This window comes from Pseudomonas vanderleydeniana (genome assembly GCF_014268755.2).
Classification (GTDB): Bacteria; Pseudomonadota; Gammaproteobacteria; order Pseudomonadales; family Pseudomonadaceae; genus Aquipseudomonas; species Aquipseudomonas vanderleydeniana.
Genome location: NZ_CP077093.1, coordinates 1,668,608 through 1,780,929, shown reverse-complemented (window position 1 = coordinate 1,780,929; position 112,322 = coordinate 1,668,608). Strand labels below are relative to the sequence as shown.

Annotated in this window: 107 protein-coding genes and 1 tRNA gene (2 of these 108 running past the window's edge); 56 read left to right on the top strand and 52 right to left on the bottom strand. The window is 63.3% G+C overall.

Annotated elements, in window-relative coordinates; genetic code table 11:
- A protein-coding gene (locus HU752_RS07945) for a DMT family transporter (RefSeq protein ID WP_186685046.1) crosses the window boundary here: on the top strand, window positions 1-915 show its 3' portion. It extends 12 nt beyond the left edge of the window; only the last 915 of its 927 coding nucleotides appear in the window; the start codon falls outside the window, past its left edge; the stop codon is at window positions 913-915.
- Here HU752_RS07945 and HU752_RS07940 read toward each other — a convergent pair.
- From HU752_RS07940 to HU752_RS07925, 4 genes are read right to left on the bottom strand one after another with little or no spacing between them, the layout of a single operon-like run.
- Entirely contained in the window at window positions 903-2,120 is a 1,218-nt protein-coding gene (locus HU752_RS07940; RefSeq protein WP_186685048.1) for a class I SAM-dependent methyltransferase, read from the bottom strand. The two genes, HU752_RS07945 and HU752_RS07940, sit on opposite strands and share 13 nt — an antisense overlap.
- Window positions 2,121-2,175: 55 nt before the next feature.
- The gene (locus HU752_RS07935) at window positions 2,176-2,793 is read right to left on the bottom strand and encodes a TPM domain-containing protein (RefSeq protein WP_186685056.1); all 618 of its coding nucleotides are present in this window, start codon (window positions 2,791-2,793) and stop codon (window positions 2,176-2,178) included.
- Between the two features lie 28 nt (window positions 2,794-2,821).
- Complete coding sequence (locus HU752_RS07930; protein WP_186685058.1) at window positions 2,822-3,532, bottom strand: TPM domain-containing protein; 711 nt, start codon at window positions 3,530-3,532, stop codon at window positions 2,822-2,824.
- A gap of 29 nt (window positions 3,533-3,561) precedes the next feature.
- On the bottom strand, window positions 3,562-4,170 hold the full coding sequence (locus HU752_RS07925) for a LemA family protein (RefSeq protein WP_186685060.1): 609 nt from the start codon (window positions 4,168-4,170) through the stop codon (window positions 3,562-3,564).
- A 246-nt stretch (window positions 4,171-4,416) separates the two neighbouring features.
- On the opposite strand from HU752_RS07925, the gene bglX reads away from it, so the two are divergent.
- From bglX to HU752_RS07895, 6 genes are all read left to right on the top strand, one after another.
- Entirely contained in the window at window positions 4,417-6,708 is a 2,292-nt protein-coding gene (gene bglX, locus HU752_RS07920) for a beta-glucosidase BglX (protein WP_186685062.1), read from the top strand.
- 218 nt (window positions 6,709-6,926) lie between these two features.
- The gene (locus HU752_RS07915) at window positions 6,927-8,693 is read left to right on the top strand and encodes a sensor histidine kinase (protein WP_186685064.1); all 1,767 of its coding nucleotides are present in this window, start codon (window positions 6,927-6,929) and stop codon (window positions 8,691-8,693) included.
- Complete coding sequence (locus tag HU752_RS07910; RefSeq protein ID WP_186685066.1) at window positions 8,687-10,021, top strand: sigma-54-dependent transcriptional regulator; 1,335 nt, start codon at window positions 8,687-8,689, stop codon at window positions 10,019-10,021. The genes HU752_RS07915 and HU752_RS07910 overlap by 7 nt, the downstream gene beginning before the upstream one ends.
- 373 nt (window positions 10,022-10,394) lie before the next feature.
- The gene (locus tag HU752_RS07905; RefSeq protein ID WP_437182334.1) at window positions 10,395-11,717 is read left to right on the top strand and encodes an MFS transporter; all 1,323 of its coding nucleotides are present in this window, start codon (window positions 10,395-10,397) and stop codon (window positions 11,715-11,717) included.
- A 388-nt stretch (window positions 11,718-12,105) separates the two neighbouring features.
- Entirely contained in the window at window positions 12,106-12,672 is a 567-nt protein-coding gene (locus HU752_RS07900; protein WP_186685068.1) for a hypothetical protein, read from the top strand.
- 1,147 nt (window positions 12,673-13,819) lie between these two features.
- Window positions 13,820-14,440, top strand: coding sequence for a flavin reductase family protein (locus HU752_RS07895; RefSeq protein ID WP_186689139.1), 621 nt, complete (start codon window positions 13,820-13,822; stop codon window positions 14,438-14,440).
- Between the two features lie 29 nt (window positions 14,441-14,469).
- Here HU752_RS07895 and HU752_RS07890 read toward each other — a convergent pair whose 3' ends face one another.
- Both HU752_RS07890 and HU752_RS07885 read right to left on the bottom strand, forming a co-directional pair.
- A complete protein-coding gene (locus HU752_RS07890; protein WP_186689141.1) occupies window positions 14,470-14,700 on the bottom strand; it encodes a hypothetical protein in 231 nt (76 codons plus the stop codon).
- A 39-nt stretch (window positions 14,701-14,739) separates the two neighbouring features.
- Window positions 14,740-15,105 carry a putative quinol monooxygenase gene (locus HU752_RS07885; RefSeq protein WP_186689143.1) on the bottom strand — a complete coding sequence of 122 codons (366 nt, stop codon included), beginning with the start codon at window positions 15,103-15,105 and terminating at the stop codon, window positions 14,740-14,742.
- Window positions 15,106-15,444: 339 nt separating this feature from the next.
- Between HU752_RS07885 and HU752_RS07880 the strand changes: the two genes are divergently transcribed.
- A complete protein-coding gene (locus HU752_RS07880) occupies window positions 15,445-16,374 on the top strand; it encodes an AraC family transcriptional regulator (protein WP_186689145.1) in 930 nt (309 codons plus the stop codon).
- Window positions 16,375-16,523: 149 nt separating this feature from the next.
- Here the strand turns inward: HU752_RS07880 and HU752_RS07875 are convergent, their stop codons facing one another.
- Together HU752_RS07875 and HU752_RS07870 are read right to left on the bottom strand one after the other, a co-directional pair.
- A complete protein-coding gene (locus HU752_RS07875; protein ID WP_186689147.1) occupies window positions 16,524-17,972 on the bottom strand; it encodes an aldehyde dehydrogenase family protein in 1,449 nt (482 codons plus the stop codon).
- Window positions 17,972-19,609 carry a 5-guanidino-2-oxopentanoate decarboxylase gene (locus HU752_RS07870; protein ID WP_186689149.1) on the bottom strand — a complete coding sequence of 546 codons (1,638 nt, stop codon included), beginning with the start codon at window positions 19,607-19,609 and terminating at the stop codon, window positions 17,972-17,974. The genes HU752_RS07875 and HU752_RS07870 overlap by 1 nt, the downstream gene beginning before the upstream one ends.
- 139 nt (window positions 19,610-19,748) lie before the next feature.
- Between HU752_RS07870 and HU752_RS07865 the strand changes: the two genes are divergently transcribed.
- Window positions 19,749-20,639, top strand: a complete 891-nt coding sequence (locus HU752_RS07865) for a LysR substrate-binding domain-containing protein (RefSeq protein WP_186689151.1) — start codon at window positions 19,749-19,751, stop codon at window positions 20,637-20,639.
- A 166-nt stretch (window positions 20,640-20,805) separates the two neighbouring features.
- Here HU752_RS07865 and HU752_RS07860 read toward each other — a convergent pair whose 3' ends face one another.
- A complete protein-coding gene (locus HU752_RS07860; RefSeq protein WP_186689153.1) occupies window positions 20,806-21,420 on the bottom strand; it encodes an NAD(P)-dependent oxidoreductase in 615 nt (204 codons plus the stop codon).
- Between the two features lie 106 nt (window positions 21,421-21,526).
- Window positions 21,527-22,408, bottom strand: coding sequence for an MBL fold metallo-hydrolase (locus HU752_RS07855; protein WP_186689156.1), 882 nt, complete (start codon window positions 22,406-22,408; stop codon window positions 21,527-21,529).
- 113 nt (window positions 22,409-22,521) lie between these two features.
- Between HU752_RS07855 and HU752_RS07850 the strand changes: the two genes are divergently transcribed.
- Window positions 22,522-23,427: a LysR family transcriptional regulator gene (locus tag HU752_RS07850; RefSeq protein WP_186689159.1), complete on the top strand. Its 906-nt coding sequence runs from the start codon at window positions 22,522-22,524 to the stop codon at window positions 23,425-23,427.
- Between the two features lie 90 nt (window positions 23,428-23,517).
- Window positions 23,518-23,694, top strand: coding sequence for a hypothetical protein (locus HU752_RS07845; RefSeq protein WP_186689162.1), 177 nt, complete (start codon window positions 23,518-23,520; stop codon window positions 23,692-23,694).
- Here HU752_RS07845 and HU752_RS07840 read toward each other — a convergent pair.
- Entirely contained in the window at window positions 23,678-24,583 is a 906-nt protein-coding gene (locus HU752_RS07840) for a helix-turn-helix domain-containing protein (protein WP_186689165.1), read from the bottom strand. The genes HU752_RS07845 and HU752_RS07840 overlap by 17 nt on opposite strands.
- Before the next feature lie 160 nt (window positions 24,584-24,743).
- On the opposite strand from HU752_RS07840, the gene pobA reads away from it, so the two are divergent.
- Both pobA and HU752_RS07830 read left to right on the top strand, forming a co-directional pair.
- Window positions 24,744-25,928 (top strand): 4-hydroxybenzoate 3-monooxygenase, encoded by a 1,185-nt coding sequence (gene pobA / locus HU752_RS07835; protein ID WP_186689168.1) that lies wholly within the window; start codon window positions 24,744-24,746, stop codon window positions 25,926-25,928.
- A 74-nt stretch (window positions 25,929-26,002) separates the two neighbouring features.
- Window positions 26,003-27,520, top strand: a complete 1,518-nt coding sequence (locus HU752_RS07830; RefSeq protein ID WP_186689171.1) for an MDR family MFS transporter — start codon at window positions 26,003-26,005, stop codon at window positions 27,518-27,520.
- 691 nt (window positions 27,521-28,211) lie between these two features.
- Here HU752_RS07830 and HU752_RS07825 read toward each other — a convergent pair.
- Entirely contained in the window at window positions 28,212-29,060 is an 849-nt protein-coding gene (locus HU752_RS07825) for a cache domain-containing protein (RefSeq protein WP_186688387.1), read from the bottom strand.
- Window positions 29,061-29,235: 175 nt separating this feature from the next.
- Between HU752_RS07825 and HU752_RS07820 the strand changes: the two genes are divergently transcribed.
- The 5 genes from HU752_RS07820 (at window position 29,236) to HU752_RS07800 (ending at window position 33,199) form a co-directional block, all read left to right on the top strand.
- Window positions 29,236-30,726 carry a sensor domain-containing diguanylate cyclase gene (locus tag HU752_RS07820; RefSeq protein ID WP_186688389.1) on the top strand — a complete coding sequence of 497 codons (1,491 nt, stop codon included), beginning with the start codon at window positions 29,236-29,238 and terminating at the stop codon, window positions 30,724-30,726.
- On the top strand, window positions 30,719-30,931 hold the full coding sequence (locus HU752_RS07815; RefSeq protein ID WP_186688391.1) for a cysteine-rich CWC family protein: 213 nt from the start codon (window positions 30,719-30,721) through the stop codon (window positions 30,929-30,931). Before HU752_RS07820 ends, HU752_RS07815 begins: the two co-directional genes overlap by 8 nt.
- 38 nt (window positions 30,932-30,969) lie before the next feature.
- A complete protein-coding gene (locus tag HU752_RS07810; RefSeq protein ID WP_186688393.1) occupies window positions 30,970-31,662 on the top strand; it encodes a pseudouridine synthase in 693 nt (230 codons plus the stop codon).
- A 309-nt stretch (window positions 31,663-31,971) separates the two neighbouring features.
- Window positions 31,972-32,859 carry an alpha/beta fold hydrolase gene (locus HU752_RS07805; protein ID WP_186688395.1) on the top strand — a complete coding sequence of 296 codons (888 nt, stop codon included), beginning with the start codon at window positions 31,972-31,974 and terminating at the stop codon, window positions 32,857-32,859.
- A 266-nt stretch (window positions 32,860-33,125) separates the two neighbouring features.
- Window positions 33,126-33,199: transfer RNA gene (locus tag HU752_RS07800), tRNA-Gly, on the top strand.
- Window positions 33,200-33,312: 113 nt separating this feature from the next.
- On the opposite strand, the gene HU752_RS07795 is transcribed toward HU752_RS07800, so the two are convergent.
- The 6 genes from HU752_RS07795 to HU752_RS07770 all read right to left on the bottom strand — a co-directional run bounded on the left by HU752_RS07795 (window position 33,313) and on the right by HU752_RS07770 (window position 38,954).
- Window positions 33,313-34,587, bottom strand: a complete 1,275-nt coding sequence (locus HU752_RS07795) for a GGDEF domain-containing protein (RefSeq protein WP_186688409.1) — start codon at window positions 34,585-34,587, stop codon at window positions 33,313-33,315.
- A 200-nt stretch (window positions 34,588-34,787) separates the two neighbouring features.
- On the bottom strand, window positions 34,788-35,945 hold the full coding sequence (locus HU752_RS07790) for a phospholipase D-like domain-containing protein (RefSeq protein ID WP_186688412.1): 1,158 nt from the start codon (window positions 35,943-35,945) through the stop codon (window positions 34,788-34,790).
- 2 nt (window positions 35,946-35,947) lie between these two features.
- Complete coding sequence (locus HU752_RS07785; RefSeq protein WP_186688414.1) at window positions 35,948-36,526, bottom strand: YceI family protein; 579 nt, start codon at window positions 36,524-36,526, stop codon at window positions 35,948-35,950.
- A gap of 63 nt (window positions 36,527-36,589) precedes the next feature.
- Window positions 36,590-36,919, bottom strand: coding sequence for an amidase (locus tag HU752_RS07780; RefSeq protein ID WP_186688417.1), 330 nt, complete (start codon window positions 36,917-36,919; stop codon window positions 36,590-36,592).
- Window positions 36,916-38,016, bottom strand: a complete 1,101-nt coding sequence (locus HU752_RS07775) for a serine hydrolase domain-containing protein (RefSeq protein ID WP_186688419.1) — start codon at window positions 38,014-38,016, stop codon at window positions 36,916-36,918. The genes HU752_RS07780 and HU752_RS07775 overlap by 4 nt, the downstream gene beginning before the upstream one ends.
- A 59-nt stretch (window positions 38,017-38,075) precedes the next feature.
- Window positions 38,076-38,954: an acyl-CoA dehydrogenase family protein gene (locus HU752_RS07770; protein WP_186688421.1), complete on the bottom strand. Its 879-nt coding sequence runs from the start codon at window positions 38,952-38,954 to the stop codon at window positions 38,076-38,078.
- 130 nt (window positions 38,955-39,084) lie between these two features.
- Between HU752_RS07770 and olsB the strand changes: the two genes are divergently transcribed.
- Together olsB and HU752_RS07760 are read left to right on the top strand one after the other, a co-directional pair.
- Complete coding sequence (olsB, locus tag HU752_RS07765; protein WP_186688423.1) at window positions 39,085-39,840, top strand: L-ornithine N(alpha)-acyltransferase; 756 nt, start codon at window positions 39,085-39,087, stop codon at window positions 39,838-39,840.
- The gene (locus HU752_RS07760) at window positions 39,840-40,646 is read left to right on the top strand and encodes a lysophospholipid acyltransferase family protein (protein WP_186688426.1); all 807 of its coding nucleotides are present in this window, start codon (window positions 39,840-39,842) and stop codon (window positions 40,644-40,646) included. Before olsB ends, HU752_RS07760 begins: the two co-directional genes overlap by 1 nt.
- A gap of 101 nt (window positions 40,647-40,747) precedes the next feature.
- On the opposite strand, the gene HU752_RS07755 is transcribed toward HU752_RS07760, so the two are convergent.
- Window positions 40,748-41,335 (bottom strand): acyl carrier protein phosphodiesterase, encoded by a 588-nt coding sequence (locus tag HU752_RS07755; protein ID WP_186688428.1) that lies wholly within the window; start codon window positions 41,333-41,335, stop codon window positions 40,748-40,750.
- Window positions 41,336-41,491: 156 nt separating this feature from the next.
- Between HU752_RS07755 and HU752_RS07750 the strand changes: the two genes are divergently transcribed.
- From HU752_RS07750 to HU752_RS07720, 7 genes are all read left to right on the top strand, one after another.
- Window positions 41,492-41,794, top strand: coding sequence for an ArsR/SmtB family transcription factor (locus HU752_RS07750; RefSeq protein WP_186688430.1), 303 nt, complete (start codon window positions 41,492-41,494; stop codon window positions 41,792-41,794).
- A gap of 13 nt (window positions 41,795-41,807) precedes the next feature.
- Window positions 41,808-42,974, top strand: a complete 1,167-nt coding sequence (locus tag HU752_RS07745) for an MFS transporter (protein WP_186688432.1) — start codon at window positions 41,808-41,810, stop codon at window positions 42,972-42,974.
- Between the two features lie 20 nt (window positions 42,975-42,994).
- The gene (locus tag HU752_RS07740) at window positions 42,995-44,044 is read left to right on the top strand and encodes an alkene reductase (RefSeq protein ID WP_186688434.1); all 1,050 of its coding nucleotides are present in this window, start codon (window positions 42,995-42,997) and stop codon (window positions 44,042-44,044) included.
- 232 nt (window positions 44,045-44,276) lie between these two features.
- Window positions 44,277-44,735: a hypothetical protein gene (locus HU752_RS07735; protein ID WP_186688436.1), complete on the top strand. Its 459-nt coding sequence runs from the start codon at window positions 44,277-44,279 to the stop codon at window positions 44,733-44,735.
- 272 nt (window positions 44,736-45,007) lie between these two features.
- Window positions 45,008-46,222: an ABC transporter permease gene (locus tag HU752_RS07730; protein WP_186688439.1), complete on the top strand. Its 1,215-nt coding sequence runs from the start codon at window positions 45,008-45,010 to the stop codon at window positions 46,220-46,222.
- A 58-nt stretch (window positions 46,223-46,280) separates the two neighbouring features.
- Window positions 46,281-46,721, top strand: coding sequence for a hypothetical protein (locus HU752_RS07725; RefSeq protein WP_186688442.1), 441 nt, complete (start codon window positions 46,281-46,283; stop codon window positions 46,719-46,721).
- A gap of 62 nt (window positions 46,722-46,783) precedes the next feature.
- On the top strand, window positions 46,784-47,647 hold the full coding sequence (locus HU752_RS07720; protein WP_186688445.1) for a hypothetical protein: 864 nt from the start codon (window positions 46,784-46,786) through the stop codon (window positions 47,645-47,647).
- Between the two features lie 15 nt (window positions 47,648-47,662).
- Here the strand turns inward: HU752_RS07720 and HU752_RS07715 are convergent, their stop codons facing one another.
- Window positions 47,663-48,550, bottom strand: coding sequence for a DMT family transporter (locus HU752_RS07715; RefSeq protein WP_186688448.1), 888 nt, complete (start codon window positions 48,548-48,550; stop codon window positions 47,663-47,665).
- A gap of 162 nt (window positions 48,551-48,712) precedes the next feature.
- Window positions 48,713-49,345, bottom strand: coding sequence for an efflux system transcriptional repressor EmhR (gene emhR / locus HU752_RS07710; protein ID WP_186688451.1), 633 nt, complete (start codon window positions 49,343-49,345; stop codon window positions 48,713-48,715).
- 254 nt (window positions 49,346-49,599) lie between these two features.
- On the opposite strand from emhR, the gene HU752_RS07705 reads away from it, so the two are divergent.
- The 4 genes from HU752_RS07705 (at window position 49,600) to HU752_RS07690 (ending at window position 56,925) form a co-directional block, all read left to right on the top strand.
- Window positions 49,600-50,763 carry an efflux RND transporter periplasmic adaptor subunit gene (locus tag HU752_RS07705; protein ID WP_186688454.1) on the top strand — a complete coding sequence of 388 codons (1,164 nt, stop codon included), beginning with the start codon at window positions 49,600-49,602 and terminating at the stop codon, window positions 50,761-50,763.
- A gap of 3 nt (window positions 50,764-50,766) precedes the next feature.
- On the top strand, window positions 50,767-53,919 hold the full coding sequence (locus HU752_RS07700; RefSeq protein WP_186688457.1) for an efflux RND transporter permease subunit: 3,153 nt from the start codon (window positions 50,767-50,769) through the stop codon (window positions 53,917-53,919).
- Window positions 53,916-55,367, top strand: coding sequence for an AdeC/AdeK/OprM family multidrug efflux complex outer membrane factor (locus tag HU752_RS07695; RefSeq protein ID WP_186688460.1), 1,452 nt, complete (start codon window positions 53,916-53,918; stop codon window positions 55,365-55,367). The genes HU752_RS07700 and HU752_RS07695 overlap by 4 nt, the downstream gene beginning before the upstream one ends.
- 295 nt (window positions 55,368-55,662) lie before the next feature.
- A complete protein-coding gene (locus HU752_RS07690) occupies window positions 55,663-56,925 on the top strand; it encodes an OprD family porin (RefSeq protein ID WP_186688462.1) in 1,263 nt (420 codons plus the stop codon).
- Window positions 56,926-57,059: 134 nt separating this feature from the next.
- Here HU752_RS07690 and HU752_RS07685 read toward each other — a convergent pair whose 3' ends face one another.
- The 10 genes from HU752_RS07685 to pcaR all read right to left on the bottom strand — a co-directional run bounded on the left by HU752_RS07685 (window position 57,060) and on the right by pcaR (window position 67,856).
- Window positions 57,060-57,959: a polysaccharide deacetylase family protein gene (locus HU752_RS07685; RefSeq protein WP_186688464.1), complete on the bottom strand. Its 900-nt coding sequence runs from the start codon at window positions 57,957-57,959 to the stop codon at window positions 57,060-57,062.
- A gap of 267 nt (window positions 57,960-58,226) precedes the next feature.
- Window positions 58,227-58,619 (bottom strand): 4-carboxymuconolactone decarboxylase, encoded by a 393-nt coding sequence (pcaC, locus tag HU752_RS07680; RefSeq protein ID WP_186688466.1) that lies wholly within the window; start codon window positions 58,617-58,619, stop codon window positions 58,227-58,229.
- A gap of 11 nt (window positions 58,620-58,630) precedes the next feature.
- A complete protein-coding gene (pcaD, locus tag HU752_RS07675; RefSeq protein WP_186688468.1) occupies window positions 58,631-59,425 on the bottom strand; it encodes a 3-oxoadipate enol-lactonase in 795 nt (264 codons plus the stop codon).
- Between the two features lie 11 nt (window positions 59,426-59,436).
- The gene (locus HU752_RS07670; protein WP_186688470.1) at window positions 59,437-60,795 is read right to left on the bottom strand and encodes a 3-carboxy-cis,cis-muconate cycloisomerase; all 1,359 of its coding nucleotides are present in this window, start codon (window positions 60,793-60,795) and stop codon (window positions 59,437-59,439) included.
- 46 nt (window positions 60,796-60,841) lie between these two features.
- On the bottom strand, window positions 60,842-62,137 hold the full coding sequence (locus HU752_RS07665; protein WP_186688472.1) for an MFS family transporter: 1,296 nt from the start codon (window positions 62,135-62,137) through the stop codon (window positions 60,842-60,844).
- A 187-nt stretch (window positions 62,138-62,324) separates the two neighbouring features.
- Window positions 62,325-63,530: a 3-oxoadipyl-CoA thiolase gene (pcaF, locus tag HU752_RS07660; protein WP_186688488.1), complete on the bottom strand. Its 1,206-nt coding sequence runs from the start codon at window positions 63,528-63,530 to the stop codon at window positions 62,325-62,327.
- Window positions 63,527-64,306 (bottom strand): CoA-transferase subunit beta, encoded by a 780-nt coding sequence (locus HU752_RS07655; RefSeq protein WP_189656795.1) that lies wholly within the window; start codon window positions 64,304-64,306, stop codon window positions 63,527-63,529. Before HU752_RS07655 ends, pcaF begins: the two co-directional genes overlap by 4 nt.
- A complete protein-coding gene (locus HU752_RS07650; RefSeq protein ID WP_186688475.1) occupies window positions 64,306-65,163 on the bottom strand; it encodes a CoA transferase subunit A in 858 nt (285 codons plus the stop codon). The genes HU752_RS07655 and HU752_RS07650 overlap by 1 nt, the downstream gene beginning before the upstream one ends.
- A gap of 206 nt (window positions 65,164-65,369) precedes the next feature.
- Window positions 65,370-66,716 (bottom strand): 4-hydroxybenzoate transporter PcaK, encoded by a 1,347-nt coding sequence (gene pcaK, locus HU752_RS07645; protein WP_186688478.1) that lies wholly within the window; start codon window positions 66,714-66,716, stop codon window positions 65,370-65,372.
- Window positions 66,717-67,013: 297 nt separating this feature from the next.
- Complete coding sequence (gene pcaR, locus HU752_RS07640; protein ID WP_186688481.1) at window positions 67,014-67,856, bottom strand: pca regulon transcriptional regulator PcaR; 843 nt, start codon at window positions 67,854-67,856, stop codon at window positions 67,014-67,016.
- Between the two features lie 598 nt (window positions 67,857-68,454).
- Here pcaR and HU752_RS07635 point away from each other — a divergent pair.
- Together HU752_RS07635 and HU752_RS07630 are read left to right on the top strand one after the other, a co-directional pair.
- Entirely contained in the window at window positions 68,455-68,655 is a 201-nt protein-coding gene (locus HU752_RS07635; RefSeq protein ID WP_186688484.1) for a hypothetical protein, read from the top strand.
- A 386-nt stretch (window positions 68,656-69,041) separates the two neighbouring features.
- Window positions 69,042-70,517, top strand: coding sequence for an inorganic phosphate transporter (locus HU752_RS07630; RefSeq protein WP_186688486.1), 1,476 nt, complete (start codon window positions 69,042-69,044; stop codon window positions 70,515-70,517).
- 1,002 nt (window positions 70,518-71,519) lie between these two features.
- Here HU752_RS07630 and ccoM read toward each other — a convergent pair.
- Both ccoM and HU752_RS07625 read right to left on the bottom strand, forming a co-directional pair.
- The gene (gene ccoM, locus HU752_RS31940) at window positions 71,520-71,636 is read right to left on the bottom strand and encodes a cytochrome c oxidase subunit CcoM (protein ID WP_010449458.1); all 117 of its coding nucleotides are present in this window, start codon (window positions 71,634-71,636) and stop codon (window positions 71,520-71,522) included.
- Window positions 71,637-71,780: 144 nt separating this feature from the next.
- Window positions 71,781-71,942 carry a hypothetical protein gene (locus HU752_RS07625; RefSeq protein ID WP_186681887.1) on the bottom strand — a complete coding sequence of 54 codons (162 nt, stop codon included), beginning with the start codon at window positions 71,940-71,942 and terminating at the stop codon, window positions 71,781-71,783.
- Window positions 71,943-72,126: 184 nt separating this feature from the next.
- Here HU752_RS07625 and HU752_RS07620 point away from each other — a divergent pair, with 184 nt between their 5' ends.
- The 3 genes from HU752_RS07620 (at window position 72,127) to HU752_RS07610 (ending at window position 74,791) form a co-directional block, all read left to right on the top strand.
- On the top strand, window positions 72,127-72,999 hold the full coding sequence (locus HU752_RS07620; protein ID WP_186681889.1) for a LysR substrate-binding domain-containing protein: 873 nt from the start codon (window positions 72,127-72,129) through the stop codon (window positions 72,997-72,999).
- An 89-nt stretch (window positions 73,000-73,088) separates the two neighbouring features.
- Complete coding sequence (locus HU752_RS07615) at window positions 73,089-73,559, top strand: RidA family protein (protein WP_186681891.1); 471 nt, start codon at window positions 73,089-73,091, stop codon at window positions 73,557-73,559.
- Entirely contained in the window at window positions 73,556-74,791 is a 1,236-nt protein-coding gene (locus HU752_RS07610; protein WP_186681893.1) for an aminotransferase class V-fold PLP-dependent enzyme, read from the top strand. Before HU752_RS07615 ends, HU752_RS07610 begins: the two co-directional genes overlap by 4 nt.
- Here HU752_RS07610 and HU752_RS07605 read toward each other — a convergent pair.
- Window positions 74,761-75,105 (bottom strand): aspartate-semialdehyde dehydrogenase, encoded by a 345-nt coding sequence (locus tag HU752_RS07605; protein ID WP_186681894.1) that lies wholly within the window; start codon window positions 75,103-75,105, stop codon window positions 74,761-74,763. The genes HU752_RS07610 and HU752_RS07605 overlap by 31 nt on opposite strands.
- Window positions 75,106-75,347: 242 nt before the next feature.
- On the opposite strand from HU752_RS07605, the gene rapA reads away from it, so the two are divergent.
- Complete coding sequence (rapA, locus tag HU752_RS07600; protein WP_186681896.1) at window positions 75,348-78,194, top strand: RNA polymerase-associated protein RapA; 2,847 nt, start codon at window positions 75,348-75,350, stop codon at window positions 78,192-78,194.
- Window positions 78,195-78,359: 165 nt separating this feature from the next.
- On the opposite strand, the gene HU752_RS07595 is transcribed toward rapA, so the two are convergent.
- The gene (locus HU752_RS07595) at window positions 78,360-79,706 is read right to left on the bottom strand and encodes a spinster family MFS transporter (RefSeq protein WP_186681898.1); all 1,347 of its coding nucleotides are present in this window, start codon (window positions 79,704-79,706) and stop codon (window positions 78,360-78,362) included.
- A 223-nt stretch (window positions 79,707-79,929) separates the two neighbouring features.
- Between HU752_RS07595 and HU752_RS07590 the strand changes: the two genes are divergently transcribed.
- Together HU752_RS07590 and HU752_RS07585 are read left to right on the top strand one after the other, a co-directional pair.
- The gene (locus HU752_RS07590) at window positions 79,930-80,295 is read left to right on the top strand and encodes a YkgJ family cysteine cluster protein (RefSeq protein ID WP_186681900.1); all 366 of its coding nucleotides are present in this window, start codon (window positions 79,930-79,932) and stop codon (window positions 80,293-80,295) included.
- Window positions 80,296-80,422: 127 nt separating this feature from the next.
- Window positions 80,423-82,711: a putative bifunctional diguanylate cyclase/phosphodiesterase gene (locus HU752_RS07585; protein WP_186681902.1), complete on the top strand. Its 2,289-nt coding sequence runs from the start codon at window positions 80,423-80,425 to the stop codon at window positions 82,709-82,711.
- Here the strand turns inward: HU752_RS07585 and HU752_RS07580 are convergent.
- Window positions 82,602-83,498 (bottom strand): NAD(P)-dependent oxidoreductase, encoded by an 897-nt coding sequence (locus HU752_RS07580; RefSeq protein ID WP_186681904.1) that lies wholly within the window; start codon window positions 83,496-83,498, stop codon window positions 82,602-82,604. The two genes, HU752_RS07585 and HU752_RS07580, sit on opposite strands and share 110 nt — an antisense overlap.
- 196 nt (window positions 83,499-83,694) lie before the next feature.
- Here HU752_RS07580 and HU752_RS07575 point away from each other — a divergent pair, with 196 nt between their 5' ends.
- Window positions 83,695-85,869 (top strand): hypothetical protein, encoded by a 2,175-nt coding sequence (locus tag HU752_RS07575; RefSeq protein ID WP_186681906.1) that lies wholly within the window; start codon window positions 83,695-83,697, stop codon window positions 85,867-85,869.
- A 254-nt stretch (window positions 85,870-86,123) separates the two neighbouring features.
- Here HU752_RS07575 and HU752_RS07570 read toward each other — a convergent pair whose 3' ends face one another.
- Window positions 86,124-86,429 (bottom strand): DUF2288 domain-containing protein, encoded by a 306-nt coding sequence (locus HU752_RS07570; protein ID WP_186681907.1) that lies wholly within the window; start codon window positions 86,427-86,429, stop codon window positions 86,124-86,126.
- 345 nt (window positions 86,430-86,774) lie between these two features.
- On the opposite strand from HU752_RS07570, the gene HU752_RS07565 reads away from it, so the two are divergent.
- The 12 genes from HU752_RS07565 to tsaA all read left to right on the top strand — a co-directional run bounded on the left by HU752_RS07565 (window position 86,775) and on the right by tsaA (window position 97,927).
- On the top strand, window positions 86,775-87,893 hold the full coding sequence (locus HU752_RS07565; protein ID WP_054061011.1) for a branched-chain amino acid ABC transporter substrate-binding protein: 1,119 nt from the start codon (window positions 86,775-86,777) through the stop codon (window positions 87,891-87,893).
- A gap of 228 nt (window positions 87,894-88,121) precedes the next feature.
- Complete coding sequence (gene livH, locus HU752_RS07560) at window positions 88,122-89,045, top strand: high-affinity branched-chain amino acid ABC transporter permease LivH (protein ID WP_054061010.1); 924 nt, start codon at window positions 88,122-88,124, stop codon at window positions 89,043-89,045.
- Window positions 89,042-90,295, top strand: a complete 1,254-nt coding sequence (locus HU752_RS07555; protein WP_186681909.1) for a high-affinity branched-chain amino acid ABC transporter permease LivM — start codon at window positions 89,042-89,044, stop codon at window positions 90,293-90,295. The genes livH and HU752_RS07555 overlap by 4 nt, the downstream gene beginning before the upstream one ends.
- Window positions 90,292-91,059 (top strand): high-affinity branched-chain amino acid ABC transporter ATP-binding protein LivG, encoded by a 768-nt coding sequence (gene livG / locus HU752_RS07550; RefSeq protein ID WP_186681911.1) that lies wholly within the window; start codon window positions 90,292-90,294, stop codon window positions 91,057-91,059. Before HU752_RS07555 ends, livG begins: the two co-directional genes overlap by 4 nt.
- The gene (locus HU752_RS07545) at window positions 91,060-91,761 is read left to right on the top strand and encodes an ABC transporter ATP-binding protein (RefSeq protein ID WP_186681913.1); all 702 of its coding nucleotides are present in this window, start codon (window positions 91,060-91,062) and stop codon (window positions 91,759-91,761) included.
- Window positions 91,762-91,954: 193 nt separating this feature from the next.
- Window positions 91,955-92,260 carry a BufA1 family periplasmic bufferin-type metallophore gene (locus tag HU752_RS07540; protein WP_186681915.1) on the top strand — a complete coding sequence of 102 codons (306 nt, stop codon included), beginning with the start codon at window positions 91,955-91,957 and terminating at the stop codon, window positions 92,258-92,260.
- An 8-nt stretch (window positions 92,261-92,268) separates the two neighbouring features.
- On the top strand, window positions 92,269-93,159 hold the full coding sequence (bufB, locus tag HU752_RS07535) for an MNIO family bufferin maturase (RefSeq protein ID WP_186681917.1): 891 nt from the start codon (window positions 92,269-92,271) through the stop codon (window positions 93,157-93,159).
- Entirely contained in the window at window positions 93,156-93,920 is a 765-nt protein-coding gene (locus tag HU752_RS07530) for an HvfC/BufC N-terminal domain-containing protein (protein ID WP_186681919.1), read from the top strand. The genes bufB and HU752_RS07530 overlap by 4 nt, the downstream gene beginning before the upstream one ends.
- Before the next feature lie 68 nt (window positions 93,921-93,988).
- Window positions 93,989-94,588, top strand: a complete 600-nt coding sequence (locus tag HU752_RS07525; protein WP_186681921.1) for a short chain dehydrogenase — start codon at window positions 93,989-93,991, stop codon at window positions 94,586-94,588.
- 234 nt (window positions 94,589-94,822) lie between these two features.
- Window positions 94,823-95,497: a COG3650 family protein gene (locus HU752_RS07520; protein ID WP_186681923.1), complete on the top strand. Its 675-nt coding sequence runs from the start codon at window positions 94,823-94,825 to the stop codon at window positions 95,495-95,497.
- Window positions 95,498-95,606: 109 nt separating this feature from the next.
- Window positions 95,607-97,220: an NAD(P)/FAD-dependent oxidoreductase gene (locus HU752_RS07515; protein ID WP_186681925.1), complete on the top strand. Its 1,614-nt coding sequence runs from the start codon at window positions 95,607-95,609 to the stop codon at window positions 97,218-97,220.
- A gap of 11 nt (window positions 97,221-97,231) precedes the next feature.
- Entirely contained in the window at window positions 97,232-97,927 is a 696-nt protein-coding gene (gene tsaA / locus HU752_RS07510) for a tRNA (N6-threonylcarbamoyladenosine(37)-N6)-methyltransferase TrmO (RefSeq protein WP_186681927.1), read from the top strand.
- 254 nt (window positions 97,928-98,181) lie between these two features.
- On the opposite strand, the gene fpr is transcribed toward tsaA, so the two are convergent.
- Window positions 98,182-98,961 (bottom strand): ferredoxin-NADP reductase, encoded by a 780-nt coding sequence (gene fpr, locus HU752_RS07505; protein ID WP_003198368.1) that lies wholly within the window; start codon window positions 98,959-98,961, stop codon window positions 98,182-98,184.
- 122 nt (window positions 98,962-99,083) lie between these two features.
- On the opposite strand from fpr, the gene HU752_RS07500 reads away from it, so the two are divergent.
- A complete protein-coding gene (locus HU752_RS07500; RefSeq protein ID WP_186681929.1) occupies window positions 99,084-100,010 on the top strand; it encodes a LysR family transcriptional regulator in 927 nt (308 codons plus the stop codon).
- 4 nt (window positions 100,011-100,014) lie between these two features.
- Here the strand turns inward: HU752_RS07500 and HU752_RS07495 are convergent, their stop codons facing one another.
- A complete protein-coding gene (locus HU752_RS07495; protein ID WP_186681931.1) occupies window positions 100,015-100,380 on the bottom strand; it encodes a diacylglycerol kinase in 366 nt (121 codons plus the stop codon).
- Window positions 100,381-100,454: 74 nt separating this feature from the next.
- On the bottom strand, window positions 100,455-101,105 hold the full coding sequence (gene erdR / locus HU752_RS07490) for a response regulator transcription factor ErdR (RefSeq protein ID WP_186681933.1): 651 nt from the start codon (window positions 101,103-101,105) through the stop codon (window positions 100,455-100,457).
- 240 nt (window positions 101,106-101,345) lie between these two features.
- Between erdR and HU752_RS07485 the strand changes: the two genes are divergently transcribed.
- Entirely contained in the window at window positions 101,346-102,248 is a 903-nt protein-coding gene (locus tag HU752_RS07485; protein WP_186681935.1) for a DMT family transporter, read from the top strand.
- Here HU752_RS07485 and HU752_RS07480 read toward each other — a convergent pair.
- Window positions 102,223-102,942: a tRNA-uridine aminocarboxypropyltransferase gene (locus tag HU752_RS07480; protein WP_186681937.1), complete on the bottom strand. Its 720-nt coding sequence runs from the start codon at window positions 102,940-102,942 to the stop codon at window positions 102,223-102,225. The genes HU752_RS07485 and HU752_RS07480 overlap by 26 nt on opposite strands.
- Window positions 102,943-103,171: 229 nt before the next feature.
- On the opposite strand from HU752_RS07480, the gene HU752_RS07475 reads away from it, so the two are divergent.
- A complete protein-coding gene (locus tag HU752_RS07475; RefSeq protein ID WP_186681939.1) occupies window positions 103,172-103,597 on the top strand; it encodes a PA3611 family quorum-sensing-regulated virulence factor in 426 nt (141 codons plus the stop codon).
- On the opposite strand, the gene HU752_RS07470 is transcribed toward HU752_RS07475, so the two are convergent.
- Window positions 103,598-103,792 (bottom strand): hypothetical protein, encoded by a 195-nt coding sequence (locus HU752_RS07470; RefSeq protein WP_186681941.1) that lies wholly within the window; start codon window positions 103,790-103,792, stop codon window positions 103,598-103,600. It abuts the gene before it with no gap.
- 290 nt (window positions 103,793-104,082) lie between these two features.
- On the opposite strand from HU752_RS07470, the gene HU752_RS07465 reads away from it, so the two are divergent.
- Complete coding sequence (locus tag HU752_RS07465; RefSeq protein WP_186681943.1) at window positions 104,083-105,201, top strand: LOG family protein; 1,119 nt, start codon at window positions 104,083-104,085, stop codon at window positions 105,199-105,201.
- Here the strand turns inward: HU752_RS07465 and recX are convergent, their stop codons facing one another.
- From recX to HU752_RS07415, 10 genes are all read right to left on the bottom strand, one after another.
- Window positions 105,202-105,669, bottom strand: coding sequence for a recombination regulator RecX (recX, locus tag HU752_RS07460; RefSeq protein WP_186681945.1), 468 nt, complete (start codon window positions 105,667-105,669; stop codon window positions 105,202-105,204). It lies immediately after the preceding gene.
- Window positions 105,670-105,677: 8 nt separating this feature from the next.
- Window positions 105,678-106,739 (bottom strand): recombinase RecA, encoded by a 1,062-nt coding sequence (gene recA, locus HU752_RS07455; protein ID WP_017906150.1) that lies wholly within the window; start codon window positions 106,737-106,739, stop codon window positions 105,678-105,680.
- Window positions 106,740-106,824: 85 nt separating this feature from the next.
- Window positions 106,825-107,325: a CinA family protein gene (locus tag HU752_RS07450; protein WP_186681947.1), complete on the bottom strand. Its 501-nt coding sequence runs from the start codon at window positions 107,323-107,325 to the stop codon at window positions 106,825-106,827.
- Between the two features lie 264 nt (window positions 107,326-107,589).
- Window positions 107,590-108,126, bottom strand: a complete 537-nt coding sequence (locus HU752_RS07445; protein ID WP_186681949.1) for a lysis system spanin subunit — start codon at window positions 108,124-108,126, stop codon at window positions 107,590-107,592.
- On the bottom strand, window positions 108,108-108,671 hold the full coding sequence (locus tag HU752_RS07440) for a glycoside hydrolase family 19 protein (protein ID WP_186681951.1): 564 nt from the start codon (window positions 108,669-108,671) through the stop codon (window positions 108,108-108,110). The genes HU752_RS07445 and HU752_RS07440 overlap by 19 nt, the downstream gene beginning before the upstream one ends.
- 35 nt (window positions 108,672-108,706) lie before the next feature.
- The gene (locus HU752_RS07435; protein ID WP_225920104.1) at window positions 108,707-109,147 is read right to left on the bottom strand and encodes a phage tail assembly chaperone; all 441 of its coding nucleotides are present in this window, start codon (window positions 109,145-109,147) and stop codon (window positions 108,707-108,709) included.
- The gene (locus HU752_RS07430; RefSeq protein ID WP_186681953.1) at window positions 109,144-109,917 is read right to left on the bottom strand and encodes a hypothetical protein; all 774 of its coding nucleotides are present in this window, start codon (window positions 109,915-109,917) and stop codon (window positions 109,144-109,146) included. Before HU752_RS07430 ends, HU752_RS07435 begins: the two co-directional genes overlap by 4 nt.
- Complete coding sequence (locus HU752_RS07425) at window positions 109,914-110,654, bottom strand: hypothetical protein (RefSeq protein WP_186681955.1); 741 nt, start codon at window positions 110,652-110,654, stop codon at window positions 109,914-109,916. Before HU752_RS07425 ends, HU752_RS07430 begins: the two co-directional genes overlap by 4 nt.
- Window positions 110,655-110,913: 259 nt before the next feature.
- Window positions 110,914-111,261: a tail fiber assembly protein gene (locus HU752_RS07420; protein WP_186681957.1), complete on the bottom strand. Its 348-nt coding sequence runs from the start codon at window positions 111,259-111,261 to the stop codon at window positions 110,914-110,916.
- Window positions 111,258-112,322: the 3' portion of a phage tail protein gene (locus HU752_RS07415; RefSeq protein WP_186681959.1), read on the bottom strand. The gene runs 981 nt beyond the window's last position; 1,065 of the gene's 2,046 nt are visible here — the last part of the coding sequence; the start codon falls outside the window, past its right edge — the gene reads right to left on this strand; the stop codon is at window positions 111,258-111,260. The genes HU752_RS07420 and HU752_RS07415 overlap by 4 nt, the downstream gene beginning before the upstream one ends.

Here is a 112,322-nt window from a genome sequence, read left to right as displayed (position 1 = left end):
GAAAACACCGGCATGCTGCTCGGCCTGCTGGGCGTCGTGATCTTCAGCCTGACCCTGCCCTTCACCCGTATCGTGGTGCAGGAGATCAACCCGCTGCTCAACGGCCTCGGCCGAGCACTGGTGGCGGCGGTCCCGGCGGCGGCGCTGTTGTTGTGGCGACGCGAGAAATGGCCGACCTGGAGCCAGTTCAAGGGCCTGTGGCTGGTGATCGCCGGGGTGATCCTCGGCTTTCCGGTGCTCTCGGCCTGGGCCATGCAGAGCCTGCCGGCCTCCCACGGAGCCCTGGTCAACGGCCTGCAGCCGTTGTGCGTGGCGTTGTACGCGGCGTGGCTGTCCCACGAGCGGCCCTCGAAAGCCTTCTGGGCCTGCGCGGCCCTGGGCAGTGCGCTGGTACTCGGTTATGCCCTGCTCAGCGGCGCCGGTAGCATCCAGGCCGGAGACCTGCTGATGCTCGGTGCTATTGCCGTCGGCGGCCTCGGTTATGCCGAGGGCGGCCGCCTGGCCCGGGAAATGGGTGGCTGGCAGGTGATCTGCTGGGCGCTGGTGCTGTCGGTGCCGGTGCTGCTCGGCCCGGTGCTGCTCGGCCCGGTGCTGTACCTGGCCTGGCAACACCAGGGCGCAGTTTCCACCCGGACCTGGTGGGCCTTCGGCTACGTGGCGATGTTCTCGCAGTTCCTCGGCTTCTTCGCCTGGTACGCCGGGCTGGCCCTGGGCGGCATCGCCCGGGTCAGCCAGATCCAACTGTTGCAGATCTTCTTCACCATTGCCTTCTCGGCGCTGTTCTTCGGTGAACATGTCGAACCGGTGACCTGGCTGTTCGCCGCCGGGGTGATCGTCACGGTGATGCTCGGGCGCAAGGCCGGAGTGCGCCCGGCGCAACCGGGCCAGTTGCCGCCCGGGGTTCAGCTCAAGTAGCCATCGCCGCGCAGCAGGGTTTCCAGGCAATGCTCCTGGATGGCATAGAAGGTCTTGAGCTCCTCGATCTTCGCCAGCAGCCGGGCCGGGTCCTGCGGCTCGGCGCGCTTGACCGCGAGGATCATCTTGTTCTTGTTGGTGTGCTCCAGGGAGATGAACTCGAACACCTTGGTTTCGTAGCCACAGGCTTCGAGGAACAGCGCCCGCAGGCTGTCGGTGACCATCTCCGCCTGCTGGCCCAGGTGCAGGCCGTATTGCAGCATCGGCTTGAGCAGCGCCGGGCTCTGGATCTGCTGGCGGATCTGCTTGTGGCAGCACGGCGAGCACATGATGATCGCCGCCCCGGAGCGGATGCCCGTGTGAATCGCGTAGTCGGTGGCGATATCGCAGGCGTGCAGGGCGATCATCACGTCCAGCTCGCTCGGCGCCACGCTGCGTACGTCACCGCACTTGAACACCAGGCCCGGATGCTCCAGGCGCGCGGCGGCCGCATTGCACAGGCTCACCATGTCCTCGCGCAACTCGACGCCTGTCACCTGCGCCTCGGCCTGCCGGGTGTTGCACAGGTAATCGTGGATGGCGAAGGTCAGGTAGCCCTTGCCCGAACCGAAGTCCGCCACCCGCACCGGCCGGTCGAGCTGGATCGGTGAGCTGCCCAGGGCATGGGAGAACACCTCGATGAACTTGTTGATCTGCTTCCACTTGCGCGACATCGCCGGGATCAGCTCATGCTGGCGGTTGGTCACGCCCAGGTCGGTGAGGAACGGCCGGTTCAGTTCCAGGTAGCGATTCTTCTCGCGGTTGTGTTCGGCCGAGGGCACTTCCCGCTCCTGTTGCGCCTTGCCCCTGAACAGCGTGCTCTTGCCCTTCTTGCTGTATTCGAGCTGGATCTCGTCGGTCAGCGAGAGCAAGTGGGCGTTCCTGAACGACGCCGGCAACAGCGCCGCGATGTTCGCCACCCCCTCGGCCAAGGGAAAATTCTTGGTGATGTCGCGGGTCTTGTAGCGGTAGACGAAGGACAGGCAGGGCTGGTCCTTGACCGTCAGTTGCTTGATGATCAGCCGCTGCAGGTCCGCCTCGGCACCGACATGCTTGGCCAGCACCAGCTTGATGAAGGCATTCTGCGCCAGGCTGGTTTCGAGCAGTTCGATGAACTGGGCATGGTGGTCCGGCACGGACTGGGCGGGTTTTGCAGTGACTGACATGTAGGAAAGCGCCTCGGGCGTGCAGGAATCGGATCAGGAATTGCCGGGCATTGTATCAGCCCAGCACCACCAGGCGGTTCGGCAACTCGTTGCGCGCCTGGGTCAATGGCACGTGGGTGACCAGCAGCTTGCCGCAGTCCTCGATGCAGGAGACGAAGCCCTGCAGGGTCTGTCCCTGCTTGACCCGCTCGGTGAACGCCTTGACGATCGGCTCCCAGACACTGTTGTCCAGGCGCCGGGCGATCCCCTCGTCCACCAGGATCTCCACATAGCGCTCGGCCTCGCTGACGAAGATCAGCACGCCGGTACCGCCAACCGTGTGGTGCAGGTTCTGTTCGAGAAACTGCCGCCGCGCCAGCCCCGAGGCGCGCCAGTGCCGCACCGAACGTGGAATCAGCCGGCTGGTGACCGACGGGATGCGAAACAGCAGGCACAACAGGATGAAGCTGCTCCACTGCACGGCCAACAGGGTGTGGCTGTTCAGCCAACCGAAGAAGAAGTTGATCACGCCCGGCACCAGCAGGGCCAGCAGGCTGGCCCAGAGCAGGGGGATATAGGCGTAGTCGTCGGCGCGACGGGCCAGTACCGTCACCAGTTCCGCATCGGTCTGGCGCTCCACCCGCGCGATCGCTTCGGCGACCTGGCGCTGTTCGTATTCACTGAGTAAGGCCATGGTTGTGCTGCTCTCTCGTTATTATGGTTTACCAACTGCCCGACGATCCGCCGCCGCCAAAACTGCCACCGCCACCGCTGAAGCCTCCACCGGAACGGCTGCCACCACCGCCGCCCAGTCCTCCCGAGCCACCGCCCCTGGGGCCGTAGCCCATCAGTTGCATGACGCCGCAGAACAGCACGAACAGCACGCACAGGAAAGCGACCAGCAAGGGATGCCGTGAACCGAAATCACCCTGCGGCTCAGCCGGCTCCTGCACCTTGCCGCCGAGGGTATCGAGCATCGCCTCGACCCCGGAGCGGATACCGCTGGAGACATGGCCACGCTTGAACTGCGGCACGATCAACTGGTTGATGATCAGCGCGGCACGGGCATCGGTCAGGCGCTCCTCGAGGCCATAACCCACCTCGATACGGACCTTGCGCTCGTCGCGGGCGACGATCAGCAGGGCACCGTTGTTGCGATCCTTCTGGCCAATGCCCCAGTGCCGGCCCAACTGGTAGCCGTACTCCTCGATGGTCGCGCCTTGCAGGTCCGGCAGGGTCACCACCACGATCTGCTCGCCGGTGGCCTTTTCATGGGCCTGCAGTTCCCGGGTCAATGCCTCGGCCACCGGCGCCTCGATCATGCCGGCGTTGTCCACCACCCGCCCGGTCAGTTCGGGGAACCGCAACTCGGCCCTGGCCGTCAGGGCCAGCATGCAGAGCAACAGCCACACGGCGCTCTTGAATATGCGCATGTCTACCTCATCCGTGATGACCCGAGCGGTCAGAACTTCACTTGGGGTGCCTTGTCGGCGTCCTGGCTGGTCGCCTCGAAGTTCGGCCGCAGCGGCAGGTCGCTGTACATCAGGCTATGCCAGAGGCGACCGGGAAAGGTACGGATCTCGGTATTGTACTTCTCCACGCTGAGAATGAAGTCGCGCCGGGCCACGCTGATGCGGTTCTCCGTCCCCTCGAGCTGCGACTGCAGGGCGAGGAAATTCTGGTTCGACTTGAGGTCCGGATAACGCTCCGACACTACCATCAGCCGGCTCAGCGCCCCAGTCAACTGACCCTGGGCCTCCTGGTACTGCTTGAGCTTCTCGGGGTTGTCCAGGGTACTGGCATCGACCTGCACCGAGGTCGCCCGCGAGCGGGCCTCGACCACGGCGGTCAGGGTGTCCTGTTCCTGCTTCGCATAGCCCTTGACCGTTTCCACCAGGTTCGGGATCAGGTCGGCGCGCCGCTGGTACTGGTTCTGCACCTGGGCCCAGTTGGCCTTCACCTGCTCGTCGTAGGTGGGAATATTGTTGATACCGCAGCCCGCCAGCACGCTGGCCAACAGGACCAGGACCGCGACTCTCCAGCTCGAACGCAAACCTTGGGGTGCCTGCATGCTCGAAACGCTCCTTGAAACGATAAAAAGGGACAAACGCCTGGGCTTTGCGCATTCGTGACTAGGGCATAATCGGCCCCCGCCACTGGAATGTATGAAGCCAATCAGCTAAAAGATGCCCAGCGCGAAAAACAGTTCAGCAGTGTGCTGGATTTATTGGCACGACAATAGCCGCTCCCTATAACTAAACAGCCCGGCCGGTGCTCGTTGAGCCCTAGCCGTACCGGGCTCTCGAGAAAACCATTCATGAAGAAGCTGTGTTTGCTGGGCCTTGCTGTCGGCCTGGCCAGTCTCCCGGTTGCGGCGGACAGCAAGACCGCCCCCATCGAAAACAAGGACGCCTTCATCGCCCACCTGATGAAGCAGATGACCCTCGAGGAAAAGATCGGCCAGTTGCGCCTGATCAGCATCGGTCCGGAGATGCCCCGTGAGCTGATCCGCAAGGAAATTGCCGCGGGCAACATCGGCGGTACCTTCAACTCCATCTCCCGCCCGGAAAACCGCCCGATGCAGGACGCGGCCATGCGCAGCCGGCTGAAGATCCCGATGTTCTTCGCCTATGACGTGATCCACGGCCACCGGACCATCTTCCCGATCAGCCTGGGCCTGGCTTCCAGCTGGGACATGGATGCCATCGGCCGCTCCGGGCGCATCGCCGCCCAGGAGGCCAGTGCCGACAGCCTCGACATCACCTTCGCGCCGATGGTCGACATCTCCCGCGATCCACGCTGGGGCCGCACCTCCGAAGGTTTCGGCGAAGACACCTACCTGGTCTCGCGCATCGCCAAGGTGATGGTCCAGGCCTACCAGGGCAAGAGCCCGAGCCAGGCGGACAGCATCATGGCCAGCGTCAAGCACTTCGCCCTGTATGGCGCGGTGGAAGGCGGCCGCGACTACAACGTGGTCGACATGAGCCCGGTGAAGATGTACCAGACCTACCTGCCGCCCTACCGTGCCGCCATCGACGCCGGTGCTGGCGGGGTGATGGTCGCGCTGAACTCGGTCAACGGGGTGCCCGCCACCTCCAACACCTGGCTGATGCAGGACCTGCTGCGCAAGGACTGGGGCTTCAAGGGCCTGGCGGTCAGCGACCACGGGGCGATCTTCGAACTGCTCAAGCATGGTGTCGCCAAGGACGGTCGCGAAGCGGCCAAGCTGGCGATCAAGGCCGGCATCGACATGAGCATGAACGACTCGCTGTACGGCAAGGAACTGCCGGGGCTGATCAAGTCCGGCGAAGTGCCGCAGAGCGACCTGGACAACGCCGTGCGTGAAGTGCTGGGTGCCAAGTACGACATGGGCCTGTTCAAGGACCCGTACCTGCGCATCGGCAAGGCCGAGGATGATCCGGCCGACACCAACGCCGAAAGCCGCCTGCACCGTGCCGAAGCGCGCGACGTGGCCAAGCGCAGCCTGGTACTGCTCAAGAACGAGAAGCAGACCCTGCCGCTGGAAAAATCGGCGAAGATCGCCGTGGTCGGCCCGCTGGCCAAGGCCCCGATCGACATGATGGGCAGTTGGGCCGCCGCCGGCCAGCCGGCACAATCGGTCACCCTGTTCGACGGCATGAGCCGTGCCCTGGGCGACAAGGGCCAACTGGTCTACGCCCGTGGCTCGAACATCACCACCGACAAGAAGATCGTCGACTACCTGAACTTCCTCAACTTCGATGCGCCGGAAGTGGTCGATGACCCGCGTCCCGAGCAGCAGCTGATCGACGAGGCGGTCCAGGCCGCGAAGCAGGCGGACGTGGTCGTCGCTGCGGTGGGCGAATCGCGCGGCATGTCCCACGAATCGTCGAGCCGTACCGACCTGAACATCCCCGAGACCCAGCGCAAGCTGATCGCCGCCCTCAAGGCCACCGGCAAGCCGCTGGTACTGGTGCTGATGAACGGCCGTCCGCTGACCATCGGCCAGGAACAGGACCAGGCCGATGCCGTGCTGGAAACCTGGTTCAGCGGTACCGAAGGCGGCAACGCCATCGCCGATGTGCTGTTCGGCGACTACAACCCGTCGGGCAAGCTGCCGATCACCTTCCCGCGCTCGGTCGGCCAGGTGCCGATGTACTACAACCACCTGACCATCGGCCGGCCGTTCACGCCGGGCAAGCCGGGCAACTACACCTCGCAGTACTTCGACGAGGAAAACACCCCGCTGTATCCGTTCGGCTACGGCCTGAGCTACACCGATTTCAGCCTGAGCAACATGGCGCTGTCCTCGACCACGCTGAACAAGAGCGGCAAGCTCGACGCCAGCATCACCGTGCGCAACACCGGCAAGCGTGATGGCGAGACCGTGGTGCAGCTGTACATCCAGGATGTGGCGGGTTCGATGATCCGTCCGGTCAAGGAGCTGAAGAACTTCCAGAAGGTCATGCTCAAGGCCGGTGAGGAGAAGGTCATTCACTTCACCATCGACGAGAACGACCTGAAGTTCTACAACACCCAGCTCAAGTACGTCGCCGAGCCGGGCAAGTTCAACGTGCAGATTGGCCTGGATTCCCGGGACGTGACGCAACAGAGCTTCGAACTGCTGTAACCCCTCCTTGTAGGAGACAGTCGGGCGGCGCTCCGCTTGATGATAGTGCCCACGCTCAGCGTGGGCACGCAGCCCGTGACGCTCTGCGTCACAAGAGCGGACGCCGAGCGTCCAGAGAGGCATTCCCACGCAGAGCGTGGGAACGATCGGCAAGTCAGCGTTGGTCTGGACGGGCGTGTTATCTTTCCTGCCCTCTCTCCAAGCCTGTCGTTGCCCGCATGCCGCCGATCCCCCGCTCCCTGCGTCTGCTGCTCCATACCCTGCTGATTCTCGCCGGCACCGTGCTGGCCGCCGGCTGGGCCATGCACCGTGCCACGCAGCAGGCATTGCTGGATGATGCTGTCCGCGGCCGCGATCAACTGGCGCTGTACGCCAACTCCCTGCATACCCTGATCGAGCGCTACCGCGCCCTGCCGGCCGTGATCGCCCTGGACCCGGAACTGCGTGAAGCGCTCAATGGGCCGATCACGCCACAACGCCAGGATGCCCTCAACCGCAAACTGGAGCGCATGAACGGCGCCGCACGCTCCTCGACCCTGCAACTGCTCGACCGCAACGGTCTGTCGGTGGCCGCCAGCAACTGGCAACTGCCGAGCAGCTATGTCGGTCATAGCTACGGCTTTCGCCCCTACTTCAACCAGACCCGCAGCGAAGGCAGCGGGCACTTCTACGCGGTCGGCGTGACCAGCGGGATTCCCGGCTACTTCCTCTCCAGCGCGGTCTACAACGACCGCGGCGAATTCATCGGCGCCATGGTGGTGAAGCTGGAGTTCCCCGAGATCGAGCACGAGTGGAGCAAGGGCAACGACATCCTGCTGGTCAGCGACGCCCGCGACATCGTGTTCATCGCCAACCAGCCGAACTGGCGCTATCGCCTGCTGCGGCCGCTGTCGGACAACGACCGCAGCGAAATCGGCCGTACCCGCCAGTACGACAAGCAGCCGCTGAGCACCATCGAACACCAGACCTTGCAGGTGTTCGACAGCCACAGCTTCCTGAGCCGGGTGACCACCCCCGAAGGCACCGCCGAGCTGCTCTGGGAATCGCTGCCGCTGGACACCGAACACTGGACCCTGCACCTGCTGCGCAAGCCGCAACTGGCCGCCGAGGAACGGCGCAATGCCGGGCTGGCCGGGGCCGGCCTGTGGCTGACCCTGGTGTTCCTGGCGCTGTTCCTCAACCAGCGCTGGCGCCTGGCCCGCCTGCGCCAACGCAGTCGCGCAGAACTGGAGCGACTGGTTGAAGAGCGCACGCGCGACCTGCGTACGGCACAGGACGGCCTGGTGCAGTCGGCCAAGCTGGCGGCGCTGGGACAGATGTCCGCCGCCCTGGCCCACGAAATCAACCAGCCGCTGACCGCCCAACGCATGCAGCTGGCAACCCTGCGCCTGCTGCTCGACCACGGCCGGCTCGACGCCGCGCGCGAAGCGCTGGCACCGCTGGAGCAGATGCTGACCCGCATGGCCGCCCTGACCAGCCACCTCAAGACCTACGCCCGGCAAAGCCCCAGTGGCCTGCGCGAGCCGCTGGACCTGGCCGGCGTGGTCGACCAGGCCCTGCAACTGCTCGATCCGCGCCTGCGCGAGGACAACGTCAGTATCGTCCTGCACCTGACCCGCCCCGCCTGGGTTCGCGGCGATGCGATCCGCCTCGAACAGGTGCTGATCAACCTGCTGCGCAACGCCCTCGATGCCATGCATGACCAGCCGCTCAGGCGCCTGGAGATCCGTATCGAGGCTGACCAGCAACTGTGGCTGCTGAGTGTGAGTGACAGCGGCGGCGGTGTTCCCGAGGAGCACCTGGCCAAGGTCTTCGACCCGTTCTTCACCACCAAGCCGGTGGGCGAAGGCCTGGGCCTGGGGTTGGCCGTGTCCTACGCGATCGTCCATGAACAGGGCGGCCGCCTGAACGTCATCAACCGGCCGGGCGGCGCCTGCTTCACCCTGGCCCTGCCCATTGCCCTGGAGGTCTGCGAACCATGCTGAATTCGGTGATAGTGGTCGATGACGAAGCCAGCATTCGTACCGCGGTGGAGCAGTGGCTGGGCCTGTCGGGATTCTCGGTCCGGCTGTTCAGCCGCGCCGAGAACTGCCTGGCGAACCTGCCACCGCACTTTCCCGGGGTGATCATCAGCGACGTACGCATGCCCGGCCTCGGCGGCCTGGAGCTGCTGGCGCGGGTACGGGCGCTCGACCCCGACCTGCCGGTGATCCTGCTGACCGGCCATGGCGATGTGCCGATGGCGGTCGAGGCGATGCGCGATGGCGCCTACGACTTCCTGGAAAAACCCTTCAGCCCCGAAGCCCTGCTCGGCAGTCTCGGCCGCGCCCTGGAAAAGCGTCGGCTGGTGCTGGAGAACCGCCGTCTGCATGAACAGGCCGACAGCCGCTTACGCCTCGATGCCTGCCTGCTGGGGGTGTCACGCAGCCTGCAGACCTTGCGCCGACAGGTGCTGGAACTGGCGCCGCTGCCGGTCAACGTGCTGATCCGCGGCGAAACCGGCAGCGGCAAGGAGCTGGTCGCCCGCTGCCTGCACGACTTCGGGCCGCGCTCGGCCAAGCCGTTCGTGGCCCTCAACTGCGCGGCGATCCCCGAGCCGTTGTTCGAAGCCGAGTTGTTCGGCCATGAGAGCGGCGCCTTCACCGGGGCGCAGGGCAAGCGGATCGGCAAGCTGGAGTATGCCAATGGCGGCACCCTGTTTCTCGACGAGATCGAGAGCATGCCGCTGGCCCAGCAGGTCAAGCTGCTGCGGGTGTTGCAGGAACAGAAGCTCGAACGCCTGGGCTCCAACCAGAGCATCCCGGTCGACCTGCGCATCGTCGCTGCGACCAAGCCCGACCTGCTGGAGGAGGCCCGGGCCGGACGTTTTCGCGAAGACCTGGCGTACCGGCTGACCGTGGCCGAACTGCGCCTGCCGCCATTGCGCGAGCGGCGCGAGGATATCCCGCTGCTGTTCGAGCACTTTGCCCAGGGCGCGGCCGAGCGCCTGGGGCGCGCGGTAAGGCCACTGGGCGGCTCGCAACTGAGCCGGCTGCTGGGTCATGACTGGCCCGGCAACGTCCGTGAACTGGCCAATGCCGCCGAACGCTCGGTGCTCGGCCTGGGCGATCCGGAACCGGTCAGCCTCGATCCGGGCCAGTCATTGGCGGCGCAGCAGGAAGCCTTCGAGGCACAGTGCCTGCGCTCGGCGCTGACCCGCCACAAGGGCGACGTCAAGGCCGTGCTCGAAGAACTGCAACTGCCGCGGCGCACCTTCAACGAGAAAATGCAGCGCCACGGGCTGACGCGCGAAAGCTTCCTGCGCGACGACTGACCACGCCACAATCCTCTCTCCTGTGGCCCCTGTGGCGAGCGGGCTTGTCGGAACGCCGCACCGCCGCGCTGGGGCGCGGAGCGGCCCTGAAACCTGCAATCGCCATGCGCCAGGCCCACCCAGGTGAATGGCTTTACGACTGCTGCGCAGTCGAGCGCGGGCAAGCCCGCTCGCCACGGGTCTCTCTGCGTGCCCGTGACGCTATCGGCGATTTTCCGCTCACCGACCGCCCATCCATGAGCGGATTTCCGCTCATGGATTTTCTCCACCCCCTCTAAACCGGGCCTTCGAGCCCTGGCACGGCTCCTGCTATGGAGCGCCCAGGCTGCGCTCACGCGCGCTCCACAAAAACAATACTCACAAGGTTCCCTAGATGGATAACTCCACTACCCTGCCCCTGGGGTCGGCGGTCGCGCCGGCACAAGAAAGAACCACCGCCAGCCGCCTGAAATCGATTTTCAGCGGGTCGGTCGGCAACATGGTCGAGTGGTACGACTGGTACGTCTACGCCGCCTTCTCGCTGTACTTCGCCAAGGTCTTCTTCCCCAAGGGGGACACCACCGCGCAACTGCTCAACACCGCCGCGATCTTCGCCGTGGGCTTCCTGATGCGCCCGATCGGTGGCTGGCTGATGGGTCTGTACGCCGACCGCAAGGGCCGCAAGGCGGCACTGATGGCCTCGGTCCTGCTGATGTGCGCAGGCTCGCTGATCATCGCCCTGACCCCCGGCTATGAAACCATCGGCGTCGGCGCCCCGATCCTGCTGGTGGTCGCCCGCCTGATGCAGGGCCTGTCGGTCGGCGGCGAATACGGCACCTCCGCCACCTACCTCAGCGAGATGGCCACCAAGCAGAGCCGTGGCTTCTACTCCAGCTTCCAGTACGTGACCCTGATCTCCGGCCAGCTCATCGCCCTGGCGGTGCTGATCGTGCTGCAACAGCTCCTCAGCGTCGAACAGTTGCAGGACTGGGGCTGGCGCATTCCGTTCGGCATCGGCGCCCTGTGCGCGGTGGTCGCGCTCTACCTGCGGCGCGGCATGGAAGAAACCGAATCGTTCGTGAAGAAGAAGGAAAAGCCGAAAGAGAGCCTGATGCGCACATTGCTGCGTCATCCCAAGGAGCTGCTGACCGTGGTCGGCCTGACCATGGGCGGCACCCTGGCGTTCTACACCTATACCACCTACATGCAGAAGTACCTGGTGAACACCGTCGGCATGAGTATCTCCGACTCCACTACGATCTCGGCGGCCACCCTGTTCCTGTTCATGTGCCTGCAACCGGTGATCGGTGCGCTGTCGGACAAGGTGGGCCGGCGGCCGATCCTGATCGCCTTCGGGATCCTCGGCACGCTCTGCACCGTCCCGATCCTCAGCACCCTGCATACCATCCAGACCTGGTGGGGCGCGTTCTTCCTGATCATGGCGGCGCTGATCATCGTCAGCGGATACACCTCGATCAACGCCGTGGTGAAGGCCGAGCTGTTCCCGACTGAAATCCGCGCCTTGGGCGTGGGGCTGCCCTACGCGCTGACCGTGTCGATCTTCGGCGGTACTGCCGAGTACATCGCGCTGTGGTTCAAGAGCATCGGCATGGAGACCGGCTACTACTGGTACGTGACCGCCTGCATCGCGGTATCGCTGCTGGTGTACGTCACCATGAAGGACACCCGCAAGCACTCGCGGATCGAGACCGACTGATTACCCCTTCTGCCGGTTCCCGATTGCGGGACCGGCATTGCTCTTGAGTGGGAGCCGGTTTGCTAGCGATTGCGGTGTGCCAGTCGATGTAAATGCCGACTGATACACCGCAATCGCCAGCAAGCCGGCTCCTACAGAGCCCTCCTGCATTTCGTGCAAGCCCGGAATTAATAGCGACTTAATTCCCATCCTCCATCCTGACCCTACGCCCAATCGATTTGCGCGCCTGCCCTCGGGCATCCGGTGACCGCCATTTGATCGCGCCGCACAATACATCGATTTATACGATTAATTTAAGCACTTATTTGCGCTTTTTAATCGAATAAACGAGCGTAGTATGACTTCCACACCCACTGAACAAAACGAACACCCGACTGGAGCAACCACCATGAAAACCAAACTGATCCTCGCCCTGACCCTCTCCGTACTGGCCGCCAACACCTACGCCGCCGATGGTTCCAGCCACACCCCAGGTGCCTATCGCGTCGCTGCCGACGGTTACGACAAAACCCCAGGTGCGAATGCTGTCGCCGCTGACGGCTACGACAAAACCCCAGGTGCGAATGCTGTCGCCGCTGACGGCTACGACAAGACCCCGGGTGCCAACGCTGTCGCCGCTGACGGCTATGACAAGACTCCTGGTGCCAACGCGATCGCTGCTGACGGTTACGACAAGACTCCTGGTGCCAATGCTGTCGCCGCTGACGGCTACGACAAGACTCCTGGTGCCAATGCCATCGCCGCTGACGGCTACGACAAGACCCCGGGCGCCAACGCTGTCGCCGCTGACGGCTACGACAAGACCCCGGGCGCCAACGCTGTCGCCGCTGACGGCTACGACAAGACTCCTGGTGCCAATGCCATCGCCGCTGACGGCTACGACAAGACTCCAGGCGCCAACGCGGTAGCCTCCGACGGTTACGACAAGACTCCAGGTGCCGCTGCAATCAGCTGAGGCTTTCCAGATGGCATCACAGCCCGGCTCAGGCCGGGCTTAGTCATTTCTGGAGGACAGGAAATCCGAGGTGGCGAGGGGGCTTGCCCCCGCTGGGCTGCGCAGCGGCCCCAACGACCGACTCCGCGGTCCGCCAGGTAACCCCGCATGACCAGATTGCGACCGCGTCGCGGTCGAACGCGGGCAAGCCCGCTCGCCACCGGGATGTGCCCAGCTACGACAAGACTCCTGGTGCCGCTGCAATCAGCTGAGGCTTTCCAGATGGCATCACAGCCCGGCTTTAGGCCGGGCTTAGTCATTTCTGGAGGACAGGAAATCCGAGGTGGCGAGGGGGCTTGCCCCCGCTGGGCTGCGCAGCGGCCCCAACGACCGACTCCGCGGTCCGCCAGGTAACCCTGCATGACCAGATTGCGACCGCGTCGCGGTCGAACGCGGGCAAGCCCGCTCGCCACCGGGATGTACCCAGCTACGACAAGACCCCAGGCGCCAACGCGGTAGCCTCCGACGGTTACGACAAGACTCCTGGTGCCGCTGCAATCAGCTGAGGCTTTCCAGATGGCATCACAGCCCGGCTTTAGGCCGGGCTTAGTCATTTCTGGAGGACAGGAAATCCGAGGTGGCGAGGGGGCTTGCCCCCGCTGGGCTGCGCAGCGGCCCCAACGACCGACTCCGCGGTCCGCCAGGTAACCCCGCATGACCAGATTGCGACCGCGTCGCGGTCGAACGCGGGCAAGCCCGCTCGCCACCGGGATGTGCCCAGCTACGACAAGACCCCAGGCGCCAACGCGGTAGCCTCCGACGGTTACGACAAGACTCCTGGTGCCGCTGCAATCAGCTAAGGCTTTCCAGATGGCATCACAGCCCGGCTCAGGCCGGGCTTAGTCATTTCTGGAGGACAGGAAATCCGAGGTGGCGAGGGGGCTTGCCCCCGCTGGGCTGCGCAGCGGCCCCAACGACCGACTCCGCGGTCCGCCAGGTAACCCTGCATGACCAGATTGCGACCGCGTCGCGGTCGAACGTGGGCAAGCCCGCTCGCCACCGGCGATATGCCCAGCATCGGAGGGCACCACGCAAACGCCCTATCGCCTTTATCCGCCACGCAAAGCACACTAGCGATCCCCCGATACCCCTGCGGAACCCGCGAACCATGCCTGACGATATCCACTACTACGAACCCGCCAACGGCCACGGGCTGCCCCACGACCCGTTCAACGCCATCGTCGGCCCACGCCCCATCGGCTGGATTTCCTCACAGGATGCCGAGGGCCGCCTGAACCTGGCCCCCTACAGCTTCTTCAACGCCTTCAACTACATTCCGCCGATCATCGGCTTCTCCAGCGTCGGCCGCAAAGACAGCCTGAACAACATCGAACAGACCGGCGAGTTCGCCTGGAACCTCGCCACCCGTCCGCTGGCCGAAGCGATGAACCAGAGCTGCGCGGCCGTGCCGCCCGAGGTCGACGAGTTCCAGTTGGCCGGCCTCACGCCCATCGCCTCCCGGGTCATCCGTGTGCCGCGGGTACAGGAAAGCCCGGTGTCCTTCGAGTGCAAGGTCACCCAGATCATTCAACTGCAACGCGCCGACCAGGCCCTGGTACCCAGCTGGCTGATCCTGGGCGAAGTGGTTGCGGTGCATATCGCCCGGCATCTGCTCAAGGATGGGATCTATGATACGGCCGCCGCCGAACCGATCCTGCGTGGCGGTGGCCCGGCGGACTACTTCCAGTTGGGCCCGGAGGCGCTGTTCAAGATGTATCGTCCACAGTGATCAGGCTGATCACTGGCGGAGCCTGAGCATCACCAGGACAACTCGCCCTCGGCGTCGACGTCGCTCAGCCGCGCCAACTCCTGCTCGGCGGCCTGGTCGGCCTCGAGGGCGGTCTTGAATGTCTGGTCTGCAAGGATCTTATGAAAACGCGGTGGCTCGAAACCACCCAGGGCCTTTACCGCAATCGCCGCGTTGTAACCGGCTTCGCCGCGAACGGCTGCTGAAACTGCTTCGAACTGTGCAAACTCTCTACGTGCCATGCCTGTCATCCCGGCCAATTGATCGGCCGGCATTCTAAATCAGCTGGCCAAGCGTTGCAGGGAACCTGCACTGGACAGGTGATATTCGCACTGGGCACGGGCAGCGGACACCTCGCTGAACGTATGGAAATCCAGGCTGTCGACCACGAGCTCCTGCACCAGCTCACCGAACACCTGCATGGCCGGGGTATTGAAATAGGCAGTCATTGCCGACTGGTTGACCCAGAAACCGGACACCAGCCAGAGATCGGCATCGGCCAGCGAATGCTGCAGGGAGAACTGCAGGCAGCCGGCTGCCTGGCGGGAAGGTTCGATCAGGCTGCTCAGACGTGCGCCCAGCTCGGCGGAGCGCCCCGGGCGTGCGCGAACGAAGGCCATGTGACTGACAGGGATATGCTTGGACATGCGCGGCTCTCCCGAAAGGAATGTTGTGCTGACACCATCGACCGCGGGGATGACGGCGACAGGAGCATAGATTAGTGGCCCCGGCGAGCACCCGTTAGTCGATTCCTGTCGGCTTATTGCACAATCCTGCCGGCGCGTCCTGCCCCTGCCGTACGGCAGCCGAGCGGCGGCTTGCACGGTGATCCGGAGTTTTAAGCAAGCACAGCCCCCGGTCCGGGCAGTCATCCGCCTGTCATATGAGCCCAAGGCAGGATCAGGCAAGAATTGCGCAGGATCCGGCTGGCGATCCTCCTTGCCCAAACTTAAGCTATGTCTCGTCTTTCACGAGGGGGATCCTGCATGCCACTGTCCGAACTTCCGCAAGAGCCGATCCCCCCGGAGATGGAAAAGCAGCGTCTGGAACTGGCCGATATCATTCGCCGCCATGCCGCCGAGGACGGCAACTACCAGACCGCCGTCGGCTCGCTGGTACTGGGACGCCACAGCCATCCCTACGATTTCGCCCCCGTGCTGGCGCAGCCGGCCCTGTGCATCATGGCCCAGGGCCGCAAGGAAGTACGCCTGGGCGACGGCCATTTCATCTACGACCCGCTGCATTATCTGGTGGTCTCGGTGTCGATGCCCCTCGCCGGACGGGTGGTGAATGTCTCGCCCGAATCGCCGATCCTGTCGTTGCGACTGGATATCGAACCGAACGAAATCAGTGCATTGATCGCCGAGGCCGGCCCCCTGGGTGTGCCCAGCCGGCCGACAGGCCTGGGCCTGTACGTAGAGCGTGTGGATACTCATATGTTCGACGCCCTGCTGCGTCTGGCACGGCTGCTCGATGCGCCCAAGGACATTCCCATGCTCGCACCGCTGGTGCGCCGGGAAATCCTCTATCGGCTGCTACGCAGCCCGCAGGGCCATCGCCTTTACGAGATCGCCATCGCCAACAGCCAGGGGCATCGGGTGAACCAGGCGATCAAGTGGCTGAACGGCAACTTCGAGCAACCTCTGCGTATCGACGACCTGGCGCGGGAGGTCAACCTGAGCGTTTCCACGTTGCACCACCGCTTCAAGGCGATGACCGCCATGAGTCCGCTGCAATACCAGAAACAGTTGCGTCTGCAGGAAGCGCGGCGACTGATGCTCGCCGAAGGGCTGGATGCCTCGGCGGCAGGTTATCGGGTCGGCTACGAGAGCCCGTCGCAGTTCAGCCGCGAATACAGCCGGCTGTTCGGCGCCCCACCGCTGAGGGATCTGGCGCGCTTGCGCCAAAGCGTTTGAAATACTCGATTATCCGGATTTGATGCGGCGCTCTCGCTGGCGCTTTCGCGGATGAATCCGGCTCCCACAAGGTCCGTGCGGCACACAAAATGTGTGTCCGGCGCGATCCCTTGTGGGAGCCGGATTCATCCGCGAACGGGGCACCGAATTCAGCGGGCCCGCACCACGTGCTTGATCTCCTGGAACGCCTGCAGGCCCCAAGGCCCGAGCTCGCGGCCCAGGCTGCTCTTTTTGTAGCCGCCCCACGCGGTCTGCGGGAAGATCACCTGCGGTGCATTGATCCACACCAGGCCCGCCTGCAAGGCATTGGCAATACGGTCCGCCGCCTCGCCATCGGTGGTGACGACACTCGCCACCAGGCCGAATTCACTGTCGTTGGCCAGGGCGATCGCCTCGGCCTCGCTGGCGAAACTGCGTACGCAGACCACCGGCCCGAAAATCTCCTCACGCCACAATGCGCTGTCCAGCGGCACTTCAGTGAACACCGTCGGCTGCAGGAAATAACCACGCGACAGCGCCGCTGGCCGGCTACCACCGCAGACCAGCCGGGCACCGCTGCTCAGGCCACGATCGATATGCCCCAGCACCCGCTGGTACTGCGCCTGATTGACCAGCGCCCCCATCTCCACCTCGGGGTCGAACGGATCGGCCACGCGAATGGCCTCGGCCCGTGCCTTCAGGCGCTGCAGGAATTCGTCGGCGATCTCGTCGGCGACCAGCACGCGGCTGGTTGCCGAGCACATCTGCCCGGCATTGAAGAACGCACCGCCACTGGCGACTTCCACCGCCAGGTCGAGGTCGGCGTCGGCCATGACCAGCAGGGAAGACTTGCCGCCCAACTCCAGGCTGACGCCCTTGATGGTTTCCGCCGCCCGCTGCATGACCTGGACACCTACCGCATTGCTGCCGGTAAAGGAAATCTTCGCCACCCGCGGGTCGGCCGACAGCGGAGCCCCCACCGCCAGCCCGGTGCCGCAGACGAGGTTGAACACCCCGGCCGGCAAGCCGCTATCGGCGATGATCGCAGCCAGTTCCAGCTCGGGCAACGGCGTCACCTCCGACGGTTTGAGCACCACGCAGCAACCGGCGGCCAGGGCCGGCGCGAGCTTCCAGGCGGTGGTGACCATCGGGAAATTCCACGGCACGATCAACCCGACCACGCCACAGGGCTCGCGGCGCACGCGGGCGGCGAAGTCATCGCTGGGCAGTGCCACGTCCTGATCCTGGCGTTCCTCCAGGCCTTCGGCCAAACCGGCGTAGTACTCGAAGGTGGCAATCACGTCATCGACGTCGATGGCCGCCTCGAACAGCGGCTTGCCGTTGTTGGTCGATTGCAGCTGGATCAGTGCCTCCCGGCGCTCGCGTACCCCTTCGGCAATCCGCCGCAGCACCACGCCCCGTTCGGCACCACTGCTCGCCGACCAGCCCGGAAAGGCTCGCACCGCTGCCGTTACCGCCTGCCCGACGGCGTGTTCATCACCACCGGAAACGCTACCGAGCAGCGCCTCGGTGGCCGGATTGATCACCCGCAGCTGCTCGCTGCCGGAACGCCATTGGCCGTCGATGTAGAGGCCGTCCTGATTCATTTGCGCTTTCATCACACCACCATTCCTTTCATCCAGAGAGCCTGGTCGACTTCAATCAGTGTCGGCCCCGGACGCGCCGCCGCGGCCCGCAAGGCGCTGCGCAGGCCTTGCTCGGTGCTGGTGGCCTCGGCGGCACAACCCAGGCCCTTGGCGACCGCGACAAAATCCGGGGTATGGATATCCACGCCCACCGGGGTGATGGCGCGGTTGACCATGTATTTCTTGATCTCTTCGTAACCCTGGTTATTCCACAACAGGACGATGACCGGGGTGCTCGCCTCGACCGCACTGGCCAGTTCCGGCAGGGTGAATTGCAGGCCGCCGTCACCGATCAGGCAGACCACCGCGCCGCGCTCGTCGCGCCGGGAGGCCCGTCCGAGCCAGGCACCGATCGCCGCCGGCAGGGCGTAACCGAGGGTGCCGTAGCCGGTCGAGGCGTTGAACCAGCGCCGCGCCTGCCGCGGGTTCAAGGTCAGGTTGCCGGTGTACACCGGCTGGGTCGAATCCCCCACCAGCACCGCATCCGGCAGCACCTCGAGAATGGTTTCCAGGAAACGGGTCTGGGCACGGGTCGGTGCATCCCACTGGCGGTCGAGTTCGGCCCGCAGGGCGGCGGCACGTCGATGGCCCCAGTCGTCACGACGAGCGGCCAGGTTGCGACCTTCGAGTGCGCCGAGCAATGCCTGGGCCGCCACCTGCGAGTCGGATACCAGGGCAACCCGGGGCGGGTAGTTGCGCACGGTCTGGTCCGGATCGATGTCGATACGCAACAGGGTGCCGGGAATCTCGAAGCCACCGGCGAAGGTGATGTCATAGTCGGTTTCCGCCAGTTCGGTCCCGACCGCCAGCACCACATCGGCCTCGGCCACCAGGGCACGGGTGGCAACCAGGGATTGGGTCGAGCCGATCAATAGCGGATGCTCGCCCGGCAGCATGCCCTTGGCGTTGATGGTCAGGGCCACCGGCGCGTCAAGGCGCTCGGCGAGCCGGGTCAGCTCAGGCGCCGCGTCGATGGCACCACCCCCGGCGAGAATCAGCGGGCGCCTGGCGCTTGCCAGCAGTTCAGCCATCTGCGCCACGGCAGCCGGCGCAGCGCCAGCCCGGGCAATGCTCACCGGCTGGCTGCCGAGCAGGGCGTCGGCATTTTCCACCAGTACATCCAGCGGGATCTCGATATGCACCGGACGCGGCCGTCCGGCCTGGAACAGGGCGAATGCCCGGGCCAGCACGGCAGGCAACTCCGCCGCCGACATCAGGGTATGGGAAAACGCCGCCACGCCGGCCACCAGGCTGCTCTGGTTCGGCAGCTCATGGAGCTTGCCGCGCCCGCCGCCCAGTTGGCTGCGCGACTGCACGCTGGAGATCACCAGCATCGGGATCGAGTCGGCATAGGCCTGGCCCATGGCGGTGGTGATGTTGGTCATGCCGGGACCGGTGATGATGAAGCAGACCCCGGGCTTGCCGCTGGTGCGTGCATACCCGTCGGCCATGAAGCCGGCGCCCTGCTCATGGCGCGGGGTGATGTGCTCGATGCGCGACGCGGCCAGGCCGCGATACAGCTCCACGGTATGCACGCCGGGAATGCCGAACACCTGCTCGACCCCGTAGCCTTCCAGTAACTTGACCAACACTTCGCCGCACGTCGCCATCGCTTTCCACCCTTCCTGTTCGTCTTGGCCGCGGCGGTGCAGGCCCCGGCAGTGACGTTATTGGAGCGTCTGGGCGATGGCGGGCACAACGCAAAAATAGTCATACTAGCCATGTCCTGTCGTCATGCCTGAGTTCGCCATGAAACGCCTTCCACCCTTGCCGGCGCTGCATACTTTTCTGATCACCGCCCAGTGCTGCAACTTCACCCGGGCGGCCGAGCAGTTGCACATCACCCAGGGCGCCGTGAGTCGACAGATCGCCGGCCTGGAGCAGCACCTGGGCTATGCGCTGTTCCAGCGCCAGGCCCGCGGCCTGAGCCTGACGCCGCAGGGGCGCGAGCTGTTTCCGCGAATACAGGAAGTGTTCCGGCAGATCGAAGACGCGGTGGAACAGGTGGGGGCCCAGCACCCGGCGCTGAAACTCAAGGCACCGATCTGCATGATCCGCTGGCTGCTGCCGCGCCTGCTGCAATGGCGCAAGGAACGTCCGGACGTACCGGTGGAGTTGACCACCAGCCTGCAGCACGGGGTCGATTTCCGTCGCGAGGACTTCGATGTGGCGGTGATCTATGGCGCCCCGCCAGGGCCGGCAACAACCGCCCACCACCTGTTCGACGAACAACTGACGCCCGTCTGTTCGCCACAGTTGAAACAGGGCGCGGTCGCGCTGGAGCAGATCGTCGACCTGGAACATCACACGCTGCTGCACCCCACCCTGGACCAGCAGGACTGGCAGACCTGGCTCGACGCGGCCGGCGTCCGCCTGGGCAATATCGGCCAGGGCCAGCATCTGGAAACCATGGATCTGGCGATGTCCCTGGCCTCCCAGGGTACGGGCGTGGCCATTGGTGACTGGGCGTTGATCGGCGAGGACCTGAGTGCCGGGCGGCTGATGATGCCGTTCGAATTGCGGGTGCGTACCGGGCAGGCCTACTACCTGACGTATCCAAAGCGCTCGGAGGGCTCGGCGGCGCTGCACGAACTGCGGGAGTGGCTGGTCGGCCAGGCGGCGCAGCGGGCTAATCCGTAGGGTCGCTGCAAAATGGTCGACAGCTGTCGCCAGCAAGCGGAGCGCCGCCCGGCCGTCTCCCACAGATTCTGCGTCGTACACAAGAGAGGTGCTCGACGCGAAACCTGTGGGAGACGGCCGGGCGGCGCTCCGCTTGCTGGCGATCCGGCGCCGCTCGAAGGCGCAGTCAGTAACCGACGGCGAAACGCTGACGCGAGTGGGCGGGCTGCTCGATTTCATCCAGCAGGGCAATCGCGTAGTCGGCGAAGGTGATCCAACTGCGGCCTTCGGCACTCACCAGCAGGTGATCCTGGCCCAGGCGGAAGCTGCCGGTACGCTCACCTTCGACGAACTCCGCCGAGGGCGAGAGGAAGGTCCAGTCCAGTTCCTTTTCCTGGCGCAGGGTTTCCAGGAACGCCGCGCCAGCGCTGGCTTCGGCCTTGTACTCCGGCGGGAAGCCGGGGCTGTCGATGACCCGGCTGTTGTCCGGCAGCAGCAGCGAGCCGGCGCCACCGACCACCAGCAGGCGCTTGACCCCGGCCTTCTTCACCGGGCCGATCACCGCTGCCGCCGGCAGCGTGGCGAAGTGTGCGGCACTGATGACCACGTCGTGGCCGGCGACCGCCGCTTCCAGCGCCGCGGCATCCAGCGCATCGACCGCCTTGCTGACAACGCCGTCACGGCTGGTGATCTTCGCCGTGTTACGCGCAATGGCCGTCACGCTGTGGCCGCGACGCAGGGCTTCTTCCAGCAATTGGCTACCGGCACGACCGGTGGCACCGATGATTGCAATCTTGCTCATGACACTCTCCAGTTCCAATCGTATGACGCTGTGCGTCGAGGGGGCGCCCTGCCCGGGTGGACAGGACGATTGATTCACGAAATCCCTTTGCCAGTGACCGGACCGGTCACCACTTCATTTCACCCTTGGCCACCTTGGCGCTGAGCTCCAGCGAGGACTCCTCGCCCAGGTTCGGATAACGCTGCTTCATCGCGGCGATCAGTTGCGCCGAGTCCTTGGCCTTGGCGGTCTCCTCGTCGAAGGCCTTGATGTAGTCCGCGGTGAACTGCGCGGCCGCCACGCTGTGCGGGCCGTCACCCAGGTAATGGCCAGGGACCAGGACCTTCGGTTGCAGCGCCTGGATGCGTTGCAGCGTCGCCAGCCAGTCCTGGTGGGACTTGGCCGACTGGGTATCGGCCATCCACACATGGATGTTCTGCGCCACCACCACGCCACCGACCACCGCCTTGAGCGACGGGATCCAGACGAAGCTGCGGTCCGGCTGCGGGCCGTCCAGGCCGATCACCTCCAGCTCACGCCCTTCCAGCATCAGGCGATGGCCCTTGAGCACCTCTGGCACGATGGTTTTGGCCGGAATGTCGCTGCCCATTTTCGGTCCCCAGAACGCCAGCTTGCCGTCGACGGTGGCCTTGATGTGTTCGACGGTTGGGGCCGACGCCAGCACCTTGGCTTTCGGGAAAGCTCGGGTAAGGGTGTCCAGGCCGAAGTAATAGTCCGGGTCGCCATGGCTGATGTAGATGGTGGTCAGTTGCTTGCCGCTGGCGCGGATCTTCTCCACCAGCTGTTCGGCCTGGGACTTGCCGAACTGGGCATCGACCAGCACGGCCTCCTTGCTGCCGCTGACCAGCACCGAGCTGACCGGGAAAATCGCCGAGGTTCCGGGGTTGTAGACCTCCAGGGTCAGTGGCGATTCGGCCGCCGCATGGGCCGCGAAACCCAGCACCGCGGTGGCGAGCAAGAGGCGGCGAAGTGAGGTGAATCCGATCATGTGCTGCTCCGTCATCTGTGGGCCGTGATAGGCGATGGACAGAGCTTAGTTGCCCGAACCGATACAAAAAATGCGATGCTGGGACATAGTTTGTTTCTCAAAGCGAGCAAATCATGGACCGTCTCACCGCAATGCGGGTATTCGTCACGGTGGTCGACCTGGGCAGCCAGTCGGCGGCCGCCGACCATCTGGAACTGTCGCGCCCGGTGGTCTCGCGCTACCTGGCGGAACTGGAAGACTGGATCGGTGCACGGCTGATGCACCGCACCACGCGCAAGTTGAGCCTGACCGCCGCCGGTGCTGAAACGCTGCCGCGCTGCCGGCAATTGCTGGAGCTGTCCGGCGACATGCAGGCCGCCGTGAGCATTCCGGACGAGGCGCCCCGTGGCCTGCTGCGGATCAGTGTCAGCACCTCGTTCGGCCAGGCCCAGTTCGCCGACGCGATGACCGAATACGTCCGGCGCTTCCCCGGCGTCAACATCGACCTGCAGATGCTCGACCGCACCGTCAACCTGGTGGACGAGCGCATCGACCTGGCGATCCGCGCCAGCAATGACCTGGACCCAAACCTGATTGCCCGGCGGCTGACAGTCTGCCGCTCGGTGATCTGCGCCTCGCCAGCCTACCTGCGCGAGCACCCGGCGCCGCAGCGGGTGGAGGACCTGAGCCGCTACAACTGCCTGACGCACTCCTATTTCGGCAAGAGCCTCTGGCACTTCGAACAGGATGGCGAACAGGTGTCGGTACCGGTGCAGGGCAATATCAGCGCGAACGAGGCCAGCACCCTGCTGCGTGCCGCCGTCGCTGGCGCCGGCATCTCGATGCTGCCCACCTACCAGGCCTGGGAGTACCTGCGCAGCGGTGAGCTGGTGCGTCTGCTCGCCCATGCCGAACCGCGGACCATGGACATGTACGCCGTGTACGCCTCACGCAAGCACATGCCGGCGACACTGCGCAGCATGCTCGATTTCCTGGTGGTGCGCTTTCCGCAAACACCGGCCTGGGACAAGGGCCTCTGACCCGCAAAAAGCTGGCAAGTCGCCGCAGCTGGCCTAGTCTTGTACTCAGTACTTCTAGCGAACCCGGTTCGACAGTCAGAGGTCTGCGTCATGAATATTCTAAAAACAAGAAAATGTGCCGCCGTACTTGCCATCAGCGCCGTCCTGGCCCTGTACGCCACCGCCGCCTGGCGGGTTGAACAGATCAGGCAAACGCCCCACGCGGTCGCCACCTGCAATCTCGAGCACTGCGTACCGCATACCGCGAGCCTCAGTGCCCTGAGATGATCCCCTGGGCCTGGCGATCGACATCGGCGCGAAAGGCACTGGGCGAAAGCCCACTCATGCGCCGGAAGAACCGGGCGAAATAGGCCGGATCGGCAAAACCCAGCTCGTCGGCCACCCGGCTGACGCTCATTCGCGTGTAGATCAGGTTGCGCTTGGCCTCCAGCAGCAGTCGCTGGTGGATCACCTGCAACGCCGACTGCCCCGCCAATTCCCGACAGATGTTGTTCAGGTGCGCCACCGACACCCCGACCTGGTGGGACAACTGCTCGACCGTCGGATGCTCGCGGAAATGCGCTTCGACCAGACCATTGAAGCGGCTCAGGTACTCGCGTCCGCGCTCGGGTGACTGGCCATCCGCCTCGCGCCGGATCACCTGGCGACTGAGCCACACCAGCAGCACGCTGACCAGCGAACGCAGGAGCAGGTCACGCGCCGGCTGGTTCGCCGCATACTCGCTCTGCAAGGCACTGAACAACCGGTTGAGGTAGACGCGGTCACGCCCCGCCGGATAACTCGCGGCGCGCGCCAGCGCGTCCGGCGAACTGCCCAGTTGCTGCTGCAGTTGCGATACCAGCGGCGCCGCCAGGGTCAGCACATGACCATCGATGTTCTCGGAAAACTGGAAACCGTGCACGCACAGCGGCGGCACCACCTGGATCGCCGACTCGCGAAGGGTGCTGCGCTGTCCCTCGATATCGACCCGGGCCTGGCCCTTGTTGACGAACAGCAACTGGCAGAGATCGGCATGCCGATGCGGCTGGATCTCCCAATGGTGCAGGCGACTGCGCTTGGGAATGGTCTCGCAGTGCAAGAGATCAGGGGCGATCCAGTCCTGGTTTTCCCCGTAGAGCTTGAACACCGGAATCGCCGGTGCCGCAGGCTTGTTCATCAGCGTCGGGCCTTGGGCGATAATCGCCCTTATTGTTGAAAAGTACCGATAAAGGCGCAGTTTTCACCTTCTAAAGCCCATCTCGCAAGCGAAAAATGCAAGCACAAACATAACAACCCGCTCACCGGTACGCCGCGTGGAGCTTGCAGAGAGAACAACAATGAAAACTCAAGTCGCCATTATCGGTGCCGGTCCGTCCGGCCTGCTGCTCGGCCAGTTGCTGCACAATGCCGGCATCGACACCGTGATCATCGAACGCCAGACCCCGGAGTACGTACTCGGTCGAATCCGCGCCGGCGTGCTGGAACAGGGCATGGTCGACCTGCTGCGCCAGGCCGGGGTCAACCGCCGGATGGATGCCGAGGGCCTGGTCCACGGCGGCTTCGAACTGGCCTTCGATGGCCGCCGGGTGCATATCGACCTCAAGACCCTGACCGGCGGCAAGAGCGTGATGATCTACGGCCAGACCGAGGTCACCCGCGACCTGATGGCGGCCCGCGAGGCCGCTGGCGCCCGGACGATCTACGCGGCCGACAATGTGCGCCCCCACGGCATGAAGACCGACGCGCCCTGGCTGACCTACGAAAAGGACGGCCAGACCCACCGCCTGGACTGCGACTACATCGCCGGTTGCGACGGTTTCCACGGCGTGGCCCGACAATCGATCCCGGCCGAATCGCTGAAGGTCTTCGAACGGGTCTATCCCTTTGGCTGGCTGGGTATTCTCGCCGACACCCCGCCAGTCAGCGAGGAACTGGTCTACGCCAATCACGAGCGCGGTTTCGCCCTGTGCAGCATGCGTTCGCCAACCCGTACCCGCTACTACGTGCAGGTACCGGCCGACGAGAAGGTCGAGGACTGGTCCGACGCGCGTTTCTGGGATGAACTCAAGGCTCGCCTGCCGGACAGCCTGGCCCGCAACCTGGTCACCGGCCCGTCGATCGAGAAGAGCATTGCCCCCCTGCGCAGCTTCGTGGTCGAACCCATGCAGTACGGTCGGATGTTCCTGGTCGGCGATGCCGCCCACATCGTCCCGCCGACCGGCGCCAAGGGCCTGAACCTGGCCGCCAGCGACGTCAGCACGCTGTTCGACATCCTGCGCAAGGTCTACCGCGAAGGGCGCAGCGAACTGCTGGAGCAGTACTCGCGGATCTGCCTGCGCCGGGTGTGGAAAGCCGAGCGCTTTTCCTGGTGGATGACCTCGATCCTGCACCGTTTCCCCGATACCGACGCCTTCAGCCAACGGCTGCAGCAGACCGAACTCGAGTACTTCGTCGGCTCCGAAGCCGGGCGTCGGACCATCGCGGAAAACTACGTGGGCCTTCCTTATGAGGCTATCGAATAGCAAGCTATCGAGTAAACTGACACGCATCCCCGCACAGCCGATGTGCGGGTCCACTTCCGCGTGCAGGTTATACCGTGACCAACCTCAATCAGCCCGGCCAGACGAAGCCGGCGATTCGCAGCATACTGATCGCCCTGATGATGGCGATTTTCCTCGGCGCCCTCGACCAGACCATCGTCGCGGTCTCGATGCCGGCCATCTCCGCCCAGTTCAAGGACGTCGGCCTGCTGGCCTGGGTGATCTCCGGTTACATGGTCGCCATGACGGTAGCCGTACCGATCTACGGCAAGCTCGGCGACCTCTATGGCCGCCGTCGGCTGATGCTGTTCGGCATGGGCCTGTTCACCCTGGCCTCGCTGTTCTGCGGCCTGGCCCAGAGCATGGAGCAGCTGGTCCTGGCACGGATCATCCAGGGCATCGGGGCCGGTGGCATGGTCTCGGTCAGCCAGGCGATCATCGGTGATGTCGTGCCACCGCGCGAACGCGGTCGCTACCAGGGCTATTTCAGCAGCATGTACGCGCTGGCCAGCGTCGCCGGCCCGGTGCTGGGCGGCTACATGACCGAATACCTGTCGTGGCGCTGGGTGTTCCTGATCAACCTGCCGCTCGGGCTGACGGCCTGGTGGGTCGCCCACCGCGTGCTGGTCGGGCTGCCGGTGCCGCAGCGCAAGCCGGTCATCGACTACCTCGGTACCGTACTGATGGTCATCGGCCTGACGGCCCTGCTGCTGGGCATCACCCGGATCGGCCAGGGCTATCACTGGAACGACAGCGACGTGCTCGGGTTGCTGGCCACGGCGGTGGTGGGCCTGACGCTGTTCGTCCTGCATGAGCGACGCACGGTCGAGCCGCTGCTGCCAATGCACCTGTTCGTCAACCGCAATGCCGTGCTGTGCTGGTGCACGATCTTCTTCACCAGCTTCCAGGCGATCTCCCTGACCGTGCTGATGCCGCTGCGCTTCCAGAGCGTGACCGGAGCCGGGGCCGACAGTGCGGCGCTGCACCTGCTGCCGCTGGCGATGGGCCTGCCGATGGGCGCCTACTTCGCCGGGCGCATGACCTCGGTGACCGGCTACTACAAGCCGTTGATCCTCAGTGGCGCGCTGCTGATGCCACTGTCCATCGTCGGCATGGCCTTCACGCCTCCCCAGTCGGTGTTGCTGAGCAGCCTGTTCATGTTGCTGTGCGGTATCGCCGGCGGCCTGCAATTCCCGACTTCGCTGGTGGGCACGCAGAACTCGGTGGAGCAGCGCGATATCGGCGTCGCGACCAGCACCACCAACCTGTTCCGCTCGCTCGGCGGTGCCGTCGGCGTGGCCCTGATGTCGGCCCTGCTGCTGGCCCTGGTGCAGGACTCGGGGCTGACTCACCTGGCCAGCGGCGCGGTGCTCGGCGAGGGCCACTCGGGCAACGCCCTGCTCGATGGTCTCAACGCGGCCACGGGGCCGGCCCAGGAAACCCTGCGGGCCGAACTGCTGCTGACCTTCCGCCACCTGCTGCTGATCAGCGCAGGCGTCGCCCTGCTGGGCCTGGCCGCTGCCATCGCCATGCCCAACCGGGTACTGCGTGGCCGGGAAGACAAAGCCCGCTGACCCCGTGGCGAGCGGGCTTGCCCGCGCTGGGGCGCACGGCGCCCCAAAGCCTGCGAGCGCGGTATGCCAGGTAAACAGTGGTCAACGGTTCACGGCTGCTTCGCAGCCGAACGTGGGCAAGCCCACTCGCCACAGGTACAGGCCCTATCCGGGTTGTCACTTCGCTTGCGCGCCGAGCGGCTGATCAGCAGCGGACTGCCCCGGTTGGGCTTGGCCGCGGCGGTCGCCCTACCCAACCGAGTACCGCCTGGGCACTGCCCCTCCGTGGCGAGCGGGCTTGCCCGCGCTGGGGCGCACGGCGCCCCCAAAGCCTGCGAGCACGGTATGCCAGGTAAACGGTGGTCAACGGTTCACGGCTGCTTCGCAGCCGAACGTGGGCAAGCCCACTCGCCACAGGTACAAGCCCTATCCGGGTTGTCACTTCGCTTGCGCGCCGAGCGGCTGATCAGCAGCGGGCTGGCCCGGTTGGGCTTGGCCGCGGCGGTCGCCCTACCCAACCGAGTACCGCCTGGGCACTGCCCCTCCGTGGCGAGCGGGCTTGCCCGCGTTGGGGCGCAAAGCGCCCCCAAAGCCTGCGAGCGCGGTATGCCAGGTAAACGGTGGTCAACGGTTCACGGCTGCTTCGCAGCCGAACATGGGTAAGCCCACTCGCCACAGGTAAGGCCCCCGCCCTGGGGTTCATAACAAACCGTCAAGGGCGGTAGTAACCGACCGCCAGCAGCAGTTGCCCAACGCGCTTGAGGTAGGTGTGCTTGTTCTCGACCTTGCCGGTCACCGGGTTCTTCCAGCGATACTCGTACTCGCCCTCCTCCTGCTTGTTCATCAGGGCCAGGATCGGCTCACCCACCGGCTTGCCGTCGGGGTCCCTGACCTTGCCGAAATCGGTGTCGAGCAATCGCTGATTGGTGCCATGGGCCAGATAGCGGCGGGTCTTGAGATCGACCACGAAGACATACAGGTCGTCCTGCAGGAAACCGCCCGGCGAGGCATTGATCTCGTCCAGCAGCACCTGGCGGTTCCTGCCCAGTTCGGTCACCGCGCGGTCCAGGAAGGCCCTGGCCTCCTGCGCCGATGCGCGCGGCAGGTAATAACCCACGGCCAGGATGCGCTCACCGACCCGCTGGTAGAACACCCGCTTGCGCTCGACCTTGCCATCCTTCCAGTTCTGCCAGCGATACTCGGCCTCCTGGATTGCGCCATTGTCCGGCGTCGTCAACGCCGCCTTGAACGCCTTGCGCAAATCCGCACCGAGCACTTCGGACACATCCCGGCCGATCAGGGCCGAGGATGGCCCGCCGCTGGCCAGCATCACCCCATGGGTATCGACCACGAACACATAGCGGTCCTGGTCGACGAACTCGCCCTGGCGGCTGAAGGCCGCAAATGCCTGGTCTCCCTGTTCGTGATAGTAGGCCAATGCCTTTTCCAGCAGCGCCCTGGCCGCCGGGGCCTCATCATCCGGCGCGGTCGCCGCCAGCACCGGCCCCAGGCACAACAGCATCAGGCCGCCTGACAAGGCCCGAATCAAACCCAACCCCATGGTGCATCCCCCATTCCTGTTGACCTGCCAGCAGCGTAGACCGTCACCGCCTATACGGAAGCATTCAGCAGACAGGGGTCGATTCGACAGCAGCAGATAGCCACCAAAATTGAGCGGTTATTTTCCAGTGGCCGCACTAGAATGCGTTCACCGCATACCCGTCGATGGAATCGTGATGCCGCTTCGCTCCGTGCTCTACTCGCAACGCTCGCTGGCCGTAACACTGATCGCCCTGCTCGGCTGCGGTTTCCTGGCCACCTCACTGCTCAGCTACCACGCCTCCCGTGCCTCGATCCGCGACGGCATCATCAATACCGAACTGCCGTTGACGTCCGACACGGTCTACTCGGAAATCCAGAAGGATCTGGTCAGGCCCATCCTGATCTCCTCGATGATGGCCCGCGACACCTTCCTGCGCGACTGGGTCATGGCGGGTGAACGCGACCCACAGCAGATGACCCGCTACCTCAACGAGGTCATGACCCACTACGGTGCCTACACGGCCTTCTTCGTCTCCAACAGCAACCTGACCTACTACCAGGCCAAGGGCGTGCTCAAGAGCGTGCGTATCAACGAACCTCGCGACCTCTGGTACTTCCGTGTCAGGGACATGAAGGAACCCTACGAGATCAACGTCGACCCGGACATGGCCAACCATGACAGCCTGACGTTCTTCATCAACTACAAGGTCTTCGACTACCAGGAGAACTTCATCGGCGCGGCCGGGGTCGGCCTGACGGTGGACGCCGTGATCAAGCTGATCGACAAGTACCAGCAGCGCTACCAGCGCGGCGTATATTTCGTCGACAACTTCGGTCGCCTGGTACTGACCGGTGCCGATGGTGGGCCAGAGGGTGCCCGGGTCGGCCAGTCGCTGAACAATATCGAGAGCCTGAAGAACCTGCAGGCCCAGTTGCCCAAGCCACACGATGGCAGCTACGAGTACACCGAGCCGGACGGCAAGAAACACTTCCTCAATGTGCGCTTCATCCCGGAGCTGAACTGGTACCTGTTCGTCGACAAGCGCGAAGACGGTGCCCTGAGCGGCATTCGCCAGTCGCTGTACCTGAACCTGCTGATCTGCCTGGTGGTGACACTCATAGTATTGGTGCTGCTCAACCGCGTGGTGCATCGCTACCAGCGCAAGATCCAGGCCCTGGCCACGCTGGACAGCCTCACCGGCCTGCCCAACCGCCGCGGCTTCGACCTGCTGGCGGCCCAGGCCCTCAACGAGGCCCAGCGTGAACCCAAGCCCCTGACCGCCCTGCTGCTGGACCTGGACCACTTCAAGCAGCTCAACGACAACCACGGCCACCTGGCCGGCGATGTGGTGCTCAGCGGCTTCGCCCGCAACCTGGAGAGCTGCCTGCGCCAGTCGGACATCATCTGCCGCTGGGGTGGCGAGGAATTCATCGTCCTGCTCAAGGACACCGACAGCGCCCATGCCCTGTCGATCGCCGAGAAGATTCGCCAGCACATCGAACAGCAACGCTACGGCTACAACGGCAAGAGCCTGCAACTGACCGTCAGCATCGGCCTGACGTCGCTGCGCGCCGATGATACCCTGCACAGCCTGCTGGCCCGCGCCGACCAGGCGTTGTACCGGGCCAAGCAGAGTGGCCGCAACCGTGTCTGCAGCGACCTGGCGGTCCCCGCCCATGCCTGACCCCGGCCTCTGCCCAGCCTGCGGCGCACGCAACGACTGCACCCTGGCCGACCCGCGCACCGTGGACCGGCCCTGCTGGTGCTACAGCGTCAGCATCGACCCGGCGGTACTCGAAGCGCTGCCCGCCGAACTGCGCAACACGGCCTGCCTGTGCCCACGCTGCGCCCAGGTGGATGAACAGCTGAAGCAGCCGCCGCCAGCATGACGTAGAATAGCGGCCCGTTTTCCCACGACCCTCCTGTCATGCGCCTGGACCGTTTCCTCAGCAACCTGCCCCGCCTCAATCGCCAGCAGGTGCGCCTGCTGCTGGTGGAACGCCGGATCCGGGTCGACGGCCAGGCCATCGGCGACCCGCACCACGAGGTGCGCGAGTTCAGCCGGGTCGAAGTCGACGACGAGATCCTGCAGGCCGGCCGCCCGGCACGCTACTTCATGCTGCACAAGCCCCAGGGCTGTGTCAGCGCGACCCGCGATCCACAACACCGCACCGTACTCGACCTGCTCCAGGAGCCGGAGGTCGAGGACCTGCACATTGCCGGGCGCCTGGACTTCAACACCACCGGCCTGATGCTGCTGACCAACGACGGCCAGTGGTCCAGGCGACTGACCCAGCCGCAGGCCAAGCTGCCCAAGGTCTACTACGTGGAAACCGAGCAGGAGATCGGCCCGCAGTACGCCGAGACGTTCGCCAGGGGCCTGTACTTCGCCTTCGAGGACCTCACCACCCAGCCTGCCGACCTGCAACTGCTGGGGCCGCGCAGCGCCCGGTTGAGCATCGTCGAAGGCCGCTATCACCAGGTCAAAAGGATGTTCGGCCATTTCGACAACAAGGTCCTGCGCCTGCACCGCGAACGCATGGGCCCGCTGGTGCTCGACGACACCCTCGCCCCCGGAGAGTACCGTCCGCTGACGCGCGACGAAATCATCCGCGTCTGAGTCACATACCGTTGAGCAGAAGTGAGCCGCTTATGCCAAATCGCTCCTTGCGCAATCGCCGGTCCGCTGCTTGAATCAGACCGTCAGCCAAAAAATGACTGACAGGTCACATCCTAGCTAAAAAAACTTTTTGTCGGCGCCAGGGCTTGCCAGCCTTGGCTTTCCGGCTGATTGCCCGCCTATAACAACACCCGCCGGCCAGCGTTTCACAGGACCGGCATGGGCTGAAAATTCCAGGCAAATGCCTACCTGTCATATATCTCGTGCACAGTCAGTTGCGCGCATACCCGCTTGCCAGGAGTCTTTGACATGACGCCAGAAATCGCTGTGTTGGATATACAGGGTCAGTATCGGGTTTACACGGAGTTCTATCGCGCGGATGCCGCGGAAAAGACCATCATCCTGGTCAACGGCTCGATGGCCACCACTGCGTCATTTGCACAGACCGTGAAGAACCTGCACCCGCAGTACAACGTCGTGTGCTACGACCAGCCCTACGCGGGCCGGTCCCGGGCCCACAACCACCACGAGAAGATGCTCACCCGGGCCGTCGAGGCGCAGATCCTGCTGGAACTGATCGACCACTTCGCCGCCGAGCACGTGATGTCGTTCTCCTGGGGCGGCGCGGCGACCCTGGTTGCGCTGGCCGAACAGCCGCGGCGCATCGAGAAGGCGGTGATCTGCTCCTTCTCGCCGGTGATCAACGAACCGATGCGCGACTACCTGGAGCGTGGCATCAAGCATCTGGGCGCCTGTGACCGCGCCGAGGTCGGCCAGTTGGTCAACAGCACCATCGGCAAGCACCTGCCCTCGCTGTTCAAGCGCTTCAACTACCGCCATGTCAGCAGCCTGGCCGAACATGAGTACGGCCAGATGCACTTTCATGTCCGCGAAGTGCTGGAGAGCGACCGCCCGGGCTGCCTGAAAATTGCGAGCAGGATCCACGTACCGGTCCTCTTCGTGAACGGCGAGTGGGACGAATACACCACGCCCGAGGATGCCCGGCAATTCGGCAAGCATGTCCGGCAGAGCCATTTCCGCACCATCGCAACGGCTGGGCATTTCCTCGACATGGAGCACAAGTCCGCCTGCCAGGACACGCGCCGGGTCCTGCTCGACTTCCTCAAGCCCAGCCACCAGGAAAGCCGGGCGCGCTACTACCGATACGTCCAGGAGCACCATGCACGAGCCATGTGAGCAGGCCAGGTCACGGGCAACGGTCTACCAGCAGGAACCCTCCGGCCAGTAGCCGTTTGCCCACGATCAGCCTCGGCGCGAGACACGCCTGGAAGATCCGCTAAAACACAGATTTTCAAAGAAAAACTTCAATTGCGCGGCAACATCTGGTACAAAGTGGCCACCCGAGCGGGTGTCATGAGATGGCATCACTCCAGCGCTCCGGAATGACAACTGACGTTCTCATTCGGACCCGCCGCTTCGGTGAGCAAAGAGAGATGTAAAAAGCGGGTATAGTTTAGTGGTAAAACGAAAGCTTCCCAAGCTTTAGTTGAGGGTTCGATTCCCTCTACCCGCTCCAGATCGCATCAGGTCCGACGTTGCCCGCAGTGGCGACGAAGACATGAAAACCGGCCCAAGAGGCCGGTTTTTTTATGCCTGAAAAACGACCCGCCACCCGTTCGACGAATGTGTTCAGTGCACCCCCGCCCCCCGCTTCATCCCGTACATCGCCTCGTCCGCATGTTTGAACAGCTGCTGCGCCTCCTCGCCGTTCTCCGGGTACAAGGCAATACCGATGCTCGGCATGATGCTCAGCTCGCACTCGTCCCAGACCATCGGCTCGTTGAGCAGCCGACGAATCTTGTCGGCGACCTGCGCGGCCGCGTCCCCCAGGTGCAACTGCTCCAGCAGGATGACGAACTCATCGCCACCGATCCGCGCCACGGTGTCGGTTTCACGCACGCACTGCTGCAATCGGCGAGCGACCTCCTGTAGCAGCAGGTCGCCGACCGCATGACCGAAGTTGTCGTTGACCTGCTTGAACTTGTCCAGGTCGACATACAGCAGCGCCAACCGCCCCTGTTCCCGACGTGCCCTGCCCAGCGCGGCCTTGAGGCGCTCCTGCAGGAACCCGCGGTTGGGCAAGTGGGTCAGTTGGTCGTAACGCGCCATGTACTGCAGGCGCGCATGCAACTGCTTGCGCTCGATGGCTGCGGCCACCTGGGCCGAAACGAACTGCAGCAGGTCCTGGTCGTGCCCGGTATAGCGTTCGCCACCCGAACTCTTGGCCAGCAGCGCGCCGATGATGCCGTTCTGCGAAGACAGCGGCACCCCCAGGCAGGGCGCTTCGGCTTCGTTGTGCAGCAGTGGCTGGCCGCTGCGCACGATCTGTGCACAGTGGCCGTCGACATTACCGGGCGCACGACGGTCATCCATGTGATAGGGAAAACTCAACTGGTCCCGCGCACCGTCGTACAGCGCCACGCAGAAACTCTGCGCCGGCAGCCATTCACCGACGATCTGGTGCACCCGCTGGAACAGCGCCAGCAGGTCTTCGGTCGCGTGAGCGGCCTCGGAAATCGCGTAGAGCGCCGCCTGCTTGGCCTCGGCCAGCTTTAGGGCGGTGATATCCCGGGCGACGGCGATGCGCAACCGATCGACCTCGGACCAGCGGGCCGACCACATGATATGGACCACCTGGCCGTCCTTGCGCACGTAGCGGTTCTCAAAGTGCGGCTTGGGCTCGCCGGCCATGATCTGCGCGGCGGCCTTGAGGGTCCGCTCACGGTCGGCGGGCAGGACCAGCTCGATCATCGATGTGCCGACCAGCTCTTCTGCGGTATAGCCGAAAATCCGCTCGCAGGCCGCACTGACAAAAACGAAGCGTCCCTCGACATCGACGGCGCAAACGGCATCGAGCAGCAGGTCGAAGAAGCTGGAGACGGGTGTGACAGTTCTACTTTCCATCAGGAAGACATCGCTAGAAGAATTGAGCGTCAGCATCTATCCCTTGGAAAACCACAGCGTCCTGCCCCCCGACTATCGATCAGGATAGCGTATGGCGCGCCCCCGCCAAGAAAACCGGGAGAATCAGTCCCGTTCCATAGCCGGTTGGCTGGAGTCTATCCCAAGGTCGCCCCGGGGCAATACCCTCAAATGCGGATGAATCAGCTCCGCCGGTCCAGTACGTTCGCCACCAGGCGGTCAACCCAACCCCAGATCCGTTGCTTGACCCGACGCCACAGCGGCCGCTTCTTCCAGTCGGCGAGACTGACCGGCTGGCTGAGCTCGAAGTCACTGGCGAAGCTGGCCGCCACTGCCGCGGTCAGGGAGGGGTCCAGTGCCTCAAGGTTGGCCTCGAGGTTGAAGCGCAGGTTCCAGTGATCGAAGTTGCAGGAACCGATGCTGACCCAGTCATCGACCAGCACCATCTTCAGATGCAGGAAGCACGGCTGGTACTCGAAGATCCGCACCCCGGCCCTGAGCAGGCGCGGGTAGTAACGATGGCCGGCATACCGCACCGACGGATGATCGGTGCGCGGCCCGGTCAGCAACAGCCGTACATCCACGCCCCGCAAGGCAGCCCGGCGCAGCGAACGCCGGACCTTCCAGGTCGGCAGGAAATACGGGGTCGCCAGCCAGATACGCTGGCTGCCGCTGTTCAGCGCACGCACCAGGGACTGCAGGATGTCACGGTGCTGACGGGCATCGGCATAGGCCACGCGCCCCAGGCCCTGCCCCGCCGGCGGAAACCTCGGCAGGCGCGGCAGCCCGAAGTGGGCGACAGGCTTCCAGGCCGTGCGCTGTTCGTTGGCCAGCCACTGGCGATCGAACAGCAGCTGCCAGTCGAGCACCAACGGGCCCTGGATCTGCACCATTACCTCATGCCATTCGAAGCGGTCGTCACTCGGGGTCCAGAACTCATCGGTGACCCCCGTGCCGCCCACCACCGCCAGGGCGCTGTCCACCAGCAGCAGCTTGCGGTGGTCGCGATACAGGTTGCGCAAGCCGCGCCGCCAGCGCAGGCGGTTGTAGAAGCGCAGCTCGACACCTGCTTCAAGCAGGCGCCGGCGCAGGCCCAGGGTAAAGGCCAGGCTGCCATAATCATCGAACAGGCAGCGCACCCGCACTCCCCGCTCGGCGGCTTGTACCAGCGCCTGGACCATGGCCTCGGCGCACTCGCCGGCCTCGACCAGGTACAGCTCGAGCTCGACCCGGGACTCGGCCCTGGCGATCGCCACCAGCATGCGCGGGAAAAACGCCGGCCCGTCGATCAACAGCTCGAAAGCGTTGTCGCTGCGCCAGGGGAAGATCGCGCCAGGCATGTTCAGCGCGCCGTGAAAATCAGCACCGCACCCACCGGCACCGACAGGCTGATGGCCGAGAGGCCGGCGAGCTTGCGCAGTTCCGCCAGCCCGGGCAGCAGGCCGAAGTCCTCGGCATGCACCACCAGCGGCTCCAGGGTCACGACCTGGAAGCGCCGGTCATCGAGGCGGGTCGCCAGCAGTTCGGCGTTGTAGCTGTGCTCCTTGCCGTGCAGGCGCACCACCAGCGGCAGACGCAGCTCCAGCTGGGCGCCCGGGGCCAGATCATTGATCGGCTGGACGTTGATCTGCGCGGTGACCTGCGCCTCGGGATACTGCCTGATGTCGAACAACTCACGCCGCAGCCGCTCATCACGCAGCGGGATGCCGGTACTGACCGACTCCAGTTCGACATCGAGGGTTGCCACCCCCTGGCGATCGATCTTGCCGTGCAGGGTCAGGAAACGATGGACCTCGGAGATATCGGCATTCTTGGTGCTGACGAACGACAGGCGCGAGGACTCATTGTCCAGGTACCAGTTGGCGTGGGCCGGCAAGGCCAGCGCCCCGAGCAGGGCCAGGAAAAGGCGGGACCGGTGCATGCAAGCTCCTGATTGAACGTAGGCGCCACCTTACCCGGCCACGCAGGCGCGAGCAAACACCGCTCAGGGTTGCAGGCGGCAGCCCTCACGCTCGCTCACCCACACCGCCGTGGCCTCGCGCCCAAGGCCCTCGACACTGACCTGGCGCTGGCGTGGGTCGTCGAGCAGGCGGCTGACCGGCACCGACTGCTTCACATAACCCTGGCAATAGTCGGCGCTGTTGTTCATCACGTACCGGCAGGAGCAGTACTCCTTGGCGGTATAGGCGCTGATGATCCGGGGAAACACGCGCAGGGCCACCCGCTCATTCCAGACCCAGGCCAGCAACGCCAGCAGCAACAACGCCAGCAGGCTGATGAATGGGTGACGACGAACGAAACCGACGGACTTCATGGTTGCACCTTGGGGCCGAAGGCCGTCATGGCCAGCTTGAGCAGTTCGTTGTGACGGTAACTGCCATCGCGATCATCGCCGTAGCGCACGATCACCAGCCCGGCGCTGGGGATGACATACAGCGCCTGCCCCCAGTGCCCGAGGGCGGCGAAGGTGTCGGCAGGCGCATCCGGCCACGGCTTGCGCGCACCGTCGATCGAACGGTTGAGCCACCACTGTCCGCCCCCTACCGCCTCATCCTGCCCTGGCTTGTAGCCGGCAAACGCCCGCCGGTTGAAGTCGACCCAGGCCCTGGGCAGCAACTGCCGGTCCTGCCAACGGCCGTTGCGCTCCATCAGCAGGCCGATGCGCGCCAGGTCGCGAGCCTTCAGGTAGGCATAGGATGAAGCGACGAAGGTGCCACTGCCATCGCGTTCCCAGACTGCCCCCCGAATACCCAGCGGATCGAACAGCGCGGTCCACGGATAGTCCGGGTAGCGCTGGCTGCCGACGATACCGCGCAGGGCCGCCGCCAAGGCATTGCTATCGCCACTGGAATAACGGAAGGAGCGGCCGGGCGGCGCGTCTTCGCCCTGCCCGGCCGTATAGCCGGCCATATCGGCATGGCCCAGGGTGTATAACATCGCCACCACCGAGGAGTTCAGCGGGGCATATTCATAGTCCTCCTGCCAGGCGACACCGGACGACCAGTTCAGCAGATGTTCCAGGGTGACCCCAGGGTGCGCCTGGAACGCAGGGTAGAACTTCGCCACCGGGTCATGCAGCTGGAACAGGCCCTGGCCATAGGCGACGCCCAGGACCGTGGCCATGATGCTCTTGCTGATCGACCAGGTCAGGTGCGGCGTATCGCGCTGGGTCGGTCCGGCATAACGCTCATAGACCACCTGGCCGTGCTGGATCACCAGCAAGGCATCGGTGCGCACCCCCTTGCGGGTCGCGTCATCACGCTGCGGGAAAGCATAGGCCTGCAAGGCTTCGACAGCCGGGCCGGTCGCCTGCGGCCCTGGTGACCATTCGGCGCCGGGCCAGCTCTCGGCGCGGGAGGTGGAAGTGACAAGCAGCAGGAAAACCGCCAGGAAGGTCGAACCCTTGGGCATTGGGCGAACTCTGAAAAATAGCTTTCGAGCAGTCTAACGGGACTTGATGACAGTTGCGCTCAGCCGCGCCCCAGCGCCTTCGCCAGGCGTCGGGCACGCGCGCCTGCGGCGATGTCCAGCACCCCGCGATCGCGCAGCCACATCTCCCGCCACTCCTCGGGCCCCTGGGCAAAGGCCAGCTCCAGCTCGGCCTTGAGCCCATCGAACTGGGCAAACAGCCCGCCCAGCACGATATGCCCTGCCGCCGAAGCCGGGCTCTGCCGGCTGGCTTCGGACAATCCGGCCAACAGTCCCAGCAGGCGCAATTGCAGAGGCTGCGGCCAACCGCAGTCCTGGCCGACACCGAGCAGCCAGGCGGCCAATGCGCTGAGGACATAGATGTCCTCAAGGGTGCGGAACGGCTTGACGTAGGCATCCCAGCCATCACCGGCCAGGCGCTCGCAGGCCGCCTGGTCGAAGTGCACCCGTCCATGTGCGATGTCCGGCATCAGCGGCAGTACCGGCAGGCTCTCCAGCTGGATGCCGGGCTCGCCCGGATAGACGATCACCAGGCTCAAACGCGGCGACTCACCGGCCTCCTCGCTGCGCGCGGCGACCAGCAGCCAGTCGGCGGCATGGCCGGCGGTGACGAAGTCCTTGCGCCCGCACAGCCGCAAGCCTTCAACACGCGTCTGCAGGTCGGCCGGACGCAGGCTGCGCTGCTCGGTGGCGCACAAGGCACCGAGGCTGGCCGGTGCACTGGGCCACAACATCCGCAAGGCCGCCTGGTACCCGACCAGGAACGCCAGGCCGGGCGAGGCCATGACATGCCCGCCCCGTACCGCCAGTTCGAACGGTGTCACCGTGCCCAGTGTGTCGAGCAACTGCGCGTAACCCTCCGCCAGGTCGGCGGGTGCAGGCTGGCGTTGCGGCGGTTCGATCAGAAAGGACCAAGGCATGGCGGGCTCCTGGGGGGCTGTCATATAAGCATCACCAAAGCTTCATGGCGATGACACCGGGGCTACATAGCCTGACTTTGCACAACAAAGTCGACTGGCCGCAACCCTGGCCGGCAACCGGAGACGCGTCATGACTCAGATCGCCCGCATCAGCGACACCGGCAATGAACGCCGCCTGCAAGCCGAACGCCTGTTGGGCGCCGCGGCCTTGCAAGAAGCCCAGGCCTTGCGCTTCAACGTTTTCAGCGGCGAATTCAATGCCAAGCTGAAAGGCGCCGAGCTCGGCCTGGACATGGATGATTATGATGTGCACTGCAGCCACATTGGCGTGCGCGACCTGAACAGCGGCCGCCTGGTGGCGACCACCCGGCTGCTCGACCACAAGGCCGCCAGCACCCTGGGGCGTTTCTACAGTGAAGAGGAATTCAGCCTGCATGGCCTCGGCCACCTGCAAGGCCCGATCCTGGAAATCGGCCGCACCTGCGTCGACCCGGCCTACCGTAACGGCGGCACCATCGCCGTGCTCTGGGGCGAACTGGCCGAAGTGCTCAACGAAGGCGGCTACAGCTACCTGATGGGTTGCGCCAGCATCCCGATGCAGGATGGCGGCGTCCAGGCCCAGGCGATCATGCAGCGCCTGCGTGAACGCTACCTGAGCACCGAGCACCTGCGTGCCGAACCGAAGAAACCGCTGCCGAACCTGGACATCCCCGGCAACGTCATCGCCGAAATGCCACCGCTGCTCAAGGCCTACATGCGCCTGGGCGCGAAGATCTGCGGCGAACCGTGCTGGGACGAAGACTTCCAGGTCGCCGATGTGTTCATCCTGCTCAAGCGCGACGAGCTGTGCCCGCGTTATGCCCGGCACTTCAAGGCGGCGGTGTAATGAGCCGGTTGCGGGTTTACGGGCGAATCGCCCGGGTCCTGCTGGTGGTCGCGCTCGGCTTGAGCATGGCCAGCGTGTTCGGCGCCTTCGAGCGCCTGGGGATCGCCAACTCGATGGCCCGCCGGCAACGCTGGTCACGGTTCTTCATGGCCCGCCTGGGCAATGCCCTGCCCTTTCGCGTGACGGTGCGCGGCAACCTGCCGACGCAACCGATGCTGTGGATCAGCAACCATGTGTCCTGGACCGACATTGCCCTGCTCGGCGCCCTGACACCGCTGTCCTTCCTGTCCAAGGCCGAAGTGCGTACCTGGCCGGTGGCGGGCTGGCTGGCAGCGAAGGCCGGCAGCCTGTTCATCCGGCGTGGCTCGGGTGACAGCCAACTGGTACGCAAGCAGATGACCCGTCATCTGGAACAGGCCTACCCGCTGTTGATGTTCCCCGAAGGCACCACCACCGATGGCCGCTCGCTGCGCACCTTCCATGGCCGCCTGCTGTCGGCGGCCATCGATGCGGACGTGTCGCTGCAACCGGTGGCGATCCGCTACACCCGCGATGGGCAACCGGACACGCTGGCGCCCTTCATCGGTGACGATGACCTGCTGTCACATTTGATGCGCCTGTTCTCCAACGACCAGGGCGATGTCGAAATCCAGCTGCTGCAGCCAATCCCGTGCAATGGCCAGGAACGTGCGGCCCTGGCGTTCCAGGCCCAGCAGGCGGTACAGATGGCGCTGTTCGGCGAGGCAGCCGAGGTGAAACGTCCGGCGCCACGCCCCGTGGTCACCGGCGAGGCGGAAGCCGCCTGACTGTTTGACGTAGTCGAAGACGTTTTCGCTGGCGTGACACCCGCCGTCCCGAGAACGCTGATCAACCTGTAGGAGCCGGCGGTGCGGCGATCCGCCTGCGCCTACAGGATCGTGTCGATCCGACGCTCCCGCGCAAAGACCTGCAACTGCGGATAGAACAGTCGGAAATCCTCGCTCAACGGTTCGTACAACGACTCCAGCTCCTCCATGGCATGGGCCATTTCCTCCGGTCGCGACAGGCGCCGGGCAATCCCCAGGAACGCCCGCTCCAGCGATTCGAAGCGCCGGTAGGAACCCAGCCAATCACCCGCCGCCATGTGTGGCGCGACCTCTGCCAGGCGTTCCGGCAGGTTGGGCTCATCCGCCAGTACGCGGTAGACCCCGGCGGTAAAACTGTCCAGCGGCCCCTCGGCATACAGGGCCCAGTCCCGTGCCAGGCAGTGGTCGAAGAAGATGTCCAGGACGATACCGGCAAACCGCCGGCGGGTCCGTTCGAAGCGCGATAGCGCCTGGCCCACCAGCGGATGGCTGTCGGTGAACACATCGATCTGGCGATGCAGCTGGATAGCCGCCTCGATCGAAGGCGTGAATTGCCCTTCCACCCGACCTTTGACGAAGTCGCCATAGAGGCTGCCGAGCAGTTGTTCCGGGTGGTGCCCACCCAGGTGAAGATGCGCGAGATAGTTCATGCCCGCCAGCTTAACACCTTGCGACCCCATATCGTTATAACCCGATATAGCGATTTACTCGGTATCCAGAGCAAAATCATATTGGTGTATCGCGAAATAGCGATTTATATTTCGCCCCATCGCGATATACCGTTTTATTCCCCCAGAGACACCGCCATGACCATCGACCTCGACGAAATAATAAAAGCGCTGGCACACCCAGTACGCCGAGACATCCTCCACTGGCTGAAAGACCCGAAGGCCCAGTTCCCCGACCAGTTGCACAACCATGAGTACGGTATCTGCGCCGGGCAGATCGACCAGCGCTGCGGCCTGTCGCAGTCGACCGTCTCGGCGCACCTGGCGACGTTGCAGCGGGCCGGCCTGATCAGCAGCCAGAAGGCCGGTCAGTGGCACTTCTTCAAACGCAACGAGGAAACCATCCAGGCGTTCCTCCGCATCATGAGCCAAGAGCTCTAAAGGACCGCAGACGATGCCCCTCCCACTACTCATCCTGGCCCTGAGCGCCTTTGCCATCGGCACCACCGAGTTCGTCATCATGGGCCTGCTGCCCGATGTGGCGACCGACCTCGGCGTCTCGATCCCCGGTGCCGGCTGGCTGGTGACTGGCTACGCCCTGGGCGTGGCGATCGGTGCACCCTTCATGGCCATGGCCACTTCGCGGCTGCCACGCAAGGCGGCCCTGGTGGTGCTGATGGGCATTTTCATTGTCGGCAACCTGCTGTGTGCCGTCGCCAGCGACTACAACGTGCTGATGCTGGCGCGGATCATCACCGCCCTGTGCCACGGTGCCTTCTTCGGCATCGGCTCGGTCGTGGCGGCCAACCTGGTGGCACCGGACAAGCGCGCCTCGGCCGTGGCCCTGATGTTCACCGGCCTGACCCTGGCCAACGTACTCGGCGTGCCGCTGGGTACCGCCCTGGGCCAACAGGCCGGCTGGCGCTCGACCTTCTGGGCGGTGACCGTCATCGGCGTGATCGCGCTGATCGGCCTGGTCCGCTTCCTGCCGGTCAGGCACGACGAGGAAAAACTCGACATGCGCGCCGAACTTGGCGCACTCAAGGGCGCCGGCCTGTGGCTGTCGCTGAGCATGACGGCGCTGTTCTCCGCCGCCGTGTTCGCCCTGTTCACCTACATCGCGCCGCTGCTCGGCGAAGTCACCGGCGTTTCGCCACGGGGCGTGACCTGGACCCTCGTGCTGATGGGCCTGGGCCTGACCGTCGGCAACATCATTGGCGGCAAGCTGGCGGACCGCAACCTGGCCGCGACGCTGATCGGCGTATTCATTGCCATGGCCGTGCTGGCGACCGTGCTGACCTGGAGCAGCGTGCTGGTCATCCCCGCCGAGATCACCCTGTTCCTCTGGGCCACCGCCTGCTTCGCCGCCGTCCCGGCCCTGCAGATCAACGTGGTGACCTACGGCCAGGCCGCACCCAACCTGGTCTCGACCCTGAACATCGGCGCCTTCAACGTCGGCAACGCCTTAGGGGCCTGGGTCGGCGGTAGCGTCATCGCCCATGGCCTGGGCCTCACCAGCGTGCCCCTGGCCGCCGGCGCACTGGCGGTGCTCGCACTGCTGGTTACCCTGATCACCTTTCGCCAGAACGACAACGCCGGGCTGGCTCCCGTTAGCAACTAATCATCAAGAGGGTTGTACACATGGCAACTATTTTCGATCCGATCAAACTGGGCGACCTCGAACTGCCGAACCGTATCGTCATGGCACCGCTGACCCGCTGCCGCGCCGATGAAGGCCGCGTACCGAACGCGCTGATGGCCGAGTACTACGTGCAGCGCGCCTCTGCCGGGCTGATCCTCAGCGAGGCGACCTCGGTCACGCCAATGGGTGTCGGCTACCCCGACACCCCCGGCATCTGGTCCAACGACCAGGTCCGTGGCTGGTCCAATGTCACCAAAGCCCTGCACGCCGCCGGCGGCCGGATCTTCCTGCAACTGTGGCACGTCGGCCGGATCTCGCACCCGTCGTACCTGAACGGCGAACTGCCGGTCGCACCGAGCGCCATCCAGCCCAAGGGCCATGTGAGCCTGGTCCGCCCGCAAGCGGACTACCCGACCCCGCGAGCCCTGGAAACCGCCGAGATCGCCGACATCGTCGAGGCCTACCGGGTCGGTGCGGAGAACGCCAAGGCCGCCGGTTTCGACGGCGTTGAAGTCCACGCGGCGAACGGCTACCTGCTCGACCAGTTCCTGCAGAGCAGCACCAACCAGCGCACCGACAACTACGGTGGTTCCCTGGAAAACCGCGCTCGCCTGCTGCTCGAAGTCACCGACGCCGTGGTGGAAATCTGGGGCGCCGGCCGCGTCGGTGTCCACCTGGCTCCGCGTGCCGACTCCCATGACATGGGCGACGACAACCTGGCGGAAACCTTCACCTACGTCGCCCGCGAGCTGGGCAAGCGTGGCATCGCGTTCATCTGCTCGCGGGAGAAAGAGGCCGACGACAGCCTTGGCCCACGCTTGAAAGAAGCGTTCGGCGGCCCCTACATCGCCAACGAGCGCTTCACCAAGGACAGTGCCAATGCCTGGCTGGCCGAGGGCAAGGCCGACGCAGTGGCGTTCGGTGTACCGTTCATCGCCAACCCGGACCTGCCAGCGCGCCTGAAGGCCGACGCCGAACTGAACGCGGCACACCCTGAAACCTTCTACGGCAAGGGCCCGGTCGGCTACATCGACTACCCGACCCTGTAAACGCAGAAACTTCAGCAGTACGTGCAGGCCCCGGTTCGAAAGAGCCGGGGCCTTTTCGTTGTAGCCGAATGCCCCGACCTGAACATGGGAAAACACTCACAAAATAGCGAGTGGTTTACTCCAAGCATTTTTTGCATTGATCCCCATACTTGTCTGGCGCGCCCCAGGCACGGGAAAGCGCGTGACGTCATGGACTGGCGCCACCATCCGGACCCAACTAAAAGGACTTAACATGTACCTCAGCCAATTCCTGGGCGTAGCCCTATCCTGCGCAGCCCTCTGCGGCCTGCTCTCATTCGCCGCCTACGCCTCGGCCCCTCAAGCCCTCGCCACCCTCACCGTGGAGATCAGCAACGAATCGCCGCAACCGCTCGAACTGCTGGGAACCGGCCTGGACCTGCAGGGCGCCCCGGTCTCGAGCTTTTCGATTGCCAGCGGCGAGCGTCGGGAGCTGCACCTGGAGGGACAACGGGCCTGGTTCATCTACGGCTCGGGACCGCGCAAATGCCGGTTCGTCGCCCAGCATTCGCTGAAACAGCGCTTCACCGACTCGGAACACACCAGCTACCTGCCGGTCTGGTCCCGCCAGGCCGAATCGATCGGCGAACGCACGGCCTCCTGCAAGGCGCGCCTGAGCAAGACCCTCAAGGCACCGCCCTACAGCTATAGCGTGAAATTCAGCATGGGCTGAGCCCCTTCGTCGGACCTGTCAGCGTCACTCAAAACGCTGTCAGCAATGGAAAAATCCTACACAACAAACGGAAACCATTCCTATTTAGTCCCCCTTCCAGCGGCCGATTCTTGAAGCATCTGCGCGATGCAGTGATCGGCCCGACGGGAGGACCGCAGCATGGTACCCAAGCCTCAGCGGCAAGCTGAATGGCTGCCCTGGCAACATCAGCACCAACCGCACATCGACGCTGCCGAAACGGTCGGCATGTGGCTGGCTGGGCGGGGAGTGGCATGACCTTCCCCGAGCACTACGGCCCGCTACCGAAACAGGTGCTGGCCGAGGCCATCGACAACCTGCGGCTGGCGGGTCGACGAGCCGGGCTCAGCCTGCTGGGGCTGGCTATCGGTAGCGGTTCGGTCATCGCCTTGTTGAACATCGGCAGCAGCGCGGAAGCCGAAGCCCTGCGCTCGTTCCAGTCCATGGGCACCGACATGCTGGTGGTGAGGCTTGCGCCTGATCGTAGAAGCACTCTCCCCCCTCCCGTGACCCTTGATCCAGATGTCTTGCGCCATGTCGTCCCACAGCTGATCGATATCGCGCCCGTCAGCCTGCATTCGATCCGCTTCAGGCAATCGGCGATCGAGGTCGACGCCGCCCTGCTCGGCACCTCCAGCGAGCTGGCGAACGCGCTCGGCCTGAAGCTGCGAAGGGGGCGTTTCCTGACAGTATTCGACCGCCGGCAAACATTCGCCGTGGTCGGCGCGCAGGTTGCGCAGCAACTCTCGGTGCGAGGCCGACCGCTGCAACCGGGTGACCGGCTGCCCATCGAGGGCTACCTGTTCAACGTCATCGGTATCGTCGCAGGGCAACCCGGCAACCCGTTGCTCCCCGTGGACATCGACTACTCGATAATGGTCCCCCTGGAGGGGCTGCGACGCCTGTTCCCGGAACCCAGGATCGACAGCCTGATCATCCGGATCGCCACGCAAGCCGATCCGGAACTGACGGCACAAGACTTGAAGCGTCACCTGCCAGCGCTGCTCCACGGCCAGAAGGCCGAGGTGCGAATTCCACGGCAGTTGCTCGACGGCCTGAAACGCCAGGCCGCGACCTTCTCCCGCTTGCTGGCCGGCCTGGGCGGCATCGTCCTGCTGGTATCGGGCGTCGGCGTAATGAACGTGATGCTGATGAACCTGGCCGAGCGACGCCGAGAGATCGGCCTGCGCCTGGCGCTCGGCGCGCGCCCTCGGGACATCCGCAATGCCTTCCTCTGCGAGACGCTGTGCCTGTCGCTACCCGGCGTCCTCCTCGGGGCGCTGCTGGGCAGCCTCGCCGCGCTGCTCTTCAGCCATTTCGCCGGTTGGCCCCTACGCCTGAGCCTGACGCCCCTGCTGCTCGGTACCGGCAGTTCCCTGTTGACCGGTGTGTTCTTCGGCCTGCATCCGGCCCTCAAGGCCTCCCGCCTGCAACCCATGGAAGCACTACGGGAGACTGCCTATGAGTAACTAATACCGGCATCACATTTAAAACCTAAATACCTACTCATTTTTCAGGAACATCATCATGAAAAAGATACTTTCGCTCGCCTTGATTCTGGCCAGCACTCAAACTTTCGCAGCGGATGCCAGCATTACCAAGTCGCAAAAGCCACCCAGCTTCTTCAGCTATATAAGCACAGCGACTTCAATACATCGAACGCTACTCGCCGACTTCACCCACCCGACCAACGTCCAGATGAAGCTGAAAGGACTTCGCTGGAACACGACATTCTTTCCTGACGCGATAAACGAGAGGGTGAAGCTCTGCTACTTCGAGCCTTACTCCAATGCCGAAGTCGACTGTCAATTCATCACCCCGAACTCGACAGGCACCACCACTCTTTTCAACCAAAAACGCTTTGGACATGGAGCAAAAGTCCATCTCACCCATCTGACGGACGATCTGAAAAAACCGGCTCACCCCGCAGGGGAAGACAGCATCACCTTTGAATACAGCTACCAGTAACGAGCTCCTCCGCCAGCAGAAACAGGCTGGCGGAGCCTCCACACGGCCATAAGGTCAACAAGATGAAAATCACTCAAACAAGCAACTCATACAACTACACACCACAAACAGCCACCCCATCCAAAAATACACTAGAAAGAACTTCCACAGTCGCCACCGAACCGTCATCGGTTTCAATTAGTGGCTACGCACTACTAATCACTCACATGTATGGAGGAGAGCCGAACCCTCGATTTGAAACAATTCTTGACTCAACAAAATGCGAGAAATATTACCTAACCCAAGCAGACAGAGATCTATTGGCACGTATTTACGAATTTGCCCAGGAACAGGGGGCATCCCCCAGATACGTCACAGGCCTGGCCAGGGATCTGGCGAGCTATCGCCAGTTTCAAAATGGCACCATGCTGCACAACTTGAACTGCGGTCATAATTACGATAATGAAGGACATCGGCTGAGTTACAGCTTCTTCGACAAGGACGCGGCAACAGCCGAGCGAATTCTCAAGGGCGAAGCCATAAAAGGCAGCGCCCTAGATCAGGACTTCATTCGCTACATGATGGATCCCGGCTTTGGTGCTCACCACCTCTTCGATTTCGACTTTTTGGAAAAAGTCATTACCCGCTTCTCCAGTACTGGTGATCCAGACGTGAAACTATCGTCCCAATTCCAAACCTACGAAAGCAAGCCGGGATACATCGAGCATAAGTCCAAGGAAATTCTCAACCCAACGGTACTGGAACGCATGGCCAAAAAGCAGCAGGCCTCCAGCGCCGAGAACGGCACCACGCCCTCCGCCGAATCTGGCGCAAAAACCACCGATACTGTGAAAGACGTCTGGCACAGGGTCCTGCTGCAGATGATGCGCAACGGCGGCTGGCAATCATCACTCGCCGCGTTCCTCAGCGGCAATCGCAACGGCTGACGGCCGCCCCTGGGGTCAAGCGCGCCTGCGCTGCCCCCAGGCCACCAGCAGTCCGCTCAGGCAGATTACGGCAATGCCGATCACCGCAAACATGTCCGGCATGTGGTCGAAGACCAGGTAGCCATACATGCCGGCGAAAAGAATCTGCCCGTAGCTGAACGGCGCCAGCATCGCCGGTGGCGCATGCCGGAACGCCTGGGTCAGCAGCAGGTGGCCGAGCATGCCGCAGGTGCCCAGGCCGATCATGAACAGCCCATGGACCAGGGTCGGCGCGCTCCAGAAGAACGGCAGCATCGCGGTCATGATCAGGCTGTTGAGGATGCCGGTGAGGAAGTTGCTGGTGGTCGGGCTGTCGACGCCACTGAGCATGCGGGTCAGCAATTGGTAGAAACCGAAGCACAACGCCGAGCAGAGCGGCAGCAGGATCGCCGGGGTGAACAGCGCACTGCCCGGGCGAATGATGATCAGCACCCCGACGAAACCGGCAATGACCGCCGCCCACTGGCCACGGCTCACTCGCTCGCCCAGCAGCGGAACCGACAGGGCCGTCACCAATAGCGGCGCCAGGAAGTTGACCGAGGTGGCTTCCGCCAGGGGGATGTAGCGCAGGCCGGTGGTGAAAAACAGGCTGGTACCGATCAGGCACAGCGCACGCAACAGTTGCAGCCCCGGACGCCGGGTGCGGACCACCGCGGAGAAGCCGCTGCGAGGCACGAACACCACCAGCATCAGCAAGGTATGGACCACGTAACGGGCCCAGACCACCATCACGATCGGATAGAACCCGGAAAGGTACTTGGACAACGCATCGTGGCTGGCGAACAGCAGTACCGCCCCACAGATCAGTGCAATGCCCTTGAGCGGCTGCTCGGCGCCCTTGTGCAGCAGGTTGGGTACATTCATTCACAGGCTCGCAACAAATTCACTACAAAATACTTAGCACACTAACTACCAAGATGCGCCGTACAGGTATATAAATGTTGCCCGCTGTCGAGGCACGCACCGCCAGGCCGATGTGACTGGCAGGGAATATTGACACAACTAGACTCAATTACGCATTTTGACTCAATTGCGCAGGCTGGGGCTCAAGCGCAGCATGTCCAGCCCGGTATCGACCCAGCGCTCGGCATCCTTGTTCAGGTCGAAGCTGTCCGGCGCCAACAGCCATTGATAGAGAACGCCATCGATCCAGGCATGGAGACTGATGGCGGCGCGGGCCGTATCGAGAGTCTCGGGAAGCTGCCCTCGGTTCACCGCATTACGCAAGGCCAGTTCGATGTGCGCGTTGCAGTCCAGGCTGACGGCACGGCGCTGGCGGCGCAGGTCACACATTTCATCGGTGAACTCGCACTTATGAAACAAAATTTCATTAATGCGCCGAACTTTCGGGTCAAGAGCAATCTGCTGAAACAAATGAATCAGCAACTGACGCATGCAGCCCAACGGGTCGGGCTCGTCCTGGTCCTCGCTGGCCTTGGCCATGTCGTCCAGCGGCTCGCGCAGCGAATCGAGCATCGCCTGCACCAGGTCGGCCTTGTTGCTGAAATGCCAGTAGATGGCACCGCGGGTGACACCCGCCAGGGTCGCGATATCGGCCAGGGTGGTGCGCGCCACGCCGCGCTCGTAGAAGGCCTTTTCGGCCGCCTCGAGTATCTGCCTGCGGGTTTCCTGAGCTTCTTCTTTGGTACGACGAACCATGGCAGTAAAACCTCGATCAGGGTGCCGCGGACTCCCCCTGGGCTTAATCCGGGCTTAACGACGGGCGGCGATTTTTGTGCCTTTTCCCGAGATGAATTCCATGCTTTGTAACGACTTTGGGCAAAAGTTCAAGCCTTTACAAACAACCGTGAATGTAAGTATATTCATTAGCACCCTATTTATCCAGCCGGATCACCCTTCATACCCTTCCACCCTTCTTGTGCGCTTCACGCGCGCCTGACCCGAGGATCTTCATGCAACTCAAGCCAGCTGTTACCGCTCTGGTCACCGCCGTCGCCCTGGCATCGCTGCTCAGCGGATGCAATAAAAAGGAAGAGGCCGCGCCCGCGGCCGCCCCCGCCCCTCAGGTCGGCGTCGTGACCCTGCAAGCCCAACCGTTCACCCTGACCTCCGAGCTGCCAGGGCGCACCACGGCCTATCGCATCGCCGAGGTCCGGCCACAGGTCAATGGCATCATCCTCAAGCGCCTGTTCAAGGAAGGCGGCGACGTCAAGGCCGGCCAGCAGCTCTATCAGATCGACCCATCGGTCTATGAAGCGACCCTGAAAAGCGCCGAGGCCAACCTGCAATCGACCAAGTCGATCGCCGACCGCTACAAGCAACTGGTGAACGAGCAGGCTGTCAGCCGTCAGGAATACGACACCGCCGTCGCCAACCGCCTGCAATCGGAAGCGGCCCTGCAAAGCGCCCAGATCAACGTACGCTACACCAAGGTCCTCGCGCCGCTGTCCGGCCGTATCGGCCGTTCCTCGGTGACCGAGGGCGCGCTGGTCAGCACCGGCCAGGCCGATGCCATGGCGACGATCACCCAGCTGGACCCGATCTACGTCGATATCACGCAATCCACCGCCGACCTGCTGAAGCTGCGTCGCGAGCTGGAAAGCGGCCGCCTGCAGAAGGCCGGCGACAACGCGGCCATGGTCAAGCTGACCCTGGAAGACGGCAGCACCTACGCCCAGTCGGGCAAGCTGGAATTCTCGGAAGTCACCGTGGATGAAACCACCGGTTCCGTGACCCTGCGCGCGGTGTTCCCGAACCCTGACCACTCGCTGCTGCCTGGCATGTTCGTCCATGCCCAGTTGCAGTCCGGCGTCAACAGCGCGGCGATCCTCGTACCGCAGCAAGGCGTGACCCGTGACCTCAAGGGTACTCCGACCGCCCTGGTCGTCGGCCCGGACAACAAGGTCGAACTGCGCCAGCTCAAGGCCAGCCGTACCCAGGGCAGCCAGTGGCTGGTCGAGGACGGCCTGAAGTCGGGCGATCGCGTGATCACCGAAGGCCTGCAGTTCGTGCGTCCAGGCGTCGAGGTCAAGGCCAGCGAAGCCACCAACGTCAAAACCGCCAACCCGGCCCCTGCCCCGGCAACCGACAAAGCCGCAGGCAGCAAAGGGGAGTAAACCATGTCGAAATTCTTTATCGACCGCCCGATCTTCGCCTGGGTGATCGCCCTGGTGATCATGCTGGTCGGCGCGCTCTCGATCCTCAAGTTGCCGATCAACCAGTACCCGGCAATCGCGCCACCGGCCATCGCCATTTCCGTGACCTACCCGGGTGCCTCGGCGCAGACCGTGCAGGACACCGTGGTCCAGGTGATCGAACAGCAGCTCAACGGTATCGACAACCTGCGTTATGTCTCGTCGGAAAGTAACTCCGACGGCAGCATGACCATCACCGCCACCTTCGAGCAGGGCACCAGTTCCGACACCGCCCAGGTCCAGGTCCAGAACAAGCTGAACCTGGCGACTCCCCTGCTGCCGCAGGAAGTGCAACAGCAGGGTATCCGCGTCACCAAGGCGGTGAAGAACTTCCTGATGGTGATCGGCGTGGTGTCGACCGACGGCAGCATGACCAAGGACGACCTGTCGAACTACATCGTCTCCAACATGCAGGACCCGATCTCGCGGACCGCGGGTGTCGGTGACTTCCAGGTGTTCGGTGCCCAGTACGCGATGCGGATCTGGCTCGACCCGGCCAAGCTGAACAACTACCAGCTGACCCCGGTGGACGTGAAGACCGCCGTGGCCGCACAGAACGTCCAGGTGTCCTCCGGCCAGTTGGGTGGCCTGCCGGCCTTGCCTGGCCAGCAACTGAACGCCACCATCATCGGCAAGACCCGCCTGCAGACCGCCGAGCAGTTCAAGAACATCCTGCTCAAGGTCAACAAGGACGGCTCGCAGGTGCGCCTGGGCGATGTCGCCGACGTCGGCCTGGGGGGTGAGAACTACAGCATCGCGGCCCAGTACAACGGCAACCCGGCCTCGGGCCTGGCGGTCAAGCTGGCCAACGGCGCGAACGCCCTGGACACCGCCAAGGCACTGCGCAAGACCATCAACGACCTGCAGCCGTTCTTCCCGCCTGGCATGCAGGTGGTATTCCCGTACGACACCACCCCGGTGGTGACCGAGTCGATCAAGGGTGTGGTTGAAACCCTGATGGAAGCGATCGTGCTGGTGTTCCTGGTGATGTTCCTGTTCCTGCAGAACTTCCGCGCCACCATCATCACCACCATGACCGTACCGGTGGTACTGCTGGGTACCTTCGGCATCCTCGCGGCGGCCGGCTTCAGCATCAACACCCTGACCATGTTCGGCATGGTCCTGGCCATCGGCCTGCTGGTGGACGACGCCATCGTCGTGGTGGAGAACGTCGAACGGGTCATGAGCGAGGAAGGCCTGTCGCCCAAGGAAGCGACCAAGAAGTCCATGAGCCAGATCCAGGGCGCCCTGGTCGGTATCGCCATGGTGCTCTCGGCGGTACTGTTGCCGATGGCGTTCTTCGGCGGCTCCACCGGTGTGATCTACCGCCAGTTCTCCATCACCATTGTCTCGGCCATGGGCCTGTCGGTGCTGGTGGCGCTGATCTTCACCCCGGCGCTGTGCGCCACCATGCTCAAGGCCATTCCCCATGGCGAGCACGGCACGCCGAAACGTGGGTTCTTCGGCTGGTTCAACCGCAACTTCGATCGCAGCGTCCGCGCCTACGAAAGCAGCGTCGGCAATATCCTGGCGCACAAGCTGCCGTACCTGTTGGCCTATGCGCTGATCGTGGTCGGCATGATCTGGCTGTTCGCCCGTATCCCCAGCTCGTTCCTGCCCGAGGAAGACCAGGGCGTACTCTTCGCCCAGGTCCAGACCCCGGCCGGCTCCAGTGCCGAGCGGACCCAGGCGGTGGTCGACAAGATGCGCGCCTACCTGCTCAAGGACGAATCGGCAGCCGTGAACTCGGTGTTCACCGTGACCGGCTTCAACTTCGCCGGTCGTGGCCAGAGCTCGGGCATGGCCTTCATCATGCTCAAGCCATGGGACCAGCGTAACGCCGACAACAGCGTGTTCAAGCTGGCCGAACGGGCCCAGGCGCACTTCTTCAGCTTCCGTGACGCGATGGTGTTCGCCTTCGCTCCACCGGCAGTACTGGAACTGGGTAACGCCACCGGTTTCGACGTGTACCTGCAGGACCGTGCCGGTATCGGCCACGAGAAGCTGATGGAAGCGCGCAACCAGTTCCTCGGCATGGCGGCACAGAGCAAGGTCCTGGCGGCGGTCCGCCCCAACGGCCTGAACGATGAACCGCAATACCAGCTGAGCATCGACGATGAGCGTGCAAGCGCGCTGGGCGTGAGCCTGTCGGACATCAACAACAGCCTGTCGATTGCGTTGGGCGGTAGTTATGTCAACGACTTCATCGACCGCGGCCGGGTGAAGAAGGTCTACATCCAGGGCAAGTCCGCCGCGCGGATGAGCCCGGAAGACCTGCAGAAGTGGTACGTGCGCAGCAGCAGCGGCACCATGGTTCCGTTCTCGGCGTTCGCCAAGGGCGAGTGGGTCTACGGTTCGCCGAAGCTCGCACGCTACAACGGCGTCGAAGCGATGGAGATCCTCGGTGCCCCGGCTCCAGGCCACACCACCGGTGAGGCCATGGCGGAAGTCGAGGCCCTGGCCAAGAAGCTGCCGGCGGGTGTCGGTATTTCCTGGACCGGCCTGTCGTATGAAGAACGCCTGTCCGGCTCCCAGGCGCCGGCGCTGTTCGCCCTCTCGCTGCTGATGGTGTTCCTGTGCCTGGCGGCGCTGTACGAAAGCTGGTCGATCCCGATCGCGGTGGTACTGGTCGTGCCGCTGGGGATCATCGGTGCACTGCTGGCGACCACCCTGCGTGGCCTGTCCAACGACGTGTACTTCCTCGTGGGCCTGTTGACCACCATCGGCCTGGCGGCGAAGAACGCCATCCTGATCGTGGAATTCGCCAAGGAACTGCACGAACACGGCAAGAGCCTGCGCGATGCGGCGATCGAGGCCTGCCGCATGCGTCTGCGTCCGATCATCATGACCTCGCTGGCGTTCATCCTCGGCGTGGTTCCGCTGGCAATCTCCACCGGCGCCGGCTCCGGCAGTCAGCACGCCATCGGTACCGTGGTGGTTGGCGGTATGATCAGCGCAACCATCTTGGCGATTTTCTGGGTTCCGTTATTCTTCGTGGCCGTCTCGGCGATTGGCGGCGAGAAGAAGCACGCGAAACCCGCAACCCCTGAAACTCCACACCATGAGGCTGGCCAATGAGCAAGTCCCTTCTCTCTGTAGCGGTCGCGGCCTTCGTGCTCAGCGGCTGCTCGCTGATCCCCGACTACCAGCGCCCCGAAGCGCCGGTAGCGGCGCAGTACCCGCAAGGGCCGGCCTACTCGCCGGCCCAGGCGGCGAACGTCGCCGCGGCCGAGCAGGGCTGGCGCCAGTTCTTCAACGACCCGGCGCTGCAGCAGTTGATCCAGGTGGCCCTGGAAAACAACCGCGACCTGCGGGTCGCGGCACTGAACATCGAAGCCTACCGTGCCCAGTACCAGATCCAGCGCGCCAACCTGTTCCCGGCCGTCACTGCCGACGGCAGCGGCAGCCGCCAACGGGTCCCGGCCGACGCTTCGACCACCGGCAAGGCGGCGATCAACAGCCAGTACTCGGCAACCCTCGGGGTCAGCTCCTATGAACTGGACCTGTTCGGCCGCATCCGCAGCCTGAGCGAGCAGGCGCTGCAGACCTACTTCGCCAGCGAAGAGGCGCGCCGCACCACGCAGATCAGCCTGGTGGCCAGTGTCGCCAACGCCTACCTGACCTGGCAGGCCGACAAGGAACTGCTCAAGCTGACCCAGGAAACCCTGGCAGCCTACGAGGAAAGCTACCGGTTGACCTCGCGCAGCAACGAAGTCGGCGTGGCCTCGGCCCTGGACCTGAGCCAGTCGCGGACTTCGGTTGAAGGTGCACGCGTCAAGCTGGCGCAGTTCACTCGCCAGGTCGCCGAAGACCAGAACAGCCTGACCCAACTGCTGGGCACCGGCATTCCGGCGAACCTGCCAGCGGCCCAGCCATTGTCGGCCAAGCTGCTCAGCGACCTGCCGGCTGGCCTGCCTTCGGAACTGCTGCAGCGGCGTCCGGACATCCTCAGTGCCGAGCACCAGCTGATGGCGGCCAACGCCAACATCGGGGCGGCGCGCGCAGCGTTCTTCCCGAGCATCAGCCTGACCGCCAATGCCGGTACCCTGAGCCCGGACATGGGCGGTCTGTTCAAGGGCGGTTCGGGCACCTGGCTGTTCTCGCCGAAGATCAGCATCCCGATCTTCAACGCCGGCAGCCTGAGGGCCAGCCTGGACTATTCCAAGATCCAGAAGGACATCAGCGTCGCCAACTACGAGAAGGCGATCCAGACCGGCTTCAAGGAAGTGTCCGATGGCCTGGCCGCACGCCAGACCTTCAATGAGCAGTTGCAGGCCCAGCGCGACCTGGTCGCCGCCAACCAGGACTACTACCGCCTGGCCGAGCGTCGCTACCGCATCGGTGTCGACAGCAACCTGACCTTCCTCGATGCCCAGCGCTCGTTGTTCAGCGCCCAGCAGTCGCTGATCAGCGATCGCCTGTCGCAGCTCACCAGCGAGGTCAACCTGTACAAGGCCCTCGGCGGTGGCTGGAACGAGCAGACCGGCCAGGCCCGCCCGGTCGACGACACGCCACCGAAAGGCTGACGTCGTTCGTGCTGCACAAAAAACCCGCCTTCGGCGGGTTTTTTCATGCCCGCACTGTTCCGTTCGGTAATCGCCCGGAACCGTCAAACCGCAATTGAATACGCGCTTCGATCCACCGCACCATGCTTGCGCATCGACCCATACCAATAACAACAGGTTCATCCGCCATGCCCCGACGCCCTGCCCTCAGCGGCTGATCACCGCCGCACGCTCGCCCCGACAACACACCCTCGTCTGCAACCCTCATGTTGCGGCTGTGCCCTGCCTCACCCCTAACAATTAGAGAGACCGATCCATGAAGCCACTGAACAAGAGCAACCGTCCCTCCCGTGCCCTGCTGACCCTCGCCATCGCCGGTGCGGCCCTGCCGGCCATGGCCGAGGAACATGGCTTTGTGGAAGACGCCCAGGCCAACCTGAACCTGCGAAACTTCTACATCAACCGCAACTTCACCAACCCGGCCTACCCCCAAGGCAAGGCCGAGGAATGGACGCAGAACTTCATCCTCGATGCCAGGTCCGGTTTCACCCAGGGCACCGTCGGCTTTGGCGTCGATGTGCTCGGCACCTTTTCCCAGAAACTCGATGGCGGCAAGGGCACCGGCGGCACGCAACTGCTGCCGCTGGACCATGACGGGCGCCCGGCCGACAACTTCGGTCGCCTGGACGTGGCGTTCAAGGCCCGCATCTCCAAGACCGAGCTGAAGGTCGGCGAATGGATGCCGGTGCTGCCGATCCTGCGTTCCGATGACGGCCGCTCGCTGCCGCAGACCTTCCGCGGTGGCCAGGTCACCTCGAAGGAAATCGACGGCCTGACCCTGTACGGCGGCCAGTTCCAGAAGAACAGCCCGCGCAACGACTCAAGCATGACCGACATGTACATGCAGGGGAAAACCGCCTTCACCTCCGACCGCTTCAACTTCGCCGGTGGCGAGTACACCTTCAACGACAAGCGCACCCTGATTGGCCTCTGGAACGCGCAACTGAAGGACATCTACCGCCAGCAGTACGTCAACCTGGTGCACAGCCAGCCACTGGGTGACTGGACCCTGGGCGCCAACCTCGGGTTCTTCTACGGCAAGGAAGATGGCAAGGCACTGGCCGGCGACCTGGAAAACCGCACCTGGTCGGGGATGTTCTCGGCCAGGTACGGCGGCAACACCTTCTATGTCGGCCTGCAGAAACTCACCGGCGACAGCGCCTGGATGCGGGTCAACGGCACCAGCGGCGGCACCCTGGCCAACGACAGCTACAACAGCAGCTATGACAACGCCCAGGAAAAATCCTGGCAGTTGCGCCATGACTACAACTTCGCCGCGCTGGGGATTCCGGGGCTGACCCTGATGAACCGCTACATCAGCGGCAGCAACGTGCATGTCGGCACGATCACCGACGGCAAGGAATGGGGTCGCGAGTCGGAACTGGCCTACACCATCCAGAGCGGCACCTTGCGCGACCTGAGCCTGCGCTGGCGTAACTCGAGCATGCGCCGGGACTTCAGCACCAACGAGTTCGACGAAAACCGCCTGATCATCAGCTACCCGATCTCCCTCCTGTAGATTGATCGTTCCCACGCTCCGCGTGGGAATGCAGCCCGTGACGCTACGCGTCGCAAGAGCGGACGCCGAGCGTCCAGAGAGGCGTTCCCACGCGGAGCGTGGGAACGATCAAACGCCATCGCAATCAGGCCTAGTCAATGCGAATCGCGGTCCCACCACCAATCCCAGAAACCGGGCAGGTGCACCGGCGTGGAACTGCTCGGCACCGTGCGGGCCAGTACGGCACGCAGCAGGGCCGAACGGTCGGTGTAGAACGGCTGTTCGGCCGTTCGCACGCCGGTCTCCCGCGCGCAATCCATCAGGATCTGCAGGTACTCCTGCAAGTGCCGGGCGGTGTAGCGGTTGAGGTCGTGAAAGGTCACCACCACCGGAATCACCCCGTCGACCACCGGCATCTCGCCCCGGGCGATCTGCTCGCGGACTTCGGCCAGGTGCTTGAGCAGGTTGGCCCGGCGTTGCGGGCTCGCGGTGATCCCCCAGACCTTGCCGTCGTTGGCACTGAGGTCGGTCAGCAGCACATGCAGGCCATGCCGCTGGTAGGCGGCGAAGGTGCGCTTGTCGTAGTTCCAGAATGGCGGGCGCAGGAGGGTCGGCGGCGCACCGGTGATCGCCGCGATGGCGGCACTGCCATCGTTCAGCGACTGCTCCAGTTCCTGCGGGTCCAACGAGCGATGATTGGTGTGCCAGTGGCCCGCGGTATGGAAACCGAGGATATGCCCCTCGGCATGTTCTCGCCGCATCAGCGCCCGGCCGATATCACTGTTGCCGGCCCGCGGGGCGCCGGTCTGGACGAAGAACAGTGCCTTGATGCCCGGCTGGATCGGGTTGCGGGCCAGGTCATCGAGCACCGAGGCGGTCGGATTGTAGAAACTCGACGCGCTGGGGCCATCATCGAAGGTCAGCAGGAAGCGAATCGGCGGCTGCGTGCGCAGGGCCTGTTCGGTGCTCGGACTCAAGGGCAGCGGCGGGCCGATACAGGCCGCCAGGCTGGTGGCGAGCGCGAGCACCAGGAGCGAGGTCAAAAGCGATTTCATGAGGTTGGCCTGGTCCAGGTCACAACAATTGCAGAACCAAGATGTATTCAAGCCATCGTCATGCAGAACGGAATGGAAACTTGAGTGCGCATCTTACCGACAGAATGGCGCGACCTCCCTGCCCTCCGCCGTTACGCCTGAGGGGCCATCGTTTCTGTCAGATTAGCGCAAGGGCAAAGTGTTCCGAAGCAGGCGATTTTTTCAGGCAAATGAGAACGGGCCCGCAACGAGGGTGCGCCCCCAGGGAGGGAGCGCTCGCCCAAAAGCCTACTGGCGCGACTCCACGCCCAGCTCGTCCCATACCGACTCGGCCAGGTGGAAGGTCGCATTGGCGGCCGGGATACCGCAATAGATGGCGCTCTGCATCAGCACTTCCTTGATCTCTTCGCGGGTTACGCCGTTGTTGGCCGCGGCCCGCAGGTGCAACTTGAGCTCCTCGTTGCGGTTCATCCCGATCAGCATGGCGATGGTGATCAGGCTGCGCGTGTGCCGGGGCAACCCCGGGCGAGTCCAGATATCACCCCAGGCATGGCGGGTGATCATCTCCTGGAACTCCGAGTTGAACTCGGTCAGGTTGTTCAGGCTGCGGTCGACATGGGCATCCCCGAGCACGGCACGCCGCACCTGCATCCCCTCGGCATAACGTTGTTTCTCGTCCACGGACACTCTCCTCAAATCCGGTCCAGCAGGAAGTCCAGCACGCGCTGGCTGAAGGCATCGCCGGCCTGTACGTTCGACAGGTGGGCGGCATGGAATTCGGCGTACTCGGCGCCCTTGACGTGTCGCTGGATGAACAGACTGCCGCTGGGCGGCGTCACCGCATCCTCGCTGCCGGCGATCACCAGCAACGGAGCGCGGATCCTGTCCAGCTGCTCGCGGAAGTCGGCATCGCGCACGGCCGCGCAGTTGGCCGCATAGCCTGACGGCGAGGTGGCGGCGAGCATGTCGGTGATCGGCTTGACCTGCTGCGGTTGCGCCGCGGAAAACTCCGGGGTGAACCAGCGGGCGATCGCCCCGTCACGCAGCGCGGCCATGGCCGCCGTGCCGTCACGCAATACCGTTTCGATGCGTGGGTTCCACATCGCCGGGTCGCCGATCTTCGCCGCCGTGTTGCACACCACCAGCTTGTCCAGGCGTTGGCCGGCATGGATGCCCAGCCACTGGCCGATCAGGCCCCCCATGGACAGCCCGCAGAAATGCGCACGTTCGATATCCAGCGCGTCGAGCAGGGCCAGTACGTCCTGGCCCAGTTGCTCGATGCTGTAGGGGCCATCGGTCACCAGCGAACGGCCGTGACCGCGGGTGTCGTAGCGCAGCACCCGGAAGTGTTCGCTGAACGCCGGAACCTGGGTATCCCACATACCGAGATCCGTGCCCAGGGAGTTGGAGAGCACCAGCACCGGCGCGTCCTCCGGACCGTCGAGACGGTAGTGCAGTTCGCCTTCAGCCAGTTGTACAAAAGCCACGACAATCTCCTTCAGGTAAAAGCCAGGTGCTCGGCCACCGCACGCTCGACCCAGGTACGGGCCTGGCCCAGGTAGTGGGCCGGGTCGAGCAGGTGGTCCAGTTCGTCCGCGGACAGTTGCGCGGTCACTTGTGGTTCGTCGCCTAGCACCGCCCGCAGGTGGCGCTGCTCGGCCACTGCGCGCTGGCAGCACTGTTCGAGCAGATGGTGGGCGGTATCGCGGCCCAGGCGTTGGGCGAGGACAATACTGACCGCCTCCGCCAGCAACAGGCCACGGGTCAGGTCGAGGTTGCTCAGCATTCGCGCCGGATCGACCTCCAGACCTTCGGCAACGATCAACGCCTGCTGCAGGGCCCCCGAGACCAATCGGCAGATCTCCGGCAAGGTTTCCCATTCGGCGTGCCACAGGCCGAGGCTGCGCTCATGCTCCTGGGGCATGGCACTGAACAGGGTCGAGAGCAGGCCCGGTACCCGGGTCGCGGTGCCGATCAGCACCGCGGCGCCCACGGGGTTGCGCTTGTGCGGCATGGTCGAGGAGCCCCCCTTGCCCGGTGCCGAGGGTTCGAACACCTCTGCGGCCTCGGTCTGCATCAGCAGGCTGATATCGCGCCCCAGTTTGCCCAGGCTGCCGGCGATCAGGCCGAGTACGGCACCGAACTCCACCAGTCGATCACGATGGGTGTGCCAGGGTTGTTCGGCAAGACCGAGTCGCAGCTCCTCGGCCAGGGCCTCGGCCACCGGCATGGCCTGCTCGCCGAGGGCCGCCAGGGTGCCCGAGGCCCCACCGAACTGCAGGCACAACAGCCGCGGTTGCAGTTCACGCAGGCGCTGGCGATGGCGGGTGATCGCCCCCAGCCAGCCGGCGATCTTCATGCCAAGGGTGACCGGCGTCGCCTGCTGCAACCAGGTCCGCCCGGCCAGCGGCGTGCCCGCATGGCGCTTGGCCTGGGTCGCGAGGATATCGCCCAGGCGCTGCAGGTCGACATCGATCAGTTGCCAGGCACTGCGCAACTGCAGCACCAGGCCGGAATCCATGACGTCCTGGCTGGTGGCGCCAAGATGCACATAACGCTCGGCACCGGCATCGGTCGCGGCGATCTGTCTGCCCAGTGCCTTGACCAGCGGGATCGCCGAATTGCCGGCCGTGGCGATCGCTTCGCCCAGTGCGCCGAAATCATAGAGCCCGGCCTGGCACGCCGCGGCGATCGGCGCGACGGCCGCCTGGGGAATCAACCCGACCCGCGCCTGCGCGCGCGCCAGCGCCGCTTCGAAGTCGAGCATCGCCTGGACCCTGCCCTCGTCGGAAAAGACCTGGGCCATGTCGCGGGCGAAAAAATAGGCATCGAACAGTTGATTGCTCGGTCGTTGCATGGGAAATCCCTGGTAAAGGCGCGCCCATCAAGGGCGCGCAGATCGATCAATGATCGTGATGCAGATACGCCGCCTGTTTCGGCAGGCGCAGGCTGAACAGGAAGGCGACCACCATCATGGCCGTCACGTACCAGTAGAAGACGTTTTCCATGCCAGCGTTCTTGAGGTTCAGCGCCACGAACTCCGCCGAGCCGCCGAACACCGCGTTGGCCACCGCGTAGGCCAGGCCCACGCCAAGCGCCCGCACCTGCACCGGGAACATTTCGGCTTTGACCAGGCCGCTGATCGAGGTGTAGAAGCTGACGATCGCCAGGGCCAGGCTGATGAGTACGAAGGCCAGGAACGGGCTGGTGACGGTCTTCAGGGCCAGCAGGATCGGCACCGTGCACAGTGCACCCAGGGCACCGAACCAGAGCATCGAGTTGCGCCGGCCGATCCTGTCCGAGAGCATGCCGAACACCGGCTGCAGGCACATGTACAGGAACAGCGCGCCGGTCATCACGAAGCTCGCGGTCTTGGCGCTCATGCCGGCGGTGTTCACCAGGTACTTCTGCATGTAGGTGGTGAAGGTGTAGAAGATCAGCGAGCCGCCGGCGGTGTAGCCGAGCACGGTGATGAACGCTGCCTTGTGGTCACGCAACAGTGCCCGGATGCTGCCGGCATCCTTGTCCTCGCGGGTTTCCCGGCTGGTGGTTTCCTTCAGCGAGCGGCGCAGCAGCAACGAGATCAGCGCGGCGATGGCGCCGACCACGAACGGGATACGCCAGCCCCAGGCCTTGAGCTCGGGCTCAGTGAGGAACTGCTGCAGGATCACCACCACCAGCACGGCCAGCAACTGGCCGCCGATCAGTGTCACGTACTGGAACGAAGCGAAGAAGCCGCGCTGTCCGCGCAATGCCACTTCACTCATGTAGGTAGCGGTGGTGCCGTACTCGCCGCCTACCGACAGTCCCTGGAACAGCCGCGCCACCAGCAGCAGCGCCGGCGCCCAGGCACCGATGCTGGCGTAGGTCGGCAGGAAGGCGATGACCAGGGAGCCGCCGCACATCATCAGCACCGAGATCATCATCGAGTTCTTGCGCCCGTGCTTGTCGGCCACCCGGCCGAACAGCCAGCCGCCGATGGGACGCATCAGGAAGCCGGCAGCGAAGACACCGGCGGTGTTCAGCAACTGGACCGTCGGGTCATCGGAAGGGAAAAAGGCAGGGGCGAAATAGATGGCACAGAAGGCATAGACATAGAAGTCGAACCATTCGACCAGGTTGCCGGAAGAGGCACCGACGATTGCAAAGATCCTTTTGCTGCGTTCCTCACCGGTGTACGGCGTCGTTGTTGTTGTCATGTTCACTCACTCGTAGAGGGATAGTTGCAGTCTAGACATACTTTGCAACAGACCTGTTCCCCAGCACAGCAGACCTGGGTGGGAAGCGGCTTGCCAGGTGATCAACACGGCGCCGTCCTTCCGGTGCACCGCGACGTATCGATCACCCGCCAGCGGAACGCCGCCCGGCCGTGTCCCACAGGACGGCTCAGACCCGCTCGATCGCCAGGGCCAGGCCCTGGCCGACGCCGACGCACATGGTCGCCAGGCCCTTGCGGCCGCCGGTCCTTTCCAACTGATGCAAGGCGGTCAGTACCAGGCGCGCACCGCTCATGCCCAGGGGGTGGCCGAGGGCAATCGCGCCACCATTCGGGTTGACCTGGGGCGCATCGTCGGCGATTCCCAGTTCACGCAACACCGCCAGGCCCTGGCTGGCGAAGGCCTCGTTCAGCTCGATCACGTCGAAGTCGCTGACCGCCAGGCCGAGCCGTTCGGTCAGCTTGCGCACCGCCGGCACCGGGCCGATGCCCATGACCCTGGGGGCCACGCCGGCACTGGCCATGCCGAGTACCCGCGCCCGTGGCGTCAGGCCATGCTTCTTCACCGCCTCGGCGGAAGCCAGGATCAACGCCGCCGCACCATCGTTGACACCGGAAGCATTGCCGGCGGTCACGGTCTTGTCGGGGCCGTTGACCGGCTTGAGTTTCGCCAGGGCCTCCAGCGACGTATCGGCGCGCGGATGTTCATCCTGCTCGACCACGGTCTCGCCCTTCTTGTGGGCGATACGCACCGGCACGATTTCCTCGGCGAAGAAACCGGCGGCCTGGGCGGCGGCGGTACGCTGCTGGCTGCGCAGGGCAAACGCATCCTGATCGGCACGGGAGACCTGGTAGTCGTCGGCGACGTTGTCGGCCGTCTGCGGCATCGCATCGACCCCGTACTGGGCCTTCATCAACGGGTTGATGAAGCGCCAGCCGATGGTGGTGTCTTCCAGCTTCATGTTGCGCGAGAACGCCGCATCGGCCTTGCCCATGACGAACGGGGCGCGGGACATCGACTCGACGCCGCCGGCGATCGCCAGCTCCATCTCGCCACTGGCGATGGCGCGGAAGGCATTGCCGATCGCTTCCATGCCCGAAGCACAGAGACGGTTGAGGGTCACGCCCGGCACGCTGTCCGGCAGGCCGGCGAGCAGCAGCGCCATGCGCGCGACGTTGCGGTTGTCCTCGCCGGCCTGGTTGGCGCAGCCGAGGAACACCTCGTCGACCTCACTCCAGTTAACCGACGGGTTGCGCTCCAGCAGCGCCATGATCGGCACCGCAGCGAGGTCATCGGCACGCACGCCGGCCAGGCCACCGCCGAAACGGCCGATGGGGGTGCGCACGGCATCACAGATAAAGACTTCGCGCATCAGGCTTCTCCCGGGGCTTGGCCATGGGCTGCGGCGGTGCGCGCCTCAAGGTCGCGCAAGGCGACGAGTTCGACGTCGGTCGGTTCGGCGGTGCTGGCAACCTGCTCGGCGAAGCGGACCGCCCAGCCGGTGGCAGCCACCACCTGCTCGCGGGTCACGCCCGGGTGCAGGGAGGTGACGACGAACTCATGGGTGCCGGCTTCCGGCTCCATGATGCACAGGTCGGTGATGATGCCCACCGGGCCGGCACCGGGCAGGCCGAGACGCTGGCGGGAATCGCCGCCTTCGCCGTGGCCGACCGAGGTGATGAAGTCCAGCTTGTCGACGAAGGAACGCGCCGACTGCTTGAGGATGATCAGCACGCTCTTCGCCGAACCGGCGATCTCGGGAGCACCGCCAGCACCTGGCAGGCGGACCTTCGGCGAGAAGTAGTCACCCACCACCGTGGTGTTGATATTGCCGAAGCGGTCGACCTGGGCCGCACCGAGGAAACCGACGTCGATACGCCCGCCCTGCAGCCAGTAGCGGAAGATTTCGCCAGTCGGCACCACCGTGTCGGCGGTTTCCGCCAGCTCACCGTCACCGATGGACAACGGCAACACGCTCGGCTTGGCACCGATCGGACCGGATTCGTAGATCAGCACCACGTCCGGCGAGGACGTCAGGCGCGCCAGGTTGGCCGCCTTGGACGGCAGGCCGATGCCGACGAAACAGACCGAACCGTTCTTCAGACGGCGGGCGGCGGCAACGGTCATCATCTCATGGGTGGTGTAGGTCATTATTTTGCCTCCGAGGCGTGGGCCAGCTTGGCCCGGAACTCGGCGAAGTCCGCCGTGCCGTGGATGTATTCGGCGATCCAGGCGCTGAAGCTTTCGCGGTCGCGGGCAATCGGGTCCCAGGCCTGGTAGAAACGGTTGTCGCGCTCACTGTAGCCATGGGCGTAGGACGGGTGTGCGCCACCGGGTACCAGGCAAACCGCACTCAGCGCCCAGGTCGGCAGGACGCAGGCGTTCATCGGGGCCTGCAGGTCGTCGACGATCTCCTCGACGGTGACGATGCAGCGCTTGGCCGCCAGGGCCGCCTCCTTCTGCACACCAAGGATGCCCCACAACAGGACGTTGCCCTTGCGGTCGGCCTTCTGTGCGTGGATCACCGTGACATCGGGGCGTACCGAAGGCACAGCCGCCAGTACTTCACCGGTGAACGGGCAGGTCACGCTCTTGATCAGCGGGTTGACCTTCGGCAGGTCGGAACCGGCGTAGGCGCGCAGCACCGCGAACGGCAGGCCGGAAGCGCCGGCGACGTAGGCGTTGGCCAGGTCGGCGTGACTGTGCTCCTCGATTTCCAGGGCGTGCGGCCACTGTTTCTCGACCGCATCGCGCAGGCGGTGCAAGGAACCGACACCCGGATTGCCGCCCCAGGAGAACACCAGCTTGCGGGCGCAACCGGCACCGATCAGCTGGTCGTAGATCAGGTCGGGGGTCATCCGCACCAGCGTCAGGTCTTTCTTGCCCTGACGAATGATTTCATGACCCGCCGCAGTCGGAATCAGGTGAGTGAAGCCTTCGAGCGCGACGGTATCGCCGTCGTTGACGAATTGCTTCACCGCTTCATGCAGCGAAAGGATTTCAGCCATGGATACAGACTCCCGGTTTCAACAAGCCAGCTTGGAAGAAAAAGGCGCGAGGTCAGGCGCCGGAGTGAAGCCAGATTAAGCCTGGGCTCAGCCTGCAAACAATCCGATAATCGATTATGTGTTCGATAATCGAACCAATTGTTTGCAACCTATCAACTCCGGCCAAGCGTCCACGCGCCCGCGCTGGCCTGCCCTTTCGGCCAGGCTCAGGTCGCATCCGCGTGGCTGACTCGTCCCTTGATCAACACAGCTGCCGTCGCCAGTGCCGCCGGTACCACCAGCACCGTCAGTACCTGTTCGAAACTCCACCCCATACCCAACAGCGTAGCCCCCATCCAGGCACCGAGAATCGCCCCGAAACGACCGATCCCGAGCATCCAGGACACGCCCGTGGCCCGCCCCTGTGTCGGATAGAAGCGCGCAGCCAGCGAAGGCATCGCCGATTGCGCACCGTTCACACACATCCCTGCCGCCAACACCAGGGTCCCCAGCAATGCGATATGACCCAGGCTCTGGCCAACCGCGTAGGCGAAGACCCCGGCCAGCAGGTAGAACGTGCCGATCACCTTGTGCGGGTTGAAGCGGTCCATGGCCCAACCGACCCCGACCGCACTCAACACGCCGCCGAACTGGAACAGCGCACCGATGAACGCGGCCTGCTCCAGGCTCGCGCCACTGTCACGCATCAGCGTCGGCAACCAGCTGGTCAGCAGGTAGACGATCACCAGGCCCATGAAGTAGGTCAGCCACAGCAGCAGGGTGCCGGCGCTGTAGGTACCGGAAAAAATCACCGCCAGCACATTGCGCGCCTTGACCGTCTTCTGCTCCGGCACGCTGAAGTCCGCCGCCGCGGCAACCTGTTGCGGTGCGATCGGTGCGAGGGTCTTGCGCACCTTGTCCACCCCCCGGTTGCGCACGACCAGGAAACGCGCCGACTCCGGCAACCAGAACAGCAGGACCGCCGCCAGCAGCAGCGGCAACAACCCGCCGATCAGCAACAGGCTGTGCCAGCCGAAGGCCGGGATCAGCTTGGCCGAGATGAAGCCGCCACCGGCCATGCCCAGGTTGAAGCCGCAGAACATGCTGGTGACCAGCAGCGACTTGTGCCGCTCGGGGGTGTACTCCGACAACAGCGTCGTGGCATTGGGCATGCCCGCGCCCAACCCCAGGCCGGTGAGGAAACGCAGGACCAGCAACTGGTCGACATTGCTGCTGTAGGCCGAGGCCAGGCTGAAGGCGCCAAACAGCAGCACCGCCCCGACCAGCACCACCTTGCGCCCGAAACGGTCCGCCAGCGGGCCGGAACCCAGCGCGCCGAAGACCATGCCGATCAGCGCGGCACTCATGACCGGGCCGAGGCTGGCACGGTCGATCCCCCAGTCCTGGGACAGCGCCGGGGCGATGAAGCCCATGGCCGCGGTGTCCAGGCCATCGAGGAAAACGATCAGGAAACACAAGATCACCACCCGCCACTGGTAGCTCGACAGCGGCTGGCTATTGATAAGGGACTGCACATCGAGGCAGTGACCGACAGCGGATTGAGGCTGGTTCATTATTTTTATTTCCACACAAACGCGCAGACGAACAGGCGCCGACCGGGCCGGCGACGTGGGATGAAACGGATTGGATCAGGCGTGCCGCGTCAGGACGACGAGCGCGCGGGAGAGGGATCGGCGGAGATGCTCATGGCGGTTTGGCCTCTTCATTATTATGGGGCGGCCCCGGAGCAAGCCTTGCCGGCTCGTCAATTCAGGACGCTGCCGCGACATTAATCAGCAGCGGCAAACCGCGCAATTCGATAAACGCGTAACTGGGCGGTTATCGAACAGCTTCGCCTGGCGAGCCGCTCGTCAGGCGAACAACTGGGCGCTCAGGTCGCGGCTGGCGGCGAGCATGTTCGGCAGGAAACGCTGCTCCAGTTCGCTGCGGCTGACACTCCCGGCATGGGTACTGACGTTCAGGGCCGCGAGCACCTGGCCCGAGGCGTCGTAGACCGGCACGGCGATCGAACGCAGGCCCTGCTCCAGCTCCTGGTCGACAATGCACCAGCCCTGCCGGCGAACCTGCTGCAGGCATTCGAGCAACGCTTCGGGGGTGTGCAGGGTCCGGCTGGTCTTGGCTTGCAGGTCGGCATGCTCGAGGTACTCCTGCAGCGACGCATCGTCCAGCGCGGCCAACAGGATCCGTCCCATGGAAGTGCAGTAGGCCGGCAGCCGGCCACCCACGGACAGGTCGACCGAGATCAGCTTCTGCGGGGTGGCCGAGCGAGCGATATAAAGGATGTCGTCGCCCTCGAGGGTGGCCATATTGCAAGCCTCGTGCAGCTGCTCGCTCATGCGATCCAGGTAGGGCTGCGCCGACACCGCCAGGGGGGTGGAGGACAGATAGGCGTGCCCCAGGGTGAGCACCTTGGGCAGCAGCGAATAGGTGCGCCCATCGGTGGTGGCATAACCGAGCTTGATCAGGGTATGCAGGCAGCGCCGTACGGCCGCCCGGGGAATTTCCGTGCGATGGCTGATCTGCGCGATGGTCAGGTGACGCTTGCGCTCCTGGAATGCCTGGACCACCGCCAGGCCGCGGGCCAGCGAGGTCATGAAGTCCGGGTCACCGGTAAAGGCCTGGATCCGCTTGGCGGGCGAGGCGACGATAGGCGGCGCGACGGAATTGAAGGCAGTACGCAGTGGATCGTTCATTCCAGGTCCTTGTTCACACGGTCAGCCGCTATTACAGGCTGCCGACAGCCGATAGACAAGCCGTTCGGGCCCTACATTGTGCGATTATCGAACACACGGCCGATAATCGCAATTGACCAGCGCGGTTTCGGGGCTTATAACGTTGCCTTGCCGCTCTGCGATTCCCGGCATACTGGTCAGGTACCCACCGGGGAACTCACCGGCACGGCCTTACCCACGAAGTAAGGCCGTTCTTCCCCCCTCCTCTTTTGCAACACCCCCGATAGCAACTTCCCCCTACCACCTTTATTACCTGGGCATTAGCCGCCTCACAAACTTCCAGCAATAATTCGCCGCCAAGAAACAGGCAGTACTTGCTCAAGTCCTCAAGTTACAGTTCAAAACTCCTACGCGACAAAGCCCCCGGACAAAGTTGACGGGCCTTCCCCTCTTCGCGGTAGTATTATTCAAACAGACCGATATACTCTCCAAACGACAATCATTCCGCTGGGTGTTGTCGTGACTGTGGGAGCTTGGGCTTGGAGCCGAGAGGCATATCCATTCCCGTGGTCGTGTTCATGGCAATGGAAAACTTTTCAATATCGAATTAGGTAACACTGTGACGAAAGACGAACTGCGCGCGGAACTTGAGCGCCAGGAGCAACGTTACAAGGATGTTTACGGCGGGGAAGTCACCACCTACGCCGCGCAACCCGAACCAGAACGCAAACCCTGGCGAAAACGAGCCAGCCGCCTGGACCTGGCCTTTACCCAGGAACTGCAAAAAATGGAACAGGAACTCAGGCCACAGGAATCCTAGTTGGCTCGCCCCTGAATCCTGTGAGACTTGCCCCTGCTGCCTGCTCATCCTATCCGGATTCTCCCAGGCACCTGGACGTCAGCGGCTCGCGCTACCCGCGACGAGCCCCGGAACCCGCCCCACCATCGGGCAGATTGACGCCAGGCAAGTCCTCACCCAGAAATTTCATACGGCTGTTTCGGCCTGTCGGCTTTGCAGCAAAACCTCGTGATTGCCAGACATTCCCAATGAAATCAGAAGCTTGTCATCCCCCCGGAAAGCCTGGGTTTTGCGGGTTTCCTACATTTTTTTTCATTGAAGAATGTTACCGATGGGCAGCTAGTGCATCGATTAGCGGGCTTTTCTGGCATAATCGCGCCCCCTTATGACCGGGTCAGAAAACCTACATGATCGATTTATTCAGCGGACTGGATGCTTGGGTCCTCGTGAGCCTGGTGCTCGCCCTGGCCTTTGTCCTCAGCTTCGAGTTCATCAACGGCTTTCATGACACCGCTAACGCGGTGGCGACAGTTATCTACACCAAGGCCATGCCGCCTCATCTCGCGGTGTTCTTCTCCGGTGTATTCAATTTCTTCGGGGTCCTGCTGGGCGGGGTCGGCGTTGCCTATGCGATCGTCCACCTGCTGCCGGTGGAACTGCTGATCAACGTCAACACCGGACATGGCCTGGCCATGGTGTTCTCGTTGCTGGCCGCGGCCATCACCTGGAACCTGGGCACCTGGTATTTCGGTATCCCGGCCTCCAGTTCCCATACCCTGATCGGCTCGATCCTCGGTGTCGGCCTGGCCAATGCCTTGCTCAACGACATTCCATTGGGCGACGGGGTCAACTGGCAGAAGGCGATCGACATCGGTGCCTCGCTGGTGTTCTCGCCGCTGGCCGGCATGCTGGTGGCGGGTCTGATCCTGGTCGGTCTCAAGTGGTGGCGCCCGCAGTCGAAGATGCACAAGACCCCGGAGCAGCGCCGTAAACTCGATGACAAGAAGCATCCACCGTTCTGGAATCGCATGGTGCTGGTGGTTTCGGCCATGGCCGTGAGCTTCGTGCACGGCTCCAACGACGGTCAGAAAGGCATCGGCCTGATCATGCTGGTGCTGATCGGTATCGTGCCGGCGCAGTTCGTGCTCGACCTGAGCACCACCACCTACCAGATCGAGCGTACCCGTGACGCGACGCTGCACCTGAGCCAGTTCTACCAGCGCAACAACGCCACCCTGAGCGAGTTCCTGGCCCTGGGCAAGAGCATGCAGGACGACCTGCCGGGCAAGTTCAGCTGTAACCCACAGCAGACCGAACCGACCATCGCCGCGCTGCTGAATGACCTCAAGGGGGTCAACGACTACCACTCGCTGGCGCCGGAAAAGCGCATCGAAGTGCGTCGCTACCTGCTCTGCCTGGACGACACCGCGAAGAAGGTCGGCAAGCTGCCGGGCCTGGACGCGCGTGAGAAGGCGGACCTGGAGAAACTGCGCAAGGACCTGACCACGACCACCGAATACGCACCCTTCTGGGTAATCCTGGCCGTGGCCCTGGCCCTTGGCCTGGGCACCATGGTGGGCTGGAAACGCGTGGTACAGACCATTGGCGAGAAGATCGGCAAGCAGGGCATGACCTATGCCCAGGGCATGTCGGCGCAGATCACCACGGCCGGGATGATCGGCCTGGCGAACATATTCGCACTGCCGGTTTCGACGACCCACGTTCTGTCGTCGGGTGTCGCGGGGACCATGCTGGCGAATAAGAGCGGGCTGCAGAGCAGCACGATCAAGACCATCCTGCTGGCCTGGGTGCTGACTTTGCCGGCGACGGTGGGCCTGTCTGCCGGGTTGTTCTGGCTTGCCTCGAAGATGATTGGCAGTTGATTTGACTGCGGTGATCTGAAAATCAAGGTGCTACCTTTGGGGGCACCTTTTTTTTCGTCTTGATGTTTAGTTGTGGTGTTTAACAGACAATCTGGGTACATATCCGTTTATTCATTTAACTGATGTAACGGTTTCGCCCCTTACGGGCGAGTTACTTTTTTCAGACGCGAAAAAAGTAACCAAAAACGCTCGCCCCTCCATTGGCCCCTCGCTACGCGAGGGGTTCCCTCATTCCGCCCTCGCTCCGTGGGTCGCGCCGCATGGGCATCCATGCCCATCGGCGCTAACTCGGCATCCATGCCGAGTTCCCCACTACACGAGGGCTCCATTCGGCCTGCTGGGAACGGGGCCAAAGATCAAAAACAAGAGCAAGAGCAAGAGCAAGAGCAAGAGCAAGAGCAAGAGCAAGAGCAAGAGCAAGAGCAAGAGCAAGAGCAAGAGCAAGAGCAAGAGCAAGAGCAAGAGCAAGAGCAAGAGCAAGAGCAAAGAGCTTCGCGGGCAAGCCCGGCTCCTACAAGTTTGCGTCGTGCACAGAGGCTGTATACGACACCCATCTGTAGGAGCAGGGCTTGCCCGCGAAGAGGCCATTGAAGTCGCCGAAAAACTTCCAGATTCACCCTTCTGCTTTTGATCTTGCTTTTGATCTACCTGCCCCGTTCCCAGCAGGCTGAGTGGAGGTTCTGTTTCGAGAGTCGCCCGGCAGGGAGGCCGGGCGAGCCGTGTTGGGCCATGGATGGCCCGTCACGGCGTGCTCTCGAAACAGGACCGGAGCGAAGGAACCCTCGCGCAGCGAGGGCCAATGGAGGGGCGAGCGTTTTTGGTTACTTTTGCCGCGACTGGCAAAAGTGACTCGCCCGTAAGGGGCGAAACCGTTACATCAGTTAAACGCACAAACGGATATGTACACCCAATAGCAGCCCCCCCAAAGCCAAAAACGCGAGGCAAAAAAAAGGGCGACCGAAGTCGCCCAAAATGCCTTGCGTGCTCGTTCTCTGAAAAGACCTAAGGTTTCTTCCTCTTATGTGAGTCTTTCCAGATAAAAAATCCAAATCCGCCGAGGAACACCACCATGAGGCCAACCGTCAGCACTCCGGCAATTACCACGTTATCGAAAAACATGACTGGCCTCCTGCACTCGCCTTGTTGCGATGGGCCTAAGTTACCCAAACGGGCACGGAGGAAAATTGACCGGCGTCAATGCCGCCCGGAACCGGGCGCGGGGAAAGGGGATTAACTGACTTGCATCAAGTTTCAGCGCAGATATCAGCGCTTTTTCGGCTTGTTCTTCGGCTTTTTCTTGGCCTTGCCCAGTGGCATCGCCTGCTCGAAGGCCTGGCGAACCTCATTCAGGCGCTTCTCGTTCAGGTCATGGATACGCTTGGCCCGCTCGGCACCCAGGTCAATCAGTTTGTCGTCTTGGCTCATGATCACTACATCGCTATCGGTCGAATTCAGCCAGGATCGTCCCCGGCCCACGCAATAGCCCAATAATGCGGGCAAGCGCCCGCGCTGACCAGCCAGGAAATGCATCAGCCTCCACCCGGGTATGTCCGCGGCTGCCATTTGCGCGCAGAATCGCTCACTCCACCGGCCATCCAGGAGCGTTGACGTGACATTGCCCAAGGACCTCCCGCCCCTGCTGGCCCTGCGCGCCTTTGAATCGGTAGCCCGACACCTGAGCTTCATCAAGGCCGCCGACGAACTGTCGGTCAGCCAAAGCGCAGTGAGCCACCAGATCCAGAAACTCGAACAACACCTGGACCAGCGCCTGTTCATCCGTCGCACCCGGGCCATTGACCTCAGCGACGCCGGCAGCCGCTACTACCAGCAGATCCGCCCGGCCCTGGAGCAGATCGCCGAAGCCAGCCGGCAATTGCGTACCCCCACATCACCGCGTGTCCTGCGGATCGGCCTGCTGGCCTCCTTCGCCACGCTCTGGCTGGCGCCGCGCCTCACCGACTTCATGACTCGCCATCCGCAGATCCAGGTCGCGCTGGAACCGTCGATCCAGCTCGCCGATGTCGCCGGCGCCCAGGTCGACCTCGCGATCCGCTACGGCAAGGGCGGCTGGCCGGATGTCGAAGCCCGACGCCTGATGGGCGAACGCCTGTTTCCCGTCTGCAGTCCAGCCTACAAGGCCAGCGCCAGCGGGCCTGGTCCGTTGCTGATGGCCCAGGCCCGGCACCCCTTCGAGTGGATCGACTGGGCCCGGCACCATCACATCGACCTGCAGCCCTACCCCACGGCCATGCTCCATGACTACAACATCGTGGTCGAAGCGGCCGTCGCCGGCCAGGGTATCGCCATGGGTCGCCAACGCCTGATCGAACGTCGGCTCAGGGACGGCTCCCTGGTACCTGCCTTCGATACTCCCCCCTATGAGAGCGAAATCGGCTACTGGCTGATCCGCCCCAATACCCTGCCCTGCGCAGAAGCCGAATGCTTCTGCACCTGGCTCACGGAACAATGCGCGAACGCATGAGCCAGATAGATACGTCCGATTGAATCTATCCGTTTGTCGGCCGAGGGTGCGCCGAGCATGCTGAAACCTTCTTCCAGGAGGTTTCCCCCATGAGCAATTCCCTGTCCGAACGCATCAGCCAACTGGGCCTGAGCCTGCCGCAGCCCAGCCAGCCGATCGCCAACTACGTGAATCACGTGATCAGCCACAACCAGCTGTTCATCTCCGGGCAGATCCCGCTGCTGGACGGCAAGCCCACCTACATGGGTCGCCTGGGTGACACCCTCGATGAGCACGAAGGCGCCAGGGCTGCGGAGCTGGCGGCCCTCGGCCTGCTGGCGCAACTGGGCAACGCCCTCGATGACGACCTGTCGAAACTGGTGCGCATCGTCCGTCTCGGTGTATTCGTGGCCGCCAGCCCGGATTTTCAACGCCAGGGCGTCGTCGCCAACGGCGCGTCCAACCTGCTGGTCAACGTGCTGGGTGAAAAGGGGCGGCATGCTCGCACGGCGATCGGCGTATCCAGCCTGCCCAGTGGCGTCGCAGTGGAAATCGACGCGATCTTCGAGTTGCAGCCATGATCGTCAACGACTGGTCGGACCGCGAAATCGCCGGGCTGCGTGCCGCCACGCCCGGCTGCTCGCAGGTGGTTCACTTCAATCACGCCGGCGCCTCACTCCCCAGCCAGGCGACCCTGGAGGCGATGGCCCGCCAACTGCAACGCGAAGCGGATATCGGCCAGATGGAGGCCGGGATCGAGGGCGCACGCCTGGAGGAGGAAGCCCGCCAGGCCGCCGCTGACCTGCTCCATGCCAACCCGCAGAACATCGCTTTCGCCAGCAGCGGTTCCGCCGCCTGGGGCCAGGCCTTCGCGGCCCTGGGCCCCTGGCGCGCCGGCGAGCGGATTCTGGTCGGGCGGCACGAATGGGCCGGCAACCTGGCCTGCATGGCCGAAGCAGTCAAGGCCGGAGCCCGCCTTGAAGTGATCCCCTGCGACGAAACCGGTGCGGTGTCGGTCTCCTCCCTCGAACAGATGATCGACACCCACGTGCGTCTGATCGCGCTGACCTGGCTACCGGCCAATGGTGGCCTGATCAATCCGGCCGAAGCCATCGGCCAGGTGGCCCGACGCCACGGCATCGCCTACTTCATCGACGCCGGCCAGGCGCTCGGGCAACTGCCATGCGATGTACAGTCACTGGGCTGCGACGTGCTCAAGGGCGCTGCCCGCAAGTTTCTCCGGGGGCCGCGAGGTACTGCGTTGCTGTATGTACGCGAAGGTTTTCTCGAACAGCTGGCACCCCGCTGCCTCGATGTACTGTCCGCGCCCTGGGACGGCCAGGGCTTCACCCTGCGCAACGATGCGCGTCGTTTCGAAACCAGCGAGCGCTCGCTGGTATTGATCGCGGGCCTGGCCAATGCCCTCAAGGAGGCCAATCAGCTCGGCATCGCGCGTATTCGCGGGAGAATCCAGGAGTTGGCCACAAAAATACGGGATGATCTCCGCCAGATCCCCGGAATTGAACTGCAGGACCTGGGCCTGCCCGGCCAGCAATCGGGGTTGATCGCCTTTACATTGGAGGGATGGGATGCCTTTGCACTGAAACAGCGGTTGGCCGAGAGCAATATCAACATCGGCGCCAACGGTACCGCCTACACGCCGCTGGACATGCAGGCCCGCGAACTGCCAGCGGTGGCGCGCATCGCGGTGAGCTATCTCAATACCGATCAGGAGATCGGGGTGCTGCTCCAGGCCCTCGCACAGCTGGCCCGGGAGCCTGGTCAGACTTCGACGTCGACCAGCAGGCCCTGACGTGGCTGGTCTTCCATCAAGGGGACCACCGGCACGGTGTTGTCGGCGTTGAGCTCGTCGCCCGGTACCGCCAGGTGGCGTTCCGGATCGTCCTCGGCGTCGGCCTCGCGCCGGCGTTGCTGTTCCTGCTGGCGCCGCTGTTCCTCGCGCAATTGCCAGGCGGCCTCTTCCGGGTCGCGCTTCTGCAGGTCGATGGTGCTCTCGTTGGAGCTTTCCTGCACGGGCACCACGGGCGGGATATCCGGTCGCGGTCGGATCGGGTCCTGCTGTGAAGTAACCGGCACGGCACTCAGGGGTAGCATCGGTGGCAACATGATTTTTTCTCCTGTCGGGCAAGCTGTCGGCTGCGGCCGGGGCGACTTGAGCCGTCAGTCGCGAAACTGTGACCCGGTTATCGCTAAAGGGTGCAATACGCTCCGACGAACGTCGCGCTGAACTACCTTTAACCTGAGTCAGTGTCCTTTCTGGAGATCAATCCTTTCGATCAAGAGCCTTTGGCCTGAAAGCGTCGATTCCGTTAAGATAGTCGGCTTTTTCAAGGCGGGAGTCAGGCAGCATGGCGCAGCAGTATCAACCGGGGCAACGCTGGATCAGTGACAGCGAAGCCGAGCTGGGTTTAGGCACCGTTCTGGCACAGGACGGCCGCTTGTTGACCGTGCTCTATCCGGCCACTGGCGACACTCGCCAGTACGCGCTAAGGAATGCGCCCTTGACCCGTGTGCGATTCTCGCCCGGGGACACCATCACCCACTTCGAGGGGTGGAAGATGACCGTGCGCGAAGTCGAGGATGTCGACGGGCTGCTGGTCTACCACGGCCTGAACGCCCAGAACGAAGCGGTCACGCTGCCGGAAACCCAGCTGTCGAACTTCATCCAGTTCCGCCTGGCCAGCGACCGCCTGTTCGCCGGGCAGATCGACCCGCTGTCGTGGTTCTCGCTACGCTACCACACTCTGGAACACACCAGCCGCCAATTGCAATCCTCGCTCTGGGGCCTGGGCGGCGCCCGCGCCCAGCCGATCGCCCACCAGTTGCACATTGCCCGTGAAGTCGCCGACCGTATCGCGCCGCGGGTACTGCTGGCGGACGAGGTGGGCCTGGGCAAGACCATCGAGGCCGGCCTGGTGATCCATCGCCAGCTGCTGTCCGGACGCGCCAGCCGCATTCTGATCCTGGTACCGGAAAACCTCCAGCACCAGTGGCTGGTGGAAATGCGCCGGCGCTTCAACCTGCAGGTCGCGCTGTTCGATGCCGAACGCTTCATCGAAAGCGATGCCAGCAACCCGTTCGAAGACACCCAGCTGGCCCTGGTGGCCCTGGAGTGGCTGGTCGAGGACGAAAAGGCCCAGGACGCGCTGTTCGCCGCCGGCTGGGACCTGATGGTGGTCGACGAAGCGCACCACCTGGTCTGGCACGAAGAACAGGCCAGCCCGGAGTACACGCTGGTCGAGCAACTGGCCGAGACCATTCCCGGTGTCCTGCTGCTGACCGCGACACCAGAGCAGTTGGGCCAGGAAAGCCACTTCGCGCGCCTGCGCCTGCTCGACCCGAACCGTTTCCACGACCTGGCCGCGTTCCGCGCCGAAAGCGAAAACTATCGCCCGGTGGCCGAAGCGGTGCAGGAACTGCTTGAGAAGGGGCGCCTGTCCCCGGCTGCACACAAGACGATCCAGGGGTTCCTCGGCAACGAAGGCGAAGCCCTGCTGACTGCGGTCAACGATGGCGATGCCGAAGCCAGCGCGCGCCTGGTGCGCGAACTGCTCGACCGCCACGGCACCGGCCGCGTGCTGTTCCGTAACACCCGCGCCGCCGTGCAGGGATTCCCGGAGCGCAAGCTGCACGCCTATCCGCTGCAGAACCCGGACGAGTACATGGAACTGCCGCTGGGCGAACACGCCGAGCTGTACCCGGAAGTCAGCTTCCAGGCGCAGGCGGACGGTGGTGACGAAGAACGCTGGTGGCGTTTCGACCCGCGTGTCGAGTGGCTGATCGACCAGTTGAAGATGCTCAAGCGCACCAAGGTGCTGGTGATCTGTGCCCACGCGGAAACCGCCATGGACCTGGAGGACGCCCTGCGCGTGCGCTCCGGCATCCCGGCCACGGTCTTCCACGAGGGCATGAACATCCTCGAGCGTGACCGCGCGGCCGCCTACTTCGCCGACGAGGAATTCGGCGCCCAGGTGCTGATCTGCTCGGAAATCGGCAGTGAGGGCCGTAACTTCCAGTTCGCCCATCACCTGGTGATGTTCGACCTGCCAGCGCACCCGGACCTGCTGGAGCAGCGGATCGGCCGCCTGGACCGGATCGGCCAGAAGCACGTGATCGAGCTGCATGTGCCGTACCTGGAAACCAGCCCGCAGGAACGCCTGTTCCAGTGGTACCACGAAGCGCTGAACGCCTTCCTCAACACCTGCCCGACCGGCAACGCCCTGCAGCATCAGTTCGGCCCGCGCCTGCTGCCGCTGCTCGAAGGTGGCGACGACGGCGAGTGGCAGAAGCTGGTGGACGAGGCCCGGGCCGAGCGCGAGCGCCTGGAAGCCGAACTGCACACCGGCCGCGACCGCCTGCTGGAACTCAATTCCGGCGGTGCCGGTGAAGGCGAGGCGCTGGTCGAGGCGATCCTCGAACAGGACGACCAGTTCGCCCTGCCGATCTACATGGAAACCCTGTTCGACGCCTTCGGCATCGACAGCGAAGACCATTCGGAAAACGCCCTGATCCTCAAGCCGAGCGAGAAGATGCTCGACGCCAGCTTCCCGCTGGGCGACGACGAAGGCGTGACCATCACCTACGACCGCGGCCAGGCCCTGTCGCGCGAAGACATGCAGTTCATCACCTGGGAACACCCGATGGTGCAGGGCGGCATGGACCTGGTGCTGTCCGGCTCGATGGGCAACACCGCGGTGGCACTGATCAAGAACAAGGCACTCAAGCCTGGGACCGTGCTGCTGGAGCTGCTGTACGTCAGCGAAGTGGTCGCCCCCCGCTCGCTGCAACTGGGCCGCTACCTGCCACCAGCCGCCCTGCGCTGCCTGCTGGACGCCAACGGCAACGACCTGTCGCCACGCGTCGCGTTCGAGACCCTGAACGACCAGCTGGAAAGCGTGCCCAAGGCCAGCGCCAACAAGTTCATCCAGGCCCAGCGTGACAGCCTGGCGCCGAAGATCAACGCCGGTGAAGCGAAGGTCGCCCCACGCCACGCCGAGCGCGTGGCCGAGGCGCAACGTCGCCTGGCCGCCGATACCGACGAGGAACTGGCACGTCTGACCGCCTTGCAGGCCGTCAACCCGAGCGTGCGTGACAGCGAGCTGGTCGCCCTGCGCAAGCAGCGTGAACAGGGCCTAGCGATGCTGGAAAAAGCCGCGTTGCGCCTGGAAGCGATCCGGGTGCTGGTCGCCGGTTGATCTGACTGTGCGCTGTGGGGCGGGATTCGTCCAGGGCTTCAAGCTCCCTCTTCGCGGATGAATCCGGCTCCCACAGGTCCAGTGGTGATCACAAAATCTGTGAACACCACTCCACTGTGGGAGCCGGATTCATCCGCGAACAGGTCTCCCCCCTCCAACTGACTATCAAGCAGTGACAGGCGCCACACTCACCTCGTCCTGCCCCATCCCCTCGCGCATCCGCGCCGCATCCCGACTGAAACACCGCGCCGCCTGGAACAGGAACAGCAGCGTCAGCAGCAACGCCGCCGGAATCAGGTACATCGCGTCATGCAGCCCCACGGCCTTGAATGCCTCGGTCATCTCCTGCGCGCCCGCCGCCAGCATCGCCGCATGGGCGAAATGATCGGACAGCAGGCCGACCACCACCGGCCCCAGACCACCACCCAACAGGTACAGACCGGCGAAATACACCGCCATCGCCATCGCCCGCAGCCGCGGTTCGACCACGTCCTGGATCGCGGTGTAGACGCAGGTGTAGAAGTTGTAGGCAAACAGCCAGCCCACACTGAATACAGCGACGAACACGCCGATCTCGATCCGTCCGGCATGCAGCGCCCAGGCGGTCGCCAGGGTCGACACCACCAGGCTCACGGCGGCGAACAGCAGGCGTCCGTTGGCGATACGCTGGTGGATCTTGTCCGCTACCCAGCCGCCCAGGGTCAGGCCGACCAGGCCGGTCAAACCGACAATCACCCCGGTGGCCACTGCGGCCTCCTGCAACGGCATCTGGAAATAGCGCTGCAGCATCGGCACCAGGAAGGAGTTGCAGGCATAGGTGGCGAAGTTGAACGTCAGTCCGGCCAGCACCAGCCAGAGAAAGGTCGGAATCGCCAGCAGGCGCCGCACGGGACGATCGATCCGGGTCTGTGCGACCTGGACGCTCTCCGCCGCGCCGCGCTTGGGCTCCCTGATGAAGAACATGAACAACGCCAGCACCAGCCCGGGCACCGCGGCAATGAAGAACGGCGCCCGCCAGCTGTCGAACGCCTTGACCATCGCACCAATGGTGAAAAACGCCAGCAGCAGCCCCAACGGCAGGCCAAGCATGAAGATCCCCATGGCACGGGCCCGTCGATGGGCCGGGAACAGGTCGCCGATCAACGAGTTGGCGGCTGGCGCATAGCTGGCCTCGCCGATACCGACGCCCATGCGTACCAGCAGGAAGCTCCAGAAGCTGCCCACCAGGCCATTGACCGCCGTCAGCCCGCTCCACACCGCCAGGCCCCAGCCCATCAGCTTGCTGCGCGAACCGTTGTCGGCCATGCGCCCCAGGGGCAGGCCGGCGATCGCATAGACGAGGGTGAAGGCGGTACCGATGATGCCGATCTGGAAATCACTCAAGTGCCATTCCATGCGGATCGGCTCGATGATGATCGCCGGGATGGTCCGGTCGAAGAAGTTGAACAGGTTGGCAAGGAACAACAGGAACAGAATGCGCCAGGCATTCGCCGCTTGGGTCGAGTTCTGCATGGGGTCCGTCTCTTTATTGTTATTGGGCTTCGCTGCGCGATCGTGCCCCCTCAATCTAGTCAGCCTGATATCGCCTGTCTGCCACCATTCGCGGCGCTGATACCGACCAATGGAGGCTCTATCGAGGCCGGCAAAAATACTTGTAACACCCCCTTACAAAGGCGCAGCCGAAGCCTAGAATAGTGCCAAACTCCCTCCCTCCTTCTTTCTCCGTTGACCTTCCATGTCTGATGCTAATCCGTGTCTGAATTGCGGTGCCTGCTGTTCCTATTTCCGTGTCTCGTTCTATTGGGGAGAGTGTGTTTCGGGCGGTGGCCTGGTGCCCGACGAACTGGTCAGCCAGATCAGCCCCAGCCGGGTGGCGATGATCGGTACCGAAGGCAAGAAACCTCGCTGCACCGCCCTGGAAGGGGAAGTCGGCCAAGGCGTCAGTTGCTCGATCTACAACCAGCGCTCCAGCCCCTGCCGCGAGTTCGATGCCGCCTGGGAAAATGGCGAACCCAACGAACGCTGCGACGCCGCCCGTGCCGCCTTTGGCCTGCCGCCCCTGGAGCCAGGGCAGTCGGACTTAGTACCAATCGCTATTTAGCCAATCGCCAAATCATTGGCAGCACTCTGCCATTAGCCCTTGCGTCACCGGGTGAGCCTCTATACTCCAATGCACTGGCCGGTGTCCGCGGCGCCGCCAGTTCAAGGCGTCTAGTACAGGGCATGCTATGGAATGGCTGGGGTTGCATTTTGTCAACGAACTTCCCGATAACGGGCAAGTACTGCTCGATTGCAGCCACAATCCGTTGCTGGTCATGCTGGCCTACCTGGTTGCCTGCGCCGCCAGCTTTGCCACGCTCGACATGGCCGAGCGTGTCGGCCATGTCGAGCATCCCGCCCAGCAACGGCTCTGGCGCTGGGTCGGGGCCTGTTGCCTGGCAGGCGGCATCTGGGCCATGCACTTCATCGGCATGCTGGCGTTCCAGACGCCCATCGTGGTGAGCTACGACCTGGTCACCACCCTGGTCTCACTGCTGATCGCCCTGTTCGCCTCCTTTCTTGCCATGCACACCCTCGGTCGCCCTGAACTGCGCCCGTCCCAGACCTTTCGCGCCGCCCTGTCGATGGGCCTGGGCATCGCCGCCATGCACTACGTCGGCATGTCCGCCGTCCGCTCGAGCGCGCAGCAGTACTACCAGCCGTGGCTGGCCGGCCTGTCGGTACTGATCGCCATCGGCGCGAGCCTGGCGGCCCTGCTGCTGGCCCGACACTTTCGCAGCGGCAGCGGCATGTTCCACCAATTGCTCAAGTACAGCGCCAGCCTGGTCATGGGTGCCGCCATCGTCAGCATGCATTTCACCGGCATGTGGTCGCTGCGCCTGGTGCTTCCGGAGGGTCACGTCGCCACTGCCGCAGTGGAAAACAATCACCTGCAACTGGGCATGACCATCGCCCTGATCACCCTGCTGATCATCGGCAGCAGTGTCAGCGCCGCCCTCTCCAACAAGAAACTGCAGCACAAGGAACAGGACCTGCGCCGGGTCAACGCGCTGCTCAGCCAGCTGGACCAGGCCCGCCTGTCCCTGGCCCAGGTCGCGCACTACGATCCGCTGACCAACCTGATCAACCGCCGCGGTTTCAACCAGATCTTCGCCGAGCGGCTGATCGAACGCGCCAGTCTCAACGGCATGCTGGCGGTGATGTTCCTCGATATCGACCACTTCAAGCGAATCAATGACAGCCTCGGCCACGACGCTGGCGACGAACTGCTCAAGGTCATTGCCGCGCACATCAAGAGCGCCACCCGCAGCCATGACGACGTGGTCGCACGTTTTGGCGGCGACGAATTCTGCATCGTCATCAGCGTGCACAAGCGCGACGAGGCCCGGAACATGGCCCAGCGCATCATGCAGAAGATGAAGGAGCCGATCGAACTGGCAGGCCGGCGCATGGTGATGACCACCAGTATCGGCATCGCCATCTTTCCCGAGGACGGCACGACCTGTGAGGAACTGCTGAAAAATGCCGACCTGGCGCTGTACCAGTCCAAGGATGCCGGGCGCAACAGCCTGCATTTCTTCAATGCAAACCTGAAGACCAAGGCAAGCCTGGAGCTGCAGCTGGAGGAACAACTGCGCCAGGCGCTGCGCGAAGGCCGCGAGATGCAGCTGTTCTACCAGCCGATCTGCGAGATCAAGAGCGGCCGGGTCACCAAGCTCGAGGCGCTGATCCGCTGGAATCATCCACAACACGGGCTGCTGACCCCGGACCGCTTCCTGCACATCGCCGAAGCCAACGGCCTGGTCGCCGCGCTGGATAACTGGGTGTTGCGCACGGCCTGCAACGACCTGGCAACCCTGGATGAACAGGGTCATGGCGAACTGATGGTCACCGTGAACTGCTCCTCGCTCAACCTGGCCCGCGAGGAACTGGCCGACGATATCGAAAACGTACTGCGGACCACCGGCATCTCGGCCCAGAGGCTGGAACTGGAGGTCACGGAAAACGCCCTGATGGGCAATATCACCAATACCCTGCAACTGCTGCGGCAGATGCGCAGCCTGGGCGTCTCGCTGTCGATCGACGACTTCGGCACCGGCTACTCATCGCTGGCCTATCTCAAGCGCCTGCCGCTCAACACCCTGAAGATCGATCGCTCGTTCATCCTCGACATCCCCAAGTCGGCCCCGGACATGGAGATCGTCCAGGCGATCATCGTCATGGCCCACACCCTGCACCTGCAAGTGGTCACCGAGGGCGTCGAGACCCAGCAGCAATTCGATTTCCTCGCCGAGTACGAGTGCGACTACATCCAGGGCCACCTGCTGAGCAAGCCGGTGCTGATGGAAGAGCTGCCTGCCGTGATCCAGCAGCTCAACCAGCGCCCACTGTCCTCTCCCGCCCCGCTCACTCCGCCAGTGGCGGCTCGCGATACAGATTCACCAGCGTCGCGGGATCCTTTTGCAGATACCCCTGGCTACCATGCAAGCGCATCAACTGTGCGGCCAATCCGCTGATCGGTGTCGCCGAACCCTGCTCACGGGAAAACTTCACCGCACCGTCCAGGTCCTTGAGCAGGGTGCGCACATGCCACTTGATCGGCTCGAAACGGCTCTCGGCCATCTGCGGAGCGAGGATCTGCAGCGGCCTTGAGTCGGCGAAACCACCACTGAGCGCCTCGGCCAGCAGGCTGGCGTCCACGCCGGAACGCTCCGCCAACGCCACCACTTCCGCAATGACCAGGGCATTGCAGGCGACGATCATCTGGTTGCAGGCCTTGGTCACCTGCCCGGCGCCCACCGTGCCCATGTGCGTGACCCGCTGGCCAAGACTCAGCAGTACCGGGCGAACCCGTTCCAGGTCAGCCGCCTCACCACCGACCATGATCGCCAGGCTACCGGCCTCGGCACCGGCAGTACCACCGGAGACCGGCGCATCCAGCCAGTGCATGCCACGCTCGGCCAGCAACCTTGCGGCCATTTGCCGCGTCGCCGTCGGTTCCAGGCTGGAAAAATCCACCAGCAGCTGCCCTGCCCTCGCCGCCTGCGCCACGCCGTGAGCACCGAAAACCACATCCTGCACCACCGACGTATCGGCCAGGCAGAGCATCACCACATCCGCCTGCCCGCATAGCTCGGCGGGCGTCGCAACCTGCCGCGCACCGGCCGCCACCAGCTCGGCACACTTGTGCGGTGACCGGTTCCACACGGTCAGGGGATACCCCGCCGCCAGCAAGCGACGGCACATCGGCAGGCCCATCAGGCCGATTCCGGCGAAGCCCAGCGCAGGTAGTACAGAATTCATAAAAAGTTCCCCGTCAATTAAAGAACGCCAATTTCTGGCCGATTCAACGATACGCAAACCAGGGATCGCCCCAGGGAAACCTAGGGCCAGCCCCTATCGATCGAGCCAATATCGCGCGTTAAAGTCGCGATCTCTCACCGTGATGGCGCGTTGACATCCTCTCGACCGCCCAACCAGACCAGGCATATGGCGCACAATGACCTCCAAAAATAACCCAGCCAACGCAGTATCCGATCTGATGTCGCCCGCGGTCGTGGAAAAAACCTACAAGGCCTACTCGACGCCACGCCCCCTGGCGACCCAGCAGTACCTTTATTTCACTGAAACCAATACGGATCGTATCCTCGACAACCTCGACGGCCTGCGCGACATGGTATTTCCGCGCCCACCGCACCAGGAAGCCGAGAACGAAGCCCGTCGCGAGCAGGAATTCCCCTCGGTCTGCCTGATCGGCCTGGGCCGTTGCGGCTCGAACATCGCGCTGGATGTCGCCGAACTGGTCTACAACGCCCGCAAGTTCTATCTCAACGAATTCAACAACGACGACAAATCCGCCGACAAGGGTTATCGCCCAGCCCAGTGGATCCGCAACAACCTGCGCCTGGTCCAGAACAAGTCCGCCAAGCCGGTGTTCCTGGTCGAGCCGCTGGTAATGCTCGGCGACCTGGACAAGGACATTGCCGGCCGCATCCGCTTTTCGCGCAAGGGCGAGAAAAGCGGTTTCATTCGCGACTACAGCAAGATGAAGATCATGGACCTGTCCGAGGTCCATGCCGGTGGTGCGGGTAACGCGCCGATCCTCGGCCAGTACCTGGCCAAGATCATCCTGAACAAGGACACCCAGCGCTTCTCCAGCCCCGACTGGAAGATGATCCACTCGTACCTGATCGACTCGTGCGGCATCAAGGCCAACCAGTCGCGCCTGTACTTCTCGATCTTCAGCGCCGGCGGCGGTACCGGTTCGGGCATGGCCTCGGAGTTCGGCCTGGCCCAGCAGTACTCGTACATGAACAAGACGTTCGACACCAAGCCGATGGATGAACACGACAGCAAGAGCGGTCATTCCTTCGTCTTCGAACCGATCTTCACCAGCGGCATCTGCGTGCTGCCGAACATTTCCGACCATCGCAGCGAAATGTCCGAGGCCCTGCACATCAACGCCGGCCGTCTGCTCTGCAAGTACCTGTCGGAAGAATGGGATTTCTCATACAACTTCGACAACGACGACAGCAGCGAAGCCAGCGTCATGGGCCGTATCCGCCCATGGAACGCAATGATGCTGATCTCCAACGACATCATGCGTTATGCCGAAGAGAACGATGACGGCAACATCCAGAACATCGATGTCAACGCCATGGAGAAGCACGCCAACCAGTACATCTCCCAGCAGATCTTCAACATCCTCACCGCCCAGGCGGTGACCACCGACTACGACCAGAACTACTTCCGCCGGGCCGGCATCGACATCGGCGAGACCATCCGCCTGGATGCCAACGACCTGTTCATGAGCCTGGCAGGTCCCGTGGCGATCGCCTACGCCGAATCCGTGGTACCGGAACAGCCGGCGCCGACCAGCGACAAGTTCAAGGTGTTCGAGAAAGAGCAGCAGCGCCTGAACATCGATGACCTGTTCTTCCGCTCCATCGACCTGCCGCACTTCAACAAGGTGACCCAGGCCATCGAGGGCATCAGCCTGCTGCCCATCGAGTCCAAGCGCTACCGCGCCGCCCTGGAACAGTACAAGGCCTCGGGTTATGACGCGGCGGCACTGCACGACCTGCACTTCTTCAAGAACTGCTCGTCGGTGGTCTCGATCGTCTCGCTGCCCAAGGACTACAAGCTGTCCTACATGGACCTGAACCGGCTCAAGACCCACCTCAACAGCCTGTTCCCCAACACCACGCTCAAGCGCTACGCACTGGTGATCGGCGCCTCGGCCAACCTGTCGCTGACCACGCTGATCGCCAAGAGCCCATGCCTGTCGGACGATTTCCTGACCCTGATCGTGGCCTTCATCAAGCGCTGCTTCGCCCGCAACCCGTACCGTTTCGACGATACGCTGGACAACTCGATGCTCGAGTTCATCACCCGCGATGAATTCGACGAAGGGCACATCGACGACCTGCTCAACGAGTTCGAGAACCCGGCGAAGATCCTCGACACCAACTGGTATGCGATCAAGCCGATGTACGAGAAGAAGTACCGCGAGCTGATCAACGACAAGGACAAGTTCGTCTCGATCAACGACATCCGGCTGTCGCGCGATTGCGTGAAGAAGGCGATCAAGTACCTGCGCGAGATCTACCGTCACCGCATCGGCAAGACCAAGGTCATTTCCTTGAACAGCCACACCGGTCGCACCGAGTACTGAGCCGACCGGGCACCACCCTCACCCTGTGGGAGCCCGGCTTGCCGGCGAAGCTTCTGGCGGCCTCAAGGGCCCATTCGCCGGCAAGCCGGGCTCCTACAGAATCGGGTGTCGTGGCAGGGAAGCTGGGATATGCCTACCAAAGACTGTGGATTTTCTCCACGGGCAAACTGCCATTACTGCGTCATGCGGTTACTGCGCTACACACTCATAGGCCAAAAACGCATAACGCATGTGCACCATTACAGTGCCAGCAATCACTTCGATGCCCTTTCCTGGATCATCACCCAGGGCGATACCACCACCGCCCAGAGGCTCGGATCACGCTCGAAAAGATCCTGGGCCCGCGTTTCAGACACCTTGGCCAGGGCTCCGGTCGCCAACCAGTCCGCCACTTTTTCGGCCTGGTTCTCGGCCATGGCCTCGGCTGCGGCGACCAGATCCAGGGACGGTTCGACCCACAATAGGGCACCCCGGGCAAAGAACGGTTGCAACTCCTCCCAGCGGATAGATGCAGTTTCACCAAGCAGCTTGGCATAGAGGGTGCTAGGTTCTTGAGTCATGGGGTTCTACCTGAGAAAAAATCGGCGCAATCATAACGTCGGGACCCAGGCAGAAAAACCCGGATGTAAAGGTTGGGGTGAAAGAGGGAACGGATGGCAGGGATTGCCGTGAAAGCTCAGCAACATTCAGATAACAATCTGCATGGCCATCTGCCGCTATTCTGTCTCTTTCTTTCATTTAGGCGACATCCCCCGATTTTGCCCTTGGCTGCCCGCTATCCAAGCGATAAACGAGCGCTCTAAACTGTATCGGTACAGTTGCCAGGTGAAATCGGGTCGTCAAACCCGGTTCTGCTGCCTCGGCGTCAGGACTATAAAAATTACAACAGCAAGAGTGGAGCACTAATGACTAAGCAGATTTCCAAACTGTTCGCCGCTATGGTTCTGGCCGGTATCGCCAGCCATTCTTTCGCTGCAGACACCATCAAGATCGGCATCGCCGGCCCCAAGACCGGCCCTGTGACCCAATACGGTGACATGCAGTTCACTGGCGCGAAACAGGCCATCAAGGACATCAACGCCAAGGGCGGCGTCGATGGCAAGAAACTCGAAGCGGTTGAATACGATGACGCCTGCGATCCGAAACAGGCCGTTGCCGTAGCCAACAAGGTTGTCAACGACGGCGTCAAGTTCGTCATCGGCCACCTCTGCTCCAGCTCCACCCAGCCTGCTTCGGACATCTACGAAGACGAAGGCGTGATCATGATCACCCCGGCTGCCACCAGCCCTGAAATCACCGCCCGTGGCTACAAGCTGGTGTTCCGCACCATCGGCCTGGACAGCGCCCAGGGCCCTGCCGCCGGCAACTACATCGCCGACCACGTGAAACCAAAAGTGGTTGCCGTGCTGCACGACAAGCAGCAATACGGTGAAGGCATCGCCACCGCGGTCAAGCAGACCCTCGAGAAGAAAGGCGTGAAAGTCGCCGTCTTCGAAGGCCTGAACGCCGGTGACAAGGACTTCTCCTCGATCATCCAGAAGCTCAAGCAGAACAACGTCGACTTCGTCTACTACGGTGGCTACCACCCAGAGCTGGGCCTGATCCTGCGCCAGTCCAAGGAAAAAGGCCTGAACGCCAAGTTCATGGGTCCGGAAGGCGTCGGCAACGACTCCATCTCGCAGATCGCCCAGGACGCTTCCGAAGGCCTGCTGGTGACCCTGCCGAAGTCCTTCGACGCCGATCCGGAGAACAAGGCCATCGTCGACGCCATCAAGGCTGACGGCAAGGACCCAAGCGGTCCGTTCGTATTCCCGGCCTACTCCGCTGTCGAGCTGATCGCCGACGGTATCAAGAACGCCAAGAGCGAAGACACCGCCAAGGTGGCTGCGGCCATCCACGCCGGGACCTTCAAGACCCCGACTGGCGAGCTCTCCTTCGACGAGAAAGGCGACCTGAAGAACTTCAAGTTCGTGGTATACGAGTGGCACTTCGGCAAGCCGAAAACCGAAGTCTCCCCTCAGTAACACAGGCCTGACCGGTCAAGAAGCCCACTGTTTGCACAGTGGGCTTTGTTTTACGAGGTTTATGGGCCTGACACCCGCGATCCGGGAGCTGGCTCACCTGAAAATCTTAAAACCGTCACCAGCGGTTCGCTGGCAAACGCTCGTGCCAACGTGGCGAAAGACCACGCCTGACGAGCCGGAACATGACTCCACCAGTGAAATGCGTATCGGGTTTTTAGGAGCGCTGTAATGCCTGAGATCTATCACTTCTTCCAACAGCTGGTTAATGGCCTGACCATTGGCAGCACCTATGCCTTGATAGCCATTGGCTACACAATGGTTTACGGCATCATTGGAATGATCAACTTCGCCCATGGCGAGGTCTACATGATTGGTTCCTACGTGGCCTTCATCGTCCTTGCCGGGCTGGCCATGATGGGTATCCATTCCCTGCCGCTGTTGATGACCGCCGCGTTCATCGCGACGATCGTCGTGACCAGTGCCTATGGCTACAGTATCGAACGCGTTGCCTACCGCCCACTGCGCGGCAGCAACCGTCTGATCCCGCTGATTTCCGCCATCGGCATGTCGATTTTCCTGCAGAACACCGTACTGCTGTCCCAGGACTCCAAGGACAAGTCCATTCCCAACCTGATCCCGGGGAGCATTTCCTTCGGTCCGGGGGGCGCAGAGGAAGTACTGATTTCCTACATGCAGATCCTGGTCTTCGTGATCACCCTGATCGCCATGACCGGCCTGACCCTGTTCATCTCCCGTTCTCGCCTGGGCCGCGCCTGCCGCGCCTGCGCCGAAGACATCAAGATGGCCAACCTGCTGGGGATCAACACCAACAACATCATTGCCCTGACCTTCGTCATCGGGGCGGCCCTGGCGGCCGTCGCCGCCGTGCTGCTGAGCATGCAGTACGGGGTGATCAACCCCAACGCCGGCTTCCTGGTGGGCCTGAAGGCCTTTACCGCCGCGGTACTGGGTGGCATCGGCAGCATTCCGGGCGCCATGCTCGGCGGGTTGGTACTGGGTGTGGCCGAAGCCTTTGGCGCCGACGTGTTCGGCGACCAGTACAAGGATGTGGTGGCGTTCGGTCTTCTGGTTCTGGTGCTGTTGTTCCGTCCGACCGGCATCCTGGGCCGTCCGGAGGTTGAGAAAGTATGAACAGATATCTCAAACAGGCGCTGTTCAGCGCCCTGCTGGTGTGGGCCGTGGCCTTCCCGGTACTCGGCCTGAAGCTGAGCATCGTCGGCATCAATCTCGAAGTGCACGGCACCGGTCCCCTGACCCTGACCGTGATCGCCCTGTGCTCGGTGCTGATGTTCCTGCGCGTGCTGTTCAGCCAGCAGGTCAGTGCGATGTTCAAGTCGTCCCGTGGTCCGCTGGTCTCGCCCAAGGTCGGTCAGTTCCTGACCCTGCCGAAAACCCAGCGCTGGATCATCATCGGCCTGATCGTGGCCGCACTGATCTGGCCGTTCTTCGGCTCGCGCGGGGCGGTCGACATCGCCACCCTGATCCTGATCTACGTGCTGCTGGGCCTGGGCCTGAACATCGTGGTCGGTCTCGCCGGCCTGCTCGACCTGGGTTATGTCGGTTTTTATGCCGTCGGCGCCTACAGCTATGCGCTGCTGTCGCACTACTTCGGTTGGAGCTTCTGGCTGTGCCTGCCGGTCGCCGGCCTGATGGCCGCCACCTTCGGCTTCCTGCTCGGCTTCCCGGTGCTGCGCCTGCGCGGTGACTACCTGGCCATCGTGACTCTCGGCTTCGGCGAGATCATCCGCCTGTTCCTGCGTAACCTCACCGACCTCACCGGCGGCCCCAACGGCATCAGCAACATCCCCAAGCCGACCTTCTTCGGCCTGAGCTTCGAGCGCAGCGCCGCCGAGGGTGTGAAGACCTTCCACGAGTTCTTCGGGCTGACCTACAACCCGGTGAGCAAGGTGGTGTTCCTCTACCTGGTCGCCCTGCTGCTGGCGCTGTTCGCCCTGTTCGTGATCAACCGCCTGCTGCGCATGCCGATCGGCCGCGCCTGGGAAGCGCTGCGTGAAGACGAGATCGCCTGCCGCGCACTGGGCCTGAACCCGACCGTGATCAAGCTCTCGGCGTTCACCCTGGGTGCCTGCTTCGCCGGTTTCGCCGGCAGCTTCTTCGCCGCCCGCCAGGGCCTGGTGACCCCGGAGTCGTTCACCTTCATCGAGTCGGCGATCATCCTCGCCATCGTCGTACTGGGTGGCATGGGCTCGCAACTGGGCGTGATCCTCGCGGCGATCGTGATGATCCTGCTGCCGGAGCTGATGCGTGAATTCAGCGATTACCGCATGTTGATGTTCGGCGCCATGATGGTGCTGATGATGATCTGGCGTCCCCAGGGTCTGCTGCCGATGCAACGTCCACACATGGAGCTGCGCAAATGAGCCGCGAGATCCTGAAAGTCGAAAACTTGAGCATGCGCTTCGGCGGCCTGCTGGCGGTCAACGGCGTGGCCCTGACCGTGAAGGAAAAACAGGTCGTGGCCCTGATCGGTCCCAACGGCGCCGGCAAGACCACCGTGTTCAACTGCCTGACCGGTTTCTACAAGCCGAGCGCCGGCAGCATCATCCTCGACGGCCAGCCGATCCAGGGCCTGGCCGGCCACGAGATCGCCCGCAAGGGCGTGGTGCGGACCTTCCAGAACGTGCGCCTGTTCAAGGACATGACCGCGGTGGAAAACCTGCTGATCGCCCAGCACCGCCACCTGAACACCAACTTCCTGGCCGGGCTGTTCAAGACCCCGGCGTTCCGCAAGAGCGAACAGGAAGCCATGGAGTACGCCGCGTACTGGCTGGAGAAGGTCAACCTGACCGAGTTCGCCAACCGTCCGGCCGGTACCCTGGCCTACGGCCAGCAACGTCGCCTGGAAATCGCCCGCTGCATGATGACCCGTCCGCGGATCCTCATGCTCGACGAACCGGCGGCCGGCCTGAACCCGAAGGAAACCGACGACCTCAAGGCGCTGATCAGCGTGCTGCGCGAAGAGCATGGCGTGACCGTGCTGCTGATCGAGCACGACATGAAACTGGTCATGAGCATTTCCGACCATATCGTCGTGATCAACCAGGGCACCCCCCTGGCCGATGGCACGCCACAACAGATCCGCGACAATCCCGAAGTGATCAAAGCCTACCTGGGGGAAGCGTAAATGCTGCAGTTCGAAAACGTTTCCACCTTCTACGGCAAGATCCAGGCCCTGCACAGCGTCAACGTGGAAGTTCGCCAGGGTGAGATCGTCACCCTGATCGGCGCCAACGGCGCGGGCAAGTCGACCCTGCTGATGACCCTCTGCGGTTCGCCGCGTGCCCACAGCGGCAGCATTCGCTACCTGGGCGAAGAGCTGGTCGGGCAGGAATCCTCGCACATCATGCGCAAGAGCATCGCGGTGGTGCCGGAAGGCCGCCGGGTGTTCTCGCGCCTGACCGTCGAGGAGAACCTCGCCATGGGCGGTTTCTTCACCGACAAGGGCGACTATCAGGAGCAGATGGACAAGGTCCTGGGCCTGTTCCCGCGACTCAAGGAACGCTTCAGCCAACGCGGCGGCACCATGTCCGGCGGCGAGCAGCAGATGCTCGCCATCGGCCGCGCGCTGATGAGTAAGCCCAAGCTGCTGCTGCTCGACGAGCCGTCGCTGGGCCTGGCCCCGATCATCATCCAGCAGATCTTCGATATCATCGAACAACTGCGCAAGGACGGTGTGACGGTGTTCCTGGTGGAGCAGAACGCCAACCAGGCGCTGAAGATCGCCGACCGCGCCTACGTGCTGGAAAACGGCCGGGTGGTGATGGAAGGCAGCGGCAATGACCTGCTGACCGACCCGAAAGTCCGCGAGGCGTACCTGGGCGGTTGATTCCAGCCAGGCGTCACGAGAAAGTTCGACCTGAAGCTCGACCTGAAAGCCCCGATCCGTCGGGGCTTTTCCTTGCCCGCCACATCGTGTCGGTACCCTCGCCTTGCATAATCGATTATTTTGGCCGCACCCCGCCTATCCTGGTGGCCCACGCCAGGCAGGACGGCGCCCCTCTTTCAACTGGAGATCGACCATGAGCAACGCCACCAGCCGTACGCTGTCCGCCGCCACTCTCGCCCTGACCCTCGGCTCCGCCCTGAGCCTTGCCGCGCTGCCGATGACCGCCCACGCCGCCGACACCGAGAAATGCTTCGGCGTCGCCCCCAAAGGCCAGAACGACTGTGCCGCCGGCGCCGGGACCAGCTGTGCCGGGACCTCGACCAAGGACAACCAGGGCAGCGCCTGGAAACTCGTGCCCAAGGGCACCTGCGAGAAAACCGCGAGCAGCACCTCGCCCACCGGCTTCGGCCAGTTGCAGGCCTTCAACGAGAAAGGCTGATCGCCGGGATGTTGCCGCCCGCGCCATCGGCGCCCATCGATTGCGCGCGCGTACCAGCCCCGCGGCTGCCACCGCGTGCCGGGCTGGGGCTCAAGAGCGAGCACTTCCAGGTGGTCCTGGACAGCCGCCCCGATCTCGGCTTCTTCGAGGTGCATGCCGAGAACTACATGGTCGCCGGCGGCCCGTTCCATCACTATCTCGGGCGGATTCGCGAACATTATCCGCTGTCGCTGCATGGCGTCGGCCTGTCGATTGGCGGTGAGGCCCCCTTGGATCGCTCGCACCTGCAGCGCCTGGCCACACTGCTCGAACGCTACCAGCCGGAGTCGTTCTCCGAACACCTGGCCTGGTCGAGCCACGGCCCGGTGTTTCTCAACGACCTGCTGCCACTGGCCTACGACCCACCGACCCTGCAACGGGTCTGCGAGCATGTCGACCAGGTGCAAAGCACACTGAAACGCCCGATGCTGCTGGAGAACCCGGCCACCTACCTGCAATTCCAGCGCTCGACCCTCGACGAAACCGACTTCATCGGCGAGGTCATCCGTCGTACTGGCTGCGGCCTGCTGCTGGATGTGAACAACGTGTATGTCTCCTGCATCAACCACCAGCGCAACGCATTGGCCTACATCGAGGCGCTGCCGTTGCACGCCGTCGGCGAGATCCACCTGGCAGGCTTTGCCGAAGACCGCGACAACCTCGGCGACCGCCTGCTGATCGACGACCACGGGGCGCCCATCGCCCCACAGGTCTGGGCCCTGTACCAACAGGTGCTGGCCAGGACCGGCGCGCTGCCGACCCTGATCGAGCGCGACAACCGCATCCCGGCTTTCAGTGAACTAGTCGCCGAAGCAGCCCGGGCCCAGGACCTGCTCGATCGCCTGGAGAAACACCGATGAGCGACCAGGACACGTTCAGCCTGGCGCTGCTCGACCCGCAACTGCCCTGCCCACCCGGCCTCTGCAGCGCCAACGGCGCCGACCCGGCCAGCCGTTTCGCGGTATATCGCAACAATGTCCAGGGGTCGCTGATCAACGCCCTGGCCGACAGCTACCCGGTGGTCCACGCACTGGTCGGCGACGAGTTCTTCCGGGCCATGGCCGCCGCGCATGTCCGACAGTGTCCACCCACCAGCCCGATTCTCAAGGACTACGGCCGGGACTTCGACGTGTTCATCCGTGGTTTTGCGCCAGCGGCGAGCGTGCCGTACCTGGCTGACGTCGCCCGTCTGGAGCGCCTGCGGATCGATGCCTATCACGCCGCGGATGCAGCCTCCCTGAGTCCGGAACGGATCGGCCAGCATCTGGCCAACCCGGACGCCCTGGGCAGCCTGCGGGTCGGCCTGCACCCCAGCATCGCGGTACTGGAGTCGCCCTTTGCGATGCTGTCGATCTGGCTGGCCCATCACGGCGAAGGCGAGTTGGAGCAGATCGACCCGGACCAGGGCGAAGTGGTGCTGGTACTGCGCAGCCAATGGCAGGTCGAGCTGTTCAGGATCGACAGCGGCAGCCGGGCATTCATCCAGCGCCTGCTCGAGGGGCTTACGCTGGAAGCGGCCATGCTCCATGCCCATGACATCAGCCCAGCATTCGACCCGGCGCGGACGCTGGGCCTGCTCATACGCCACGGCGCCATCGTCCAGTTGCAGGCCGCCTCCTGAGGGCCGTCCATCGATACGCCAGATCCCGCCTAGACTGAGGATTCCCCCTCCACTGGAGCAAGCGCAGGATGAAAATTCTCTTGATTGGCGCCCATGGCACCATCGGTTCGGCCATCGACGAGGAACTGGCCCCACGGCATGAGATCGTCAGGATCGGCCGCACCAGTGGGGACCTCCATGTGGATATCAGCGACAGTGTCTCGATTCGCAAGCTCTTCGAACAGACCGGCCGGTTCGATGCCCTGGTCTGCGCCGCCGGCAACGTCAAGTTCGCCGCGCTGGCCGACCTGACCGAAGCGGATTTCGCCGTGGGCCTGCAGGACAAGCTGATGGGCCAGGTCAACCTGGTACGGATCGGCAGCGAGTATGCCAACGACAGCGCCTCATTCACCCTGACCAGTGGCATCCTCAGCCACGATCCGATCCGCTTCGGCGCCTCGGCCAGCCTGGTCAACGGTGCCCTCGACAGCTTCGTCAAGGCGGCGGCGATCGAGCTGCCACGAGGTCAGCGGATCAACTCGGTGAGTCCGACCGTACTGGTCGAGGCGATGGATGGATACGCCCCCTACTTCCGCGGTTTCAAACCCGTGCCGGCGGTGGACGTGGCCCTGGCCTACGCCAAGAGCGTGGAAGGCCTGCAGACCGGCCAGACCTATCGCGTCGGCTGAGCCCTGCGGCAGTCCATCTGCCAACCCTGGCCCCGTGGGAGGCGGCTTGCTGCGGGCGGCGTTCCGACGATCCGACGAAGGCAGCCATTGATCAAGCATTCGAATCAAGGTGCTGCCGCAATCGCCAGCAAGCCGGCTCCCACAGGTTAAGCGCCGCAGTGTCCGCAGGTTCACCGCAAGGCTTGTGATGCGAGGCCAGGCTGGGTAACGTGGCGGCACTTGCCAGGAGACCCGATGATGCGCGCCGCCCGTTCCTTGATGATTTTCGCCCTGCCCCTGTTCGCCGCCGGTTGCCAGATGCTCGCCCCCAGCGGCCCGCACCCGACCGCCGGGCTGAACCGCATGCAGGGCGAACTGAGCAGCGTCGACGGCAAGCTGCTGTTCCAGCCCTGCCAGGAGCAGCGCCGCTTCATCGTCAACGACAGCGGCAACACCAGCATCGCCCAGGAAGCCGCGACCTTCGCCGGCAAACCCGGCAAGCTGTTCGTCGACCTGCGCGGCAGTTTCTCGTCGAGCAAGGCCGACGGTTCCGATGGCCAACTGAACCTGCAGCAGGTCTACCGCCTGGAACGCGACAGCGGCGGGTGCAGCGATCCCGACTTCAAGCGCCAGACCGTGATCGCCAGCGGCCATGGTCCGGACTGGTCCTTCAAGGCCAGCGGCAACGGCATGGTTCTCGAACGCGACAAGCAGCCAACACTGGTCCTGCCCTACCTGGAAGAGCAACTCGGTGGCGGACGCTTCAGCCTGAGCACCGAAGCCAACAACCAGCACATCGAACTGTGGGTGGCCCCGCAGCGTTGCGTCGACAGTGCCAGCGGCAGCCTGCGCAACCTCAGCGCCGAATTGCGCATCAACGGCCAGGTGCAGCGCGGCTGTGCCACGTTTGGCGGCGCACGCAACGACTGATTCGGACCAGCAGTCATTCAAGCCTCACGGAAAACCGCCGTTGGGGCTTATAATCTCCGGTTTGTTGTAAAGCCGGCGCGCCCGCGTGGCCCGCATACTGGACCCTGTCATGTTACGAATCACCGAACTCAAGCTGCCGCTCGACCATCCCGATGAAGACCTGTGCTCGGCCATCGTCCAGCGCCTGGGCATCACCAGCGATGACCTGCTGGAATTCACCGTGTTCAAGCGCAGCTACGATGCCCGCAAGAAGTCGTCCGAACTGCTGTTCATCTACACCATCGACCTGGCGGCCCGGAACGAAGAAGCCCTGCTGAAGAAGTTCGCCGACGACCATAACGTCGGCCCGGCACCGGATGTCAGCTACAAGGTGGTCGGCCAGGCGCCTGCCGACCTGCGCGAGCGGCCGATCGTGGTCGGTTTCGGTCCCTGCGGCATCTTCGCCGGCCTGCTGCTGGCGCAGATGGGCTTCAAGCCGATCATCCTCGAGCGCGGCAAGGAAGTGCGCCAGCGCACCAAGGACACCTGGGGCCTGTGGCGCAAGAGCGTGCTCAACCCCGAGTCCAACGTGCAGTTCGGCGAAGGCGGTGCCGGGACCTTCTCCGACGGCAAGCTCTACAGCCAGATCAAGGACCCGCACCACCATGGCCGCAAGGTCCTGCACGAATTCGTCAAGGCCGGTGCGCCGGAAGAGATTCTCTACGTCAGCAAGCCGCACATCGGTACCTTCCGCCTGACCGGCATGGTCGAGAACATGCGCAAGGAAATCGAGGCTCTGGGCGGCGAAGTGCGCTTCCAGCAGCGGGTCACCGACCTGCTGCTCGACGGTGACCAACTGACCGGCGTGGTGCTCGACAGCGGCGAACAGCTGCACTCGCGCCACGTGGTCCTGGCCCTGGGCCACAGCGCCCGCGACACCTTCCGCATGCTGCACGGCCGTGGCGTGTTCATGGAGGCCAAGCCGTTCTCCGTCGGTTTCCGGATCGAGCACCCGCAGTCGCTGATCGACAGCGCCCGCCTGGGCAAGTATGCCGGGCACCCGAAACTCGGCGCCGCCGACTACAAGCTGGTGTACCACGCCAAGAACGGTCGCTCGGTCTACAGCTTCTGCATGTGCCCGGGCGGCACGGTGGTGGCCGCCACCTCCGAGCCGAATCGCGTCGTGACCAACGGCATGAGCCAGTACTCGCGTAACGAGCGCAACGCCAACTCCGGCATCGTCGTCGGCATCACCCCCGAAGTCGACTACCCGGGTGGCCCGCTGGCCGGTATCGAACTGCAGGAGCGCCTGGAATCCCACGCCTTCGTGCTCGGCGGCAGCAACTACGAGGCACCGGCGCAGCTGGTCGGCGACTTCATCGCCGGCAAGCCGTCGACCGCCCTGGGCAGCGTCGAGCCGTCGTACAAGCCGGGCGTGGCCCTCGGTGACCTGGCCCTGGCGCTGCCGGACTTCGCCATCGAGGCCATCCGCGAGGCCCTGCCGGCCTTCGAACGGCAGATCAAGGGCTATTCGCTGCACGATGCAGTGCTGACCGGGATCGAGACCCGCACGTCATCACCGCTGCGCATCACTCGCGATGCGTCGATGCAGAGCCTGAACGTCAAGGGCCTGTTCCCTGCGGGCGAAGGCGCCGGTTATGCCGGTGGCATTCTCTCGGCCGGCGTCGACGGAATCCGCATCGCCGAAGCCGTGGCGCGCAATATCCTCGGGATCGAGGCCTGAGGCCCGCCGCCATGAGCTACAGCGTCTCGCCGATCGGCTTCGTGCGCTCCTGCTTCAAGGAGAAGTTCGCCATTCCGCGCCAGCCACAGCTGGCGCCGGCGGCACGCGGCGTCGTGGAACTGGTGGCACCGTTCGACCAGGGTGATGCGGTGCAGGGCCTGGAACAGGTCAGCCATGTCTGGCTGCTGTTCCTGTTCCACCAGGCCCTGGAGGACAAGCCACGGCTCAAGGTCCGTCCACCACGCCTGGGCGGCAACAAGTCCATCGGCGTGTTCGCCACCCGGGCGACGCACCGGCCGAACGGTATCGGCCAGTCGGTGGTGCGGCTGGACAGGGTCGAAGGCAACCGGCTTTGGATCTCGGGAATCGACCTGCTGGACGGCACGCCGATTCTCGATATCAAGCCCTACGTGCCCTATGCCGACAACGTCCCCACAGCCGTCAACGACATCGCCAGTATGGCGCCACAACTGATCCCCGTGCAGTGGACGGACAACGCCCGGCAACAGGCCCAGGCGCACGCCCAGCGCCTTGGCGAGCCACTGTTCGAACTGATCGAGCAGTGCCTGGCGCAGGACCCGCGCCCGGCCTACCAGACGCCCGTGCCAGAGCGTGAGTACGGTGCGCAGTTCTGGGACCTGGATGTGCGCTGGCACTACCCGCAGGCGGGTGTGATCCGCGTACTGGAAGTCATTCCCGCCCACTAGAATCGGCTTCTCTCCCCCAAGGCACCAGCTCCTCCTGTGGCGAGCAGGCTTGCCTGCGCTGGGGTGCGAAGCGCCCCTAAAACCCGTGCACGCAGCGTATCAGGCATAACGTGCCCACGGGTTTACGGCTGCTACGCAGCCGAACGCGGGCAAGCCCGCTCGCCACAAGGACGCTTGCCAAAGAAAACCGCTCAGCCCGGAAACGAAAAAGCCCGCGCTGCCTTCCGGCAACGCGGGCTTTTTCCATGCAACGCTTACTTCTCGACGAACGCGCGCTCGATCAGGTAGTCACCCGGCTCGCGCATGCGTGGCGAAACGGTCAGGCCGAAGCTGTTGAGCACTTCGCTGGTCTCGTCGAGCATGCTTGGGCTACCGCACAGCATGGCGCGGTCGTCCTGCGGGTTGATCGGTGGCAGGCCGATGTCGCGGAACAGCTTGCCGCTACGCATCAGGTCGGTCAGGCGACCTTCGTTCTCGAACGGCTCGCGGGTCACGGTGGGGTAGTAGATCAGCTTCTCACGCAGCGCCTCGCCGAAGAATTCGTTCTGCGGCAGGTGCTCGGTGATGAATTCGCGGTAGGCGACTTCGTTGACGTAGCGCACGCCGTGGCACAGGATCACCTTCTCGAAACGCTCGTAGGTTTCCGGGTCCTGGATCACGCTCATGAACGGCGCCAGGCCGGTACCGGTGCTCAGCAGGTACAGGTGCTTGCCCGGCTTGAGGTCGTCGAGTACCAGGGTACCGGTAGGCTTCTTGCTGATGATGATCTCATCGCCTTCCTTGAGGTGCTGCAGCTGCGAGGTCAGCGGACCATCCGGCACCTTGATGCTGAAGAACTCGAGATGCTCTTCCCAGTTCGGGCTGGCGATCGAGTAGGCACGCATCAGCGGCCGACCGTTGGGCTGCTGCAGACCGATCATCACGAACTGACCGTTTTCGAAGCGCAGCCCCGGGTCGCGGGTGCACTTGAAGCTGAACAGAGTGTCGTTCCAGTGGTGAACACTGAGGACACGCTCGTGATTCATGTTGCTCATTGGGAAAGGGCTCCTGGAGATTTGGCCTGCGCTATCAATGAGCGCAATTGCATAGCATTCTAATGGCGGCGACAATATCTGTTAAATGAATTATCAAGATAAGGGTTATCGGTTATATAGATATGCGATTTACTCTCCGTCAACTTCAAGTATTCGTCGCCGTCGCCCAGCAGGAAAGCGTATCACGCGCCGCCGGCCTGCTCGCGCTGTCCCAGTCCGCTGCGAGCACCTCGATCACCGAACTGGAGCGGCAATCGAGCTGCCAACTGTTCGATCGCGCCGGCAAGCGCCTGAGCCTCAACGCCCTGGGCAAGCAACTGCTGCCCCAGGCCGTGGCCCTGCTGGACCAGGCCAAGGAAATCGAGGACCTGCTCAACGGCAAGTCCGGCTTCGGCTCCCTGGCGGTCGGGGCGACCCTGACCATCGGCAACTACCTGGCGACCCTGCTGATCGGCAGCTTCATGCAGTTGCACCCGGAAAGCCAGGTGAAGCTGCATGTACAGAACACGGCGAACATTGTGCAGCAAGTCGCCCACTACGAAATTGATCTGGGTCTGATCGAAGGCGATTGCAGCCATCCCGATATCGAGGTGCAAAGCTGGGTCGAAGATGAGCTGGTGGTGTTCTGTGCACCGCAGCACCAACTGGCCCGTCGCGGTCACGCGAGTCTTGAGGAGCTGACCCGCGAAGCCTGGATTTTGCGCGAACAGGGCTCCGGCACCCGGCTGACCTTCGACCAGGCCATGCGTCATCACCGCAGCGCGCTGAACGTGCGCCTGGAGCTGGAACACACCGAGGCCATCAAGCGCGCGGTGGAATCAGGCCTGGGCATCGGCTGCATCTCGCGCCTGGCCCTGCGTGACGCGTTCCGCCGGGGCAGCCTGGTGGCCGTGGAAACCCCGGAGCTGGACCTCGCGCGGCAGTTCTACTTCATCTGGCACAAGCAGAAGTACCAGACCTCGGCGATGCGCGAGTTCCTGGAACTGTGCCGCAATCTCACCGCCGGCGTGCGCCGCAGCGATGAGATCGTGCTGCCGACCCTGTCCTGACGGCTTAGAGCAGGATGACCGCCCAGACCAGGGCGATCATGCTCAGGGCCACGAACTGCGCGGCGCTGCCCATGTCCTTGGCGTTTTTCGACAGGGGATGACGGTCGAGGGAAATACGGTCGATGGCCGCCTCCACCGCCGAGTTGAGCAACTCGACGATCAGCGCCAGCAGGCACACGGCGATCAACAGGGCACGCTCGACCCGGCTGACGTTCAGGAAGAACGCCACGGGGACCAGGATCACGTTCAACAACACCAGTTGGCGGAACGCCGCCTCACCGGTGAAGGCGGCACGCAGGCCATCCAGGGAATATCCCGCCGCGTTGAGGATACGTTTTAAACCGGTTTGACCTTTGAAAGGCGAGGACATAGGTAGGCAACTGAGCAAAAAAGTGTGGGAAAGCTAGTTCAACCAAAGTCAAAAAAGCGTGAATGCCGAACGTCTTACTGGCTCGAAATTGACTCAAGTTGTTGCAGGAGCAATGCCGCCTGGGTGCGGGTACGGACCCCCAGCTTGCGGAAGATCGCCGTCACGTGCGCCTTGATGGTCGCCTCGGAAACGCTCAGTTCGTAGGCAATCTGTTTATTCAGCAAGCCTTCGCAGACCATGGTCAAGACCCGGAACTGCTGCGGAGTCAGGCTCGACAGGCCGGCACTGGCAGCCTTGGCCTCGTCGGAGACACTGACCGCCTCGAAGGCCTGTGGCGGCCACCAGACCTCACCGTCGAGCACGTTGCGCACGGCCTGCTGGATCACTTCCAGCGAACTGGACTTGGGAATGAAACCGCTGGCGCCGAACTCGCGCGAGCGCACCACCACCGAGGCTTCCTCCTGGGCCGAGACCATCACCACCGGGATCTGCGGGTATTGCCCACGCAGCAGCACCAGGCCGGAGAAACCATAGGCACCCGGCATGTTCAGGTCCAGCAGGACCAGGTCCCAGTCGGCTTTCTCGGTCAGGCGGGTCTCCAGTTCGGCGATGCTCGCCACCTCCACCAGCCGCACATCGGGCCCGAGCCCGAGGGTCAGCGCCTGGCGCAGCGCGCTGCGAAAAAGAGGATGGTCATCGGCGATCAGGATTTCGTATGTGGTCATTTTTCAAATGATCCTGTTTTTAGGCGCGCATCGATTGTGTCAACGCACACCGGGGCATCTCGAAACGACGGCCTGGCAAGGCCATGCGTCAAAGGGCACGTCCACGCCTGGAACCCTTGGGAACCGGCGTCCAGGCATTCTGCCGCACCCGAATCGGCGCCAAGCATGCCCAGCACGGCCGGGGTGGTCAAGTTCGATGCTTTACGGCAAAGTCACCGGCTCTCCAATAAGAGTGCCCTTATGCGAAGCCAAGCCCTGCGCGCCGATATCCTGATGCTGCTGACCGCCATGATCTGGGGCTCCGGCTTCGTCGCACAAACCTCGGGCATGGCGCATATCGGCCCCTTCCTCTACTCCGGCCTGCGGTTCGCCCTCGGCTCGCTGTGCCTGCTGCCGCTGGTGTTGCGCCGCAATCCGCAGCAGATCCGCCACGAACCCTTCCTCACCCGCGGCCTGCTGCTCGGCGGCATGCTGATGGGATTGGCCCTGGCGCTGGGCATCAACCTGCAACAGGTCGGCCTGCTGTTCACCACGGTGACCAACGCCGGTTTCATCACCGGCCTCTACGTCATTGTAGTGCCCCTGTTGGGACTGTTCATCGGCCACAAGACCGGTATCGGTACGTGGCTGGGCGCGCTGCTGGCAGTGGTCGGCATGTTCCTGCTGAGTGTTGGCGAGCAGTTCCAGGTGTCGCCGGGCGACTGGCTGCAACTGATCGGCGCCTTCGTCTGGGGCGGGCATGTGATCCTGGTCGGCGTATTCGCCAAGCGCCACGACGTGATCCGCCTGGCCTTCCTGCAGTTCGCCACCTGCGCCGTAGCCAGCCTGGTGCTTGCCCTGTGCCTGGAGCCGATCCAGTGGCCGGCCATCGCCGCAGCCGGCCCGGCGATTCTCTATGGCGGTATCGTCGCGGTCGCGATCGGCTACACCCTGCAGGTGATCGCCCAGAAGGACGCCATCGCCTCCCACGCCGCGATCATCTTCTCGCTGGAGGCCGTGTTCGCCGCCATCGCCGGAGCCTGGCTGCTCGACGAGTCGCTGCACCTGCGTGGCTACATCGGCTGTGCGCTGATGCTGGCTGGCATGCTGGTCGCCCAGCTCTGGCCACAGGCAAAGGCTACGGAGCCGGCAGAAACGGCCTGAGTTGGCGATGGGCTTCGTCGTCGAAATCCAGTGGCAACTGGAACTTGGCCCCCAGGTAATGGGTGGTGAAGACCTCCAGCAAGGCGCTCACGGCCTCGCCGGCCCGGGTGTCACCGGCCAACTCCAGGCACAGGGCGCCGACTTCCGCGGTGCAGAAGTGATCGTCGCGCTTGGAGCGGCGCAGCTTGTAGCGTGACAACTGCTCCGACTCCAGGCTCAACACCGGAAAGCGTTCCAGGTACGGGCTCTTGCGGAACATCTTGCGCGCTTCGGTCCAGGTCGCATCCAGCAGGATGAACAAGGGGCGCTTGCCCTCCACCGGCTGCACCTCGGTGACCACCCGTTCCGGGGCGACGAACTCCCCGGGGAACACGATGAACGGCTGCCACTGCGGGTCGTCCAGAAGCGCCAGCAATTGCGGGTCGACTTCGGTACGTGACCAACTGAACGCCGTGGTGTCACCAATGACATCGGCGATCAGCCAACCGGTGTTGCTCGGTTTCATCGGTTCCACGTCATGCATCAGCAGGCAGATTGCCGACCGCGCCGGCACCCGCGGGAGCCAGTCGCACAGGCAGAACTGCGGAATCACACGGCAACGCTCACAGCGTTCGGCCCGTGAGCCTCGAGCGGTGAACGGCGCTTTTGCGCGAGCCAGGCGCTCCGTGCGCAGGCGGGAAACAGCGTGGCTCATGGGCAGCGACGCCGGCAGGGGACAAGGTTGGACACGAAGAATACGACTCGCAACGGTAAAAATCCGCGCAGTCTAACAGAGCCAGCCAGCGGGTTTGAGCCGCGCCCTGTCGGCATTTTCATTCAGCGGCGAGCTAGTAGGCCTGACAACGGCCCTCTATACTTCGCGACCACTGAACGCACAGCCCGGTAACGGGTCGAAGCACCAGTTACCGAACCAGGAGAGTTGCATGCTGCGCCTTACCGTCCCGTCCATCGCCCTTCTGCTGGCGCTGCCTTTCAGTGCCCAGGCGGCATCGCTGAAAGATTTCGAACTGAACAAGATGCTCAAGGACGTTGCGCAGAAGAGCAACGAAACCCTGCCTCGCGAGCTCAACGAAAACATCCTAGAAGTCGCCTACACGGTCGAAGGCAACCAGTTGATCGACCACCTCAGCGTGCAGTCCGACTACGCCGAAAGCATGCGCGCCAACCCGAAGGCGGTCTACCTGCAACTGGGTGCCAGCGTCTGCCGCAACCCCAACTATCGCAAGCTGATGGCCCAGGGTGCGGTGATGCGCTACGAATTCACCGAGAACAAGAGCAATCGCCCCGTCGCTTCCGCTCATTTCGTGGAAAGCGACTGCCCGAAAGAAACGCCTGCGAAGAAAAAATGATCACTGCCGGGCCTGGCGCTGCTGTTCATCATCGGCGCGCAGCTCCGCCACCAGTGCCTGCAGGTAGCGCGAGCGCCGGTCCGCGCCTTCCAGGCGGCGCAGGCACTCCTCTTCGAAGCTGAGCTGATTGGCCCGGGCAGCCATCCGCAACAGCCGATACAACTCGGCATCGACCTCCAGTGTCACCCTCTCCATTCCTCGCCTCCGTGCAGAGCACCTGAACCGGCCAATCCCATGCGACGTTTGCCGTCGACTCCAGCTTAAGTAAATCAGAGCCGGAAGCCCGGGACAGGGCTTCTGACGAGCGGTGCAAATCACGCTCCGCGCAGCAACAAGCGGTTGCCGACAAGCCGTCCTGGGCCCATGATCAATGGGCCAGTTGTCATGCAAAGGCATCAGACTGGATGTACAGCGACACATGCAGTGTCGCGGCGACGGCGACGATTTCGGCCGCGCCAGAGGTTCTGTGTAGAAGGAGACATTACATGCCTTATGAACCGAATGACTTGCTGTCCCGTCATTTCCAGAACAACGGTGTCGACCTCACGAAGCAGGTCGAAGAACAACTCGAACAGATTGCCCCTGACAGCCCCAACCTCCCGCTCTATCGCGACATGATGCTGACTGTCCTGCGCATGGCCCAGGACGACCGCAATCGCTGGAACGCCAAGATCGTGCTACAAGCTCTGCGCGAACTGGAAAACGCCTTCCGCGTCCTTGACCAGTTCAAGGGGCGCCGCAAGGTCACCGTATTCGGCTCCGCCCGCACGCCGGTCGAGCACCCGCTGTATGCCCAGGCCCGTGAGCTGGGTGCGGCACTGGCCAAGTCCGACCTGATGGTCATCACCGGTGCCGGTGGCGGCATCATGGCCGCCGCCCATGCCGGCGCAGGTCTGGAACACAGCCTCGGCTTCAATATCACCCTGCCCTTCGAGCAGCATGCGAACCCGACCGTCGACGGCACCGTCAACCTGCTGTCCTTCCACTTCTTCTTCACCCGCAAGCTGTTCTTCGTCAAGGAGGCCAACGCGCTGGTGCTGTGCCCGGGCGGTTTCGGCACCCTCGACGAAGCGCTGGAAGTGCTGACCCTGATCCAGACCGGCAAGAGTCCGCTGGTCCCCGTGGTCTTGCTGGACGCACCCGGCGGCACCTTCTGGCAGAGCGCCATCGACTTCATCCGCAACCAGCTGGAAGCCAACCGCTACATCCTGCCCAACGACCTGAAACTGGCCCGCCTGGTGTACAGCGCCGACGAGGCCGTAGCGGAAATCAACCAGTTCTACAGCAACTTCCACTCCAGCCGCTGGCTGAAGAACCAGTTCGTGATTCGCATGAATCACCCGCTCAGCGAGCAGGTCCTGGCTCAACTCGACGAGCGCTTCGCCGACCTGTGCGTCAGTGGTGGTTTCCATCAACATGGCTATGCGGGCCAGGAACACGACGAGCCGCAGTTCAGCCATCTGTCACGGCTGGCGTTTCACTTCACCGCACGGGACCAGGGACGCCTGCGCGAACTGGTGGACTTCATCAACCAGCCGGAAAACTGGAGCAAGCCGGCGGTGTCCGCGCAGCCGCGCATGCGGGAACCGATCAAGGCAACCTGATCAGTCATCCAGTCCTCGGCCGCTCAACAGGCGGCCGATCATGTCCATGGAATAACCCCGATAACTGAGGAAGCGGCCCTGCTGGGCACGCTCACGGGCATCGGCGGGCAGACGCCCGGAAAACTTGCGGCGCCAGGTCTCCTCCAACTGGGCTTGCCAGTCGAAGCCACTTTCGCGCAGGGCCAGTTCGATATCAGAACGTTGCAAGCCACGCTGGCTCAACTCGTCGCGAATACGCAAGGGGCCGTAGCCGGAACGGGCGCGGTAGGAAACGAAGCTTTCGAGGTAACGGGATTCGGACAGCAGTCCCTCGTCCGTCAAACGGTCGAGTTCGGTGTCGATCAGTTCAGGCGGGGCGCCGCGCTGACGCAACTTGCGCGTCAGCTCGACTCGACCATGCTCGCGTCGCGCGAGCAGGTCCATTGCAGCACGCCGTACGGCGACCGGGGTATCCAGTACGGCGCTCATCGGTTCACTCAGATATCGGCGTCAGCCAGATCGTCTTCGGTTTCGTCGGCAGTGGCGCTGCCTTTGAAGTCCGCAGGAGCGTTGGTGTTCAACAGCTTGTCACGCAGTTGTTTCTCCAGCGCGGCGGCGATGTCCGGGTTCTCCGCCAGGAACTTGGCCGCGTTGGCCTTGCCCTGACCGATCTTGCTGCCGTTGTAGCTGTACCAGGCACCAGACTTCTCGACGAAGCCGTTCAGTACGCCCAGGTCGATCATCTCGCCGTTGAGGTAGATGCCCTTGCCGTACAGGATCTGGAACTCGGCCTGACGGAACGGCGAAGCCACCTTGTTCTTCACGACCTTGACACGGGTTTCGCTGCCCACCACTTCGTCGCCTTCCTTCACCGCGCCGGTACGGCGGATGTCCAGGCGGACCGAAGCGTAGAACTTCAGCGCGTTACCACCGGTGGTGGTTTCCGGGCTGCCGAACATCACGCCGATCTTCATGCGGATCTGGTTGATGAAGATGACCAGGCAGTTGGCGTTCTTGATGTTACCGGTGATCTTGCGCAGCGCCTGGGACATCAGGCGAGCCTGCAGGCCCACGTGCATGTCGCCCATCTCGCCTTCGATTTCAGCCTTCGGTACCAGGGCTGCCACGGAGTCGACGATGATCACGTCGACCGCGTTGGAGCGCACCAGCATGTCGGTGATTTCCAGGGCCTGTTCGCCGGTGTCCGGCTGAGAAACCAGCAGGTCGTCGACATTCACACCCAGCTTGCCGGCGTATTCCGGGTCCAGGGCGTGTTCGGCGTCGACGAAGGCGCAGGTGGCGCCGGCTTTCTGGGCCTGGGCGATCACGGAAAGCGTCAGGGTGGTCTTACCCGAGGATTCCGGACCGTAGATCTCGATGATCCGGCCTTTCGGCAGGCCGCCGATGCCCAGGGCGATGTCCAGGCCCAGGGAACCGGTGGAGATCGAAGGGATAGCCTGGCGCTCATGATCGCCCATACGCATCACGGCACCCTTGCCGAATTGACGTTCGATCTGACCCAAGGCCGCAGCCAAGGCTTTCTTCTTGTTGTCGTCCATTAAAGTCCTCACGTAATCAATAAGGCCTGTGACGGCCAACACCTGTATAAGTAGCCAGTATTATTCCACAGCCTTGGCGACTCGCCTACCCCTGATTTGCGATTTCTGCTTCCGCCCGTCGCAACAACCCTTCGAGGGCGGCCTGCACGGTCTGGCGCCGGACCGCGTCACGGTCGCCATCGAACTGGCGACGCTCGGCGCTCACCTGGTCGCCCACGCCCCAGGCCAGCCAGACGGTGCCTACCGGTTTCTCGGCGGAACCGCCATCCGGCCCGGCGACGCCACTGACGGCCACGGCGTAGCGCGCCGCGCTGTGGGCCTGGGCACCACGGACCATGGCCTCGACCACCTCGCGGCTGACGGCGCCGACCTGGCCGAACAACACTTCGGGCACCTGCAACTGACGGGTCTTCTGCTGGTTGGAGTAAGTCACATAGCCGGCCTCGAACCAGGCCGAGCTGCCGGGAATCCGCGTGATCGCCTCGGCGATGCCGCCGCCGGTGCAGGACTCGGCGGTGGTGACCTGGGCCTTGAGGGTCTGCAGGCGCTTGCCGAGTTCGGCGGCAAGCCGGGTGATGTCGTCCACGTTGCGCTCCTGTCTGAAATAAACCGCATGCTCTCCTGATTTGAGAGAGACCCATCGGGCCCTTTCGCGGGCAAGCCCGGCTCCTACAAGAGCCGGGTGTACGCAGAGTTGAGGGCGACGCGAATCCTGTAGGAGCCGGGCTTGCCCGCGAAGAGGCCAGCGAGTCTGCCCGGAACCACAGGGCCGAGGTCTGCATATGGCTGTGCAAGTTGAACACCCTACACGAGCGCATCGGGCTTTCAAGCCACGCTTTGCGTCAGGATGTCAGCGCGAGACTTTCTCGGCGTATGCCTGGCAGGCCTGCAAGGCGATCAGGGCGCGGTCGCCGTCGTCGGTGATGGCGACAATTCGTTGAGCATGCGCCGGGTCAAGTCGGGCGCGTGGGGCTGCATGAACCACGCCGCCGGTGGCGGCGGTGGCAGGCAGCGCACAGCCGCTGGCGGGGTCGCTGCGGTCGAGGAGGACTGACAGCCGCAGATCGGCAGTAGCCAGGCGATCACGCAGGCGAGCCTGATCCTGTTGCACATCGTTCAACTCCTTCGAGTGGGTTTGATCGCTGGCCTGGAGCTGTTGTTCCAGGGCCAGGCGCTTGTCCTGCTCGGCACGCTGTTGCGTCGCCGCGGCAATGGAAATCTGTTGGAGCGTGTCGGCCTGCAACCGGGCCTGATGCTCCAGTTGCAGGCCATAACGCAAGCCTTGAATCCGCCAGGCCAGTGCCGCCGAACCGCCGGCCACCAGGGCCAGCAGCACGACGACAACGAACAGACGGTAAGGCGCCGGGATCAGGTCGAGGAGGCGCATAGCACCGCCCTCGCCCGCGCCCAGAGTTGCAGGCGGTCATCGAGGCCATTCAGGCCCCCGTTGATCCTGCGGGTGATACTGTTGAACTGGTCGGCATCGGCCAACCCGTTCAACCCTTGCTGCTCCCAGAACCAGGCCGCCGACGCGGCGGCCCATTGCGGCTGCTCCAGCAGCTCCGGTTGTTGCAGCAGACGCTCGTCGCCGAACAGCGCGAGGCTGCATTGACGGTAGTTGCTGCGACCGGTGATCTGGATCAGCCCGCGACCGCGATAGCGCTGGCCATCGCCGTCGGCGTCCGGGGTGTTACCCAGGCGTAGGGCCAGGGTGCCCGTGTCGTACTTGCTCAGGTACTGGTCACTGCCCAGCTCACGCACGTAGCGCAGTTGCGCGGATTCATGACCCACTTGGGCCAGGAAGGCGGCGATGCACTTGGGAGTGGTGATGTCGTGCCGGGACATGGCCGTGTTGAGAGCGGGTACGAAAACGCCGGCTTTGGGGCCGGCGTTGGGCATGATGCGTAATAGTTGTTGCTCGGAAATCATCATTGGCAAGTCCCAGAAGTAACGAGACGCATGGATATTCAGCCCAAAGACGCAGGAATGACCGGACGCTTTTCCTTTATCGGAAAATCCGCGGACTGTGGCCACTCACGCAGCTCCTGAATATAAGCCAATACATCTGTATACCGCATTGGAGTGAGTGTAGTAACTACACCGAGTTCAAGCTGGTCACGATGACGGTCTCTGATGGCAATCCACTTGAACAACTCTAGGTCTCGCCAGAGACGCTCATCCTCAACACCACCTTTCGACTCAACCAGTGCTTGTAGCGCCGCAGGCACTTCAGCTGCAGGTTGGACCGTAGGGCGCATTGACTCAATGACTTCAACCAAAGCCGAACTCTCGATGTCAGGTTGTGCCAGAATTGCCTGAGGAATATAGTGATTCAACGTCACATCCCCCCAGTCAACGACCATCGTTCCGGCACTTTCTGAAATAGATAAAACTTTAAATACACTCACACTACATTTCCTTTTAGTCGATCTGCGGAATTGCCTGCCTCAAAAGTCAGGCTGTTACCCTTCTTATCAATTGAGTTACCGCCTGCGCCGCCCGCATAGGTGGAATTACCACCTGGAGTGCCTGGCGCCCCTCCCGCAGGACCATTCCACCCCACCGAGTAGTACCCACCTGCCCCGCCAGTTTCCAGGCCGCCAGCGGTCGGATAGACGACTCCGTAAGTAGAAACCTGATACATGCCACCTCGCATGCCACCAGGAAGGCCCGCCCCACCGCCGCCGCCGGAGTACAAAGTGTTGGGCCAGTAGATGAAACCGCCACCACCGCCACCGCCGAAAATGTAACCGTTGCGGTTGTCGAGACTCACAGGAAAATCCAGCAATATCGCAGTGGCGCCGGGAACACCCAGATTTGGATAACCGCCCGCGCCACCGGCGCCTCGAATGTAACTTTCATTGACTATTTTCAACGTGGAGCCTGTCGGAAAAACACCAGTACGCAGAGAGAATCCTCCCCCGCCTCCCGAGATAGTTGCCCGGTTGATGAAAATGTAATTGCGGGCCTTGGTCGGCCTTCCCATGAGTTCAAAAACGCTAGCACCAGAGCGTTCGACAGTATTGATGAATATGATGGTTCGACGCCAAACCGTGCGCCAGCCATCTGGAGTTTTGACGAACATTTCCAGCCCTTCCCGCCAACCATCAGGTATTTTCACCTGAGGCAAAACACCTGGGCGGTATCCGTCAGCCAGTTTTACATAGAAGTTCATCATGGTGCCTCATACTGCAGCCACAAAGTGCCCACGGCACCATCTGTAGAAAGTGGGGCACTGGGAGAGTACACAAAGCGATCACTTCGTATGGCGTCGGTGATGCCATATCCCTGGAGTGTGGTCGGGTTACTTCCGCCCTGAACTCGTCCTCGTCTATCCACTGTGACAGAACGATAGGTCCCTTCAACCACACCTGTTGGGCCGACGGCTATCTCAAAATGCAGAGGCGTTACACCAATATCGATTGGAGCCGTTGTTACCAATTGCCAAATCGATGAACCGTTAATGGTACCCTCATCAACAGCAACTATCGCATTGGTGGTGACGTCGGTATTGGACGCGAAATCACCAGCACGGATCCATGTCCCCGCCTGCACGATAAAAATCCCATTCTGTGCTGCCAATGCCTGGTTTTTCACTAAAACCCGGTCCCCCACCACAATTGCGACGTTATCCACTGGCTGCGTCCCACTCAAACTCATCGCTGTAGTGGAGGCTGCTCGCACTGAGTTTTTGAAGTCCTGCGATCCCAGACTACGAATCGCTCTTACCAACTGATCGGTTTTAGCCTCATCAGGTTCGAGGCCGGCAGATTTTATGACGTTGATAATTTCTTCGGTAACTCCATTTCCCCACGCGGCGGGGACCAGTGACCCTGGAGCCCCAGTCAGGGGATTCTCATCGACAAATTTTCCATTTACCAACCCGACACCGGGAACATTTTTTGGATAATCCATTTACATCTCCTCTAACCATCATTGATATGCACCTTCCACTTGACAAGCCAGGTGCGTCGCTGAGGGCATTCCTGCCCAAAAACTCTTAAGCCAATAGTTTCAAAAACCAAAACAACCCCCAAACTTCGAAAAATCGTAGGAAACAAGCGTTAGAGCCACTACAGCATCATTATAAGAAAGGCAAAACTCAGAAAGCCGCCCCTAACAAAGAACAGTCCAAACTTAGTAGACAGCTAACTAAAACCCCTTATCTCCCCAATCATTTTGGAAGTTCCGGCCAAGCTATATCGACTGGAAAATTTTCTTGCTGTTCTACACGGTTAAGCGCAACACGATATTGCTTCCAGGACTTGAGCTGCGAAACCTCAACAGAGGTCGCCTCATCAAGATCCACTGCATCCTGCAAGGGCCCCATACGATTAGCCGCAGTAGCCAGAAGGCTATCTCTCTTTGCATTGACCTGTTCGATCAGCTCCTCTCGGGTGGGAGGTAGCGGAACTGGATCGGGAGGGTTCTCCTTCGTATACCACTCATTTGGAAGAATATCTTCCTGGCCATCTACAGAACGCCAACCTTGACCATCATTTCTTACTGCAAAGCCACTCATAAGTTATCCTCCCAACCTAGACATTGCAAAACACCACTTCCGCTACTGGAACCAAAACGAATGGAATTTCCTTCAAGCAGAATCAATCCATTCGCCGTAGGAACAGGCGAAGATGGGTTAAAACCACCAACAAATGGCGCAGCATTTAGCGCCCCCGTACTCAGGTAGGTCTGAGCCTGCGCGGTATACGCACTACTTGGTGCAAAAGAGACATAACCCGCCGTACAGCCTGCCGCCAATGCGATCTTGCTAGCGGTAGGCGGTACAAAAGCGGAAATAGAAACATCCGCTGCCGGACTAACAGTGCCAGAGGCCATAACTGGAAGATTTGGGACATTAGAGCCGGCAGCAATTTTGTACTGAACGCTATTACCAGCCTGAACAAATGAGAGTAAGAACTTATTTGCCGTTGAGTCTGTTCTTGTCCACGTGACACGTGCCTTGTGCGTAAAGCCTGCAGGGAGCACAGGATTATTAGCGCTCAAAGACAACAAGCCGGCAACGCCTGAGCCTCCCCAGATAACCCAGACGCTATACCAGGTTGAAGCGGTCACCCCCCCTGTATCAAGCCCGTTCGCTCCCATAGCAGTAGCATTGATGCTGACATTGACTCCATTCAGAACCCTAGACGAGACGTCGTTCCCCAACACCAGTTGATCCGCAGCGACATTAACCACAGATCCCAACCCATTGGCTGATGCTGTAAGTCCCCTGAATGTCCCAGCAACGGCGACTTTCTGCACCGCGCGAACATCGGCTGCCAACGCCGCGACATCGATGCTCCCCTGATTGACCGGAGAGTTCCAGGCCTTTATGCACCACATTACCGACAAGTTGCGTGGACGAGTTTCAGCCCCACCGGTAAAAGCGGTTTCTGTGATGTAGATATTTCCGCTGCTGGCAACCCCGCCAACTGGCCCTGCTCCAGTTTCTGTTACGACATCCGCATTCAGCGAGTGCTTGTGGCTTTTAAAATCATCCAACTGGTAACTACCAATCGTCCGACCTCCATCCACTCCGCGCCCATGATCCCAACCCCGCAGGAACTCCCCTCGCGACTC

What these genes read in the sequence shown, in the direction of transcription:
- HU752_RS07850 (WP_186689159.1), top strand. Translation starts at nt 22,522, where the DNA reads ATGGACCGTCTCACCGCAATGCGGGTATTCGTCACGGTGGTCGACCTG.
- HU752_RS07445 (WP_186681949.1), bottom strand. Translation starts at nt 108,126, where the DNA reads ATGCGCCTCCTCGACCTGATCCCGGCGCCTTACCGTCTGTTCGTTGTC.
- HU752_RS07530 (WP_186681919.1), top strand. Translation starts at nt 93,156, where the DNA reads ATGAGCGACCAGGACACGTTCAGCCTGGCGCTGCTCGACCCGCAACTG.
- HU752_RS07925 (WP_186685060.1), bottom strand. Translation starts at nt 4,170, where the DNA reads ATGCAGGCACCCCAAGGTTTGCGTTCGAGCTGGAGAGTCGCGGTCCTG.
- HU752_RS07585 (WP_186681902.1), top strand. Translation starts at nt 80,423, where the DNA reads ATGGAATGGCTGGGGTTGCATTTTGTCAACGAACTTCCCGATAACGGG.
- HU752_RS07590 (WP_186681900.1), top strand. Translation starts at nt 79,930, where the DNA reads ATGTCTGATGCTAATCCGTGTCTGAATTGCGGTGCCTGCTGTTCCTAT.
- HU752_RS07575 (WP_186681906.1), top strand. Translation starts at nt 83,695, where the DNA reads ATGACCTCCAAAAATAACCCAGCCAACGCAGTATCCGATCTGATGTCG.
- HU752_RS07760 (WP_186688426.1), top strand. Translation starts at nt 39,840, where the DNA reads ATGAGCCGGTTGCGGGTTTACGGGCGAATCGCCCGGGTCCTGCTGGTG.
- HU752_RS07735 (WP_186688436.1), top strand. Translation starts at nt 44,277, where the DNA reads ATGTACCTCAGCCAATTCCTGGGCGTAGCCCTATCCTGCGCAGCCCTC.
- HU752_RS07545 (WP_186681913.1), top strand. Translation starts at nt 91,060, where the DNA reads ATGCTGCAGTTCGAAAACGTTTCCACCTTCTACGGCAAGATCCAGGCC.
- recX (WP_186681945.1), bottom strand. Translation starts at nt 105,669, where the DNA reads ATGAGCGCCGTACTGGATACCCCGGTCGCCGTACGGCGTGCTGCAATG.
- HU752_RS07475 (WP_186681939.1), top strand. Translation starts at nt 103,172, where the DNA reads ATGCTGCGCCTTACCGTCCCGTCCATCGCCCTTCTGCTGGCGCTGCCT.
- HU752_RS07775 (WP_186688419.1), bottom strand. Translation starts at nt 38,016, where the DNA reads ATGCCCAAGGGTTCGACCTTCCTGGCGGTTTTCCTGCTGCTTGTCACT.
- emhR (WP_186688451.1), bottom strand. Translation starts at nt 49,345, where the DNA reads ATGGTTCGTCGTACCAAAGAAGAAGCTCAGGAAACCCGCAGGCAGATA.
- HU752_RS07580 (WP_186681904.1), bottom strand. Translation starts at nt 83,498, where the DNA reads ATGAATTCTGTACTACCTGCGCTGGGCTTCGCCGGAATCGGCCTGATG.
- recA (WP_017906150.1), bottom strand. Translation starts at nt 106,739, where the DNA reads ATGGACGACAACAAGAAGAAAGCCTTGGCTGCGGCCTTGGGTCAGATC.
- pcaK (WP_186688478.1), bottom strand. Translation starts at nt 66,716, where the DNA reads ATGAACCAGCCTCAATCCGCTGTCGGTCACTGCCTCGATGTGCAGTCC.
- HU752_RS07425 (WP_186681955.1), bottom strand. Translation starts at nt 110,654, where the DNA reads ATGGATTATCCAAAAAATGTTCCCGGTGTCGGGTTGGTAAATGGAAAA.
- erdR (WP_186681933.1), bottom strand. Translation starts at nt 101,105, where the DNA reads ATGACCACATACGAAATCCTGATCGCCGATGACCATCCTCTTTTTCGC.
- HU752_RS07910 (WP_186685066.1), top strand. Translation starts at nt 8,687, where the DNA reads ATGCTGAATTCGGTGATAGTGGTCGATGACGAAGCCAGCATTCGTACC.
- HU752_RS07805 (WP_186688395.1), top strand. Translation starts at nt 31,972, where the DNA reads ATGACGCCAGAAATCGCTGTGTTGGATATACAGGGTCAGTATCGGGTT.
- HU752_RS07720 (WP_186688445.1), top strand. Translation starts at nt 46,784, where the DNA reads ATGAAAATCACTCAAACAAGCAACTCATACAACTACACACCACAAACA.
- HU752_RS07500 (WP_186681929.1), top strand. Translation starts at nt 99,084, where the DNA reads ATGCGATTTACTCTCCGTCAACTTCAAGTATTCGTCGCCGTCGCCCAG.
- HU752_RS07630 (WP_186688486.1), top strand. Translation starts at nt 69,042, where the DNA reads ATGATCGATTTATTCAGCGGACTGGATGCTTGGGTCCTCGTGAGCCTG.
- HU752_RS07690 (WP_186688462.1), top strand. Translation starts at nt 55,663, where the DNA reads ATGAAGCCACTGAACAAGAGCAACCGTCCCTCCCGTGCCCTGCTGACC.
- HU752_RS07440 (WP_186681951.1), bottom strand. Translation starts at nt 108,671, where the DNA reads ATGATGATTTCCGAGCAACAACTATTACGCATCATGCCCAACGCCGGC.
- livH (WP_054061010.1), top strand. Translation starts at nt 88,122, where the DNA reads ATGCCTGAGATCTATCACTTCTTCCAACAGCTGGTTAATGGCCTGACC.
- HU752_RS07790 (WP_186688412.1), bottom strand. Translation starts at nt 35,945, where the DNA reads ATGCCTGGCGCGATCTTCCCCTGGCGCAGCGACAACGCTTTCGAGCTG.
- HU752_RS07480 (WP_186681937.1), bottom strand. Translation starts at nt 102,942, where the DNA reads ATGAGCCACGCTGTTTCCCGCCTGCGCACGGAGCGCCTGGCTCGCGCA.
- HU752_RS07700 (WP_186688457.1), top strand. Translation starts at nt 50,767, where the DNA reads ATGTCGAAATTCTTTATCGACCGCCCGATCTTCGCCTGGGTGATCGCC.
- HU752_RS07430 (WP_186681953.1), bottom strand. Translation starts at nt 109,917, where the DNA reads ATGATGAACTTCTATGTAAAACTGGCTGACGGATACCGCCCAGGTGTT.
- HU752_RS07860 (WP_186689153.1), bottom strand. Translation starts at nt 21,420, where the DNA reads ATGAGCAAGATTGCAATCATCGGTGCCACCGGTCGTGCCGGTAGCCAA.
- HU752_RS07465 (WP_186681943.1), top strand. Translation starts at nt 104,083, where the DNA reads ATGCCTTATGAACCGAATGACTTGCTGTCCCGTCATTTCCAGAACAAC.
- HU752_RS07865 (WP_186689151.1), top strand. Translation starts at nt 19,749, where the DNA reads ATGAAACGCCTTCCACCCTTGCCGGCGCTGCATACTTTTCTGATCACC.
- HU752_RS07695 (WP_186688460.1), top strand. Translation starts at nt 53,916, where the DNA reads ATGAGCAAGTCCCTTCTCTCTGTAGCGGTCGCGGCCTTCGTGCTCAGC.
- HU752_RS07655 (WP_189656795.1), bottom strand. Translation starts at nt 64,306, where the DNA reads ATGACCTACACCACCCATGAGATGATGACCGTTGCCGCCGCCCGCCGT.
- HU752_RS07815 (WP_186688391.1), top strand. Translation starts at nt 30,719, where the DNA reads ATGCCTGACCCCGGCCTCTGCCCAGCCTGCGGCGCACGCAACGACTGC.
- bufB (WP_186681917.1), top strand. Translation starts at nt 92,269, where the DNA reads ATGTTGCCGCCCGCGCCATCGGCGCCCATCGATTGCGCGCGCGTACCA.
- HU752_RS07595 (WP_186681898.1), bottom strand. Translation starts at nt 79,706, where the DNA reads ATGCAGAACTCGACCCAAGCGGCGAATGCCTGGCGCATTCTGTTCCTG.
- livG (WP_186681911.1), top strand. Translation starts at nt 90,292, where the DNA reads ATGAGCCGCGAGATCCTGAAAGTCGAAAACTTGAGCATGCGCTTCGGC.
- HU752_RS07605 (WP_186681894.1), bottom strand. Translation starts at nt 75,105, where the DNA reads ATGTTGCCACCGATGCTACCCCTGAGTGCCGTGCCGGTTACTTCACAG.
- HU752_RS07570 (WP_186681907.1), bottom strand. Translation starts at nt 86,429, where the DNA reads ATGACTCAAGAACCTAGCACCCTCTATGCCAAGCTGCTTGGTGAAACT.
- HU752_RS07685 (WP_186688464.1), bottom strand. Translation starts at nt 57,959, where the DNA reads ATGAAATCGCTTTTGACCTCGCTCCTGGTGCTCGCGCTCGCCACCAGC.
- HU752_RS07715 (WP_186688448.1), bottom strand. Translation starts at nt 48,550, where the DNA reads ATGAATGTACCCAACCTGCTGCACAAGGGCGCCGAGCAGCCGCTCAAG.
- HU752_RS07615 (WP_186681891.1), top strand. Translation starts at nt 73,089, where the DNA reads ATGAGCAATTCCCTGTCCGAACGCATCAGCCAACTGGGCCTGAGCCTG.
- rapA (WP_186681896.1), top strand. Translation starts at nt 75,348, where the DNA reads ATGGCGCAGCAGTATCAACCGGGGCAACGCTGGATCAGTGACAGCGAA.
- HU752_RS07795 (WP_186688409.1), bottom strand. Translation starts at nt 34,587, where the DNA reads ATGGAAAGTAGAACTGTCACACCCGTCTCCAGCTTCTTCGACCTGCTG.
- HU752_RS07895 (WP_186689139.1), top strand. Translation starts at nt 13,820, where the DNA reads ATGCCTGACGATATCCACTACTACGAACCCGCCAACGGCCACGGGCTG.
- HU752_RS07905 (WP_437182334.1), top strand. Translation starts at nt 10,395, where the DNA reads ATGGATAACTCCACTACCCTGCCCCTGGGGTCGGCGGTCGCGCCGGCA.
- HU752_RS07845 (WP_186689162.1), top strand. Translation starts at nt 23,518, where the DNA reads ATGAATATTCTAAAAACAAGAAAATGTGCCGCCGTACTTGCCATCAGC.
- olsB (WP_186688423.1), top strand. Translation starts at nt 39,085, where the DNA reads ATGACTCAGATCGCCCGCATCAGCGACACCGGCAATGAACGCCGCCTG.
- fpr (WP_003198368.1), bottom strand. Translation starts at nt 98,961, where the DNA reads ATGAGCAACATGAATCACGAGCGTGTCCTCAGTGTTCACCACTGGAAC.
- HU752_RS07740 (WP_186688434.1), top strand. Translation starts at nt 42,995, where the DNA reads ATGGCAACTATTTTCGATCCGATCAAACTGGGCGACCTCGAACTGCCG.
- HU752_RS07940 (WP_186685048.1), bottom strand. Translation starts at nt 2,120, where the DNA reads ATGTCAGTCACTGCAAAACCCGCCCAGTCCGTGCCGGACCACCATGCC.
- bglX (WP_186685062.1), top strand. Translation starts at nt 4,417, where the DNA reads ATGAAGAAGCTGTGTTTGCTGGGCCTTGCTGTCGGCCTGGCCAGTCTC.
- HU752_RS07885 (WP_186689143.1), bottom strand. Translation starts at nt 15,105, where the DNA reads ATGTCCAAGCATATCCCTGTCAGTCACATGGCCTTCGTTCGCGCACGC.
- HU752_RS07470 (WP_186681941.1), bottom strand. Translation starts at nt 103,792, where the DNA reads ATGGAGAGGGTGACACTGGAGGTCGATGCCGAGTTGTATCGGCTGTTG.
- HU752_RS07670 (WP_186688470.1), bottom strand. Translation starts at nt 60,795, where the DNA reads ATGCAACGACCGAGCAATCAACTGTTCGATGCCTATTTTTTCGCCCGC.
- HU752_RS07870 (WP_186689149.1), bottom strand. Translation starts at nt 19,609, where the DNA reads ATGGCGACGTGCGGCGAAGTGTTGGTCAAGTTACTGGAAGGCTACGGG.
- HU752_RS07725 (WP_186688442.1), top strand. Translation starts at nt 46,281, where the DNA reads ATGAAAAAGATACTTTCGCTCGCCTTGATTCTGGCCAGCACTCAAACT.
- HU752_RS07820 (WP_186688389.1), top strand. Translation starts at nt 29,236, where the DNA reads ATGCCGCTTCGCTCCGTGCTCTACTCGCAACGCTCGCTGGCCGTAACA.
- HU752_RS07540 (WP_186681915.1), top strand. Translation starts at nt 91,955, where the DNA reads ATGAGCAACGCCACCAGCCGTACGCTGTCCGCCGCCACTCTCGCCCTG.
- HU752_RS07485 (WP_186681935.1), top strand. Translation starts at nt 101,346, where the DNA reads ATGCGAAGCCAAGCCCTGCGCGCCGATATCCTGATGCTGCTGACCGCC.
- ccoM (WP_010449458.1), bottom strand. Translation starts at nt 71,636, where the DNA reads ATGTTTTTCGATAACGTGGTAATTGCCGGAGTGCTGACGGTTGGCCTC.
- pcaR (WP_186688481.1), bottom strand. Translation starts at nt 67,856, where the DNA reads ATGAACGATCCACTGCGTACTGCCTTCAATTCCGTCGCGCCGCCTATC.
- HU752_RS07495 (WP_186681931.1), bottom strand. Translation starts at nt 100,380, where the DNA reads ATGTCCTCGCCTTTCAAAGGTCAAACCGGTTTAAAACGTATCCTCAAC.
- HU752_RS07880 (WP_186689145.1), top strand. Translation starts at nt 15,445, where the DNA reads ATGCCACTGTCCGAACTTCCGCAAGAGCCGATCCCCCCGGAGATGGAA.
- HU752_RS07625 (WP_186681887.1), bottom strand. Translation starts at nt 71,942, where the DNA reads ATGAGCCAAGACGACAAACTGATTGACCTGGGTGCCGAGCGGGCCAAG.
- HU752_RS07930 (WP_186685058.1), bottom strand. Translation starts at nt 3,532, where the DNA reads ATGCGCATATTCAAGAGCGCCGTGTGGCTGTTGCTCTGCATGCTGGCC.
- HU752_RS07610 (WP_186681893.1), top strand. Translation starts at nt 73,556, where the DNA reads ATGATCGTCAACGACTGGTCGGACCGCGAAATCGCCGGGCTGCGTGCC.
- HU752_RS07785 (WP_186688414.1), bottom strand. Translation starts at nt 36,526, where the DNA reads ATGCACCGGTCCCGCCTTTTCCTGGCCCTGCTCGGGGCGCTGGCCTTG.
- HU752_RS07935 (WP_186685056.1), bottom strand. Translation starts at nt 2,793, where the DNA reads ATGGCCTTACTCAGTGAATACGAACAGCGCCAGGTCGCCGAAGCGATC.
- HU752_RS07520 (WP_186681923.1), top strand. Translation starts at nt 94,823, where the DNA reads ATGATGCGCGCCGCCCGTTCCTTGATGATTTTCGCCCTGCCCCTGTTC.
- HU752_RS07750 (WP_186688430.1), top strand. Translation starts at nt 41,492, where the DNA reads ATGACCATCGACCTCGACGAAATAATAAAAGCGCTGGCACACCCAGTA.
- HU752_RS07840 (WP_186689165.1), bottom strand. Translation starts at nt 24,583, where the DNA reads ATGAACAAGCCTGCGGCACCGGCGATTCCGGTGTTCAAGCTCTACGGG.
- HU752_RS07555 (WP_186681909.1), top strand. Translation starts at nt 89,042, where the DNA reads ATGAACAGATATCTCAAACAGGCGCTGTTCAGCGCCCTGCTGGTGTGG.
- HU752_RS07875 (WP_186689147.1), bottom strand. Translation starts at nt 17,972, where the DNA reads ATGAAAGCGCAAATGAATCAGGACGGCCTCTACATCGACGGCCAATGG.
- HU752_RS07855 (WP_186689156.1), bottom strand. Translation starts at nt 22,408, where the DNA reads ATGATCGGATTCACCTCACTTCGCCGCCTCTTGCTCGCCACCGCGGTG.
- pobA (WP_186689168.1), top strand. Translation starts at nt 24,744, where the DNA reads ATGAAAACTCAAGTCGCCATTATCGGTGCCGGTCCGTCCGGCCTGCTG.
- HU752_RS07770 (WP_186688421.1), bottom strand. Translation starts at nt 38,954, where the DNA reads ATGCCTTGGTCCTTTCTGATCGAACCGCCGCAACGCCAGCCTGCACCC.
- HU752_RS07825 (WP_186688387.1), bottom strand. Translation starts at nt 29,060, where the DNA reads ATGGGGTTGGGTTTGATTCGGGCCTTGTCAGGCGGCCTGATGCTGTTG.
- HU752_RS07780 (WP_186688417.1), bottom strand. Translation starts at nt 36,919, where the DNA reads ATGAAGTCCGTCGGTTTCGTTCGTCGTCACCCATTCATCAGCCTGCTG.
- HU752_RS07915 (WP_186685064.1), top strand. Translation starts at nt 6,927, where the DNA reads ATGCCGCCGATCCCCCGCTCCCTGCGTCTGCTGCTCCATACCCTGCTG.
- HU752_RS07810 (WP_186688393.1), top strand. Translation starts at nt 30,970, where the DNA reads ATGCGCCTGGACCGTTTCCTCAGCAACCTGCCCCGCCTCAATCGCCAG.
- HU752_RS07745 (WP_186688432.1), top strand. Translation starts at nt 41,808, where the DNA reads ATGCCCCTCCCACTACTCATCCTGGCCCTGAGCGCCTTTGCCATCGGC.
- HU752_RS07650 (WP_186688475.1), bottom strand. Translation starts at nt 65,163, where the DNA reads ATGGCTGAAATCCTTTCGCTGCATGAAGCGGTGAAGCAATTCGTCAAC.
- HU752_RS07705 (WP_186688454.1), top strand. Translation starts at nt 49,600, where the DNA reads ATGCAACTCAAGCCAGCTGTTACCGCTCTGGTCACCGCCGTCGCCCTG.
- HU752_RS07755 (WP_186688428.1), bottom strand. Translation starts at nt 41,335, where the DNA reads ATGAACTATCTCGCGCATCTTCACCTGGGTGGGCACCACCCGGAACAA.
- HU752_RS07890 (WP_186689141.1), bottom strand. Translation starts at nt 14,700, where the DNA reads ATGGCACGTAGAGAGTTTGCACAGTTCGAAGCAGTTTCAGCAGCCGTT.
- HU752_RS07515 (WP_186681925.1), top strand. Translation starts at nt 95,607, where the DNA reads ATGTTACGAATCACCGAACTCAAGCTGCCGCTCGACCATCCCGATGAA.
- HU752_RS07730 (WP_186688439.1), top strand. Translation starts at nt 45,008, where the DNA reads ATGACCTTCCCCGAGCACTACGGCCCGCTACCGAAACAGGTGCTGGCC.
- HU752_RS07525 (WP_186681921.1), top strand. Translation starts at nt 93,989, where the DNA reads ATGAAAATTCTCTTGATTGGCGCCCATGGCACCATCGGTTCGGCCATC.
- tsaA (WP_186681927.1), top strand. Translation starts at nt 97,232, where the DNA reads ATGAGCTACAGCGTCTCGCCGATCGGCTTCGTGCGCTCCTGCTTCAAG.
- HU752_RS07565 (WP_054061011.1), top strand. Translation starts at nt 86,775, where the DNA reads ATGACTAAGCAGATTTCCAAACTGTTCGCCGCTATGGTTCTGGCCGGT.
- HU752_RS07665 (WP_186688472.1), bottom strand. Translation starts at nt 62,137, where the DNA reads ATGACAACAACAACGACGCCGTACACCGGTGAGGAACGCAGCAAAAGG.
- HU752_RS07900 (WP_186685068.1), top strand. Translation starts at nt 12,106, where the DNA reads ATGAAAACCAAACTGATCCTCGCCCTGACCCTCTCCGTACTGGCCGCC.
- HU752_RS07420 (WP_186681957.1), bottom strand. Translation starts at nt 111,261, where the DNA reads ATGAGTGGCTTTGCAGTAAGAAATGATGGTCAAGGTTGGCGTTCTGTA.